This window comes from Delftia sp. UME58 (assembly GCF_014170385.1).
GTDB lineage: Bacteria > Pseudomonadota > Gammaproteobacteria > Burkholderiales > Burkholderiaceae_C > Comamonas > Comamonas acidovorans.
The window spans coordinates 284265-396117 of record NZ_LZZV01000013.1 but is presented as its reverse complement, the minus strand read 5'-3'; the positions used below and the strand labels follow the sequence as shown (position 1 = coordinate 396117).

Below are 111853 nucleotides of genomic sequence, written 5' to 3'. Positions count from 1 at the left end.
CACACGCACATGGCAGTTGTCCAATATCGAATGGTTCTGGCCGTAGGCTTTGTCAATCTGGTTCAGACTTTGGGCGATGAGGAAGCTGCGGATGCCGTAGCCCGCCATGAAGGCCAGCGCTGTCTCGAAGAAGTCAAGGCGGCCCAGCGCCGGGAACTCATCGAGCATCAACAGCAGCTTGTGGCGACGCGCGATGCCGTCGCTGCCATCCAGCGATTCGGTGAGCCGTCGGCCGATCTGGTTGAGGATCAGGCGGATCAGTGGTTTGGTGCGCGAAATGTCCGACGGCGGCACCACCAGATACAGCGAGACGGGATGCTCGGATGCAATCAGGTCAGCGATGCGCCAGTCGCAGCGCGACGTGACTTCGGCCACCGTGGGGTCACGGTACAGGCCCAGGAACGACATGGCCGTGCTCAATACGCCGGAACGCTCGTTGTCCGACTTGTTGAGCACTTCGCGGGCAGCGGATGCAACGACGGGATGCTGGGTATCGCCCAGGTGTTTGGTCGTCATCATCCGGTGCAAGGTCAGCTCGAACGGGCTGGCCGGATCGGACAGGAAGTTGGCGACTCCACACAGCGTCTTGTCTTCGCCTGCATAGAGCACATGCAGGATCGCGCCGACCAGCAGCGCGTGACTGGTCTTCTCCCAGTGGTTGCGCTTCTCCAACGCGCCTTCTGGATCGACCAGGATGTCCGCGATGTTCTGTACATCACGCACCTCATGCGCGCCGCGCCGGACTTCCAGTAGCGGGTTGTAGGCTGCCGAACTGGCATCGGTCGGGTTGAACAGCAGGCAGTGCGAGAAGCGCGAGCGCCAGCCTGCGGTGATCTGCCAGTTCTCGCCCTTGATGTCATGGATGACGGCCGAAGCCGGCCAGGACAACAATGTCGGGACGACCAAGCCGACACCCTTGCCCGAGCGGGTGGGTGCGAAAGTCAGGACGTGTTCCGGGCCTTCATGGCGCAGATACTCGTTGCGATACTTGCCGAGAAAGACGCCAGCAGGCTGCGTCAGCCCTGCCTTGCGAATGTCGGTGGCATCGGCCCAGCGGGCCGAGCCATAAGTCGTCACCTTGCGCGCCTGGCGCGAGCGCCACACCGACATGGCGATGGCGACCACCACAGCCAGCAAGCCGCTGCCAGCCGCGATCATGCCGCCGGTGTCGAACACCTGCGGCGCGTAGGCGTCGAAGAAGAACCACCATTCGAACAGCTTCCATGGGTAATAGACCGGCGTACCGTGGAAGTCGAACCAGGGCGAGCCCAGGCGTAGCTGGTAGCCCAAGGCGGCAGCTGTCCATTGCGTGGCACCCCACACACCGGCGATCACGATGCCAAAGACGGCGGCGATCTGCCCGAACAACACACCCTGAGCCTGCATACCTTGGCCTCCGATTTCTCCTGCGCTGATTCCCCGTGGGAAACGCGGCACAAAGGCGTGCCGCAGGCGTCAGGATCGGTGCCGGTTCAGTGCCGGTCAAAGACCGTTATCGGCAGCAAGGTGATGCAAAAAGCATGGTTTCATGCAGGGGCGAAATCAGTAAAAAAGCCGCAGGCGCGAGCGCACTGCGGCGTGTCGAGAAAGAAAACGAAGATATGCGGCAAGCCGCCAACGGTCAGAACTTGGGCGGCGTTTCCGATGGCGTGTAAGGCACCTTGCCGTCGCCGAAGAAGCGCTTGTTCGTCGCTTCGGCCACCCGGTTACACAACACGTCGCCCATCGTCGGCCGCTCGGTCTTGCACTGACGGCGCAGTTCCTTCAAACGCTCGGGATCAGCGGCCAGTTCGTCCACGGTCGGCACATTGGCTTGCTGCTTCGGCGGCTCGGACGGGCCGCAGGCCGTGAGTGCTGCAACCAGCAACAAAGGGGTAAGTCGCTTCATGGCTCGATGTCCTCCGGGGGATCGGGTTCAGGTGGTCGCGCGGGTCTCACGCCTTCGGGCAAGTCGATGGCCTGCACCCTTTCGATGAATCGAGACAGCACTTCCGAAGACTCACCTTCTCGATGCAGCAGATAAGTCGTTAGCACAGGGGAACGGCCCGCCAGAGGCCGCGCGACCACACCCGGCTCGCGGCTGGCCGCGATGTGTGGTGCACCAGTCAGGCCCAACGCAAAGCCGGCCGACACCAGCGCCATCATCAAATCGCAGGACGCCACGCGCTCAGCAATCAGCGGCTCCATGTCCGAGCGGCGCAGCACGCGCTCGACTTGGCGCGCATGGCCTTCGCATACTTGTGGATCGCACAGCACCAGAGGATGGCGCAGCAACTCTTCCAGCGGTATGCGCTTGTGCCTGAGCAGTGGATGCCGCGCAGGCACTGCCACCATCAGGGGGTCACTCCAGACTGCTTGAGCCACGACGCCATCGCCCAATTCATCGGACTGCGCGAAACCCACGTCGTAGAGGTCATCATGCAGCCCCTTGATCTGTTGTGACAGCGGCACCTCGAACAGCCGGATCTCTACTTCGGGCTCCTCCTGCCGGCACAACGCCAACAAGGCCGGCAGACGCGACGGCGTGATGCCGTCGGACAGGGCAATGCGCAACTGACCATGAAAGCCATTGACCGCTGCCTGCACGCTGTCGCGGGCTTGTTGCAAGGCCGTGAAGATGCGCGGCACATGCTCCAGAAACAGCTTGCCTGCCCGTGTCAGCTTTGTGCTGCGGCTGGTGCGGACGAACAACTGTTCACCCAGGTCTTCTTCCAGCTCTTTGATGGTGCGGGACAGTGGCGACTGCTCGATGTGCAGCCGCTCGGCTGCCCTGGCAAAGTGGAGTTCTTCAGCCACTGCTAAAAAGCATCGGAGGTGGCGCAACTCCATATCGACTCCCTCTCCTCACTTAGCACAGCATCTTGCTGGGGCGTACGACCTGCTCTTTCATGAGGGAAGGCCGGTCAATACCAGTTCACCTTTGGGAGCAGGCGTTCGAGCGACATTCATGATCCAGCACACGCATGAGAAATAGCCGATCAAGGCACATATCTCCACTACGCCACGCTCGCCCCAACGTTCTCTCGCAGCCTCGTAGGTCGAATCACTAACACCGTGCCGATGCAACAGCTCGGTGGTGAATGCCCATGCATCGGCCTCCTCCTCTGTCATTGTGCGAGGACGGGTCGCTTGAGCCAAGTCCTCCAGTGTGGTTTCGGCTACGCCCGCGCCTATCGCCAGAGGAAAATGGACAGCCCATTCAAACTGATTACCTAATTCGCGAGCAACCAGCAAAGTCACAAACTCGTTGACATTTTTTGGCAGAACAGATTCAAACCGCAGATATTCTCCGACGCCGGCCAGTCGCTCAAGCAATACCGGGCTTTGCATCAAAGGAATGAAAGGCCCTTTCACTCCTTTTCGGGGCCCGGCAATCAATGCATCGACTGCAACTCGTTGAGCCTGCGTCATAGACTCCATCGGCGGTAAGGGCAAACGCTCGCTGCGCTTTTGACCAAAGCCTTGCTGAATGGTTGTGTTCATGGGTTCTCCTAAATGAAAGCCTATCGAGAATTAAAACGAACGAGCAATGCGCTGCTTGTCAGTAATGCTGATATCCCTAACCACAGCGCCGAATTGAATGGCCAGCCCACTCGAAGCAAGAAATTGGCTGCAATCGGGCCTGTTAGCTGACCAACAGCAAATGCAGCAGTCATTGATGCCAATAGCTTCTGTGCGTTATGACCTGCCTGTTGCCGAGCCTCCTGCAAACCGATCAAGGTTATGAGCATGAAAGTTCCGCCCACGCAAAACGCAGCTACCGAGAGCCCGAATAGGCTAGGTACGACGATGGGCATAAATATCCCAATGGCCATGACCACTTGCGCACCAGCCCAGATATATTTCCGGGGCCAACGCACAAGGAAACCTACGCACAATGTGGACAGGGCCGCAGCCATACCGAATAGTGGCCACACCCAACCAAAAAGCACTGGGTCATTGAGTAGCGAACGCGCTTGAGAGGGTAAATACGTCGCGGGAAGGATGTAACCGAAGCCGAACAAGCCATAACAAAGAACCAGCGAATACACGCCCCGTGGCAGTGGTGCCTCTAGCGTCATTCGCGTACCTCCCTCTGAGTGGAGGGGGGCGTTTTTCCTATCTATCTTGAATGTCATCAACGTGCCAATCAGCGCTAGACCCGAAAGGGCAAGCCAAAGTACCGAGACTCCCAGCCCCAGCAGTGCGCCCACGTGACAAATCAGCCCGACCAAGGTAATGCCGATTCCGACGCCAGCAAACACAAGACCGTCGAGACGACGAGCATCTAACGCCGCGAGATGGGCCAGCACGACACTTGCCGTCCCGACTAAAACCCAGGCGCTAGCGATGCCCGCGATGAACCGCATTCCCAGCCACCATGTGAAAGACTCGGGAACAGCCATTGCCGCAGTGCTCACGACGACAGCCCATAAGCCACATCGCATCAACACGAGCGCAGATATACCCCTCGTTCCGGCAAGCACGGCTCCTGTGAAGTATCCCGAGTAGTTGGCTACCGCCAACCACCCTCCGCCAGAGAATGAAAGCCCGAGGTCTGCTTGCATCAATGGCAACTGAGGAGTGAACGCAAAACGGCCGACTCCCATCGCCACAGCGAGTGCTACAAGACCACTTAGAGCGATGCCAAGGCTTGTCGGAGCAGATGTGTGAAATTTGTCCATGCGCCATTCTGGCGCGCTATAATTTTCTCGTAAATTGAATTATAGAGAACTAATTTTCTTTAAATGAGAAACTTCGACCTGGACGATCTGTCCATTGTTCAAGCTGTAGTGGCGCACGGTGGCGTTGCTCGGGCGGCACAAGCTCTGCACCGTGTGCCGTCCAACATCACTACGCGCATCAAGCAACTTGAAGCCCGTATGGGGCTAGAGTTGTTCGTGCGTCGTGGTCGTAGTCTGGTACCCACAGAGGAGGGCCGCTTGCTGGTCAGCTATGCGGAGCGTCTACTGCGATTAGCTGATGAGGCAGAGTCGGCCCTGCGAACAGGGAAGCTACTGGGGACATTGCGTATCGGCTCGTTGGAAAGTACCGCAGGTAGCCGGTTGCCAGAGCTTTTGTCACGTTACAACCAAGCTAACCCTGCGGTGCGGATTGAGCTTGTTACTGGGACAACCGGTGCGCTGATCAGCAGACTGGCGCGCCATGACATCGAAGCCGCCTTTGTTTCAGAACCTTTTCATGCTCCAGGTGTAGCTGCTGAACCCGTTTTTGAAGAAACGCTGGTGCTCATTACTGGTTCCCATATTAATTCATTATCCAGTCTCGCTAGTATGGGAAATTTTGCACTTATTGCTTTTGCAAGCGGCTGCTCATATCGTCGTCTGCTGGAGCAATGGCAGAGTGAAAATGAGGTGAGTGTTTCCGGGGTTTTGGAATTCTCATCGTATCCAGCGATTGTCGCATGTGTCGCGGCAGGTACTGGCGTGGCAATTGTTCCGAAATCCGTTCTGGCTGGTTTGCGTGCGGCTCAAATGGTGCGTGCCCATGAGCTACCCGCACACATGGCATCCAATAGAACGCATTTGATTTGGCATGAGGGAAAAGAATCCTTGGCACTGAAGAGCATGCGCCAACTTCTAATCTCAGCAGAATAGATCAATCATTATTTTGAAGAACCAAATGATTGTCTAAATTTTTGAAAAATTTTTTGAGGATAAAACAATTGTTTCTCCCCATCCAAAAATCAGATATCCAGAAATGCGCGACTTTATACACACAGGTTTTTTCCTCTCCACCTTGGAGCGAACCGTGGACTGATGAAGAAGCGGACAATCGTCTGCGCTACTTAATGGATAGCAAAGGTTTTTTTGGTTTCTTGGCAGAAAAAGATGGCAAGACCATAGGATTCGTTCTGGGAACCACTGAGCCCTTTGTAGGAGGAAATGCTTTTTATCTCCGCGAAATGTGCGTTTGCCCCACTGAACAGGGTCGGGGCATTGGCAAGGAATTGATAGCGTATCTCCATACGGCGCTTGTTTCTCTTGATGTCTCTCGCTCCTACCTCATCACGCAAAGAGGCGGGCATGCGGCGCGCTTCTATGAAAAAAATGGCTATATCCAGGAAGTTGACGATGCCGTATACCAAGCTGATCTGAAGGAATAGCACATGCAGCGGATTCTGGTCAGTGCGTGCTTGCTGGGCGAGCAGGTGCGCTACGACGGTTCTCACAAGCAATCTCGCCACCCGATTCTTCAACAGTGGGTTGCAGAGAACAGGGTGATCTCCATCTGTCCAGAGTTATCAGGAGGCATGCCTGTTCCACGTCTACCGGCGGAAATAGCGTCCGGTGAGGGCGGAGAAAAAGTTCTCCAAAGACAAACGAGCGTTGTGGACTCATCCGGAGCTGATGTTTCTCACCCGTTTATTGTTGGCGCACAAAATGCACTTCGCATAGCGCGCTTACACGAGATTCACATAGCTGTACTGAAAGAAGGCAGCCCTTCATGCGGCTCTCACCAAGTCTATGATGGCTCGTTTAAGGGGCATCTGGTTGCGGGGCAAGGTGTAACGGCTACGTTGCTGAGAATATCTGGCATCTTCGTTTTTAGTGAGATGGAGTTCAACGATGCCCATAACATGCTGCTCGATCTGGAAGCAGACAGTATCGCTAGTCCAATTTCCCATAAGCCCTAAATCTCAATTTCTTTCGAACACCGCTTTGCTTCGTTCAGCAACCATGCACGGAACACGGCTACATCAGGCCTGCTGGAGACAGCGGATGCAGGATATACAAGCCAATAGCTGTAATCGTTAGGCTGGGTAATCGAAAAAGGCTGAACGAGACGGCCTGCCCGAAGTGCATCGCCAGCCAACAGCAGCTTTCCGAGTGCGACACCTTGACCGTCAATGGCCGCTTGAAGGACATGGCTGTGATCATCGAATTTGGGGCCGCTGCCAGCGTTCGGATTCATGACTCCCACATGAGCAAACCAGTAAGGCCATGCGTCCTTAGGGGTGTCGTGCAAAAGACATTTCGCAAGCAGGTCTGCGGGTTCCATCAACGGACGATCCGATGCCTGCAATGAGGGGCTGCAAAGCGGTGACAGCATTTCCCGCGCAATCAAATCAGCTTTCAGCCCTCGCCAACGTCCGAGCCCCGAGCGGATGCCTACATCGAAGCGGTCATCAGACACGTCCCATAGTTCGACCGAGCTGGTCAGCTTCACCTCAATGTCAGGGTGCATTTCCCTAAAAGCGCCCAGACGCGGTACCAGCCAGCAAGTGGCGAAAGACGGCAACACCGTGATGCGCAAAGGCCCATCATCGCGTTCACGCAGTGAACTGCTGACGAAGGACAGCCGATCCAACATGGCTGTCAGTTCCGGCAGCCAAGCCTGGCCCTTGTCGGTCAGGCGCAGCGCATGTCCCGCACGCAAGAACAGCGCTGAACCCAACCACTCTTCCAGTTGCCGTACCTGCTGGCTGATGGCTGCCTGGGTTACGCACAGTTCCGCCGCCGCACGGGTAAAACTCATGTGCCTCGCTGCAGCCTCGAAAGCACGCAATGCGGTTAGTGGGGGAAGGCGTCTCATGACAGATGACCCGCTCTTGATTAGATAGACTTATGGAGAGGATCAGTATAAGTCGCTGGCAGGTATTCAGGTCAAGGTGTCAAATGATCGAGTTATTGCGCCAGCCCTCGTAGCCCCAATGCTTTCGTTACTTCATATCTCCCCTGTTCTGTTGGTTCTCTCTGCGATTCTTGTATTCAAACAACCGCCTGTCAGGGCGGCTCTTGTCGGTGCCACCCTTGCCGTTGCACTTATGCTCCTTGGCGCCGGGCACCCGCTCTCACGCGAACTCTCGCAATGGATCGCTCAAGACACGCTGATTCTGTTTGCCAGCGTGGCGTTCGTACTAGCCCCCGGAATGATGTTGGTCGTCCTGATTGAGCGTACGGGCGCAACCCAGGCGCTGAGCACATGGGTAAGCAACCTAAAGCTGCAAGGCGTTCAGCAGTTGGGCTTCATCGTGCTGGGGCTTGCCCCTTTGCTGGAATCCATGACGGGATTCGGTGTTTCACTGATTGCCGTCATTCCTGTATTGCTGGCACTTTTTGACCGTGACAAAGCACTGCGCATTGCATTGGCTGGAATGGTCATCATGCCCTGGGGAACCTTGGGGCTGGCAACGGTGGTAGGAGCCACACTGCTGGATGCGGCACCAACGGAATTGGCCAGTCAAACAGCAATCACAAGTGCGCCGGTGTTTGTTGGTTTGGCTTTGGCGGCTACCTGGATTGCGGGTTATCGCAAACTGACCGCCTATATCTCAATGCTGACCATAGCGCTGCTGTTTGTGTCGGTTTTGTATGTCGCCTCGGCTTGGCTTGGTCCGGAAATCGCGGGGGTAAGTGCAGGTTTCGCTGTCGTGCTGGTGGGGCTGCTGAAGTCATGTCCAAAAATGCCCTCCGCAATTCATTGGCCGGCAGCAGCTTGGCCTTACATGCTGCTATTCTTCTGCGTTATCGCACTCAAGATACTTGTTGTTGTAACTCAGGCTGACATATGGCTGGTGGTACAAGGGGCAAGCATTGCATGGAAACCACTGGCGTCTCCGGGAGTCCCGATACTACTCGTGTGCTTAGTTCTGCTTGCTCGACGAGATGAACGCCTCAGGTTTCAGACGTTCTGGCAATCGGTATCCCAGCGAGCGCGGCGCCCGTTACTGACGATTCTGTGTTTCTTGTTCATGTCACAAGTCATGGTGAAGGCCGGTTTTCTTTCAGGTGTGCGCGACAGGCTCTCTGCCATGGATAGTGAGTTGCTGCCATTCCTGGGCGCCATACTTGGGGGGATCGGTGGCTACCTCACAGGGTCAAACGTGGGTGGCAACGTTCTCATGATGCCAGCCATCGCAGACCTTCCAGCATCGCTACTTCCCAGCATGGCAGCCACACTGAACAGTGCGGCCGGCCATGCAGCACTGGGTTCTTTACCCATGATTGCTACGATTGCTGGCTTGGCAAAAATCAATAATCCAGAAGAACAACGTCTGGTGCGCTTCGCTCTTGTCGTTGTGGTAGTCAATATGGCCCTGGTGGGGTGTGCTGGTGCATTTTTGGCTTATTTTGATTAAAAGGATAATTTTGTGATGGAAAAAGGCTCAGTATCAGGTGGCATCAAAGATCTATTGAGAATTGAAGGGTTGACGGTTTTTTTGCTCAGTTTATTTGCATATTCTGAGTTTGGTTCGGGCTGGGGATTATTTGCACTTTGCTTCCTTCTCCCGGATTTGTCTTTGCTCGGCTATATCGTGGGTGCTCGGATCGGTGCGGTGCTATACAACACTGCTCACTCTTACGTTGGCGCTTTGCTTTGCGTAGCAGCAGGCGTGTATCTCTCTCAGCCATTGGCAGTTTCATCAGGAATCATCTGGATCGCTCATATTGGCTTTGATCGCTCACTTGGATATGGATTGAAGTACGAGAACGGCTTCCGATTCACTCACCTTGGAACAATCGGGCGACCAAAAAACTGACGTTCAGCTCTACAAAACACTCGGGCTGCGGCCCAAGTTCCAAGACACGCCACCGCCGCGCACCGTCGCGGCGAGTTGCTGCCCCAGTCGCTGTTCGATCACCGGCCGCCAGGGCACCAAGCTGAACCCCATGCCGTCATCGAGCATCGCGTAGCGACCGCTGGCAAGCATGACCGAGCGCCGGTAGATGCCGGCCACACGCTGACCGTCGGCGACGGGCCGATGCTCCAAACCGGTATCGGCGGCAATGTCCTTTGCAGCCTGCGCCAGTTCCCGATTGCGCAGCGTGCCCAACAGGTTACGGGCGAGGATCACGCGCTGCCCGCGCCGCTCGGCCAGCCCCTGCTCAGCGAGGAACTCCCCGCGCTGTTGCAGGGTGTTCTTCACCTCGCCGCCAAAGCCCAGATCGCCCAATCCCTTGCCGCCGCTGATCAACTGCTGATCCAGCCAGGTCGCGCCGATCACGCACGCCTGCCGCTCAATCGGCAGGTACGATTTGAGTTCCACGGCGACACCGCCCAGGCGCTGCGCATCGTACTGGCGGCCACGCTCGGCCAGGTCGTCCGGCACTTTCCATAAGCCATCGGCCACTCGCTCCACGATGCCGGCACGGCGCAGGGCTTCCAGCCGGTGAACATGGGCTGCGACGACCTCCTGCGGGTCGCGGCCGGGCATGGCTCGGCTTTGCTCGATGGCAAGGTGATGGTCGGCGCGATACAGGCCACCGCTCGCCAGCCCAGCGACGTTCTTGTCGGCCGCCCGCACGTCGGCGGAACCACGCACTTCCACCACCGCACCGGCGGGATAGTTCGCCAGCTCGTCGCGGGCGTTCAAGGCGACGTAGTGGGCCTTGCCGTCCACACCGTCGATGACCAGATAGCCGCGGTCGTGCAGCTCGTCGGCCAACCCCTTGCCGGCCACGCGACCGATGACAGTGCGGCCATCCTTGCCCGGCTCGAATACCTCCAGTTCGCGTGGCTGGCCGCTCATCGCCCGCTGCATGGTGCGGATGATGTCGCCGCGCTCGCCCAGGGCGCGCAAGGTCTTCTCCGCGTCCACATGGACGGCCCAGGTGCCGGGCTGCGTCTCGTCGGCCAAACCCATGCGCTGCAAGCGTTGCAGGCGGCCGATCAGCAGCAGGCTCCGGCGTTGCAGCCGGGATTCGTTGAAACGCTCGATCTGCACCCGGCCGTCCTCGCCGGCTTCACGTTGCAGCGTGCGATCCAAGCTTGTCCACCGCTCCTGTTCCACCTCGCGCTGCAAGGTCTGCTGGATCTCCAGCTCGGTGCGCGGCCCCAGCCATTCGGTCGCCAGCTCGGCGGCCCGATGGCGGAAGCCGTGGGCGATGTAGTCGCCGGCGATGATGAGGTCTTTTCCGGTGTCGTCGCGCCCGAGCACGATCAGGTGGGTGTGCGGGTTGTCGGTGTTCCAGTGATCCACCGCCACCCAATCCAGCCGCGTCCCCAGATCGGCTTCCATCCGGTTCACCAGATGCCGGGTGTAGGTGCGCAGGTCGTCCAGCTCGGCCCCGTCCTCGGGCGAGACGATGAAGCGGAAATGGTGCCGGTCGTCGGCGGCCCGCTCCTTGAAGGCATCGAGGTCGGCTTCGTCGGTCTGCGGCCCGTAGGCCCGGCCCGGTTCGCCATCGCGGCCGGCGCCGTCGCGCTCGATGTAGCGCAAATGCTTGGCGAGCGATTGCAGGCTGGCATTGCGCTGGTTGACCAGCAGGGTCTTGATGGTCACGCGCCGCGACATGGGCGTCAGCTTCGCGCCCGCGAAACGCGCCGCCGTGTGGCCGCGCCCAAGCCTTGAACCGGGGCGCTGGCCGGCGCGTGCGCCGCTGCCGCCGGCTGCGGAATGGCGCATCGAGGACTTGCCGCCGCTGGCCTTGCCAGCCTGCTTGAGCACCTTGGAAACGAAGCTCTGGCCCTGGCCCTTGCCCCGGTTCTTCGGTGCGCTGGGGCGCACGCGGAAATCGTCGTCGCGGCGGTCGGTCATGGCTGCTCTCCCTGCAAGCTCTGGCGTGTCCTGTCGTGCGAAGCACGCGGACATGCCTGCATTGGCGCGACCTTCGCGCCGAACACGGCACGGCGGCAAAGCCGCTCCGTGCCGTGCCACCCCCATGTGCAGACAGGCTTTCGACGCGGCCCGGTGCTGCGTCCTTTTGTCTTGCCTTCCGCCTTTGCCCCTCGCTGGCGCTCCGGGCAGCGGCGGCCCGGCGGCGCTGCTGCGTGAGCAGCCAGCGCGCCGGCTGACGCGGCGACGGCCATAGGCCGGGCGCGTTCGAGGCAAGACGCCTGCACATGGGACGGCTGCGCCGGATGCTGCGCGACGTGCGGTGCCCAATTCGCAGGATCGGCACCCGCACGGAAGGCGCGACGACACGGCAACAGCAGCGAGAACGACATGCCCGATGGCACGCCGGAGCGCAGCGAATCGGTAGCCATCATGGGTGTGTCTCCAGCCAGATCGGGCGCGCAATGCCGATCACGGCGGATGCGCTGACCGGACCGAAATACCGACTGTCGAAGGACGCCGGATTGGTCACACTGAGCAGGAAAAGTTCGCCAGGGCGAAGCTGCCGGCATTGCGGCCAGGATGGCAGCGGCCGGCCCAGCCGATCAGCAGGCAGCACGGCGGCCGAAGGCACGCCGTCGATGCGCACCTGACCGGCGACGATGCAGACGTGTTGCGGCGCCACCGCGCCCACACGTTTGAGCAGCGGCACGCGCGTCGGCAGGTAGCCGCGCTGCGCAGCGAGCGTGGCAGCCGTGGCCGGCAGCGGCACCAGCACGATGCTGTCCACGGGCAAGGGACGTGGCAGCGAGGCGGTGCGCGGGTCGAACGGGTCGATGCGATACCAGCCGACCGCCACGCTGTCGGACGGGTTGTAGGTCAGACGCGGCAGCGGCGACACGAAAGCCGCCCAGGCCAGCGCAGCGAAGCCGATGGCGGCCAGTGTCGCCAGCACGATGCGAGCGCGCAGGCGTGAGCGAGGACGCGGCGGTACGGCGGGCGCGTTGACCGTGGTGGTTGGGGCCGTCATGGCAGCACCTTCCCAGCCAGCCAGGCGGTGTGCCGCTCGGCGGTGTATTCGGGCAGCGCAAGGCGAGCCGCAAGACGGTTGCCCAGCGTGCGCCAGTACGCGGGCGACACGTCGATGGCGGCGATGCCCAGCGCCTCGATGGCGTCGATGCGCTCCAGCACGACGCGCACGTTGGCATCGCCTCCGGCGTGCAGTAGCAGGCGCGCGCCCGGCTGCACACCGGGGATGCGCTGCGCCGCGTCCAGCGGTGTGCAAGCCTGCATCACCATGAGCTGCCAGCGGATCGTGCCGTAGTCGTTGGCCTGCCAGCGGATGCGGCAGAACATCGCGCCCGGCAGGAACACCGCGCAGCGTCGCCAGTCGTCCAGGCGCAGCGTGCGTGCGGGTTCGCCGAAGCGCAGGTAGAGCTTGAAGCGGTGTTCGAGATAGGCCAGCGAAACGCGCGTCAGCGGCACGTTGCCGGCCTGTCCGGCGAGTGCTACGGGATGCAGCGGCAGCGCAGCCGGTGCCGCGTTCGCGGCAGCCAAAGCGGATGCGGTCATGGTGTGTTCTCCGGTGGAAACTCCTGCTCCAGCAGACCGCGCAGCAGGTCGGCCACGGTCACGCCTTGCGTGAAGGCCGACACCTTGATGCGCGCCCGCATGGCGGGCGTGATGTCAAGCGTGAGGCGGGCCGTGTAGAGGTCGCCTTTGCCCAGCGCATCGGCGTCGCCCTGGCGAATCCACGCCTCGGCGTGTGGATTCGCGGGCGGACGTGCGCCGATGCCGACGCGCTTGCCCGTGCGTTTGCCGTTGGGTGGCTGCTGCGCTGTCATGTCGGCCACCGCAGCAGTTCGTCCACCAGGGCGGTGATTTCGCGGGCGGCGGCGCTGTCGGGCGCCGTCTCGCGTGCGAGCCGGCCAGCGGCCACGCTGTCGGCGAACACGATGCGCTGATGCACTTCCGAGCGCAGCGCGGGCAGCGGCTGTTCTGCGAGCGATTGCCGCGCCTCGCGGCCGATGATGGTGGTGCTGACGCGCCGGTTGATGACGAAGGCCCCGCGCAGCGCAGGCCGGAACACCTGCGCCTCGCGGATCAACGCCACCATCTCGGCGCTGGCCCACACGTCGTAGGGGCTGGGCTGCACCGGGATCAGCACGCGCTCGGCCGCCAGCAGCGCGGAGCGCGCCAAGGCGGCGATGCGCGGTGGCCCGTCGATGACGACGTGATCGGCCCGCCTGGCGAGTTCTGGAGCTTCCTGATGCAGCGTTTCGCGGGCGAGGCCCACGGCGCTGAACAGCCGTGGCAAGCCCTGCTGGCTTCTGCGCTGCGTCCAGTCCAGCGAGGAACCCTGCGGGTCTGCATCGAGCAGGACGACATGCTGGCCGCGCAGCGCCAGTTCGCCCGCGATGTGCGTGGCGAGCGTCGTCTTGCCGACACCGCCTTTCTGGTTGAGCAGAGCGAGGATCATGGCGCGGCCCTCCCTGCTGGGAAGCCGGGCTTTGCCTGTCGCGCAAAACGCTGTTCGCCGTGCCGTTTGGTGGTTATCCACCGAAACGGCGCGCTTCTACTAAAAGTTATGTATTTCTTGTTAGGGAAGTTAGAGGGGCGGCAAACCCGCGCCGTTATTGGCTTTCCGGTGTTTTCGTACTCCTGATAGCACGATAGGCGTACTCCCGATAGCACGATACCCGTTACTCCTGATAGCACGAGGCCGTCCACACCTTTTTCCCGAGTTATCCCCGTGCCGTGTGCAGCACGGGCCGGAACGTCAGCAGCTCCATCCCGTCGTCCGGCATCCGCTCGATGCCCAGGACGTAGCCGGGCAGCGACTGCCGCGCCACCAGGACGCGCAGGTCGTAGGCGAAGTCGGAGAAGCGCGCAGCGCTGCCCGACTTGCGGTGCAGGTGCCGGAAGTCGAATTGCCAGCCGCCCGGCTGCTTGCCGCCGTGCTTGCGCACCAGGCGGTACAGCCAGCGTTCGATGCCGCCCTTCAAGCGGAAATAGGCCGGGTCGATGGTCAGCACCAGGGCGGCATCGAGCACGCCCGCATAGAACCAGTCCGGCAGGATCAGTTCGATGCCCAGCGGAACGCCGCTGGCATCGGCCAGTTCCTTCCACTCGTTGATCCACGAGAAGCGATGCAATCGCCTTCCCGTGGTTTCGCGGATGGACGTGGCCACCGTGGTCGATTGCAGCCGGTCGAGCGCGGCTTTCAGCCGCAGGTAGTCGTTGAGCGACGTGCTGCGTCCGATGAAGCGCAGGATCTCGTAGGGGGTGGCGCGTATCCAGCGCGACGGGCGGATGCCCGCGTCGCGCGCCTCCACGATCTGCGAGGCGGCCCATATCAAAACGTCCGCATCCCAAATGGTCGCTATGCCATGCTCTTGCGTGCCTTCCACGCGGATGGTGATGCCGCCGGCGCGGAAGTCGATCGGCGCGATGCGCCGCGACTTGGAGAGCGAGAAGAACGGAAAGGCCATCAAGTCCTGGCTGTCGCGGGGTGCCATGTCGCCCGGCAGCGCGCGGAACAGGTCGAGCTGTTCGCGCTGCGGCAAGGCTTGCCCTGGCGGGCTGGACATGGCGACGGCCACCCACGCGCCAGCGATCAGCGGCCGTCACGGTAGTCGCCCGCGTGGCGTTCGGCATATTCCGGGTCGGACGTCGCCTCGTAGCTGCGCTGGTCGGCCCAGGCATCGAGGTCGGACACCGCGTACATGACGCGCCGGCCGAACTTGCGGAACTTCGGGCCGCCGCCGACCACGCGCTGTTTCTCCAGCGTGCGCGGCGAAAGGCGCAGGTACTCGGCGGCTTCGTCGTTGGTCAGGTAGCGTTGGGGCTGCGCAGGCGCAGCGGCAGCAGCGGCGGCAGGCCGCAAGGGAGCAGGTCGCAAGGGAGCAGGTCGCATGGGATGAACCTCCATCAAGCCCGGCCGCACCACGCGGCCGGATAGAGGCACTTTCGAGAAAGCGAGGCTGCTTGCTAAGGGACGATCTGCGAGGGACGCGAAACGTCCCCCTGCTACAACGGCAGCAGCGGAAGCTGTGCCAGGCGGCGATAGCCGCCGCGCATCAGCGCCTCACCACGGCGCACCAGCCGCCGCACGCGGGCGCGCAAGGCGCTGTCCTTGTGCCAGTCAGCCGCGACGGCATCCACACCGAACAAGCCTTCGGCCACCTCGCGCAAGGATGCACCCACCAGGGTCGCATCGAGCGCCTGCAGGGTGTGCAACTCCAACAGCGCAGCCGCCGATGGGCGTGGCCGAGTCGTCACTACGGGTGCAGCGACCTCCGGCAATCCGGCCAACGTGTTCAATTGGGCGATCAGCGCGTGGTAGCGGATGCATGGCACCGCGCAGGCACGGATGGCATAGGCGTAAGCCGTGCCATCGACCAGGCCGGGTGCGAGCGCGAAGCGCAAGCAGCACCCCGGCCATCGCGCCACCAGTACCAGGCGCTTGCCGTCGTGAATCAGGTGTTTGGTGCCTGGAATGCGCCAGAACTCGAACACCACCGCATCGGGTGGCGGGTCGGCGTCTGGGTAGAGCTGCACCACGGCATCGTGATCGGGAAACCAGGCCGGATGCGCGTCCCGCGCATCCAGCGCCGGGTCTTCCAGCAGGCGTAGCCCCCAGCGCTGCGCCGCATCCGGCCTGCCACGACGGCGCAGCCAGTCGAGCCGGTAATCAGGATTGCGGCGCAGGTACTCCCAGGCCAGGGCTGGGCCATCGAGATGCAGCGTGTAAAGATACGCGGCGGTTGGATACCAGTGCTCGTGGTGTTCGGCGCTCGGGTCAGCCATGACGCAACCTCCTGTCGGACAGCAGGAACGTCGCCACGGGCGTGAAGAAGGCAAACTACGGCGTCATCGGCAAACCGTCATGGATGGCTGGGTAAACTGGCAGTGTCAAGACCGATTGGCTCCGAAGCGTTGCGTGGTTCGTCCGAATGCGACGACCGCGCAACCCGAAAATGGTGCGCGGCATCGGATACCGTGCCGCAGCCCGCGCCAAAGATCATGACTGTTTGCAGCAGACTCGCACCGCTTCGGTGAAAGAGTGCCGATTCAGACCGTACAGGTCACAGATCAGACAAAAATAGACTGAATGCGCCCGGCTTGGCCGTGGCTGTTCAATCCGGGATTGCACCGTTTTCTTTGGCCAGCCGCAGATATTCCGACAGCCGCCGCGTCGGCAGGAAGTAGCGATCACGCATCACGGGCTGCTTGCGCGGGCCGACAATGGATGTCAGGTCGGACAGCTTCACCGTACCCAGGGCAGGCATGCCCAGCCCCAGGTCGATCAAGCCATGAGCGGTGTCACCATCTGCGGGATTAAGCGAGGCCAGCAGCCAGGTCAAATGCGCATCCGGGGTGAATAGGCGCACCACGGGTAGCGGATCGGTGTCTTGCCCGGCGGCACGTGCTTGGCCGTTGGCCAGCAGGCGTGTGCGGTCGTCGTCGGTGATGAGCGTCGTCATGGCTGTGTTCCTGCCAATAGCCGAATCCGCATAGCCGCTTGCCTGCCTTCTCACGCAAGCGCAGATGTGCAAGCCCACACTTCCCCAGAAGCGTAAAGACACACAGGCGCATGTGCGGAAGTCAGGAAAGGCACGAATCAGGTTCCCCGCTTTTAAAGAAAGCCGCCGATGCGGATTTCAGTAAAGACACAAAACAGGTGAAACGAATGAATGAGTTAAATATAACGTGGTTTTAATTGTGCTGTAGATCGACGCTTCTGTCTATGCAGAAGCGTACCGTCCAGCGTGGCCGACCGGCCGGCACTACTACCTTTGACGCCGAACTGGCCCAGGCCTTCGGCGCGGCGGTGCGTGCGCTGCGCACGGAGCGCGGTATCGCGCAGGAGACGCTGGCCAACCTGGCGGGCGTCGAGCGCTCCCATATGGGCAAGGTCGAGCGTGGCGAGCACCAGCCCACGCTGTCGCTCATCTTCAAGATCGCAGGCGCACTCGAATGCAGCACGACAGTGCTGATGGCCGAGGCCGAAAGCCGATTCGGCCAACCCGGCACTATCTTGACCAAGACTGAAGATCAATGACGCTGCTCCAGAACGACCCCATTACCCAACTTGCGTTTTCCTTATATGAGAACAAAGGCGTCTTCGCTGTTCTACTGGGGTCGGGCCTGTCTCGCTCCGCAGAAATTCCTACAGGTTGGGAAATCACGCTGGACTTGGTGCGCCGTGTAGCTGAGGCCCAAGGCACTCCAGCGCAATCAGACTGGGCGAAGTGGTATCGCGAAAAGACAGGCCAGGAACCGAACTATTCCGTACTGTTGGAAGAAATCGCTAGTTCGCCGGACGAGCGCAGAGCGATCCTACATCGCTACATCGAGCCAGATGAGCAGGATCGCGAGGAAGGTCGGAAAACGCCAACCAAAGCACACCACGCTATTGCGCAGTTGGTTCGAGCTGGGTATGTGCGAGTCATTGTCACCACCAATTTCGACCGGCTTATGGAGAACGCTCTCCGGGAACAAGGGATTGAACCAACGGTTGTTGCTTCTGCGGATGCGCTCGCTGGTGCCGAACCTTTGACCCACAGCCGCTGCTATTTGCTCAAACTGCACGGTGACTACAAGGATGCCCGTATCCTGAATACCGATCAGGAGTTGAGCGCCTATCCCGACGCCTACAACCGGCTGCTGGATCGCATCTTTGACGAGCATGGTCTGATCATCTGCGGCTGGTCGGGCGAATGGGATCATGCCTTGCGTGCAGCATTCCTTCGCGCGCCCAACAGGCGCTATCCGGTCTATTGGGCCGCACGCGGAATACTAGGACCAGGCGCGCAAGAGTTGGCGACACACAGGGCGGCAAAGGCCATTCCGATCAATGGTGCCGATGAGTTCTTCCAACTTCTTCAACAGCGAGTCGAGACCCTTGAACAAAGCCAGCGTCAGAACCCTCTAAGCGTAGATTTGCTGGTCAGCAGTGCTAAACGCTATCTAGCCAAGCCTGAGCATCGCATTCAGTTGGATGAGCTTTTCGCTCAAGAAACTGATCGACTACTTGTTCAATTAGACAGCGAAACATTTTCTGCGCAGGGCCAGTGGAGTCAGGAAAATTTCCGCGCTAGAGTCCAGCAGTATGAGTCCGTAACCGAGCCACTGGCTCGTATGGCTGGCGTCCTTGGGCGATGGGGCGACGGCAAGGACTTTGATGTGGTGCTGGACGTGCTTCGAGGCCTGTATCACCACGCTGGAAGGATCGGCAGCGGCCTGACTTACCTGCTAAATCTTCGTTCCTATCCCGCTGTTTTGATCCTCACAGCCTATGGGATTGGGCTGACCAAAGCTGAACGATGGGACACGCTACTCAAGCTGTTCTTATCCGTACTCGCCTCGGAAAATCGCGAACCACAGCGAGTTGTCTCAACACTATTCCTCTGGTCGTGGGCAGGCAGTGAGCAACAAATTTGGCAGCAACTCGAAGGTTTTGATAATCGCAAGACGCCACTGAGCGATCATCTTCTGGAAGTGATGACGTCCTGGCGCAAGAGCTTTACTGGCGCTGATGCGAATTTTGAGCTGCTGTTCGAACGCTTTGAATTAATGGGATCACTTGCCGCATTCCATGAGAATGATGAAGCAGAACTGGAAAAATCTGCTGCATCTGCTGCCACGAGACGCGATGTTCTGGCATGGATGCCCGTAGGGCGTAGTGGATGGAATAGCGCCGTCGCGCGTACGCTGCTGCAAGAGCTTGAGGAGCCATCCCGAATCGCTGGACTGTTTGAAGCGGGCTTCGCCAAGAGCAGCGAGAGGTTTTTGCAATTATTCATTGCAAATTTCAAACTCTACGCCGAACGTATGCGTTGGCGTTGGTAACTGACGCACCCCGCCGCAATGGGCGGGGCGCGGTGGGCGGTCGTCAGGCCGCCTTGGGTTTGCTGCGCGACCAGATCAGGTCGTGCGTGCCGTTCTCGCCTTCGATCAGGCGGGCATAGATCGTCGCCGGGAACGAAGGATCGTCGATGGCCACCGACAGGTAATCACGCCCGGCCTCGCTGGTTTTCTTCCACGCCGCGCCGAAGTCGTGGCCGGCCGCCTGAAGGCGGAAGTCCGGGGCGCTTTCGTTCTCGCCTTTGTCGTTGGGAATCAGTTTGGCCTTGACGTTGAGGGTCAGGGTGCGAAGCGTGCCGGTGAAGCCGTCTTTCTCTGCGGTGAAGGTGCCGATGTTTGCCATGATGAATTTCCTTTCGGTTGAACAGGGTTCGCGCCCATCGCGTCCTGTTGTGATCCGACCGGCGGGGGACGGGCTGGCTGCACCGCTTGCGGGCGCAACGCAGTGGAGCGCCTGGAAGCGAAAAGAATTTGTCCCGCGAGGAATGCGCGCAGCGCAGGGGAAATTGTTTTCGCTGGAAGGTTGCTGCCATAGGAGCCCGGCCACCGCCAGGATTCACAAACAGACAGGACGCCTTGGGCCGACCCGCTCCGAAAGGAACATGGCCGACTCGGCTCCCCGCGTGACGGCTTCACCGGCCTGCTCCCTGACAACGGGCAAAGACAACGCCCAGCGACAATGGCGCAAGCACCCCTGACATAGCAGGCGGCCTCTTGCATGAGGCGTAGCGTGGAAGCTCCATTGCAGGCCCGGGCGGTGTGTCGGTGAACCGTCCTTCGTGACGTACAGGCGACGAACCGCCAGCGTCGAGGACGGCACGCTTTTGCACAACCTACGGCAGCAAGCCGGGGCGTAGCCCCACAAGTCCCGCCCATTGCAGCGGGGCTGCTTCTCGCAAGCGAAGCGCGCAGCGCCGCAGGCGCGAAGGCGTGAGGGATTGAAGCCGGATGGACATGACGCCATTGGCGGCATGGGGCGGAGCCCGAAAGCCCGGCGGCGTGTTGCGCCGACACGTCCTGTACCTTTTTCAAGAATAAAACTATAATTAGCCGCCATACTATATGGCAGCATCAATAATGAATCTGGAACAGAAATACCAAGCGCTGCTGCAAGAGGCGCAGCGCCGACAGCTTCCCGACGTGGCGAGCATCCGGCTGTGTTTTCAAACGCTGTCCCTGGCATCGGCCATCGACCGCGACTGTGCCGCGCTACTGGCCCCGCATGGCCTGTCCGAAGGCCGCTTCGTCATCCTGTTCCTGCTCGATGCCGCCAGCGAAGGGCTTGCCCCGAATGCGTTGGCCGAACAGGCCGGTGTCACCCGCGCCACGGTAACGGGTCTTCTCGATGGCCTGGAGCGCGAAGCCCTGATCGAGCGCCAGGCCGACGCCCACGATCGCCGTGCCCTGCGCATCCGTCTGACCCGCAAGGGCAAGCAGGTGGCCAAGCAGGTCTTCGAGCAGCATGGTCGCTGGATTGCCGGTCTGTTCGGCAACCTATCCACGTCAGAGCGCGAACAACTGGCGGCACTGCTCGACAAGGTGGCGGCGAATCTGGGCAACACAGAAAAAGGCACATCGCCATGAATGCACAGGTACCGCGCAAAGGCGCAACCCGAGCCGCTGACATACCCGTCGATGTGCTCGATGCCTTGTCCCGTGGCGACCTGCAAAGCGCCACGCTGGCCGAAGGACTGGCACTCGACCAGGCCCGGCTGCTGCACACGGTTTTTCCCGATCTTTCGCCGCAAACCCTGCATGCGGCCGACGCTGCCTGCCAACTCGGCATCCTCAAGCGCATGGCAGGTATCGGTGCCGCGCTGCTCGCCGAACTTGGTGTCGTCGGCATTGCGCAATGCCAGGCGCATACTTCGGACACTGTGCGCGGTTGGGCCTGCTTCATGGTCGGCGCACAATCGGAGCTGGATTTGTCGGCCCGGCTTGCCGCCATTCGACCGCTCGCCGATGACACACATTTCGGCGTACGCGAATGGGCGTGGATGGCGGTACGCCCACATCTTGCCCAGGAACTGAATGCCGCCATCGACCATCTGGCTGCATGGACGGCATCGCCGTCCGAGCGTTTGCGCCGCTTCGCCAGCGAGGCGCTGCGTCCTCGCGGCGTGTGGTGCGCCCACATCGCCGCGCTCAAACAGCAACCGGAACGGGCGCTGTCGATCCTTTCATCACTGCGCGCCGATCCATCGGCCTATGTGCAGGACTCGGTGGCCAATTGGCTCAACGATGCCGCCAAGGATCAACCCGACTGGGTGCGCGGCCTCTGCGCGCAATGGCTGCAAGGCCAGCCTGCCAACACCACGCGCCGCATCTGCCACCGCGCCCTGCGCAACCTGAAATGAAGGAGAGCGCCACCATGTCCCACTATCTTGTTGAACTCTACACGCCCAATAGCGCATGGCGCGCATTGCCTGCTGACAGCCGCCAGCAGTTTCTGGACGGCATTCAGACGGCGATGGGCGGGCTGTCCAGTCTGGGTGTGGAAGTGCTGGCCTTGGGCGAGACGGATACGGGCATCGACCGTGCCAGCGAATACCGCTTCCTGGGCATCTGGCGCTTTCCCGATCTGCAAGCGCGGGATGCGCTGCTAGCGGGCATCAAGGCCAGTGGTTGGTACGACTACTTTGACCATGTGAATGCCGCCTGCAACGCAGGCGGATTCGAGCATCATCTGGCTGCACTCGCGGCCGGATGATGGCGTGCGTTCAAGGCACGGCTTGAGGAAAGCAGAGCCTTGATGCTGTTTGTCTTTCACACCGGACGCGGCCACTGCCGCGTCCGGATTTTTGTAACCATCGCGTCCAGGGCGAAACGGCCTGGGCGCGGGGCTGATCGTGGTTATTCCTTCGTCCCAACAATCCACCACACGGCACGCGACAAGGCGCGGCCTGTGATGGGGGGAATGTCGGCCAGGTCGGCGCGGACTGTCCAGCCGCGAGGCGGACGGTAGCCACGCACGTCGCCATCGCCATGCCAGCGGCGGGCGCGTACCGTGCCGGGGGCATAGGTTGCGCCCATGCGTGGGCGGCTCGTGTCGGTGTGGCTCATGGTCGGCATCCTCGACGTGATGCGCCCCGGTCGGAACCGGGTCGCTCATCGGTGCAGGGTCAAGCGGTCAATGCCTCGGCCGGTTCATCGGTCACGGTGGCGGTGTCCGTGGCGTCGGCTTCCGCTTCCGTCGCCACGTCCTGCGCGGCCTGCTGCGGGGCTTCGGCTGCGAAGACGGCGGGCATCCACCCGGTGCCGTCTGCCAGCCGCTCGGCTTCGCTGGCAATGTCGGCCTTCTTCAACTTCGCCAGCCGGGAAACTTGCTCGGGCGCGTAATCTCCCACGGCATCCAGAATTGCAGCCTTCGGGATGTGCTGGAAATAGCCTTCGCTGGTGGGCTTCCACCATGCCGCCATATCCAGCCCCACGGCCTGCGCCAGTTCTTCGCCCGGTTGCTGCTGTGCAGCGCGAGGTGTCACCACATCCACCGTAGCCGCCACGCACACCGCCAGCAGGCGCACCAGTTCATCCTGCGACTTCGCCAGCAGCACGGCGAACAGTTCGGCGCAGTCCTGCGGCAGCGCTTCGCCTGCAACCTGCTGCAATTCGCGCAGCGCCACGACAGCAGGCGAATCGGGTATATCCGGGGCGATGCCTTCCAGCCGGTCTTGCGCTTTGAGGCTCACGCCCAGCGGCAAGTCACGGCCGTGATAGCCGTCTTGCAGCACGGTCTGCACCATGCCATGCACCAGTGCGGCCAGCGCCACCTGTGGATGCCGGGCCACCTCGATTTGCAGCGCGGCGGTGCGGTGGGCGCTCAACCGCTGCGCCAGCTTGTCGGACATGGCGGCGATTTTGGGTTGTCCTTCGTTGTCTCCGTCCTCGCCTGTGTCATCGTTCCCGGCTTCGCCATCGCTTCCGAACCCCTGCCGCAGCCGTTCCAAGGTGCGCAGCGCCTTGGCTTCGGCTTCGCGCAGCAGGCCGCGATGCACCACGATCTGCCCTTGCCGGTCGAGCGTGACGATGGCACCGGCTGCGGCTTTGACGTTGGGGCTGTAGTCCAACAAGGTATCTTCCAACGCCTGCAACTGTTCGCCCAGGCGGTCGCCTTCCTCCTGCAAGGCTTCTGCCTTCTCCTCGTCGTCTGCTTCCATCGCGGCATCCACCGCTTCGCCAATGGCCAGCATCTTTTCTTGCAGCTTCTCCATGCGCTGCGCTTCGCGTTTGTTCGGGGTGCGGCGTTCCCGTGGCGCACGATGGAAGGCTTGCAGGTCGGCATAAGTGGCGCTGGGCGTGGCATCCACCCATGCCCAGTCTTCGGCCTTCACCTCGGCGGCGATGCCCGCCAGCTTGTCTTGCGCCAGCCGTTCCAGCAGCGCGGCATCGGTCAGATACACGCCCGCATCGCCTTCCGCGAACAGGTCGCGGCGGATGCCGCCGCCTGCGGCTTCGTAGGTGTTCAGCTCCACGAAACGCACCAGCGGATGCCGGTAGGCGTCAATCTCGCGCTCGGTGAGGCGGTCGCGCAATTGGGAAGGGTTGCGCTGCCACGTCGGCGCGTCGTAGAACGCGGCTTCCTGTGCGGCGTGGTCGTCGGTGATGGCAAGGGCCATCAACTGGTCAAGGCTCACGGCATCGGCACGATAGTCGGCCATCAGGCGCGGCGATACGTTAGCGAGTTTCAGACGGCGCTGCACCACCAGCGGCGTGACCGCAAAATCAGCGGCAATGTCTTCGACGGGTCGGCCTTCGGCCACCAGTGCGGCGAAGGCTTCAAACTGGTCTGCCGGGTGCATGGCTTCGCGCTGTACGTTCTCGGTCAGGCTGACGGTGCGGGCGCTGGCATCCTGCACCAGCAGGCAAGGCATCTCCCAATCCTTCGGGATATGGCGCTTCTTCGCCAGCAGCTTCAACGCGGCCAGCCTGCGGCCACCGGCCACCACTTCGTAATGCTCGCCATCGCTGGCAAGAATGACGGTCAGGTTTTGCAGCAGCCCCACGCGGGCGATGCTGGCCGCCAGCGCATTAATGGACTGGCCTGCGGTCTTGCGCACGTTGCGGCGCGAGGGACGAAGCTGCGACAGCGGCACCAGCAGCAGATTCTGCGCCGGGGCGGCTGTTTCCAGTGCAGTGGCGATGGCTTGGGTTTCGGTGTGGGTGATAGCGTTCATGGTGAAAACTCCTTGCGATGATGGAATGCAGCAGCGAATGACGCGGCAAGGGTTGCTGCCTGCCCCTCCGCGCAGGGGAATCAGGCTTTCAACTGGCGCAGGCCATCGGCCAGCAGCCACAGGGCGCGATTGAGACGAATATCGGAATCAATGCCCTGCACCGGGCGGGTCAGCTGGCGGCGTCCGTTGGCGCTGCGCCCATGCAACCCCCCTTTGGTCAGGTTCTCTTGGGTGCGGTTGAACACGCTCCACAAGTCCGGGCGGCGGTCGTCGAAGCGGCGCGGCATCAGGATTTGCGATTCGGTGATGGGTGCGGGCTTGTCTGGGTCGTCGTACTTGAGCGACAGCGCGGCGCGGGCGAATACTTCGGCCTCGCCTTCGTCTAGCGTGATGGCCTGCATGGATTCACGGGATTCCAGCGCACGGTCGAAGCCGTGCAGTACCTGATAGGCACCTTCGATCACTTGTCCGGCCACGTCACCCTTATGCGGCACGCGCACATCGGCCACGGTGTCGCCGCACACCAGCCCATTGCTGCACACGAAACGGAACATTCCGGCCAGCATCTGGTAGCTGCTGGTGCCATCGTGCGAGTTCAGCAGGATGATTTCGTTGGCCTCGCCTCGGGCGTTGATCTGGCTGGCATGGCGCAGCCGGATCATGTGCTTGGTGTAGTCGCGCCGGTCTTCGTGGCGGGTGCGGGTCTGCGTCACCATGAAGGGCTGAAACCCTTCCTTGCGCAGTTCGGTCAGCACCGTGGCGGTGGGGATATAGGCGTACCGCTGGGAACGGCTTTCGTGGGGTGCTTCCGCAAAGATGGACGGGGCCACGCGGTGAATCTGGTCATCGGACAGCGGGGAATCGCTGCGCAGTACCGGGGAACGGGAAGCGAAACGGGATGCAAGCATGGTCTTTCTCCTGACGAAAAGGGTTTGCTGTTCAAACCGCACACCGGATTCCAAGATTCGGAGCCCAGCCTTTCGGCTGTTCGGTGCGGTTGGCACGAGGAACCCGGTTGGCCCTGTTGCCACCGTCTTTCCTGAGTTCATCGCCCGCGACGGTCAGGAGCCCACGGACGTGGGCCGTCAAGGAGAGAAGCGGCAGGTTGGTGCGGCCCGCAGGCGCAGCCGAGGACACGGCCTGGCGCGCCTTGACGGCACGCGGCCACGGGCTACAGTCGCGAGCAAGGTGATGGAGTCAGGAGAGACGGCTGGACATGGCAACGGCCGCCGCGATGTGCAGATCGCACGCAAGCGAAGCGCGCAGGCCCTAAGCTGGAAGCCGGGCCGTAGGCATCAGGGATGTGGAAGGCTGGCGAATGCCAGTCCCGTCAGGGATGAGCGAATAGCGAACCTGGAGCAGCACGGTCCGCGAAGCGGAGACGCAAGGAAGTATTTCGCTTATTATCTATTTGTATGTTGGCAGCTTTCGATCATTGAGCCGCTTTTTCGGCGAAAGCTAAAAATATCAATTATTGACTTTTGCCCAGGAGGGGATTGATGAAGATTAGCGACATTGCAATTCGGAACTTCCGTCGATTGGAAAATGTTCAAATCGACATTGAAGAGCGAGAGTCAATATTTGTTGGCCCCAACAACAGTGGCAAAACGTCTGCCACAGCAATCTTTCGCTGCTTTCTTGGCGATCGAGAATTCAAAATCCATGACTTCTCAGTCGCCAGAATGAAGGATTTCGAAGACTTTGCGAACACAGGGGATGCCAATCAGCTTCCCAAAATTAGCCTCGATCTCTGGTTTAGCATTGACCCTGAAAGTATCGCATTTGGAAGAGTTTTCACCCTTCTCCCAAAGCTTTTAGACCTAAAGCGCGTTGGAATCCGGCTTTCATATGAAGTAGATGATGCAAAGAAACTTTTGGAAAGTTACGACGCTGCTTACCCCAAAAGGGAAGGCGAAGAACGTGCTAAGGCACTCTCCCAATATCTTGCGCTAGATGGAAACCTTAGTCGGAATTTTTCAGTTGGATACTTTTCACTCGAAGAAAAGCATCAGGAGGGAGCTCCTCCTGAAATTCAAGTAAGCAGGCTTGATCCTGAGGAGGGAAAGCGCCTACTTAAGCACCTAATACGAGTGGAGTTCGTCGATGCTCAGCGTAACATCAATGATGATGACAGTAGCCGAAGCAACCGACTTTCAGCAGCTTTCGCTACCTTTTACAGAAAAAATCTTGAACAGGCTGGTCATGCTGCCGATGCTCATGGCGTAATTGATGAAAACAACAAACAACTCACCGATCACTACGCCAAGCAGTTTGAGCCCCTGATTACGCTGATTAAAGATCTTGGTGTGCCGTCTATAAATGATCGCGAGTTACGGATAATTTCATCTCTTAGCCCGGAAACTGCGCTAAGAGGCAACACCGAATTACTCTACATTGACCCCGGTAGACAGCATGAGCTTCCCGAACTGTATAACGGTCTTGGTTTCAAGAATCTCATATACATGGCCATCCAGGCGCGACACTTTCACTCTCAATGGATCATGACTGAGGTGAATCGTCCGCTATGTTTGATGATATTCATAGAGGAACCCGAGGTTCATCTTCATGCACAGGTTCAGCAGACTTTTATATCCAACATTTGGCAGGTGATAAACCAATCGGCTGAAGCGGCTGGCGAACCTGATTTAGTGCCGCAACTCGTTGTCACAACACACTCTTCTCACATCATGGATGCGGTAGATTTTGAGAAGGTTCGATATTTCCAGAGATGTCATATCGAAGGTGAGACAACGGCAACGGGCATTCGCAATGCATCAGTCGTTCACAGCCTCCGATCATTTCAACCAGAAGCGGAGACGATAGACGGTAAGTTAGTTGCTCCATCGGAGTCTCTAGCCTTTCTTAAACGGTATTTACGACTGACTCATTGTGACCTGTTTTTTGCGGATGCTGCCATCCTTGTTGAAGGCGCCGTTGAGAAACTTCTTATGCCGTCTATGATTGAGCGCGCAGCAGAAAATTTGCGTAAATCATATCTTACGGTCTTAGAGGTGGGAGGTGCCTATGCTCATCGTTTCGAGGGTCTGCTGAGCTTTCTTCATATTCCATATCTTGTTATTACAGATATTGATTCTGTTTTGCCAACTGGATATCCAAGCGCGTGTCGCGCAGATTTCGTTGGAGCCAAAACATCCAATGCCTCTATCAAGAAAATGTGTGGGCACAGCACAATTTCTGAATTGATTGCGCTGACTGCGACGCAGAAACAACATGCCGATAAAGATCGCTGCATCGCCTTTCAAACTGATGTTTTAGTAGTTGATGGAACGGCGAATGAAACGCTGCGTCCCCGCACGCTGGAGGAGTCTATCGTCTACGAGAATTTCGGGCTGCTGCGATCAGGAGCACTATCCATCGGTATTGCCATTCCAGAAATTCTTGATAATGCATATCAAGAAATTTATGATCGAATTCGGTCAGATAATTTTAAGAAAACTGATTTCGCTATGGACATTTTGGCTTGCCCCGAGCAGTGGTGCGTCCCGAGCTATATAGCTGAGGGCCTGCAGTGGCTTGAAAAGCGCTTGTCGCCGGAACCGACTACTGTCATTTCAGGAGATTAGTATGTCTGCATGGGTAGAAAGCAAGGCAGATGCTCTGGTCCGCAAGTGCCTGGATGATCGCCGTAGTTTTGCAATGATTGCGGGAGCAGGTGCCGGCAAGACTAGCTCCCTCGTAGATGCTCTTCGTCGAGTTCGCGAGTTGGAGGGAAGTTTTCTCAAGAAGCATGGCCAACGCATTGCATGCATCACTTTTACCAAGCGGGCAGTAGAAGTCATAAAGGCGCGGCTTGGATTTGATGACTTATACCTTGTCTCAACTCTTCACGGTTTTTTGTGGGGGCAAATTCACCATTTCCATGAAGACATCCGGGAGGCTTTGCGTGAAAGTCGAATTCCAGCTCTCATAGAAAAGTCCAGAGAGGATGACAATGGTGGGCAAAGCAAAAAAGCGAAGAAAGCTCGGGAAAAAATAGAGCGATTGACCAAACAGCTGACTGCGCTGGAGTTGGTCGAAAGATTTGGCTATTCAGACACTAACTTTAGTGATTACGAAAAAGGGCAAATCAGTCATGATGATGTCATAGAAATCGCTACCTACTTGCTTGCAAATAATCACACATTCAGGCGAATCATCGGCCTGCGCTTCCCTTATATTTTTGTTGATGAGGCGCAGGACACGTTTGATGGCATCGTTTCAGGGCTAAATCTCGTCTGCGCAGGTACAGGCCTTCCTCTGATCGGCTATTTTGGTGATCCTTGGCAGCAAATCTATGATCGAAGTGCCGGGGATTTTGTACCTCCTGACAATGGGGAAATAATAAAGAAGTCTGAAAATTTTCGCTGTTCAAAAAGTGTTATCCGACTCCTCAATAAATACAGAGGAGATGTTGAACAGTATGCTGCGGGGGAAAACTCGTCGTGCGAAGGTAGTGTTGAATTTTTGCTGATACAAGCAGAAGAACCATCAGAGCCGCGCAAGCGATACTCTGAAGATCAAATCAAACGAGCCTTAGCGCGTATGGATGCCGCTATCGCGAGCTGGGGATGGACAGAGCGTAAAGATGTCGTAAAACTATTTCTGGCTCGGCAAATGATCGCTCGCAGGCTTGGATTTTCTGATCTCAATCGTCTTTTCACAGGAGAGTATGCTTCTTCCCGGGCACAAGACGCATTTGAAGAAGGCGAGCACTTTCTTATCAAGCCATTTCTTTCGACCATTTGTCCGCTCATCAATGCTCAAGCCAAAGATGATGATAGAGCAGTCATCAATATTCTTCGTCGCAGCAGCCCAGCTTTTGCAACCGATGGTTTAAATGCAGAAAAATCATTGAAGCTGATGATTGAAGCGTCGAAATCGCTAGTAAATCAGCTTGTTGACCTATGGAATACAGAAAAAATTGGGCCCATCCTTCGATTTTGCGTTGAAAAGCAAATTATTCAACCATCCGAAAGACTTTGCGAAAATCTTGACCGCGATCCCAGGACAGAATCTTTCGATGAAGAGATTCACAGCCTAGATAAAGGAGACTGGCTTGCAGATTCTTTTTTTCAAATGATGCCTGCGCAGATTGGATGCTACTTTGAATTCATTGTCAATAACACTGCCTACAGTACTCAGCATGGAGTCAAAGGCGAAGAGTACTCAAAAGTCCTAGTGGTTTATGATGATATTGAGGCGGCGTGGAACCAATACAGTTTCAATAAAACATTAACGCCACTAACAGCCGGTGAACCCTCTGATCGGCAGCGCGACGTAACGCAAAAACTTGCATACGTGTCATTCTCGCGTGCGATGGAGGATTTGCGTGTTGTATTGTTCACAGCCAATCCGGAAGGTGCGCAAGCCGAACTCATTGACAAGAAGTTGCTGGAACCCAGTCAAATCCAGATCATGCCCTGATCGCTATTTTTCTAATATCAAAGGGACAAAAGGGGCCGAAGCCCCAGGCTTAGATCAGGCCACATTCAGCGAAGGACGCAGTGTCGCTACCGGCGATAATGACATGATCCAGCGTGCGCACCTCCACCAGCCCCAGCGCTTCCTTGAGCCGCTGCGTCAGCACCTTATCGGCCTGCGACGGCTCAGGATTCCCGCTCGGATGGTTGTGCGAAAGGATCACTGCCGCAGCATTGAGCCGTAGCGCTTCCTTGACCACTTCGCGCGGATACACCGATGCACTGTCGATGGTGCCGTGGAACATCTCCCGGTACTCGATCAGCCGGTGGCGCGTATCCAGAAACAGCAACGCAAAGACTTCATGCTCGAAGCCTGCCAGCTTGTTGCGCAGGTACTCCTTGACCAGCGCCGGCGAAGTGAACTCAGCACCACGCTGCATCTTCAGCTCGATGGCCTGGCGTGCCGCTTCAAGAATTTGATCCACCGATGCCGGCATGTAGCGCCCTTGGGCGTCACGCACCAGCAAAGCGTCATCGAACGAGGAAAAGGACAGTTGCGACATGATCGTGCTCCGGTTGCTCGGGCGGAATTGCCCGGAACCGCGGCCAGCACGGCGCAGCGCAAGCAGTCAGGGATCGAAGACGGCCGACAGGCCGCAAGCGTGCGAGCACGCGCAGTCATTGACGGCGAGAACGCCGTGATACGGTGAAGGGAACAGCAAGACCGCCTACACCCCACTCAGCCACACACCCGCCGTTGGCAAGTGCGCAGCACGCGCAGGCCCGGATCAGCGATCCAGGCCGGAGGCGTCAGGGATCAGCGCCGAATGGCTGTGATTCGGCACGAAGCACGGGGCGCAGCCCGCGAGCCCGACGGCGGTACGCCGGGACGAACGACTATGGCTTATCGTCCTTGAGGGACAGCGTGCCGCGAGATTCAAGCAGACGCCGCGTGTTCTCCAGTTCCTTTTGCAGCAGTTCGGCATCCGGCAACACCGTCCGGTAGTTCGCAGCCATCACCTTGGTCGGCAAACCATCCAACGCATACCGCGCTAGGGCATGGCCCTTGTCGGCACACAGGATCAGGCCCACCGGCGGATTCTCGTCAGGGTAGGCCCAATGCTCCTTGGCATAGTTGCAGTACATATGCATCTGCCCCACATCGGCATGCGTCAGGCTGCCCAGCTTCAGGTCGATGATGACCAGGCAGCGCAGCTTCCGATGAAAGAACAGCAGATCGACCCGATACCAGGTCTGGTCGATACGCAAGCGCCGCTGCCGCCCCACGAAGGTGAATCCTTCGCCCAGTTCCAGTAGGAAGTCTTCCAGCCGCTGGATCAAAGCCGCTTCCAGGTCGGATTCCGAATACTCGTCCTTGAGGTCGAGGAACTCCAGCACATACGGGTCTTTGATCGCGTCGTTGGGCGTGACGGCATCCTCGGGCTTGGCCACCGAACCTTTGACCAGCATCGCCGCCTTGTCCTTGGACAAGGCCGTGCGTTCGTAGAACTGGCTTCCAATCTGTCGATCGAGCTGGCGCACGCTCCAGCCACCGCGCAGCGCCTCGGCCTCGTAGAACTGGCGGGCATGGTCATCCTTGACCGACAGCAGTCGGACATAGGCCGACCACGGCAAGGTGAAGACCTGGGCAAGTTCGGAGAGGTCGAATTTCCGAGACACTGTCTGGGATTTCTCGGTAGGCGACTCATTTCCCAATTTCCCAGACACTGTCTGGGAAATTGAGGGCTGGGGGTATGCGAGGAAGAAACGCCGCATGCTCTCCAGATTGTTGACACCGAACCCGCGCCCGAATCGGGCCGTCAAGTCGGCGGACAAGCGCTCCATCAACTGCTCGCCGTAACCGGCTCGTCGCCTGCCTTTCTGCTCGGCTTCGACGATCCGGCGGCCAATCTCCCAATAGCTGGCTGTCATCAGTGCATTGACACTGCGCGCCGCCGCCTGGCGCGCAGCATCCAGCAACTCGACGATGCCGCCGTGGATGCCAGCATAGCCAGCCGGTAAGGCGGCGGGCTTCCGCGTTGCCACGGGTGTCTTCCTTGTCATGCTGTCACCTCCATAGAACGGGATGCCCCGGTAATCGCTAGCCGCCGATTCGCCACCAGTTCGGCTGCATCCCGCACCGGCTTGTCCTCGGTATGAACATAGTGCATAAACATCGCCACGGTCTTGTGGCCTGTGAGCTTCATGCCCACCTTGGTGGGCACGCCCGAATTGGCAATGTCGGTCGTCGCTCGGTGACGGATACCGTGCGTGCCAACGTGCGGCACGCCAGCAGCCTTGAGCACGCGCGTCCAGCCGCCGTAGTGCTCACCGTGGGTCATGTGCCGGGTCGGGTCATTGGGCGACGGCAGGACATAGGGGCAGCCTTCCCGACGCGGTGCGGTGGACAGCAGCCGATAGGCTTCCTCACTCATGGGCTTGGAGATGCCGCCGGTCTTGCTGTCAGGCCAGACGACGCGGCGCTTTTCCAGATCAATCCAATCCCACTCCAACGGGCAGATTTCGGAGCGGCGGGCGGCAAACTCGAATTGCAGGCGGATCGCCAGCGGGATGACGTAGTTCTCCAGTTCTTCCGCCTCCAAGTGCTCCAACTGGCGGAAGATCCGCACCAGTTCATCATCCACGATGAGCCGGGTTTCCTTGCCGGGTGGGTACATCGGGACGTGCCGGCACGGATTGGTGCCGTCCGGGCGCAGCCCCCACACTTCGGCCAGGTTGAACATCTTGCGCAGTACACCGAAGGTACGGTTGGCCTCGGCCTGCTTGTAGGCCAGCTTCTTCATCAGCGCGGCCACGTCCGGGCGCTTCACGTCCTGCACCTTCATCCGGCCCATGATCGGGATGATGCAGCGGTCAATCACGCCCTGATAGCCGCGTTGCGTGCTGGGCTTGTTGCGCTGCTTGGAGTAATCCTCCATGAAGGTGTGGCAAAACTCCTTCATGGTCGGCGCCTTGCGGGCGGCGTTCTTGGCCGCGCTCGGGTCACCACCTTTGCGTACCTCGGCCAGCCACTCCTGCGCCATCGTGCGTGCCTGATCGACCGTCAGTTCCCCGTACTGGCCCAAAGCGGGCTTGCGGCGCTCGCCAGCGTTCGTGCGGTACTGGAGCATGAACACCTTGCGGCCCGCCGGGGTGATCTTGCACAGGAAGCCGGGCACCACGGTGTCCCGCAGTTCGATGGCCTTGTCTTGGGGTTGTGCCGCATCGACTGCGGACTTGGTGAGCTTGATTTTCGCCATGATGACTCCTCGGAAAGCCCGGTTTCCAAGAGCCGCATGGGAGCCACGCGAGGGGAAGCCGGGTCAAGTTTCGGAAAGCACCGGCATATGTTGAACTCGCCTAAGTGATTGATAAACCTGCTGTATCGAGCCTTGGCGTAGTCCAGCGAATTGCGGTACTGGAGTCATCGTGAAACAAAAAAAGGCCTGAGCTGATGCCGCTCTCAGCCTTGCTAAGGCGATCACGTGGCAGGGATTCGCCAGCCAAATATGACCGATCCTCCCGCAGGCCGACCGGACATGGTCAAACGAGGTCGCAGACCTCGCCATCAATCAGGGCGCCGCAGCGACGAGCTTGCTGCGGAAGGCCTTCCGTGATTGGTATGCATCCCGAGCGCCAGACACCGACAGCGGATTCCTCGATAGCCGTACATGGCGAGTTGTAGACCGGAGATTCACTCACCCGCAAAAGTAGCAATTTCTTCAAATTGATAGGAAAAATAAATGCATATTTGATCAAATTGATATTTATGATTCAGCCATCAGATCAATTTTGTCATTCAAGGGCACCATGAGAAAAATGCTCATCGTCGAAGACCACTCGGGCATCCGCAAGCTGTTGCGCATGGCGCTGGAATTCCGTGACTTTGATGTCATAGGGGCTTGCGATGGCGACGAAGCCCGGGCGATGGCCGAGATGCACAGGCCAGACATCGTCCTGCTCGACAACATGACCTTCAGCACCTTGAAGCTGCTGGAGACGATCGAAAGACTTGAAAGGATCGCCTGATGGCCCAGTACCAGACCAGCGTCCCGAGGGAGTTGTCGCGACCTTTCGATCCTGCGGCCGCGGAGCAGATGGAGCAGCTCATCCAGGACTTCGGCCGCATGTACCGCGAGCGCAAGGATCTGCTCAAGGAAGTGACACGTGCCCACCGCGGGACAACGAGTGGCTGCTCTACTGCCGCTTCGCAATGGACCTGCCGCACCCGGCCAGGCAGCAGGTTGTGGCGATCAAGCAGCGATACGGCTTGACGGACGCCGAATGCCGTTGGCTGCGCCGATCCGGCCAGTTCAGGGTGACGCGGGACAGCGCAGGGCAGGGCAGGGGTCAGTCGCAAGCTCCATGCTCTGCGCCAAGCCAGATCAAGCCTGCATGGCCAACTCAACTCCATCGTCCTGGTCCAGGACGAGACCACAGTCTAAGGAACAACAATGAGACTACAGATCAAACAAGTGTACAGTTTTGGTGCCGCTCTCCTGCTGGTTCTTGGCGCGGCCACCATAGGCGCAGCCATCATGAGCAACCGCAGCAGCGATCTTGCCGACGAAACTGCCGCCAGGCGATACCAGTCGTACCTGCTGGCCGATGAGTTGCGGCAAAGCTCTGACGACCTCACCCGACTGGCGCGCACCTACGTGGCCACCAGTGACGCCAAGTGGGAGAAGCAATACATCGAGATTCTGGATATTCGAAATGGCAAGCTCCCACGGCCTCAGGCCTACGAGCGGATCTATTGGGACTTCCGGGCAGCCGATGCGCAAAACGTGCGTCCCGCAGGCGAAACGGTGCCGCTGCTTGATCTGATGAAGCGGGCCGGCTTTGCAGACAACGAACTCGCCAAGTTGGCCGAGGCCAAGGCCAACTCAGATGATCTGGTGCGCACTGAAACCATCGCAATGAACATGGTGAAGGGCCTCTATGACGACGGCAAAGGTGGGTTCACGCGCCAAGCTGAACCCGACAAGGCCAAGGCTCTGGGGATGATGCACGACTTGGCATACCACCAGTACAAAGCCAAGATCATGAAACCCGTGGACGAGTTCCTGATTCTTCTCGATGAGCGCACGTCAGCACAACTGGCCGCAGCCGTGGCGGCGCGGCAGCAATGGTCAAAACTTGTCATGGCCTCGACGGCATCGCTCATCGTGAGCTTGCTCGCCGGGCTACTTTATCTGCGTCGTCGCACCAGCGCCGTGCTTGGCGACGTCAGTCGTCTGGCATCGGGCATTGCGGCAGGGGAGCTTGATCAGTCGATCGATCACGGTGTGAGGGGTGAAGAAGGTGACCTGCTGCGCACTATGGGCAGCATGCAGCAGCAATTGTCCAGCGTGGTGGGCGCTATTCGCAGTGGCGCCGACAGCGTGGCGACAGCCAGCACCCAGATTGCACAGGGCAACCAGGACCTGAGCCAGCGCACCGAAGAGCAAGCCAGTGCCCTGCAACAAACAGCCGCCACGATGGAAGAGTTGGGCACCACCACCCGCAACAACGCCGACAACGCCAAGCAGGCCAATCAACTCGCTCAGGGCGCCTCGGCCGTCGCTGCGCAAGGTGGCGAGGTGGTCGGCAAGGTCGTCACCACGATGCAAGGCATCAGCGACAGCAGCCGCAAGATCGGCGACATCATCGGCGTGATCGACGGCATCGCCTTCCAGACCAACATCCTGGCGCTCAACGCAGCCGTGGAGGCGGCCCGCGCAGGCGAGCAGGGCCGCGGCTTCGCTGTCGTGGCGTCTGAAGTGCGCAGCCTCGCGCAGCGCAGCGCTGAAGCTGCCAAGGAAATCAAGACCCTGATCGGTCGCAGCGTCGAGCAGGTGGAGCAGGGCAGCGTGCTGGTGGACGAGGCCGGCAAGACCATGGGCGAGATCGTCGCCTCGATCCAACGCGTGAGTGACATCGTGGCCGAGATTACCTCGGCCAGCGTCGAGCAGAGCTCCGGCATCGGGCAGGTCGGCGAGGCCGTCAGCCAGATGGACCAGGTGACGCAGCAGAACGCGGCGCTTGTGGAAGAGAGCGCTGCTGCCGCAGAGAGCCTGAAGGGCCAGGCCCAGAAACTGGTGCAGGCCGTGGCGGTGTTCAAGCTATCGCATGAAGGACTTCGAGGCTCGACCTACGCTGCGGCCCCAGTGGCCAACGCTGCGGCCGTCGAGCGTCGCGGCCCGGACCGTGCCAAGAACATCACCCGGCCGGCATTCAAGGCGAAGGCTGCTGCAGCCCCAGCACCGACCGCTGAGTCAAGCCAGCGCGCTATCGCACCTGCCAAGACCGGCACTGACGGCTGGGCGTCGTTCTGAGCGCGGCTCGCCGCGCCAGAACCCGTCCCCAACCTGCAAGGAGTGCTGGGAGCGGACAGCATCAAGCCGGCGCCCCAGATGAGTGCCTCGGTGGATGCCGGCTACATCGTGGGTATGGGCTGCTTCAAGAGCGGCGATGTCGAGCGCATGCTGATTCTGACCGACATCGAAGCGCTCATGAGCAGCGCCGAGAGAGGTAGTCGTGAAGGACAAGCGCCGCAGGCGCTGGTCCCTCGCAGAGAAGGCGGCGCTGGTGCGCCGAACCTACGAACTCTTCTTAGACGGCGTCTACAGCTGGGGAGTCATCGGCAAGGCTGCATGGGATTCAGGGTCATTAGGAGGGAGCTGTGGATGTGGTTCAAAGTGAAAAAGCCCGCGACAGCGGTTCCTTCGGAAGAGGTTGTTCGCCAGCACTCGTTGCGGCATCTCGCCGAGGTGTTCGACGTGCCTGAGGCATCGCTGACCCTTGATGCCCGCTTCGGGCAAGAGTTGAAGGCGAACCCGGCTTCCGACTTCAAGGTCAACCAGTTCGACATCGTTGACGGCGATATCAAGGATGTCGCTGACAAGTGGCTTCTCAAAGAGATGGCGCAAGGCAAGTTGGTCATCCAGACCGTCGGCGACTACTGCGAGCACATGGTCCGTTGTAGCAGCATCAATCCCGAAGAGGTCGTCCGTGTTCTTCGGCTGCCAGCTGTGGAGTAGCGCTGTTTGCGTTGGGCGCCGATTCGAGGCTGGCCAACTGCCACCCGAAGGGCTCAGCCACGACGCGGCGGCGCAACGCTCGATGCTCGCCGAGGGCGGTGCATGCGGACGAAGTGGTATGCACCGCTATGCAGCTCCGGTGAACTCAAGATCGCCCTCTGACAGGGAGGCAAACGCAGCCTTTTCAATCTGAGAATGTGCCGTAGAGGCGTCGACGTTAGAATTTTCGGTAGCCATTGTTCAGTCCTCCTGACGACTGGTTTTGGTTAGGGGTTCCGGGTGTTCTCAGCACCCGGCATCCCCGCCTTGAATGCCCCAACGGGGCGGGCAGGCTCTGTCGAGGCAGGATTGCCCCACAGAGCCATCAGAACGGCCACAGTGGCCGCAGATGCATGGAGTAGGGGGCTCATGCCCCATCCTCATCGCGAACTTTGCGAGGACGGCCACAGCCACGTTTGGCGTCAGGAATCGCGAAGTAGACCTCCTGACCTTCGAGCTGGCAGGCCTCTGCCCACAGCAGCGCAAACGCAGGATTCTTTGGAACATAGCTTTGCAAAGGCTCAGCAGGCCCGTCCGGGCTATCGGCGTCAAACGTCAAGTACCAGCGGACACGACGGCGGCATTCAGTGATTGCACGCTGGTGACTTAGTCGCCATGGTGTTCACCGTCCTTCAGTGACCGGGTTGCTTTGGTTTTGATAGCAAACAAGCTAGACGGCATCAGGTTTTCAAAATTCCATGTTCCAAAGTGTTTATGGGATAAATCTAGGGCCGGCGCTTCGCCCACGGCCACCACGCCAGGCTCCGCCTCTGTCGTGGTGTCCATGCGCGCAGCACCTTCGACCCGACGTTGTTTGCCGAACATGGCGGCTCGACGCACGAGCAATCCCCACCAGGCGCTGTCGGTGTCCACAAAAACATGCACCTCAGGCGAGATCAGCTTGTGGCCATGGAAGCTCCAGCCTTGCCAGGTCTGGCCAGGCAGTTCCATGCGGTTGAGCAGCCGCAGCAGCCGGTACGTTGCGTACGGGATGTCGTGCTTGCCGCAGGCCCAGTTATGCAAAGTACGTTCGGAGACGTGAAGAAGCTGCGCGCAGCCAGGCAGATCCAGGCCAAGGCTCTGGTGCATGGCCCTGAAGCGCAGGGCAAGCTGGGCGCGGGTGTCGGTGATGCCGCAGCCGGAGCTTTCTCTTTAATTGATACGATGTATATTATGTTAAATCGCAAATCCAGGTAGCAGCCTGAAAACCAAGGCAAGGCACTCCTCCAGTGTCTCGCCTGCTTCGTTTTCAGCTGTTCAAGACGGTTTCCAGGCCTTCAAGCTCCTGCTTCAGCAAAAGCGCGGTTTCCTGCGGCTCGAACTGGCGCTGCAACAGCGGGATGGTGAAGACGTAGCATGCATCGTGCACACCGTACGTTTCATCCCGGCGCAGGACATAGGCCAGTTGCAGGCGCGCCAGGGACCGGCGCAAGGCCTGGGCCTGGCCGGTGGCGCCGTGGGACTGGACCAGGGCGTCGAGTGCGGCCAGGCTGGTCTGTCCTTGCTGGGCCGTGTGATAGACGGCGATGCGGTCCAGGCGGCAGGCCTGTTCATCGGTGCTCAGGCGGCCCCAGCCTACCAGCGCGTCCTGCACTGGCTGGGATGCCATGGCCTGGCGCAGGTGGCGTTCTTCGATGACGCGTTCGTCGGCGCCCAGCGCTTCCAGGCATTCCTGGCAGAGGATGGCGACCAGATTGGCGCGCCTGCCGCTGGCCTCTATCAGCCGTTCGGCCAGAGCGTCGTTGGCAAAGCCCAGGCGCAGCCTGCGCAGCGGCTCGGTGGCCAGGGCGTGACATGCCGCTGGCTCCAATCCGCCAATGGCCAGGATTTCGCCGAAGTTGCGCAGCGGCGACTGGTAGTCGAGCAGCGCTGCCGCGTACAGATCCCAGAATCCCGCCAGCATGAACCAGCAACGGCCCTCCTCGCTCAGCGCGCGCAAGGCGCTGAGCTGGGGGTAGCCATTGCGGGCTTCGTCGCGGAAGAACAGGTCGGCCTCGTCGATCAGCAGGTACAGCCGCCTGCCCTGCGACTGCTTCTGCAGGTGTTCGATGATGGCCTCCAGCGGTGTTTCCACGGGAAGGCCGAACTGCGTGGCCAGGCGCGGCGTGAGGCGGTGGTCGCGCAGCGAGATGTAGTGGCAGGCGATGGCCGGATGCTCCTGCAGCCGCCGCTGCACGGCCTTGAGCAGGCTGCTTTTGCCGAGCTGGCGTCCTCCCACGACCAGGTAGTTGGCCGGTTCGCGGTTGAGCACGCGTGCCAGCAGTCGCTCGCGGCCAAAGAAAACGTCCTCGCGCGTCACGCCGCCGCGCGTCTGGTAGGGCGATATGCGCGTGACCTGCAGCTGCGTGGCCAGCAGTCGCAGCAGCACCTGGTCCGGATCGCCGCCCATCAGCCATTCGGTCTGGCCAGGGCTGTCCAGCAGCACGTGCAGATTGGCGCGGTCCTGGGCATGGCGCTGCAGCAGCGGCATGGGCGACTGGGGATGCTGGGGACTGAGTATGAGCACCACATCGCCGCCGGTTTGCAGCAGGCGCAGCTGGCGCACGAGTTCGCCCTCTTCCAGCTCCGCTGGCGGCGCATAGACCATGCAGCGGCCCAGGGCGATGGGCAGCTCGGATGGCAGCGTCCACTCGAACATGTCGCCGGGCATGGGCCATTCGCCTTCGGCCGGTTTGCAGGTGGCGGCCAGGCGTTCGGCCAGGGCGCGCACGCGGGCAGCGGGGCTGGCGTGGGCCAGCCGCAGGGCCCGCTGCCAGTCCGGCGGGCGTATGCCTGCGGTGCGCAAGACGGCGGAGCGGCGGCCGGTGAGCCGCAGCAGCCGGTCCAGCTGGGGTAGATGCTGGTAGGGCTTGCGGCGCAGGCGCTCGGGCTTGAGCTGTGCCGGGCCTATCAGCGGATGTCGCACCAGCCACAGCAGGGCCAGGCCGCCAAAGACCAGGGCGCTGGTCCAGATGACGCTGCGCAGCCATCCAAAGGGTTCATGCTCGGGCTGGCCCGGCGAGGGGCTGCAGTTCAGCGGCAGGTAGCGCGGCGGAGTGGGCGGCAGGCCGCCCTGGCAGCTCCAGTCCCGGCGTTGCATGTCCAGTTGCAGCAGGACCTGGGTTCCGGCGAGCACGCCCATCTGGCTGTCGCGCACCACGTCCGCCTGCAGCACGAATGGCCTGGGCGAACTCATGCGTACGCGCGGTTCGGCAATGTCCGGCGCCACGCTGGCCAGGTCCTGCGGCCAGCCTTCATGCTGGCCCACATAGTCCATCAGGGCCAGGCGCCATAGGATGATCTCGTTCCAGACCCGGCCCGAGCTTTCCGCGCCCAGCAGGCTGCCACGGGTGACGGGGTTGTAGCGGGGCAGCAGGATGGCCGTGCCGATGAACAGCGTGACCAAGGCGAGCAGCGCGGCGCGCCACCAGGATTTGGGCAGTTGCACAAGCCGGTCCAGGCCCCTCATGCCTGCAGCACCGCCACGGCGGCTTCGCGGGCAATGTCGCAGCGCCAGTGCAGATGGGCGCCCTCGCCTGCTCCGCGCACCTGCAGCAGATTGCCCCAGAACAGGCGCCGCAGCACGGCATCCTGCAGATAGGGGCGTGCACGGCCCAGCGATGCCGCATCGACCAGGCTGCGCAGTTGCTCGCGCGTTGCAGGCTCCTGCGCCAGGGGCAGCAAGGTCTGCCACAGGCGCGCGCTGGCCACCAGATGGGCGCGCAGCAGGGGCGAGTGCACTGAAGCGACGCCCACGCCCTGCTCCACCAGCCATTGCAGCGCTTCCTCGAAAAGCGCGGGATGCCCGCCCGTCAGCGCCTGCAATGCCTCGATGACCTCGGCCGGCCAGGCCGTGCCCGGCCAGCGCTGGCGCGCCATCAAGGCCAGGTCTTCCCGCGTGGGATCGGGCCAGTGGGCCACCTGGCCGATGTTGAGCAGTGACAGATCGCCGCTGCGGTACTTGAGGTCGGCCAGGGCCTCGCTGCCGCACAGCAGCAGGTGCAGGCGGCCGCTGTGCATTTCGCTGAGGCTGCGCAGAATGCCGGCCAGTGTTTCGCGCAGCTGCGCCGTGCCCTGCTCGAAGCGGCTGACCAGGCAGAACAGCCGGCCGCCGGCCAGCAGGCGCTTTTCCAGCAGGGCCTCGAATTCGTAGTCCGAGCCAACCTCGCCCAGTCCGCATTGCCGGCCCAGGGCCGCGAAGTAGTCGGCCGCAGCCGTGCTCACGCTGTAGGGCGGCTGGAGGTGCAACACCGCCTCGGCGCCATACTGGGCGCGGGCGCGCAGCAGCAGTTCCTGGCGAAACGGAGGCTGCCCCCAGTGCGCGGGTGACAGCAGCATGGTGATGGCATAGGGCCTGGCCTGGGCCAGCTGGGCGAAAAGCCGGTCCATGAAGCCTGCAAAAGGCTGGGCGCCGGCGGCGGCGGCCTGCAACGGAAACTCCGTGGCAAAGCCGGCGGCGGAAAACAGGCGATTGGTCTCCGCCTCCGTCAGGCGCAGGTACTGGGCGCAGGCGGCCAGCCGGTCGCGCGAGCGCGGATTGGGCAGGGAAACGCCGTTTCTCCAGTTGTTGACGGCCTCCCGGCTCAACCCGATCTCGGTGGCCACGCCCGAGGCGCTGGCGCGGATGCGGCGCATGTAAAGCCCCAGCAAATGGCCGAAATCCTCGTGAACGCCTGGTGCCACGGCAGCACCCTGTTCAATGGCGGTGGGCTGCATCAGCGACGGTCCTGCGCAAAAAAGCGGTGTCTGTCGGCACAGGTCCATGCTGACGTGATGACGGTCTGTATCCACATGCGGTTCACCCCCTCCTGGGACTGTGTCGGGTCTTGTGCAATTTGTTTCATTCTGCCGAGCGCGGATTGTCTCAGGATGCCGTTCACCCAGCGCCCTGCCAATGCAAGAAGCGGGATGCAGGCGCTGCGGCCGCGCCCTAGACTGCGGCAATCGCCCACAGCGCCCATACCGCCAACCGCGCCCGCCATGCACAACCTCCGTCTTTTCGACAACGAAGCTTGCGAATCCGCCCTGCCCTGCCACTGGACGCAGATGGAGCACCAGCTCGATGAGCAAGGCTGCGCGCGCCTGCCCGGCCTGCTGGATGCGCAGCAGTGCCGCGAGCTGGCCGCCCTCTACGCAAGGGAAGACGGCTTTCGTTCCCGCATCGTCATGGCACGCCACGGTTTCGGGCGCGGCGAGTACCAATATTTCGACTACCCCTTGCCACCGCTGCTGCAGCGCCTGCGCGAGCAGCTGTATCTGCGCCTGGCGCCGGTGGCCAATCTCTGGAACCAGCGCATGGGGCTGGAGGTGCGCTATCCGGGCCGGCTGCAGGACTTCCTGGCGCGCTGCCACGCGCAGGGCCAGTTGCGGCCCACGCCGCTCATTCTTCAATACGGTGCGGGCGACTACAACTGCCTGCACCAGGATGTCTATGGAGAGCATGTGTTCCCGCTGCAGGTGGTGCTGCTGCTGTCGCGGCCCGGGCAGGATTTTGCGGGGGGAGAATTCGTCATCACCCAGGCCGATGGCGACCGGCAGCGGGCCGATGTGATGGCATTGGACCAGGGCGATGCGCTGGTCCTGGCCGTGCGCCACCGGCCCGTGCCCGGGCGGCGCAGCGGCTACCGCCGCGTGGCCATGCGCCATGGCGTCAGCCGCATCCACAGCGGCCATCGCCATACCGTGGGGCTGATCTTTCATGACGCACTTTGATGGATGGCCGGCATGAGCACGCTGGATCTCTTTGCCGATGAGCATCCCGCCGGGGCCGAATCCATAGGTCCGCAATCCGTGGTGCTGCGCGGCCATGCCCTGCCCCAGGCCGTGCAGTTGCTGGAGGCGGTCGAAGGCATTGCGGCGCGGGCGCCGCTGCGCCATCTGGTCACGCCGGGCGGCTTCACCATGTCGGTGGCCATGACCAACTGCGGCGCGCTGGGCTGGACCAGCGACAGGAGCGGCTACCGCTACAGCGCCATCGACCCCGTCAGCGGCCAGCCCTGGCCCGCCATGCCGGCCCTGTTTGTCCGGCTGGCGGGCGAGGCGGCTGCGGCGGCGGGGTTCGAGGGCTTTGTGCCCGATGCCTGCCTCATCAACCAGTACCTGCCCGGCACCCGGCTTTCCCTGCACCAGGACCGCGACGAGCGCGACCTGGGCGCGCCCATTGTCTCGGTCTCCCTGGGCATGCCGGCCACTTTTCTGTTTGGAGGACTGGCGCGGGCGGACAGCACGGCCAGGGTGCCGCTGCAGCATGGCGACGTGGTGGTCTGGGGCGGTGTGGATCGGCTGCGCCACCACGGCGTGTTGCCGCTCAAGGACCAGCCTCACCCGCTGCTGGGCGGGCGGCGCATCAATCTCACATTTCGCAAGGCGGGCTGAATGGTTGGACGGTCTGAAATGGATAGGCTCAACAGCCAGGATCGCTTCGCCCGCCTGGATTGGGCGCGGATTGCCGCTGAGCTCGATGCCGAAGGCCATGCCCTGCTGCCGCAGCTGCTGACGGCGGATGAAAGCCGCGCCTTGGCCCGCGAGGCGGCCGCCGTGCCTGGCCTGCCGCCCTCCGTGCAGGCATGGCGCCCGGTGCTGTACGGGCATCTGCTGGCCCTGGCCAACCGCTGGCGCGAACACATGGGCATGCAGCCTGAGCTGCCAGGCTGCTTCGAGGATTTCATGCGTCCGGGCCGGCAAGCCGGCCAGACCCAGCCACAGCCACAGCCACATCTGCTGCGCGTGCCGGAAGCGGGCCATGCCCCGCTGCGCTCATACGGCGAAGGTGCGGCGGTGTTTCCGCTGCAGCTGGTGCTGCTGCTGTCCCGGCCGGGCCAGGATTTCGAGGGCGGCGAATTCGTGATGACCGAGCAGCGCCCGCGCATGCAATCGCGCCCCATGGTGCTGCCGCTGGGCCTGGGGGATGCGGCCATCATCGCCACAGGGCCGCGCCCGGTGCGCGGTGCGGCAGGCTTTTACCGCGTGCACCTGCGGCATGCCATCAGCCGCGTTCACCGTGGCGAGTGGCTGGGTCTGGAGCTGCTGTTGCACGACGTGCCCCAGGCGCCAAAGGCTCTGCAAACAGGCCGCTGGCTATAATGCCGCGCCTGCAAAGGCATCCGTGCAACAGGTGTCCGCATGCCAGCCATGGGGATGAAACGGGAACAAGGTGACTGCCAGCAAATGCTTTTTGCGCTGCCGGCACAGGCCTTGGCTGCCCCCGCAACGGTAAACAAGTCAAGGCGCTCCATGCCTGTCCCGCCAGTCTCCGCAACCCTGCGGAGGGGCGATGACAGGCTGTCACTGGTTCATGGCGTGGTCTGCAACATGCAGCTTTTCGCGGGTGGATTGGGAAGACGGGGCGCTGGGCGCAAGGCATGTCCTTGCGCCGCTTGTGAGCCCGGAGACCGGCCTGCTGCGTTTCCCGCCTGCTGTGCAGGCGTTTTCTTGACTGTCTGCGGGGTGCGGATGGCAACGCCCTGCTCCCCTTCCTCCCACGCTGGCTGGAGAGGCGGCAGTGCCTTGCTTTCGCATCAGACGGTCGAAGACCGATGTTCGAAATGCATTCCTCCTTTTCCAGCGTTTCCAGCGCTCGCGCTGCCCAGTCCCTTTCCGTGCGGCTGAGCCCGCTGGCCCTGGCCTGCGCCTTCATCTGCCTGCCGGCGCAGGCTCAAACACAAACGCCCACCCCAACGCCGCCATCAACCGCCCTGCCCGAGGTCCAAGTCACCGGCCAGGCCGAACGCATCGGCCAGCAACTGGCCCAGCCTGCGCGCTCTGCCAGCCATACCGGAGTCTCCAACCAGGAAGTGCCGGCCAGCGTGGACGGCGTCTCCGCCGAGCAGATGCAGGAGCGCGGCGACTACGCCCTGGTGGACGCCGTCACGCGCACCGTGGGCCTGACGTCCAGCAGCACGCCGGGCAACGGTGGCCTGTCCTTCAGCAGCCGCGGCTTTGCGGGTGTCAATTCCGTGGGCGTGGCCGAAGACGGCATGGTGCTGGGCGTGGCCGCGGGCACCACGGCCTATCCGGGTGACAGCTGGGGCTACGAGCGCATCGACGTGCTGCGTGGGCCGGCCTCGCTGATGTATGGCAGCGGCACCATGGGCGCCACCGTCAACGCCATCCGCAAGCAGCCCAGCCGCACCAGCTCGGCCGAGGTGCTGCTGGGCGCGGGCACGGACGACACGCTGCGCCTGGGCCTGGGCGTGACCGGCGCCCTGGGCGCCTATGCCAGCTACCGCATCGACAGCTACACCGCCCGCAGCGCAGGCGAGCGCGATCTGGACCAGTCGCGCAACGGCAAGTTCATGAGTACGCTGCGCTTGGAGCCCACCAGGGACCTGCAGATCGACCTGATCGCCGACCGCAGCGTGCAAAAGCCCAGCCGCTACTGGGGCACGCCGGGCCTGGACGGCAAGGTGGTGGAGTCGCTGCGCGACCGCAACTACAACGCCGAAGACAGCGTGCTGCGCTATGCCGACGAGCGCCTGCGCGCCAAGGTGCAATGGAAGGCCAATGACTGGCTGACGGTGCGCAACGAGCTGTACCACGTGCAGTCCGACCGTCACTGGCGCAACATCGAGGCCTATGCGCTCAACCCCGCCACCTGGACCGTGGGCCGCTCCGACTACCTGGAAATCCTGCACGACCTGGAGCAGACCGGCAACCGCCTGGGCCTGAACGTGGACCGGGGGGCGCACAAGATCGCCATGGGCTGGGAGGCCGCGCGCATCAACCTGCGGCTGTCCAACAATTCGCCCTATGGCGGCTCGTCCACGGTCTCGGCCTGGGATCCCGTGCACGGCAGCTGGGCCAGCCCCGATGCCACGGCAGCCAAGACAGAAACCGGCGTGACCCAGCACGCGCTGTACCTGGAGGACGCCTGGCGCATCAGCAACCGCTGGCTGGCCATGGCCGGCCTGCGCCGCGATGTCTACAGCTTTGCCAGCCACTCCCTGGTGGGCGGCACGGACTTCGACAAGACGCTGGCCGCCACGTCATGGCGCCTGGGCCTGACCTATGAGCTGGCCCGCAACACCCATGTCTACGGCCAGCTCAGCTCCGGCCACGATCCCGTCAACAGCCTGGTTTCGCTGAACCTGGCCAATACCGCCTATGCCTTGAGCAAGGGCCGCCAGGCCGAGATCGGCATCAAGCAACAGGTGGCGAACGGGCGCGGCGAGTGGACGCTGGCCGTGTTCGACATCAAGAAAGACAACATCATCACGCGCGACCCGGACCGCCCGGCCATCTCCATCCAGGGCGGCAGCCAGTCCTCGCGCGGGGCGGAAGCCACCGCCGCCTTCCAGGCCACGCCCGCCCTGCGCCTGGAGGGCAATCTTTCCTATGTCGATGCCCAGTTCGACAAGCTCATCGAGGCCGGCGGCAACCGCGCCGGCAACCGTCCGCAGAACGTGGCCAAGACCACGGCCAACCTTTGGGGCCACTACCGCGTGGGAGCCTGGCAGGCCTCGCTGGGCCTGCGCTACGTGGGTGACCGCTTTGGCAACAACGCCAACACTGTGAGCCTGCCCGCCTACACGGTGGCGGACGCCGCGCTGAGCTGGCAGATGGACCAGCGCACCACGCTGAGCCTGATCGGCCGCAACCTGGCCGACAGGGTCTATGTGGGATCGAGCTACGGCAGCCAGTTCCTGGTCGGCCAGGGCCGCCGCTTCGAGATCGCGGCCCACATCCGGTTCTGATGGCCATGGCGCGCTCCAAAAGCCTCCGCGGCCTCTGCGCTGGCGCCCTGGCAGCCACCCTGCTGCTGGCCGGCTGCTCGCGCAGTGATTCCGGCACCGCCAGCGAACGGCCGGCATCGCCAGCCGCGCCGCAGGCGGCCGTGACCGTCAATGTCTGCGGCAGCCCCGTGACCTACGCCAGCGCACCGCTGCGCGCCGTGACCCATGACGTGAACATCACCGAGATGTTTCTCTTTCTGGGCCTGGGCGACCGGCTGGTGGGCTACAGCGGTATCACGCAGGCCAAGCAGATCGACCCGGCCTTCCATGCCCAGCTGGCCCGCGTGCCGCGGCTGGCCGAGCGCGAGATGAACCTGGAGGCCATCCTGGGCGCCTCGGCCGACTTCGTCTTCGGCGGCTGGAGCTACGGTTTTCGCCAGGGCCAGGTCACGCCCGAGGTGCTGCAGCGCCACGGCATTGCCTCGTACGTGCTGTCCGAATCCTGCATCCACGTGGGGCCGCGCAGCCAGGTGGCGCTGGAGGACGGCCTGACCGACCTGCGCAACCTGGGCCGCATCTTCCGTATCGACGCACATGCCGAGCAACTGGCGCAAGGGCTGGAGCGCGAACTCAGGGACTTGCGCGCGCGCATGCAGGGCGTGCGGCAGCGGCCCGCGGTCTTCGTCTACGACAGCGGCCAGGACATCCCCGTGACCGTGGGCCGCTACGGCATGCCGCAGGCCATGATCGAGGAAGCGGGCGGGCGCAACATCTTCGACGACATTCCCAGCAACTGGCCTGCGGGCAACTGGGAGGACGTGGTGCAGCGCAACCCGCAGTGGATCGTCGTCATCGACTACGGCCAGCCCGATGCCCAGGGCAAGATCGATTTCCTGCTGGCCAGGCCCGAGCTGGCCGGCGTCGATGCCATCCGGGAGAAGCGGTTTTTCGTGATGACCTATGCCGAGGCCACACCCGGCCCGCGCAACATCGCGCGGGCCCGTGCCCTGGCCCAGGCCCTGCACCCCGACCGCATGCCGGCGACCAGCCATGCGGCCAACTGAGTTCCGCTGGCCCAGGCGCCCGGGCGCCGCCCGCGCCTGGTGCCTGCTGCTGTTCGCGGCCTTGTTGCTTGTGATGACGCTGGCCATCACCTGGGGGCCCGTGGATATGCCGGCCGGCACGGTCTGGCGCATAGCCTGGGGCCGGCTGCTGCAGGCGCTGGGCATGCAGCCGCCGCCGCTGGAGGGCATCACGCCGCAGCACCAGCAGATCGTCTGGCTGATCCGCATGCCGCGCGTGCTGCTGGCGGCCCTGGTGGGCGCCGGGCTTGCCGTGGTGGGCACCATCATGCAGGCCATGGTGCGCAATCCGCTGGCCGATCCCTATCTGCTGGGCGTGTCCTCGGGTGCGTCGGTGGGCGCCGTGGCCGTGCTGGCCTTCGGTGCGCTGGCATCGGCAGGCATGTACGCCCTCACGGCCGGGGCCTTTGCGGGGGCGCTGGCGGCCACCGTCGCCGTCTACCTGCTGGCGCGCTCCCAGGGCCGCATCCATGCCACGCGGCTGATCCTGGGTGGCGTGGCCATCGGCTATGTGCTGGCGGGCGTGACCAGCCTGATCACCCTGTCATCGGGCCAGCGCGACCTGGCCAACGCCCTGCTGACCTGGACGCTGGGCAGCCTGGCGGGCACGCAGTGGGAAGAGCTGGGCATTCCCGCCGCCGTGCTGGCTGCGGGCCTGCTCTGGCTGGGGCTGCAGACGCGCCCCCTCAACGCCCTGCTGGCCGGTGACGAGGCCGCCGCCACCTTGGGCGTGGACACGGCACGGCTGCGGCGCGCACTGTTCCTGGTGGTATCGCTGCTGACGGGCACCATGGTCGCGGTCAGCGGCGCCATCGGCTTTGTGGGGCTGATCGTGCCGCACGCCGCGCGCATGCTGGTGGGAACGGACCACCGGCGCGTGCTGCCGGTGGCTGCGCTGGCCGGTGCCCTGCTGCTGGTGCTGGTGGACCTGGTGGCGCGCACTGCCTTTGCGCCCATGGAGCTGCCCGTGGGCGTGATCACTTCGCTGATCGGTGGCCCCTTCTTCGTATGGATGCTGGTGCGCCAGCCGGTGCAGGGAGGGCGCGGACCATGAAGCTGCAAGCCCAGGACCTTTGCTGGAGCGCCGATGCCCGGCGTGCCGACGCCCGGCGCATCGTGGACCATGCCAGCCTGACCCTGCACAGCGGCGAATGCCTGGGGCTCATCGGACCCAACGGCAGTGGCAAATCCACCCTGCTGCGCATGCTCTACCGCGTGCTGCGGCCCGACGCAGGCTGCGTGCTGCTGAACCAGCGCGACATCCGTGACATGACGGCGCGCGAGTTCGCGGCCCAGGTTTCGGTCCTGGCGCAGGAGGCGCCGCAGAGCTTTGATTTCACCGTGCGCGAGGCGGTGATGATGGGCCGCATTCCCCACCAGTCCCCCTGGGCGGGCGACAGCACCGAGGACCTGGCCTGCATGCGGCAGGCGCTGGCCCAGGTGAATGCCTTGGCGCTGGAGGAGCGGCGTTTTTCCAGCCTGTCCGGCGGTGAGAAGCAGCGCGTGCTCGTGGCCCGGGCGCTGGCCCAGCAGCCGCGGCTGATGCTGCTGGACGAGCCCACCAACCACCTGGACATACGCCACCAGCTGGAGTTGATGGGCCTGGTGCGCAGGCTGCAGATCAGCAGCATCGTCGCCCTGCACGACCTCAACATCGCCGCCCACTACTGCGACCGTCTCTATCTCATGGAACAAGGCCGCATCGTTGCCCATGGCACACCGGCTCAGGTACTGACCCCGGCCACCATCGGCCAGGTCTATGGCGTGGCTGCCGAGGTGGACACCCATGCCGCCACCGGCCGGCTGCGCATCAGCTTTATTCCCGATGAACTCCTCTGAAACATCCATTCCGCCCGGGCCCGACGCCGTGATCGTGCTGGGCCGTGGCGGCACGGGTGCCGCCTCGCGCCAAAGCCTGATCGAACTGGCCGATGCCTTGCGCCCGACGCTGGAGCCGGGCTGCAAGGTCGTCACCGCCTTTGTGGACAAGGCCGCGCCCTCGCTGCCCGATGCGCTGCAGCAATGCCTGCCGGCCCACTCCATCGTCGTGCTGCCCCTGTTCTCGCCCGACGAGCCTGCCCTGCTGCGCTGGCTGCACAAGCTGGCCATGCGCTGGCGCTCGCAACTGCCGGACCAGACCGTGCAGGTGCGGTTTGCCGACCATCTGCTGGGCGCTGCCGCCATGCCCGCGCTGTTGCTGTCGCAGATGGCCCAGGCCCTGCAGGCCCCTGACATTGCCGAGACCGCTGGCGACCACTGGCAGCACGATCCCCAGGCCTGGTCCCAGGTGCCAGATCACCAGCACCACGCCCTGGTCTGCACGGGGCCGCGCTGCACGGCACTGGGCGCCGTGGCCGTCTGGCAAAGCCTGGGCGAGGCCATGCAGGCCAGCAGTGAACTGCGCGCAAGGCTGCGCCTGCTGCAGACCAGCTGCCAGTACCCCTGCAACCATGGCCCGCTGGCCATCGTCTATCCGGATGGCGTCTGGTATGGGCGGCTCACGACCGGGAATGCCGCCCAGGTGGTGGAGGCCCATGTGCTCTCGCGGCAGGTCTGCGCGGAGCACCATGTGCACGGACCAGTGGATCTGGCGCCGCAGCAGGCATCGTGATGCATCAGGGCTGCGCCGTTCCCGGCGCCGCCTCCAGCTCCGCCAGCCTCACCGCCACAAAATCCCGCAGCGCGCGCACCAGCGGCGTGAACTGCCTGCGCGTGGGCGCGACCAGGTAGAGCGGCACGCGCTCGGTCGCCCAGTCGGTGCACAGCGCGATCAGCCGGCCCTGGGCCAGGTCTTCGGCCACATCGAAGTAAGACTTGTAGGCAATGCCCCGCCCTGCCACGGCCCAGCGCCGCACGGCGTCACCGTCGTTGGCCACATTGCGGCCGCGTACGCGGACATGGACGGGTTGCGGTGGCGCCGCCCCCTGCCCTGACGGCCAGAAACTCCAGCGGTCATGCACTTCCTCGCCCAGCATGAAGCACAGGCAGTCATGGCCGGCCAGATCGTGGGGCGTTGCGGGGGTGCCGCGTTCCTGCAGATAGGCCGGTGCGGCGCAGAGCACGCGGCGGTGCGTATCCGACAAGGGCAAGGCCACGAGGCTGGAATCCTGCGGCTTGCCATAGCGAAAGGCCGCATCCACGGGCTCGCTGTAGACATTGGCCACGCGGTCGGACAGGTGCAGCCGCAGGTCCACGCCCGCGTGCAGGCGCTGGAATTCGTCCAGCCACGGCATGAGCACGTTGCGGCCCAGGTCGGAGGGGGCGGCCAGCTGCAGCGTGCCGCGCAGCGCGGCCTGGCCGCCCGCCAACTGGTCGCTCACCTGGCGCAGGCCGGCCAGCGCGGGGCGGCAGTGCTCCAGAAACAACTCGCCCTCCTGCGTGAGCCGCAGGCTGCGCGTGGAGCGAACGAACAGGGTCACGCCCAGCTCGGCCTCCAGCCGCTTGAGCGCGGCGCTGGCCGCCGCCGGCGTCAGGTCCAGTGCGCGTGCCGTGGCCGAGAGGCTGCCGCTGTCTGCGGTGCGCACGAAGATATCCAGGTCCTGCAGGCTTTTCATGGAGGTCGCCGGGCATTGATTTTCAAAAATTATTTGAAGCTTAGTTCAAAGGAAAAGCCATTTAACAAAATCCCTATCAAGGACAAGATGGCGCCATCTTCTTTCCACTCCTTGCAGGACACCCGCATGAAAGCCGTCGGTTACCAAAACGCCCATTCCATAGACCATCCCGAGTCCCTGCTCGACATCACCCTGCCCGAGCCTGTGCCTCAGGGGCGCGACCTGCTGGTCGAGGTCAAGGCCGTGTCCGTCAACCCCGTGGACACCAAGGTGCGCGGCAGCGCCTCGCGCAGCGCGGACGGCCCCGAATACAAGGTGCTGGGCTGGGACGCCAGCGGCATCGTGCGCGCCGTCGGCCCCGAGGTCACGCTGTTCCAGCCCGGTGACCGTGTCTGGTACGCTGGATCGATTGCGCGCCAGGGCACGAACAGCGAACTGCATCTGGTGGACGAACGCATCGTCGGCCATGCCCCGCAATCGCTGGACTTTGCCGAGGCCGCCGCCCTGCCGCTGACGGCCATCACGGCCTGGGAGATGCTGTTCGACCGCCTGGGCGTGGCGCCGGGCAAGCAGCCCAGCCGCAAAAGCCTGCTCATCATTGGCGCGGCTGGGGGCGTGGGCTCCATCCTGACCCAGCTGGCGACCCGCCTGACCAGCTTGACCGTGATCGGCACGGCCTCGCGGCCCGAGACCCGGTCATGGGTGCGTGAACTGGGTGCCCACCATGTGATCGACCACAGCCTGCCGCTGGCCGAGGAGTTGCGCCGCATCGGCCATCCCGCGGTGGACTACATCGTCAGCCTGACGCAGACCGACGCCCACCTGCCCCAGATCGTCGAGGCCATCGCACCGCAGGGCAAATTCGGCCTGATCGACGACCCGGCTTCGCTGGACGCCACGCTGTTCAAGCGCAAGGCGGTCTCCATTCACTGGGAGCTGATGTTCACGCGCTCGCTGTTCGGCACCGACGACATGATCGGCCAGCACCATTTGCTGAACGAAGTCGCGGCCCTGGTCGATGCCGGCCTGATCCGCACCACGCTGGACCAGCGCATGGGTCCCATCAACGCCGCCAACCTGCGCCGCGCCCATGCGCTGATCGAGTCCGGCAAGGCGCGCGGCAAGCTGGTGCTGGAGGGCTGGGAGCAAGGCGCGGTGTAAGGCCTGGGACAAGGCCTGGCCAAGGCCCAGCGTGGCTGGCAACCGTAGTATGGTTGCCACCATGCAGCTCAAACATTTCATGGGCGCCCTGGCTGGCAGCCTCGTGTTGGCCACAGCCACGGCAGGGTCCGCCGCCAAGACCCCCTCCTATCCCGATGCCGATGCCAGCGACCCCGCAAGGCTGGGCTGGATGGTGGGCTCGCCGCCACCGCCGGACCGCATGCTGCGCTTCGAGGACGGCTCCTATTTCCAGTTCCCGGCCATGCGCTGGAGCGTCTCGCACTTTCGCCAGCTCATGCCCACGGTGAATGTCTCGCGCGGCCTGGCGCCTGCGGCGCCGCTGGCCCAGGCGCTGCGCGACGACATCGACGAGTTGCGCTTCACGCCGCTGGGGGCAAGCCAGCCCATGACCTGGCGCGATTCGCTCAAGGCCAACTACACCGACGGCATCGTGGTGCTGCACAAGGGCCGCGTGGTCTATGAGCGCTACTTCGGCGTGCTCAGGCCCGAAGGCCAACACGGCGCCATGTCGGTGACCAAGTCCTTTGTCGGCACGCTGGCGGCCATGCTGGCCGCCGAGGGTCAGCTCGATCCCTCGCGCCGCGTGTCGGAGTACGTGCCCGAACTGGCGGCCTCGGCCTTCGGCAATGCCACGGTGCGCCAACTCATGGACATGACCACGGGCATACGCTTCAGCGAAGACTATGCGGACCCGCAGGCCGAGGTCTGGGCGCATGCAGCGGCCGGCAACCCGCTGCCCAAGGCCAAGGACTACACCGGGCCGCGCAGCTACTACGAATTCCTGCAGACCGTGAAGCCCGAAGGCGTGCACGGCAAGGCCTTCGGCTACCGCACGGCCAACACCGATGCGCTGGGCTGGGTGCTGGCGCGCGTGAGCGGCCAATCGGTGGCCGATCTGCTGTCCGAGCGCATCTGGAGCCGCCTGGGCGCCGAGCAGGATGCCTACATGTCGGTGGACTCCACGGGCACGCCCTTTGCAGGCGGCGGCCTGAACCTGGGCCTGCGGGACCTGGCGCGCTTTGGCGAGATGCTGCGCAACCGGGGCCAGTTCAACGGTCAGCAGATCGTTCCCGCAGCGGCCGTGGACGACATACGCCGGGGCGGCGACGCGGCCGCCTTTGCAAAGGCCGGCTACAAGCTGCTGCCGGGCTGGACCTACCGCAACATGTGGTGGGTCACGCACAACGCCCATGGCGCCTTCGCGGCGCGCGGCGTGCATGGGCAGACCGTCTACATCGATCCCAAGGCCCAGATGGTGATTGCGCGCTTTGCCTCGCATCCGGTGGCGGGCAATGCAGCCAATGACCCGACCTCGCTGCCTGCCTACGAGGCCCTGGGCAGGCTGCTGGCGGGGGAGCGCTGACAGCGCTGAAGGGGGGCAATTCCCCGCAAGGGCTTCAGCCGCCAGGGGGCACCTGTGCCAAGGATGCTTGTTGTCATGAAAATTTGCTAACGTATGTAGCATCTTTTTGCAATTAGTTGATCCCCCATGTTCCAGTCCCTGCGTGCGCGACTCATCGCGCTCAGCGTTGCCATCGTCACAGTGGCCATGCTGGCCCTGGCCATTGCCAATTTTTTCACGGTGCAGCGCCATGTGCTGTCCACACTCGACGACCAGAGCCGCCAGCTGGTGAACGCCCAGGCCCAGGTTCTGGGCGAATGGGTGGCCACCAAGCGCCTGCTGACCCATACCCTGGCGCAGGCGGTCGATACGCCGGAGCCGCATGCCGTGGTCCAGGCGCTGCGCGACGGCGGCGGCTTCTCGGACGCCTACTTCGGCTACACCGACAAGCGCATGTTCTTCCTCAACGAGATGGCGGCCGACTATGACGTGACGGCCCGTCCCTGGTTCAGACAGGCGCTCAAGGAAGGCCGCCCCGTCGTGACGGCGCCCTATCTGTTCGCCTCACCACCGGAGGTGGGCGTGACCTTTGCCGAGCCGGTCGGCCCCGCCGGCAACCCCCATGCCGTGGTCGGTGCGGACGTGCTGCTCACCACCGTGGTGCGCACCGTGGGCGCCATCAGGCCCACGCCGGGCAGCTTTGCCTTCCTGGTGGATGAGGCGGGCGCCATCGTCACCCATCCCGATCCGGCACTCACGCTCAAGCCCGTTTCGGCGCTCTCGCCCCAGTTGCGTGCCGACGCCCTCCAGGCCCTGCCCAAGGCGGACACCGGCATGCGCACGGCCGTCGGCGGCAAGGACTTCCTGTTCTACGGCCAGGCCGTACCCGGCACGGACTGGCAACTGGTGGTGGCCGTGCAGCGCGACGAGGCGCTGTCCGCGCTGGGTTCGCTGCTCAAGGTATCAGGCGCCATCGTTGCCATTTCGCTGATTCTGGCGATTGCGCTGCTGGGCGCCGTCATCGCCCGCGTCACGCGCCGGCTGGCCGTGGTGCGCGATGCGCTGGAAGACATCGCCTCGGGTGACGGCGACCTCACGCGCCGCCTGTCGGTGCAAGGCAACGACGAATTGACGCAGATCGCACGCGCGTTCAACCACTTCACCGACAAGATCGCCTCGGTGCTGGTGCGCATCAGGGACTCGTCCGAGACCGTGCGCCATGCCTCCACCGAAATCGCCAGCGGCAACCAGGACCTGTCGGCACGCACCGAGCAGCAGGCCAGCTCGCTGGAGGAAACCGCTGCCGCCATGGAGCAGCTCACCGCCACCGTTCAGCACAACGCCGAGAATGCGCGCCAGGCGCGCCAGCTGGCCAGCAGCGCCTCGGACATCGCCACGCATGGCGGCACCGTGGTGGACCAGGTGGTGCGCACCATGGGCGGCATCGAGCAGTCCTCGCACCGCATTGCCGACATCATCGGCGTGATCGACTCCATTGCCTTCCAGACCAACATCCTGGCGCTGAACGCCGCCGTGGAAGCGGCCCGCGCCGGCGAACAGGGCCGGGGCTTTGCCGTGGTGGCCTCCGAGGTGCGCACCCTGGCCCAGCGCAGCGCCACCGCCGCCAAGGAGATCAAGGCGCTGATCGACGACTCCGTGGGCCAGGTCGATGCCGGCAGCCGGTTGGTGCGGGACGCGGGCGCCACCATGGGCAAGGTGGTGGAAAGCGTGCAGCGCGTGACGGCCATCGTCACCGAGATCAGCAACGCCAGCCAGGAACAGAGCACGGGCATTGCCGAGATCGGCACGGCCGTCAGCCAGATGGACCATTCCACCCAGCAGAACGCGGCCCTGGTCGAAGAGGCCACGGCCGCGGCGCAGTCGCTGCAGCAGCAGGCCGCGCAACTGGCGGACGTGGTGGCAGGCTTTCGGCTCCAGTCCTGACCCGGCCACCAAGGGGCGCGAGCCCTGACTGCTAGCCCCGCCTGTCCTTGAGGCGCGTCATGGAGCGGCGCGCGGCGGACAGGCTTGCGCGCCGGCCCAAGGGCAGTGCTGCGCCCGCATCGGGCACGGCGGCGCCGGCCAATCGCTGCTGTGCCTCCAGCAGGCTGCGCAGATCCGCCGCACGCTCCTGTGCCAGCGTGGCCGCGTTCTGGGCGGTCTGCAGCTGGGAGTGCAGGGCCAGCTGCTCCTCCTCACTCTTTTCATAGCGGCCTTGCAGCTCTGCAAGGCGGGTCGCTGCCTTGCGCTCCTGCTCGGTGGCTGTCTTGCGGGCAGCCGCCAGTTCCTGGCGCGCACGGTCCACTTCGTTGAGCATGTGGCGCTCATTGCCCGCGTATTGCTCGGCCATGCGCTGGCGCTCCAGCGCGGCGGACTGCATTTCCTCGCCATGCTTTTGCTGCAGCGCCTCGCGTTGGCGGGCCGCTTCGGCCAGCGCATCGCGCATTTCCTCCAGGCGCTCGTCGCGGTCCTGCAGCTGCTGCTGCATTTCATCCAGCCGGCGCGACAAGTCCTGCGACTGCGCCTGGGCCACTTGCAGGGCCTGGTCCATGGCCTCTTTCTGCGCCTGCATGGACGCCTCGCGCCGCGCCATTTGCTCTTGCTGCTCCTGCAGCTCGGCCTGCGTGGCCTGCGCTGCTTCCTCGCGCGATTGCAGCGCGGCGCGGGCGGCCTCCATGGCGGCTTCCTGGGCAGCGTCCCAAAGCTGCTGCGCAAGGCGCTGAACGGGATCGGGTACTGACGAGGGCAGCAGCTCGCCCTGCCCTGCCGCCACGCCCAGGCGCTGGCCCAGGGTGGCAAACCAGGTCTCCAGCATCGGGCTGACGGTATTTGGCGAGCCTCGGCCGATTTGCTGGCGCACGCGCTCGATGGTCGGCCGCAGGCCCTGGGCGATCAAGGCGTCTGCCGCGGCCCAGACATCGGCTTCCTGCACGCCGCGGGTGGATGTTTTCTGCATATCGTGAACTATTTTCCAGATTACTAACGATAAGTGATTGTTATCGTGAGTTATTTTAATATTGTGTAATACATCATATGTGTCATGTATTAAATATTACATATGAAATTTTCATACAGTATGGATACGCACATTACACGGCTTTGCCCAGGCAAAAGGCCGCAGCAGCCTCTGGAAAGCTTGGAAACTGAAATTTGCATGGCCTGCATGGCCTGCATGGCCTGCATGGCCTGCATGGCCGCAGGCTCCGCGGTGGGCAGCCCTGCTGCGCCGGGCGACAATCCACGGATGCGCAACGGCCCTTTTCCGCTGACTCCCCAAGACCAGTCTCTGGAAGACACAAGGCAAGGCAGCACCCTGCCCTCTGCGGGGCTGGAGCCTGCCGCCCAGCAGGCCGTGCGCGAGTTGCTGCGCGAGGGCGAATCCACCAACACCAGAAACAGCTACCAGAGTGCGATGCGCTACTGGGCCGCCTGGCATGCGCTGCGCTTTGAGCGGCAGATGCAGCTGCCGCTGGATGTGGCCTGTGTGCTGCAGTTCATCATCGACCACGCCCAGCGACAGACCGGCGCGGGCCTGGCCAGTGAAATGCCGGCGCACATGGACCGCGCCCTTGTCGAGGCCGGATACAAGGCCCGCGAAGGCCCCCTGTCGCACAACACGCTGGTGCACCGCATGGCGGTGCTGTCCAAGGCCCATCAAGTGCACGGTTTGGCCAACCCCTGCCAGGACGGCGCGGTGCGCGAGCTGATGTCGCGCACGCGCAAGGCCTATGCACGGCGCGGCGAGCAGCCCGCCAAAAAGGATGCGCTGACGCGCGACTTGCTGGAGCAATTGCTGCAGACCTGCGATGACAGCCTGCGCGGCCGCCGTGACCGCGCCCTGCTGCTGTTCGCCTGGTCCAGCGGCGGGCGCCGCCGCTCGGAGGTGGCCGGGGCCGACATGCGCCACCTGCGCGCCGTGGGGCCGCAGGAATTCATCTACACGCTGGCGCACTCCAAGACCAACCAGTCCGGGCGGGATGCGCCCGAGAACCACAAGCCCGTGACCGGGCGCGCGGCCCAGGCGCTGGCCGATTGGCTGCGTGCCGCCGCCATACAGGAAGGGCCGATCTTCCGGCGCATCCGCAAAGGCGGCCATGTGGGCGAGCCCCTGTCGCCGGCCGCCGTGCGCGACATCGTCAAGCAGCGCTGCGCGCTGGCGGGCGTGGAGGGCGACTTTTCAGCGCACTCCCTGCGCTCGGGCTTTGTGACCGAGGCCGGGCGCCAGAACGTGCCCCTGCCCGACACCATGGCGCTGACGGGGCACAGCAGCGTCAATACGGTGCTGGGCTATTTCCGTGCGGATTCCGCGTTGAGCAACCGTGCGGCCCGGCTGCTCGATGCCGGTGACGACGATGCGGCCGCCGCCGCGCAAGGCAGCGGCCGGCCGCAGTCCTGAGTCGCTGGCTCAAAAGAGCTCAAAAGCTCACTCCTGTACCGAGGTCCGCGTGCCGCTCAGGCCCAGCTTGCGCAGCAGCGTGGTGTCGGCTTCCACATCGGGGTTGCCGGTGACCAGCAGCTTGTCCCCGTAGAAGATGGAATTGGCGCCGGCCATGAAGCACAGGGCCTGCACGGCGTCGCCCAGCTGCTGCCGGCCCGCCGACAGCCGCACGCGCGCCGTGGGCATGGTGATGCGCGCCACCGCGATCACGCGCACGAAGTCCAGCGGATCGACCGGCTCGCTGTCCGCCAGCGGCGTGCCCGGCACGCGCACCAGGCTGTTGATGGGCACGGATTCGGGATGCGGGTTGAGATTGGCCAGCTGGGCGATCAGGCCCGCGCGGTGCACAGGCGCCTCGCCCATGCCGATGATGCCGCCGCAGCACACGCTGATGCCCGCGCCGCGCACGGCCTTGAGCGTGTCCAGGCGGTCCTGGTACTGGCGCGTGCTGACCACGTCCTGGTAGTACTCGGGCGCGGTGTCCAGGTTGTGGTTGTAGTAGTCCAGGCCCGCTTCGCGCAGCGACTGCGCCTGATGCGGCTGGAGCATGCCCAGCGTGGCGCAGGTCTGCATGCCCAGACCCTTCACGGCGCCGATCAGCTCGTTCATCTTCTCGATGTCGCGGTCCTTGGGCGCGCGCCAGGCCGCGCCCATGCAAAAGCGCGTGGCGCCCGCGTCCTTGGCGGCCTGGGCGGCCCGCGTGACTTCGTCCACGCTCATGAGCTTTTCCGCCTTGACGCCGGTATCGAACTCGGCCGCCTGCGGGCAGTAGCCGCAGTTCTCGGGGCATCCGCCGGTCTTGACCGACAGCAGCGTGGCCAGCTCGATGTCGCCAGCGGGCCAGTGCTCGCGGTGCACGCTCTGGGCCTGGAACATCAGGTCCATGAAGGGTTTGTCCAGCAGTTCCTGAATGGCCTGCACGCTCCAGGCGCCGTCAAACGGCAGCGTGTCGCTTCTGGAGGGGCGTGCGTGCCATTGCAATGGGCTGCCGGCCGCAGGCTGTGCGGGGCTGTCGGAAGTCGTCGGGGCGGTGCTGCAGGCGGTCATCAAAAACTCCTCTGTGGGTCTGCTTTTTTCATTCTGATGAGCAAAAAAAGCTTTGGGAATGAAAAAGCCGGCTCCCTGCCAAAAATAGTTTCCCCATTTTCATGGGCTGCAAAAAGAGCGAACTTCGCTTATTTTTGAGCGATGTTGGGTTTGTTTTGGCAGAAGTTTCCCTCGGTGACTTCTTCATGCCGCAAGCGCGCAGCCATCGGCGGTCAACATCGCCCAATTGTCCGGCGAGCGCTTCAAAAGATGCGTGTACAGGCACAGCAATGGATTCCCAATACCTGCCAGATGCCTCTCCAAAACGACCACAATGGGTGCCCGCCGTCGTCGCCACGCGGTTTCCAATCCAGACGGCCTGCGCCTGAACCCGCTTTCCCCGTTTTTGCCGCTTTCGCTCAGATTTCTCCCCCATGTCACTGCACTCCCTGGAATTTCCTGCCGATCACGGCAAGCCGCTGCTGCTGTCGCGCGAGCAGCAGGCCATCCTGGCGCATGAGGGTCGTTCGGCCATCGTGGCTGCGCTGGCCGGGGTGGGCAAGACCACGACGCTGGCCTGCAAGGTGGTCCAGGCCTGCCGTAGCGGCCAGGCCCGGCGCATCCTGGTGCTGGCCTATTCGCGCTCCGGCGTGGCGGCCTTTCATCACCGGCTGAAGCAACTGGTGCGCGAAGTGCCGCCCCAGGTACAGATCACCACGGTGGAGCGCTGGGCGGCCCAGCAGATCCGCCGCCGCGATCCTGGGGCCCGTTTTCTGGCCGACCGCGTGGCACTGCAGGCCCGTGTGCGCGAGGCACATGCCGCGTTGTGCGAGCGGCTGGCCTGGCAGCCCGACCCTTTGTTCGAGCAGCCCGGCGATCTGGATCTGGACGCCTTCTGGGACTTCAACCTCAGCGCCAAGAAGTCGTTGCTGCCCCAGCGCCTGGCCGAGGAAGGCATGGGACTGGCGAGTTTCTGCGAGGAGTATTTGCTCGACTACCGCATGGCCGGCCTGTTCTTCGAGTACGAGCGCCGCCGCATAGACCACTGCGGCGACCCGCTGTACTACGCCGAAGGCGACTGCAGCCATGCACTGGCCAGCGACGCCCTGCAGGGCCAGGCGCTGGACCTGCCGCGCTACGACCTGGTGGTGTTCGACGAGATGCATGACCTGGACCCGGCCTCGCTGCAACTGCTGCGCGCCCTGGTCGGAACCAGCGGCTGCGCCTTTCTGGGCGCAGGCGACTTCAACCAGCACATCGAGGCACAGGCCTGGTCCGTGTTCCGCGACAAGCTCCACCAGCTCGATGACTTCCTGCCCCAGGCCACGGCCACGCTGGCGCTGACCCAGTCGCGGCGCTTTGGCCCGCAGATCGCCAAGGCGGTCAATGCGCTGTTCAACGTTGGGCTGACTGCAGCGCCCACGCGCTTCAGCACCGTGCACCAGCTGCAGCATGCCGATGACAGCGAGTGCATTGACCAATTGCTTCAGATCCAGGCCAGCCTGGCACGTGCCCCGGAAACCGCTGCGCCAGGCGAGCCGCCTTCCGCCCTCGCACGCAATCCCTCGCTGACCGTGATCCTGCGCCATGAGCAGGATGCCTGCGCGCTGGAATGGGCCATCCACCGCGCCGGCAAGTCCGCCAGCTTCTACGGCTTCAAGCGCTTTTACCTGCAGCGCGAGATTGCCCTGCTGCTGGGCCTTTGCTATGCACATGGCATGCAGGCGCTGTCATGGAAGGCCGAGGTCAGCGTGCTGGGCAGCGAGATCCTGGCGGCCTTTGTGGAAGGTGCGCTTTTCTACGGCAAGGGCAGCGTGGATGGCGCCGACATGGCCGATCCGTCAAGCCGCCATACGCTGGCCCAGCGCATGGCGGGCGAGATGCTGCACAACCCGCAGATCATCTGGCGATTCCTGGGCAACCAGTCCAGCCTGCAGGGCGGGCAACGCAACTTCCTGGCCTTTGGCCGCTTTTTGCAACTGCCCCTGGCGCTTCAGTCAGACGCACGCAGCCTGCTGGAGCAGGCCGATGTCTGGGGCCTTTTTGCTGGCGTGGCCCTGTCGCAGGCCCAGACGGCGGCCTTGCGTCAGCGCGTGAAGGCTTTCATGGATTCGGTGGCGGGCATGGCCGTGCCCGACATGCTGGCCCAGGTGGCCGCCATGGCCACGCGCTTCGAACGAACCGTGCGGGCCGAGCGCGGCTTCGATTTTCATCTGAGCACCATCGAGGAAGCCAAGGGCAAGGAATACGAGCATGTCGCCCTGCCCTTCATGGAGCCTGGCCGCTTTCCGGCCTCGGCCCCGCACGCGCTGGCCTTTCTGGAGCGCAACCGCCTGTACGTGGCCATGACGCGCGCCCGGAAAAGGCTGTGGCTGCTGGAGCATGCCGAGCGGCGTGTCCAGCCTTTCGCCTGAAGGCCTCTCAGCCCAGGGCGGCGATCACCTCGGCCGGCGCCTGCACCAGCTCGATCAGCACGCCCTCGCCAGCGATCGGAAACTCGTCATTGCTCTTGGGGTGAAGAAAGCAGATGTCGTAGCCGGCCGCGCCCTTGCGGATGCCGCCGGGCGCAAAGCGCACGCCCTGCTCCGTCAGCCACTGCACGGCCAGCGGCAGGTCGTCTATCCACAGGCCGATATGGTTCAGCGGCGTGGTGTGGACGGCGGGCTTCCTGTCGATGTCCAGCGGCTGCATGATGTCCACCTCGACCTTGTGCGCGCCCTGGCCCATGGCCAGGATGTCTTCGTCCACGTTCTCGCGCTCGCTCTGGAATGTGCCGGTCTGGGTCAGGCCCAGCATGTCCACCCACAGGCGCTTCATGCGCTGCTTGTCGGTGCCGCCGATGGCCACCTGCTGTATGCCCAGAACCCGGAAAGGACGCTGTTCGCTTGCCACTGTCTCACTCCTGTTGATTTATGAAGAATCACATTGTGGAGCCAATCCGCAAGGCCGCAGCCCATCGCACAGCGGCTCAGAACTCCCCCAGCACCCATCCGCTGATCACCGCAAAGTACTCGCGCAGCCAGGCGTTGGCGCGGATCGTCACGGGCGTGGGCGCACCCACGGTGAAGGCCTGGCCGTAGCCGCTGCGCTCGGCTATCCAGCCGGCGCGCAGGGTGTGGAAGTCGCTGGTGACGATGGCGATTGCCGCCTGCGGCTCCACCCCGCGCGCCTGCAGCAGGGGCAGGCTCCAGGCCAGGTTCAGCGCCGTGCTGGTGCTGCGTTCCTCCATCAGCAGGCGCTCGGGCGGCAGGCCGTGGCGCTGCTGCAGATAGCGCGCCATGATGGCGCCCTCGCTCTCGCTTTCCCCAAAGTCCACCCCGCCGCTGGTGAGCACCAGCGCCTTGGGATGGCGGGCGGCCAGCTCGGCAGCGCGGTCCAGCCGCTGGGCCAGCGTGAGCGACGGCTGGCCGTCACGCGTGGCACTGCCCAGCACCACGATGGCCTGCACCGGCTGGTCAGGGGCCAGCCGGGAAGAAGCAGACAGCAGATGTGTCCAGAACAGCAGCAGGCTTGCCAGCCATATCGCCAGCACTGTCCAGCCCAGCCACCATGCGCGCCGCAGCCATGCACTGGCGCGCAGCCTGCGCGCAATGGCCGAGCGCCAGAAGCTGCAGGCCATGAACAGCAGGCCCAGCACCGCTGGCAGCGTCACGCCCAGATTGAACATGCCACGCGCCATCAGCACCACGGCATCGCCCAGCAGTACGGCGCCAGTGATCAGGCCCAGCCACTGCAAGGGCCCCCGCCGCCGCAAGCCCGTGACGGCGTTGCGTCCGGGCACTGGCCCGGGCGCGGGAGAGAGCTTGTGCAACAAGCGCCCTCAGTTCCAGCGCTGGTTCGGGCCGCCGGCGCAGGACCAGACGATCACGGGCTGGCCCGGGCGGGCATTGCCGCCTTCGATGTCCAGGCACTTGTTGGCAAAGCGGCTGCGGATCTGGCCACGGCTCCAGTCCCATTTCTGGTTGGGCTGGTTGCGGCACTGCCAGGCAATCACCCGCGCACCATTGCGGGTGTTGCCGTCGGCCACGTCCAGGCACAGGTCGCCCACGCGCATCTCGCCGTCACGCGTCAACGTGAAGCGCTGGTTCTCACCGCCGCTGCAGTGGTAGACGATGAGGCCATTGCCCGGGCGAAGTCCCCCGGATATATCCAGGCACAGGCCGTTCTGGCCCCGGACCTCCCGCCCGCCCCAAGAGGGATAGCCGGGCTGCTGGCCCGGGTAGCCCGGATAGCGGTCATCGTTCCACTGGTCGTCGCGGTCACGTTCGCGATCCTTGTCGCGCTTGTTGGCCAAGATGGCAGCGCCTGCAATCGCTGCCACGGCGGCACCGGCAATCCAGGCGCCTGTGTTGTCGCTTTCGCCTTCCTGGCCCTGCGCACCCTGGGCCTGGCCGGTGAGGATGCGGAAACGCCCGCCGCAACCGTCCTTGACCCACATCTCCCGTCGGCCAAGGTCATAGCCCCAGTTGCGGTTGTAGCTGCAGTTACCGGCCACGGTCTCGACCAGTTGCACCTGCTGCGCGTCGTCGGGCAGGCTGTAGGTCTGGTAGCGGCCGTTGGACATGAGTTGCACAGTCTCTTCGCCCGCAAGCGCAGGCACTGCCGGGGCAATGAAGCTGCTGGCCAGCAGGACGGAAATGCATTTCTTGATTTGCATGGGATTTCTCGGGCTGCGTTGATCTGAGGGACGGCTACGCGCAGCAACCGGCCTTCTCTTGCAGGCCCAGAATGCAACTACCGCCTCTTTCCAGGCTGTGGAGTTTAGCCAAGCAATTTGTAGGATTGCGCCATATTCTGGCAAGGCTGGCTCAAATCATTGCCTGTTGAATTCCGCCACCCCCGCGCGAAACTCCGCACTCCCGTAAACCGCCGACACCAAATCCTCATCCTCCAGTCGCTGTTCCACGACCAGGCGCCTCAGGCTTTCCTTGACGGCTGACTGAGTGGTCGCAGACAAGGCCATGAGCCGCTCGGCCAGCGCCTGGGCCTGGGCTTGCAACTGATCTGCCGGCACGACCGCATGCACGAACCCGCAGATCTCGGCCTGCCCGGCCGACAGGTAGTCCGCGAGCAGCAGCATGCGCTTGACGCGCGGTACGCCCAGGCCGGCCACCAGGCGTGCAATGTTGCGTGATGACAGCGTGTTGGACAGCGTCTTGGCAATCGGCGCACCAAAGCGCGAGCCTGTGCTGCAGATGCGAAAGTCACATGCCGTGGCCAGGGCCAGGCCGCCGCCGACGGCCCAGCCGTCGATAACGGCGATGGTGGGCACGGCGACGCGCTCCACGGCGTCGATCACGCGCTCCACGAAGGCTTCGTAGGCAAGGCCTTGCCGGCCGTCATGGAAGTCCTTGAAGTAGGCGATGTCCGTGCCCGAGATGAAGGATTTGCCGCCCGCGCCGCGCAGCATCAGGCAGCGGATGGCCGGGTCGGCCTGGCAGCGTTCCAGGGCCGTGAGCAATGCCTCGTACATGGGCATGCTCATGGCGTTGTGGCGTTCGGGACGGTCGATGAGGATCTCGGCCGCGCCCCCGGCGTGAAGGGTCAGCGCCACGGATTCATGCAGGGCCGTGCTCATGCGGCGGCCTTCAGTGCCTGGAGCTCGGCCATGATTTCTGCGTTGTGCTCGCCCAGCAGCGGCGGATGGCGGCGCACCTGCTGGGGCGTGCCGAGCATCTTGACGGGAAAGCCGATGTTCTTGACCTTGCCTTCGATGGGATGGTCGATCTCCATGCACATGCCGCGGTGCTGGCCGTGCTCGCCCTCGAAGGCCTGCGGATAGGTGAGCAGCGGGCCTGCGGGAATGCCGGCATCCAGCATGCGGTCCACCCAGTCGGCGCTGTCGTGATGGGCAAACTCCGCTTCCAGCGCCTCTATCAATGCCTCCCGGTGCCTGAGGCGCAGCGCCACGGTGGCGTAGTCCGGGTGTTCCACCAGGTCCGGGCGCCCGAGCAGCGCGCACAGCCTGGCCCAGAGCTTCTGGTTGGTGGCTCCCATGACGAAGTAGCCGTCGCGCGCCTTCACGGCCTGGTAGGGGGCGCTCATCTTGTTGCTGGTGCCCAGTGGCGCGGGCGGCACGCCGGTGCCCCAGTATTCGGACATGTCCCAGATCGAGAAAGCCATGGCCGAGTCGAACAGCGAGGCGTCTATGTGCTGGCCCTGCCCCGTCTTCTGTGCGCCTATGTAGGCGGCCAGCAGTCCGTAGGTGGCGAACAGTGCGCAACCGATGTCGGCCACGGGCACGCCGGCCTTGACGGGCTTCTCCCCCTTGTAGCCGGTGACGCTCATCACGCCCGACATGGCCTGGGCCATGAGGTCGAACCCCGGCCGCTGGGCCCAGGGACCGCTCTGGCCGAAGCCCGAGATGCTGACATAGACGATGCGCGGGTTGATGCGGCGAATGCTTTCATAGTCGATCTTCAGGCGCTGGACCACGCCTGGCCGGTAGTTCTCGACGATGACATCGGCCGTCGTGGCCAGCTGGTAGAAGGCCTCACGCCCCTCGTCGCTCTTGAGGTCCAGCGTCAGCGACCGCTTGTTGCGGTTCATGTTCAGAAAGCCCATGCTGTCCGGGCCCTTCATCTTGAAGCCCATGGCGCCGCGCGTCTGGTCGCCGGTGCCCGGAGGCTCGACCTTGATGACATCGGCGCCCAGGTCGGCCAGCAGCATGCAGGCAAATGGGCCGGCCATGACCTGGCTGACGTCGAGCACGCGGATGCCTTGCAGGGGCAGTTGCAGCGGGTTGGATTGGGGATTGCTCATGCCGGGTCCTCAGCTTTCTTCGGTGATTTTTGCAGCGCGCACCACGTCGCCCCACTTCTTGTATTCGGCAGCCATGAAGGCCGCGAACTTGTCCACGGAGCCGCCGCCGTCCTCCACGCCGTATCCGTCGAAGCGGCTGACCACGTCAGGCATGGCCAGCACGCGGTTGATGTCGGCATTGATGCGCTGGGCCAGTTCCCTGGACATGTCGCGCGGGCCGACGACGCCGTACCAGCTCGATGCGTCAAAGCCCTTGAAGCCCTGCTCGTCCATGGTGGGCATGGCCGGGAATCCCTTGGCACGGTTCACGCGGGTCTGGGCGATGCCCAGCATTTTTCCTGCGCGGACCTGGGCAGTGGCGGCCGTCATGGTGTCGAAGCTGAAGTCGATCTGACCGCCGATCAGGTCGGTCTGCATGGGGCCGGATCCTTTGTAGGGAACGTGGATGCTCTTGACACCTGCCGCCATGTTGAACATCTCGGCCGCAAGGTGCTGCACCGAACCTGTGCCAGAAGAGCCGAAGCTGACCTTGCCGGGGCTTTTGCGGCACAGCTCCACCACTTCCTGCACCGAGGCATGGCCGTTCCTGCTGCTGGTCACCAGGATGTGGGGCGTTGCGCCGATCAGGGCGATGGGCGCGTAGTCCTTGAGCGGGTCATAGGTGATGGATTTGAAGATCTGCGGCGAGATGGCGTGCGTGTTCACATGGGCCATCAGCAGGTTGATGCCTTCTGTGAAGCGGGTCTTGGCAAAGTATTCGGCCGCCAGCGAGCCCGTGGCGCCGGGCTTGTTCTCCACGATCACGGGCCGGCCCCAGACCTCGGACAGCTTCTGGCCCACGATGCGCGCGAACACGTCGGTGCCGCCGCCAGGCGCCCAGCCCACCAGGATCTTGGCGGGCCCCTTGGGCAGTTCGGAGGCCGGGGGCGCGGCCCCTGCCCAGGGTGCGGCCAGCGCGGTGGCGCCGACCGCGATGAAGTCGCGGCGTTTCATGTCTGTCTCCTGCACATCGTTGTTGTGCAGTGACTGTCGCCGGGCGCCGATATCGCGGCAAGCCTGTGCGCCGCATGCCTGGTTTCGCAATCCGCGAAACCAGAAGGGTCAGATCGCGCGTTCGCCCTGCAACAGGGCGGCGACGACGTTGCGCAGCGCCTGTTCCTGGGCCTGGCCTTCGATGAAGGACAGCACATAGCTGCGCTCGTGCCAGTCGCCTTCCAGGGTGGCCCAACCCAGGTCGGGCTCGGGGTGGAAGCTGCGCAGCACGCCGGGCGGCATCAGTCCCACACCCAATCCCTCGCGCACCAGGGCCAGCATGGTGTCGAAGCCGCTGACGGCGAAATCGTTGCGGAACACCCTGCCCCGGCTGCGGTGGGCTCGGCGCAAAGCGGCCAGGATGGCCGAGCCCCGGCCCAGGCTGACGATGGGGCAGTCCAGCAACTGGTCCAGTACCACCGGCTCGACGGCAAAGCTGAAATGCCTGCGGCTGTAGACCAGCACCAGGCTGTCCTTGCGGTAGTCGGAGCGTGGCAGATCCACGAAGCCGCTGGTCTTCTCGAAGATGCCGATGTCGATGACCTTGTCGCGCAGCAGTTGCTGGACGATGCGGCTGTTCTCCTCCATCACCTGCAGCGTGATGTGGGGATAGCGGCGCTGGGTGACGGCGATATCGGCGGCCAGGAACTGCAGGATGGCGGATTTGGGGGCGCCAATGATGATGCGGCCGTCGCGCCCGCGGCCCAGGGCCTGGGCGTCGGCCTCCAGGCGCTCCACCAGGTTGCCTATCTGGCGGATATGGGCCAGCAGCTTGAGGCCAGGCTCGGTGGCGCGCACTCCATGGGGCTGCCGCTTGAACAGCCTGGCGCCCAGTTGCTGCTCCAGGTCACTGAGCCGCCGCGAGGCCGCCGCCACCGCCAGTTGCAGCCTGTCGGCCGCGCGCGAAATGCTGCCCTCCTCGGCAATGGCCAGCACAAGCTGCACGGTGGTGGAGTCGATCTTCATCATGGCGGCGGCCCTCTCGTCTGGCTGGAGGGCGACGATTGTGCCGCAGCGCCCCGCTGCGTCCAACCGGCCCTTTCGTCAGGCGGTACCCAGAGCCTTGGCTTCGCGGGCCAGTGCGGTGATCCGCTGCCAGTCACCCTGCTCCAGCGCATGGGCAGGCACCAGCCAGGAGCCACCCACGCAGACCACGTTGGACAGCGCCAGGAATTGGGCTGCATTGTCCGCAGACACGCCACCCGTGGGGCAGAACCGCACGTCGCCGAACGGGCCTTGCCAGGCCTTGAGCATGGCCGTGCCGCCCGCCTGTACGGCGGGGAAGAATTTCAGCTCGTCGAAGCCATCGTCCTGGGCCGCCATGATTTCGCCGCTGGTGGCCACGCCGGGCAGCAGCGGCAGCTGCAGGGCCTGGCAGGCCTGGCCCAGTGCGCTGGTGTAGCCGGGGCTCACGGCAAAGCGCGCACCGGCATTGGCGGCGGCGCGGGCATCGGCGGCGCTGCGCACGGTGCCGGCGCCCACGATGGCCTCGGGCACGGCGCGTGCAATGGCTTCGATGCTGGCCAGGCCCTGGGGCGTGCGCAGCGTGACTTCCAGTACGCGGATGCCGCCCGCGACCAGGGCCTGGGCCATGGGCACGGCATGTGCGACGTTGTGCAGGACGATGACCGGGATGACCGGCGCGTCCTGCATGATGGCCAGTGCCGTCAGTCGTTGATCCATGTGCAAGCTCCCTCTTCTGCGCTGAGCGCGTGGCGCCGGAATCCGGCAAACAGTTCGCGGCCAAAACCCCGGCCGTTGGCCTGGCGCAGTGCCTGCGGCATGGTGGCCAGGGGCCGCTGCTGCCATTCGGTGTCATCGACCAGCACGGCCAGGGTGCCGGCCACGGCGTCCAGGCGTACCAGGTCGCCGTCGCGCAGGCGCGCCAGCGGTCCGCCCACGCAGGCCTCGGGCGAGACATGGATGGCGGCGGGTATCTTGCCCGAGGCGCCGCTCATGCGGCCGTCCGTGACCAGGGCCACCTTGTAGCCCTTGCCCTGCAGCACGGCCAGCGGTGGGGTGAGCTTGTGCAGCTCGGGCATGCCGTTGGCGCGCGGACCCTGCCAGCGCACCACGCAGATGACATCGCGGTCCAGCTCGCCGGCCTTGAAGGCCTGTTGCAGCGCTTCCTGCGAGTCGAAGACGCGCGCGGGCGCCTCGACCACATGGCGGTCCTCGGGCACGGCGCTGACCTTGATCACGCTGCGCCCCAGGTTGCCGGACAGCAGCCTGAGCCCGCCCGTGGCGCTGAAAGGCGCATCGGCCGGGCGCAGCACGGACAGGTCGCCGGAGACTTCGGCCTCGTGCCAGACGAGATGGCCATCTTCCACGGCGGGAATGCGCGCAAATTCCTGCAGGCCCTCGGGCCGCACGGTGAGCACATCGCCATGCATGAGACCGGCCTTCAGCAGCTGGCCGATCACATAGCCCGGCCCGCCTGCGGCCTGGAACTGGTTCACGTCGGCGCTGCCGTTGGGATAGACGCGGGCCAGCAGCGGCACCACGCCCGAGAGTTCCGAAAAATCATTCCAGTCGATGACGATGCCTGCCGCACGCGCCACGGCCACCCAATGGATCAGGTGGTTGGTCGATCCGCCCGTGGCCAGCAGGGCCACCATGGCGTTGACGATGCAGCGCTCGTCCACCACATGGCCAATGGGCGCGAAGCGGCGGTTTTTGGTGATGGCCAGCGCGCTGCGCATGGCCTCGCGCGTGAGCAGTTCGCGCTCGCCTTCGGCCGGGTTGATGAAGGCCGTTCCCGGCACATGCAATCCCATGGCCTCCAGCAGCATTTGGTTGCTGTTGGCCGTGCCGTAGAAGGTGCAGGTGCCTTCGCCGTGGTAGGCAGCCGTTTCGGCGGCCAGCAGTTCCTTGCGGCCCACCAGGCCCTGCGCGGCCTGCTCGCGCACCTTGGCCTTGTCGCCATTGGACAGGCCCGAGGTCATGGGGCCGGCCGGCACGAACACCGTGGGCAGATGGCCGAAATGCAGGGCCCCGATCAGCAGGCCCGGCACGATCTTGTCGCAAATGCCCAGCATCAGCGCGGCGTCGAACACGTCGTGCGACAGCGCGATGGCCGTGCCCATGGCAATGGCATCCCGGCTGAACAGGCTCAGTTCCATGCCGGGCGCGCCCTGGGTCACGCCGTCGCACATGGCCGGCACGCCGCCGGCGACCTGCGCCGTGGCGCCGAGCTTGCGCGCCTCGTCCTTGAGGATGTCGGGATAGCGTGCCAGCGGCGCATGGGCCGAGAGCACGTCGTTGTACGCGGTGACGATGGCGACGTTGGGCGCCTTCTCTTCCACGATGCGTATGCGGTCGCCGCCTGGAATGCCCGCAAAGGCATGGGCCACATTGGCGCAGCCCATGGACTGGGCGCCGGGCGGGCGCGCGGCCATGGCGTCCACCTGCTCCAGGTAGGCGGCGCGTGATTGGGCACTGCGCTCGCGGATGCGGCGCGTGACCTGCTCGACGATGGGGTGGATGGTGCTCATGCGGGGTTCCTGCGGATGCGCTGATGCGCGTTTTCTCTCTGTCGCTCTATCGCTTTATTGCTTTAGCGCCGTATGGCGTTGTCTTTTCGGGAAATGTCGGCCGGGGCATCCCTCCCAGGTGCGTCCGGCCCTGAACCGAAGCTTACTTCACTGCGCGCGCCTGCTTGACGGCGGCCTGCACCTCGTCCCATGTGCCCTGGCCCACGGTCTTGGCAATGCCGGCATTCACCGCCGCGAGCTTGTCGCGCATGCGGCTGGCTTCTGCGGCGGGCAGCTCGTTCACCTGCATGCCCTTGGCCTTGATGTCGGCCAGGGCCTTGGCGGCTTCCTCGCGCGTGTCCTTGCGTTCGAACTCGCGGCTTTTGACCGCGGCATCCTGCAGCACCTTCTTCTCGGCCGGGCTCAGCGTGTCCCACCACTTCTTGCTGACGGTGACGATCCAGGGGCTGTAGACGTGGTTGGACACCGTGAGGTACTTCTGCACTTCATAGAACTTGCTGGACAGCACGGTGTTGAAGGGGTTTTCCTGGCCATCGACGGCACGGGTCTCCAGCGCCGTGAACAGCTCGGAGAACGGCAGCGGCACGGCATTGGCGCCCAGGGCCTTGAAACTGTCCAGGAAGACGTTGTTCTGCATCACGCGCAGCTTCACGTCGGCCAGGTCTTCCATCTTGGCGATGGGGCGCTTGTTGTTGGTGAGGTTGCGGAAACCGTTTTCCCAATAGACCAGGCCCACCATGCCCTTGGGCTCCAGCGTGGCCTTGACCTTCTCGCCCACGGGGCCGTCGAGCACGGCGTCGGCTTCCTTGACATTGCTGAACAGGAAGGGCGTGTCCCAGACGGCCATCTCGGGCGACAGGCCCACCAGGGTGGCGGTGGAGCCGACCATCATCTCCTGGGCGCCGCCGATCAGCGCCTGCTGCATCTGCGTGTCCGAGCCCAGCGAGGCATTGCCGATGGCACGCACCTTCATCTTGCCGCCCGTGGCCTTCTCGACCTCCTTGGCGAAGAAGCGCGCCGCGCGTCCCTGGTTGGACTCATCGACCAGGCCATAGCCGAAGCGCACGATGCGCGGCTTGAAGTCCTGGGCCATGGCCTGGCCCGTGGCGGCCAGCGTGGTGACGGCGGCCATCAGGCCGGCGAGTGCAAAGGGAATACGCATGTTCATCTCCTTGGGTTGTAGTGAGGGATCAATGCATCCAGCGCAGAGGGGCCAGGATGATTTGCGGAAAAATCACGAAAAGCACGGCAAGCAGCACATAGACCATCAGGAACGGGTTCGTGCCCTTGATCACGGTCTCCATGCGCAGCCGGCCCACGCCGGCGACCACGTTCTGCACCGTTCCCACGGGCGGCGTGATCAGGCCGATGCAGCCCACATAGATGAACATGAAGCCGAAGTAGATGGGATCGATGCCGGCCTTGACGGCCAGCGGCGCGCACACGGGGCCGAAGATCAGGATGGTTGGCGTCAGGTCCATGGCCGTGCCCACCACCAGCAGGAACAGCATCATCGTGGCCATGAACAGCACGGGACTGCCCAGCAGGCCCGAGAAGCTGTCGGCCAGCATGTTGGGCAGGTCGGCCAGGGTGATCATGTAGGCCGTCACCGTGGCGGCGCCGCACAGGAACATGACCACGGCCGTGGTCTTGGCGGCGGCCAGGAACACGGCGTACAGACGGCTCCATGTCATCTCGCGGTAGATCACCATGGACACGAACAGCGCGTAGACGGCTGCGACCACGGCCGCCTCGGTGGGCGTGAACACGCCGCCCTTGAGGCCGCCCAGGATGATGACCGGCATCATCATGGCCCAGAAGCTCTTGGCCAGTGCCTTCAGACGCGGGCCCCAGGCCATGCGCTCGCCGCGCGACAGGTCGTACTTGCGGGCGATGGACCACCAGGCAAAGATCAGGAACACGCCCATGATCAGGCCCGGCACCACGCCCGACAGGAACAGCTTGCTGATCGAGGTGTTGGTCGTCACGCCGTAGATGACGAAGGGCATGGACGGCGGAATGATGGGGGCGATGATGCCGCCCGAGGCCAGCAGGCCCGCGCTGTAGCTGTCGGGATACTTCTGGTCGCGCATCATGGGCAGCAGGATGGTGGCCAGGGCGGCGGTATCGGCAATGGCCGAGCCGCTCATGGACGCCAGCAGCACCGCCGCGCCAATGGCCACATAGCCCAGGCCGCCACGGATATGGCCCACATAGGCACGTGCCAGGTCGATGATGCGGCGCGACAGGCCGCCTGCATTCATCAGCTCGCCGGCCAGGATGAAGAAGGGCACGGCCAGCAGCGGGAAGTTGTCGAAGCCGGCCTGCAGGTTCTGCGCAAGCAGCTGCGAGTCGAAGAAGTCCAGGTGCCACATCAGCGCCACGCCGGTCAGCACCAGTGCCTGGGCGATGGGCATGCCGATCACCATGCCACCAATCAGCACGGCCAGAAAGATCAGGGTCACAACCATGGTGCGTACTCCTTACTCGACCGTCGTTTCGGCATGGTTTTCCGCCGGCGCGCCGCGACGCAGGTCGCGCAGCGACACCACCAGCAGGCCCACGGCCAGCACCAGGGTGGCCGCGGCGCCCAGGGCCAGCGGATAGCCCAGCACCGTGCTGTAGCTGTTCAGCCCGGCCTCCACCTGGGCCCAGGAGCCCCACAGCAGCAGGCCCATGCAGACCAGGACCAGCGCCTGCGACACCCAGAACAGCGCCTTGCGCGCGCCAGGCCCCACGCGCGATGTCACAAGGTCGAAGCCCAGGTGGCTGCCCTCGAACGCAGCCACGATGGCGCCAATGGCCACCAGCCAGACGAAGAGCAGGCGCGAGATTTCCTCATAGGAAACGATGCTGGTATGGAACACATAGCGCAGCACCACGTTGACGAACACGGCAATGACCATGCCGGCCAGGGCCAGCACCATCAGCACCTCGGCAAAGTGCTGCAGGCGCGGCTTGGGCCGGACTGCGGGGGAATCGGATTGCATGGGGCTTGTCTCCTGGCGTTATGGGTTTTGGGAGAAGGTGTCGGCCTGCGCCGCGGGCAGGACCTGCCAGCTTCGGGCGCGGTGCACGATGTCGGTCAGCGGCAGCGTGGCGTCCACGGACAGCACGGCGCATTCGCCATCAGGGCGTTCCAGCGTGGCGAACTGGTTGGCCACCAGCTCGGGCGAGAAGAAGTGGCCGGCGCGCTCCTGCACGCGCTGCAGCGCCGTGTCGTAGTTCAGGTCCAGGAACACGAAGCCCACGGCACCGGCCGGGCCGGCGGCACGCAGCCGGTCGCGGTACTTGCGCTTGAGGGCCGAGCAGGTCAGCACCACGCCCTGCCCCGGCGTGGCCTGGCCCAGCAGCTGTGCCAGCCGGTCCAGCCAGCCGCTGCGGTCGTCGTCGGTCAAGGGGATGCCGGCCTGCATCTTGCGGATGCTTTCCTCGGCATGGTGGGCGTCGCCCTCGTGCAGGGTCCAGCCCAGGGCATCGGCCAGGGCCTGCCCCACGCTGGACTTGCCGCAGCCGGAAACGCCCATGACGACCAGCGCCCGTGGGCGGGTATCTGCGGGGGGGGCCGCGGAGGTTGTTGGGATAGCGCTATCCATGTTCTTGCAAAAATTGGCAGACCAGGGTCTGCCTTGGATTTCGGTGTGCTTCAGAGGCCTTCGTCCGGGTTTACACGCAGGAGCAAGGGCCTTCAAATGATTGGGATAGCGCTATCATAATCTTCAACCCTCCCGCCCCAGACCTAGGACAATCCCTTGGCCCGCCAGATTCCGCCTGCCTCCCCAGAATCGCCCTCCGCCGATGTTTCCGGCCCGGCCCTGCCCGCCACGGGCCGCGCCCGCTCCTCGCGAGCCAGCGGGCGCATCACGCTCAGCGATGTGGCGCAGGCCGCTGGCGTCAGCCCCATGACGGTCTCGCGCGCCCTGCGCGGCGAGCGCCGCGTGGACCCGGCCCTGGTCGAGAAAATCCGCACGGCCGCCGCGCAGATGGGCTACGTGCCCGACCCTGCCGCACGCGCCCTGGCCTCGCAGAAAAGCGCCCAGGTGCTGGTGCTGGTGCCCATGCTGTCCAACACGCTGTTCGTGGACCTGATCGAGGCGGTCCACAAGGTGCTGTTCTCCGCGGGCTACCACGCGCTGATCGGCGTGACCCACTACGACCGGGCCGAAGAGGAACAACTGCTGCGCACCTATCTGCCCATGCGCCCGGCCGGCCTGCTGCTGACGGGTTTTGACCGCAGCCCCGCTGCGCGTGAACTGGTGCAGGCCAGCAAGGTCCCCTGCGTGCACCTGATGGAACTGGGTGGCGAGCCTGGTGCGCCCAGCGTGGGCTTTTCGCAGGCCGAGGCCGGAGCCGCCATCACGCGGCATTTGATGGAGCGCGGGCACAGGCGCATTGCCTTTTGCGCAGGCCAGCTCGATGCCCGCGTGATGCAGCGCGCCGCCGGCTACCGCCGTGCCCTGCAGGCGGCGGGCCTGCATGACCCCGCCCTGGAACTGCTCTGGCCCCGCCCCACGTCGATGGCGCTGGGCGCCGAGCTGCTGGACGCGGCCCTGCGCCTGGACCCTGCCGTCGATGCCCTGTTTTTCTGCAACGACGACATCGCCCAGGGTGCGCTGCTGGAGGCTCTGCGCCGGGGGATACGCGTGCCCGAGCAGATCGCCATCGCAGGTTTCAACGACCTGCCCGGCAGCGACCAGATGGTGCCGCCGCTGACCACCATCCGCACGCCGCGCGGCCCTATCGGCACCGAAGGTGCGCGCATGCTGCTGCAGCTGATGCGTGGCGAGGCCGTGGAGCCGCCCAGCGTGGATCTGGGCTACGAACTGGTGGTGCGGCAGAGCAGTTGAAGGGAAGAGGGCTTTGGGAGCCCTCCTGCGCGGCCATCAGCCCGGCAGCAGGCGGCGCAGGGTCTCGGCCAGATCCTCTGCCGCGAACTTGGCCACGTAGCCGTCCGCGCCGACGCTGCGCACATGGTCTTCGTTGGCCGACCCGGACAGCGAGGAATGGATGAGCACGGGAATGGAATGGAAGCGCGCGTCCTGCTTGATGTGGCGGGTGAGCGTGAAGCCGTCCATCTCGGGCATCTCCAGGTCGGTCAGCACCAGGGCGACCTTGTCGGCCGCCGTCAGTCCCTCTGCCTGGGCGCTGTCGGCGATGGCGTTGAGGCGGTCCCAGGCCTCCTTGCCGGACTTGAGCATTTCATACGGTGCCTGCAGGACCTTGAGCTCCTTCTCGATCAGCGAGCGCGCCACGAAGGAATCATCGGCGGCCAGCACGATGGCGCCGGGCTTGAGCTTGAGCCTGGCGCCCACTTTTTCCGGCGTGATTTCCTGGGCGTCGGTGGGAGACACCAATTGCAGGATGGCCTCCACATCCAGCACCTGGGCCAGGCGCGAGTTGTCGGTGTCGCCATCCAGGCGGGCGATGCTGGTGACCAGCTTGCCGCCGGTGCCGCTGGCCTCGGCCGACAGCACCTGCTTCCAGTCCAGGCGCACGATGTCCTCGACGGCCTCCACCGCGAATGCCTGGGTGGTGCGCGCATATTCGGTGACCAGCATGATGTTCAGGCCGGTCTGGGGCTTGCAGCCCATGATGGCGGGAAGATTCAGCACCGGGATCACCTGCCCGCGCAGGTTCGCCACACCCAGCGAATGGGCCGTGCCCCCCGCGATGGGCGTGATGTGCGGCATGGCCACGATTTCGCGGACCTTGAACACATTGATCCCGAACAGCTCGGACTGGCCCAGGCCGGAGTCGCTGCCCAGCCGGAACAACAGCAGCTCGAACTTGTTGTTGCTGGTGAGGTTGGTGCGCTCGTCGATCTCTCTTTGAGCTGCCTTGGAATTGAGGTTCATGCCGGTCCTGGAGAGTGACACATATTTTTACAAATTCTAAAGCGAGCGCCTCGGATTTAGCAAAAATTTATTGCGCAAGGCAGTTTGCCTGTGGCGCCAACAACGCAGCAGCGCTGGGTCAAGGTATGGGCAGTCCGTGCGCCAGCGCCGTCGGGTTCGAGGCCGGATCTGAACAGACAGATCCATATCCGGTCAATATAGGAAGATGGATCTTTCCGCCAGCACCATGAGGAGCGCGCCATGCCACCCGTTACCGCCCAACTTTTCGCCACCGATGGCGTTCAAGCCGTAAAGCTGCCTGCCGAGTTTCGCTTCGAAGATCGAGCCGAGGTGTATATCCGCCGCGATGAAAACACCGGAGACGTCGTTCTTTCGACCATTCCTCGCGCGGACTGGAGTGAATTCATGCGGCTGCGCCACCAGCTGGGGCATGCGGCCGAGTCGGCCCTCCCCGTGCGCCAACAGGGCAGCGAGCAACGCGATCCCTTCCAAGGTTGGGAGGAATGATGCTGTACATGCTGGACACCAATGCCGCCAGCGAAGCCATCCGGGGCAATCCCTTGTTTGATGCGCGCTTGCAAGCCCTCGCACCAGGGCAGTGGTGCGTAGGTGCAGTGACCTGTTCCGAGCTGCGCTATGGAATTGCCCGGCGGCCCGAGGCGGTACGGCTGGCACGGCTCGCGGAGGCGTTCCTGTGCACATCACCGCCATCCTGCCCTGGGACGCCAGGGCGGCCAACCAGCATGGTCAGTTGCGTGCTTATCTGCGTGCCCAGGACTCGCCGATTGGAGACTTCGACGAAATGATCGCCGCACATGCGCTGGCCCTGGACGCGATCCTGGTCACAGACAATGTGCGGCATTTCGAGCGCATTCCCGGGCTCAGGATCGAAAACTGGCTGCGCCAGGGGCATTGATCCCGGCGCCGGGAAAGAGGTCACGCAGAGGAATCACTCGAATTCCAGGATCACATCGTCCACGGCCAGCGAATCGCCCTTGCTGGCGCTGATCTTGCCGACCACGCCGTCCTGCGAGGCGAACAGGATGTTCTCCATCTTCATGGCCTCGATCACTGCCAGCTTCTCGCCCGCCTGCACCTTCTGGCCCGGTTGCACGGCCACGTCCACCAGCAGCCCCGGCATGGGCGACAGCAGGAACCTGGACAGGTCCGGCGGCGCCTTGTAGGGCATGAGGCGGTGCAGTTCGCCGCCGCGCGGCGAGAGCACCAGGGCCTCGATCTGCGTGCCGTTGTGGATGACGCGCAGGGCCAGCGGGTTTCGGGCCGTGCCGCGCTCGACCTGGGCCGTGAAAGGCTTGCCGTTGCAGCTGCCCTGCACGCACATGGCACGCATGGGGGTCTCGCTGCGGAAGGTGTAGGGCTTGCCATCCACCGTGACGGTACTGGCGCGGCTTTCGGCATCGAAGTCCGAGACCTGCACGGCGCGGTATTGGTGCTGGCCTTCGGCGCCCAGCACGACCACGCAGTAGTCGGCCGAAACCTTGAGCTCGTGCCCCCGCATCTGGCCGCTGATGGTGGCGGCGCGTGCGCGGTAGCGGCGGTTCATGTGGCCGGCCAGGGCGACCAGGAAGTCCGGATCGCCGTGGGGCACGTCCTCGGCGTGGAAGCCGTGGGAGTAGTGCTCGGCGATGAAGCCGGTGTTGAAGTCGCCGCTCTTGAACTTGGGATGGGCCAGCAGCGCGGCCTGGAACGGGATGTTGGAGCTGATGCCCCGGATCACGAAGGCATTGAGCGCCTCGCGCATCTTGGCGATGGCGTCGTTGCGGTCGCTGCCGTGCACGATGAGCTTGGCGATCATCGAGTCGTAGAACATGGGGATCTCGCCGCCTTCGTAGACGCCCGTGTCCACGCGCACGCCATGCAGGTGGCCGGTGTCGGCCTGCCACATGGACTGCTCGGGCGGCGCAAAGCGTACCAGGCGGCCCGTGGAGGGCAGGAAGTTGCGGAACGGGTCCTCGGCATTGATGCGGCACTCGATGGCCCAGCCATTGCGCTTGACGTCTTCCTGCGCGATGGCCAGCTTCTCGCCAGCGGCCACGCGGATCATCTGCTCTACCAGGTCCAGGCCTGTGATGCACTCGGTCACCGGGTGCTCCACCTGCAGGCGGGTGTTCATTTCCAGGAAGTAGAAATCCTGGTCCTTGCCGACCACGAATTCCACCGTGCCCGCGCTCTGGTAGCCCACGGCCTTGGCCAGGGCCACGGCCTGCTCGCCCATGGCGCGGCGCGTGGCGTCGCTGATGAAGGGGGACGGCGCCTCTTCGATCACCTTCTGGTGCCGGCGCTGGATGGAGCATTCGCGCTCGTTCAGGTAGATCACGTTGCCGTGGCCGTCGCCCAGCACCTGGATCTCGATGTGGCGCGGCTCCTGCACGAACTTCTCGATGAAGATGCGGTCGTCGCCGAAGCTGTTGCGTGCCTCGTTCTGGCAGCTGGCAAAGCCCTCGAAGGCTTCCTTGTCGTTGTAGGCCACGCGCAGGCCCTTGCCGCCGCCGCCGGCGCTGGCCTTGATCATCACGGGGTAGCCGATGCCCTTGGCGATTTCCACGGCGGCCTCGGGGCCGGCAATGGGGTCGTTGTAGCCGGGGATGGTGCTCACGCCGGCCTTGTCGGCCAGCTTCTTGGAGGCGATCTTGTCGCCCATGGCCGCAATGGCCGCGTGCTTGGGGCCGATGAAGGTGATGCCCTCTTCCTCCACGCGCCGGGCGAAGGCCTCGTTCTCGGACAGGAATCCGTAGCCCGGGTGCACGGCCTGGGCGCCGGTCTGCTTGCAGGCGGCAATGATGCGGTCGGCCTGCAGGTAGGACTCGCGGCTGGGCGCGGCGCCTATGTGCACGGCCTCGTCGGCCAGCTTGACGTGGCGTGCCTCGCGGTCCGCATCGGAGTACACCGCCACGGTCTGTATGCCCATCTTGCGGGCGGTGGCGATAACGCGGCAGGCAATCTCGCCGCGGTTGGCAATCAGGATCTTCTTGAACATCTTCTTAGCCCATTCTTGGAACTAAATCATGGGAACCGGAGCTGTAGTCAGCTTCGCTGTCCCTGTTTTGCGCTTCGCCAGCACTGTCAGTAACCGGCGCGACCAAAGCGAGGGACACCGAGGAAGGGACTAGGCCGGCCGCGCCGCCCCGCACCGAGGGTGTCGTCCCCCTACCTCGCGAAGCGAGTTAGAGAGGGGGAAGCGGCGTAGCCGCTCAGGGGGTGCTTCACAAGGGAATGTTTCCATGCTTGCGCCACGGATTTTCCAGCTGCTTGTTCTTGAGCATCTGCAGCGAGCGGCAGATGCGCTTGCGCGTCTCATGCGGCTGGATCACATCGTCGATGAAACCGCGCGCGCCTGCCACGAAGGGGTTGGCGAAACGGGCCTTGTACTCGGCCTCGCGCGCGGCCAGCTTGGAGGGGTCGTTCTTGTCCTCGCGGAAGATGATCTCCACGGCGCCCTTGGCGCCCATCACGGCGATCTCGGCATGGGGCCAGGCCAGGTTGACGTCGCCGCGCAGGTGCTTGGAGGCCATCACGTCATAGGCGCCGCCGTAGGCCTTGCGCGTGATGACGGTGATTTTCGGCACCGTGGCCTCGGCATAGGCATACAGCAGCTTGGCGCCGTGCTTGATGATGCCGCCGTACTCCTGGCTGGTGCCGGGCATGAAGCCGGGCACATCCACGAAGGTGACCACGGGGATGTTGAAGGCATCGCAGAAACGCACGAAGCGCGCGGCCTTGATGGAACTCTTGATGTCCAGGCAGCCGGCCAGCACCAGGGGCTGGTTGGCGACGATGCCCACGGTCTGCCCGTCCATGCGCGCGAAGCCGGTGACGATGTTCCTGGCGTAGTCGGGCTGCAGCTCGAAGAAGTCGCCATCGTCCACGGTCTTGAGGATCAGCTCCTTCATGTCGTAGGGCTTGTTGGCGTTGTCGGGCACCAGGGTGTCCAGCGACCTGTCGGCACGGTCCACGGGGTCCGAGGTGTAGCGCACCGGCGCCTTCTCGCGGTTGTTCAGCGGCAGGTAGTTGTACAGGCGGCGCAGCATCATCAGCGCCTCCACATCGTTGTCGAAGGCCATGTCGGCCACGCCGCTGCGCGTGGTGTGGGTGATGGCGCCGCCCAACTCCTCGGCCGTGACTTCCTCGTGCGTCACGGTCTTCACCACTTCGGGGCCGGTGACGAACATGTAGCTGCTGTCCTTGACCATGAAGATGAAGTCCGTCATGGCCGGCGAGTACACGGCACCGCCCGCGCAGGGGCCCATGATCATGGAGATCTGCGGCACCACGCCGCTGGCCAGCACGTTCTTCTGGAACACGTCGGCATAGCCGCCCAGGGAGGCCACGCCCTCCTGGATGCGGGCGCCGCCCGAGTCGTTGAGGCCGATCACGGGCGCGCCGACCTTCATGGCCTGGTCCATGATCTTGCAGATCTTCTCGGCATGGGTCTCGGACAGCGCGCCGCCGAAGACGGTGAAGTCCTGGCTGAAGACGAAGACCAGGCGGCCGTTGATCATGCCGTAGCCGGTGACCACGCCGTCGCCGGGGATCTTGCTGTCTTCCATGCCGAAGTCGGTGCAGCGGTGCTCGACGAACATGTCCCATTCCTCGAAGGTGCCGTCGTCCAGCAGCAGCTCGATGCGCTCGCGCGCCGTGAGCTTGCCCTTCTTGTGCTGTGCGTCTATGCGCTTTTGGCCGCCCCCCAGGCGGGCCTGTTCGCGCTTTGTCTCCAGTTGATCCAGGATGTCTTGCATGCTGCGATTCCTCTAACGTCTAACGATACGGGTTGCTGGTGTTGTCTTGTCTGCGGTCACTGCGGCGCTGCGGCGGGGGCTGCAGCCGGTGCAGGAGCGGGTGCCATCGCGGGCCCGGCCTGCGCCTGCAGCAGAGTTCTGGCGGCCGTGCTGGCCGCGATCCGCCCTGCTGCCACGTCGGCCTGCAGCTGGGGCAGCAGCGCCCGCACCTGCGGATGCTGCCGGAAGGCCTGCTTGAGGCCGGAGTCGATGCGCTCCCACATCCAGGACAGTGCCTGGCGTTCACGGCGCAGCGCCAGGCGGCCGTTGGCCTGCTGCAGGCGGCGGAATTCCTCCACCGCGCTCCAGAAGCCGTCAACGCCCTCTTTCTTGAGCGCGCTGATGGTGATGACCTGGGGCTGCCACAGGCGTTCGTCGTGGTGGGCATGCTCGGGGTTGCCGTGCATGCCCAGCAGGCGCAGGCTGGAGGTGATCTGCGCCTGCGCGCGCGTGGCGGCATGGGGATCGATGTCGGCCTTGTTGATGACGACCAGGTCGGCCAGCTCCATCACGCCCTTCTTGATGGCCTGCAGGTCATCGCCCGCATTGGGCAGTTGCAGCAGGCAGAACATGTCGCACATGCCCTGAACGGCGATCTCGCTCTGGCCCACACCCACGGTCTCGACGATGACCACATCGTAGCCAGCCGCCTCGCAGACCAGCATGGCCTCGCGGGTTTTCTCGGCCACGCCGCCCAGGGTGCCGCTGCTGGGGCTGGGGCGGATGTAGGCGTCCAGGTGGACGGACAACTGCTCCATGCGCGTCTTGTCGCCAAGGATGGAGCCGCCCGACACGGTGGACGAGGGGTCGATGGCCAGCACCGCCACCCGCAGGCCGCGTGCGATGAGGAACAGGCCCAGCGTTTCGATGAAGGTGCTCTTGCCCACGCCCGGCACGCCGCTGATGCCCAGGCGGAAAGACCCGCCCGTATGCGGCAGCAGGGCCGTGAGCAGCACATCGGCCGCCGCACGGTGGTCGGCGCGCGTGGATTCCAGCAGGGTGATGGCCTTGGCCATGGCCCGGCGCTGAACGGCGGGGTTGCCGTTCAGGATGCCGTCTTGCATTTGCTCGGGAGTCACTGCGGCGGGCTCAGAGGCTGTTGGCCTGGCGGATCTGTTCGAGCACATCCTTGGCGCTGGCAGGTATGGGGGTGCCCGGGCCATAGACGCCCTTGACACCGGCGTTGTAGAGGAAGTCGTAGTCCTGCGCGGGAATCACGCCGCCCACGAAGACGATGATGTCGTCCGCGCCCTGGCGGCGCAGCTCCTCGATGATGGCCGGCACCAGGGTCTTGTGGCCGGCTGCCAGCGTGGACACGCCCACGGCGTGCACGTCGTTCTCGATGGCCTGGCGCGCGCATTCCTCGGGCGTCTGGAACAGCGGTCCCATGTCCACGTCGAAGCCCAGGTCGGCAAAGGCCGTGGCCACCACCTTGGCGCCGCGGTCATGGCCGTCCTGGCCCAACTTGGCGATCATCACGCGCGGGCGGCGGCCCAGTTGCTCGGACGATGCATCGATCTCGCCCTTGAGCTTTTCCCAGCCCTCGGCCGAGTCGTAGGCTGCTGCATACACGCCGGTCACCTTCTGCGTATCGGCGCGGTGGCGCCCGAAAACCTTCTCCAGTGCATCCGAGACCTCGCCCACCGTGGCGCGCAGGCGCACGGCCTGGATGGCCAGGTCCAGCAGGTTGCCCTCGCCGCTTTCGGCGGCCTGGGTCAGCGCCTGCAGGGCGGCCTCGACCTTGGCCGCATCGCGGCTGGCCTTGATCTGGTTCAGGCGTGCGATCTGGCTGTCGCGCACCTTGACGTTGTCCACCTCGAGGATGTCGATGGCGTCTTCCTTGGCCAGCTTGTACTTGTTGACGCCGACGATGACGTCCTTGCCCGAGTCGATGCGCGCCTGCTTCTCGGCGGCGGCGGCCTCGATCTTGAGCTTGGCCCAGCCCGAATCCACGGCGGCCGTCATGCCGCCCATGGCCTCGACCTCCTCGATGATCTTCCAGGCGGCGTCGGCCATGTCCTGGGTCAGCTTTTCCATCATGTAGCTGCCGGCCCAGGGGTCGATCACATTGGTGATGTGGGTCTCTTCCTGGATGATCAGCTGCGTATTGCGCGCAATGCGGGCCGAGAACTCGGTGGGCAGCGCAATGGCTTCGTCGAAACTGTTGGTGTGCAGGCTCTGCGTGCCGCCGAACACCGCGGCCATGGCCTCGATGGTGGTGCGCACCACGTTGTTGTAGGGGTCCTGCTCGGTCAGCGACCAGCCCGAAGTCTGGCAGTGCGTGCGCAGCATCAGGCTCTTGGCCTTCTTGGCGCCGAAGCCCTTCATGATGCGGCACCACAGCAGGCGGGCCGCGCGCATCTTGGCGATCTCCAGGTAGAAATTCATGCCGATGGCCCAGAAGAAGGACAGCCGACCTGCGAAATCGTCCACATCCATGCCCTTGGCCGTGGCGGTCTTGACGTACTCCTTGCCGTCGGCCAGCGTGAAGGCCAGCTCCAGCGCCTGGTTGGCGCCCGCCTCCTGCATGTGGTAGCCCGAGATCGAGATCGAGTTGAACTTGGGCATGTTCTTGCTCGTGTACTCGATGATGTCGCCGATGATGCGCATCGACGGCTGGGGCGGGTAGATATAGGTGTTGCGGACCATGAACTCCTTGAGGATGTCGTTCTGTATGGTCCCCGACAGCTGGTCCTGGGCCACGCCCTGCTCCTCGGCCGCCACCACGTAGCCGGCCAGCACGGGCAGCACGGCGCCGTTCATGGTCATGGACACGCTGATCTTGTCCAGCGGGATCTGGTCGAACAGCACCTTCATGTCCTCGACCGAATCGATGGCCACGCCGGCCTTGCCCACGTCGCCCGTGACGCGCGGATGGTCGCTGTCGTAGCCCCGGTGCGTGGCCAGGTCGAAGGCCACCGACACGCCCTGCCCGCCGGCGGCCAGCGCCTTGCGGTAGAAGGCGTTGGACTCCTCGGCCGTTGAAAAGCCCGCGTACTGGCGAATGGTCCAGGGCCGGCCCGCGTACATGGTGGCCTGCGGGCCGCGGATGTAGGGCTCGAAGCCTGGCAGGCTATCCGTATGGGGCAGGTTGGCCGTGTCTGCAGCCGTGTACAGCGGCTTGACGTCGATGCCGTCGGGCGTGGTCCAGTGCAGTGCCTGGATGTCGCCCCCGGGAGCGGCCTTGGCGGCCGCCTGGGCCCATTTCTGCAGGTCGGCAGTTGCGAATTCCTGGCCGTTCTGCGCTGTCGGATGGTCTTGTCTCATGTTCTCAGGCTCGTGAATGACAGGTGCCCTTGAGGGCATGCCCCAGAGCTGCCGCAGTTTACATCATTCATAATTATTCATTCAAAATATCTTTGCCGATACAATCCGGGCCACATGTCGACAAACACCCTCACTCCCCGTGCGCTCTACGAACAGGTGGCCGAGAAGCTGCGCCTGCGCATCTTCGAGCATGAGCTGGCACCCGGTGACTGGATCGACGAACTGAAGATTGCCGAGGAATACGGCATCAGCCGCACCCCGCTGCGCGAGGCCCTGAAGGTGCTGGCCGCCGAGGGCCTGGTCACCATGAAGGTGCGCCGCGGCGCCTATGTGACCGAGGTGTCGTCCAAGGACATTGCCGATGTCTACCACCTGCTGAGCCTGCTGGAATCCGATGCCGTGCAGGTGGTGGCCGACTCGGGCAGCGACGAAGAGCTTGCCGCCCTGCAGCAGACCCACGAGGAACTCAAGGCGCAGACGCGCGATGCAGACCGCTTCTTCGAACTCAACGAGAGCTTTCACATGCAGCTGCTGCAGATCGCCGACAACCGCTGGCGCAACCAGCTGGTGGCCGATCTGCGCAAGGTGATGAAGCTCAACCGGCACAAGTCGCTGTTCAAGCAGGGCCGCATCGAGGATTCGCTGGCCGAGCACGAGACCGTCATGCAGGCCCTGCTGCGCCGCGATGGCGCTGCAGCGGCCCAGGCCATGCGTCAGCATTTCCAGAACGGCCTGGCTGCGGCGTCCTGAAGCCTGCCGTTCGGCGCCCCTGCACAGCCGGCACCATCTGGCGCGGCCATGTCGCGCAGGCGGCCGCCCCGTCTGGAATCGGGCCCGGTGTGCAACGGTGGCGACGTAGGCAGACATGCGGCTCCTGGTTGGTTTCAGAGTGGACACACGAAAACGCTGCAGTGCAGCATAAACGCGTGCGCCGCACCCTCTCATATCCGAAGCTGACGCCAGGGCCTGCGGAAAGCCCCGGCTATCATCAGCGGCTACATCCACTTCGGCCTGCACCCTCCTCGCATGAGCATCCAAGACCCAGCCCGCGCCCCTTCCCTGGCCATGAGCCTGCCAGCCGATGCCACCATGGCCACGGCCTCGACCCTGGTGGAAATGCTGGCCCTGCGCGTGCAGCAGACGCCTGCAGGCGAGGCCTACCGGGCCTATGACGAGGATGTGCGCAGCTGGAAGACGCTGAACTGGGCACAGGCCGGCGAGCGTGTGGCCCTCTGGGCGCAGGCGCTGGCCGCGCAGGAGCTGCCGGCAGGCTCGCGCATCGCCATCTTGCTGCCCAACGGGCTGGACGCCATGTCCATCGACCTGGCCAGCCTGCGCTGCGGCCATGTGCCCGTGCCGCTGCACGCCATAGACAACGCGGGCAGCATTGCCTACATCCTGGCCAACGCCCAGGTGTCCATGCTGTTCGTGGCACAGCAATCCACTTGGGACAAGATCTGCGCCACGGGCCAGGCCCTGCCTGCGCTGCGCAAGGTGGTCGTGGCGTCGGCCAAGCCGGCTTCCCGGGCCGCAGAGCCTGAAACCGAAGGCGATGCCGCCGTCCTGGATGCCCTGAGCCGGATCCCCGTGCAGCCACTGGCCCGATGGCTGGCTGAAGGCGGCGCAGTCCCCCTGCCCCCGCCCCCGTCTGCCGAGGACCTGGCCGCCGTCGTCTACACCTCGGGCACAACGGGCAAGCCCAAGGGCGTGATGCTCACGCACCGCAACGTGGTCTCCAACGTGCAGGCGGTGATGCAACGGCTGCAGCCGCGCAGCGATGATGTTTTCCTCTCCTTCCTGCCGCTGTCGCACACCTTCGAGCGCACAGCTGGCTACTACCTGGCGCTGGCCGTGGGCGCCTGCGTGGCCTATGCGCGCTCGGTGGCCCAGCTGGCCGAGGATCTCAAGACCCAGCGCCCCACGGTGCTGGTGTCCGTGCCACGCATCTACGAGCGCGTGCACGCCAAGGTCATGGAGACGCTGGCCAGTGCACCGCTCAAGGCCCAACTGTTCGAACTGGCCCAGGCCAGGGGCTGGCAGCGCTTTTGTGAAGCACAAGGCATTGCCGATGCGCAAGCGCCCCAGCCCGAAGTGCCGGGCTGGATGCAATGGCTGCCCTGGCCGGTGCTCAACCACCTGGTGGCCAAGCCGCTGCTGGCCCAGTTCGGTGGCCGCGTGCGCGTGGCCGTCAGCGGCGGCGCGCCGCTGTCACCCACGATTGCGCGCTGTTTTCTGGGCCTGGGCCTTCCGCTGATCCAGGGCTATGGAATGACGGAAACCTCGCCCGTGGTCTGTGCCAACACGCTGGAGGACAACCACCCCGCCACCGTGGGCCGCGCCCTGCCCGGCGTGGACGTGCGCATTGGCGAGAACCGGGAGCTGCAGGTGCGCGGCCCCTGCGTGATGCGCGGCTATTGGGAGCGCCCCGAAGACACGGCCAAGACCTTCACCGACGACGGCTGGCTGCGCACGGGCGACCAGGCCGTGATCGAGGACGGGCGCGTGCGCATACAGGGCCGCATCAAGGAAATCATCGTCACCTCCACCGGCGAGAAGATTCCGCCGGCCGACCTGGAATTGGCCATTGCTGGCGATCCGTTCTTCACCCAGGTCTTTGTGGTGGGCGAAGACCGCCCTTTCATCGCCGCCGTGGCCGTGATCGAACGCGGCGAATGGCAGGCCATGGCCCGGCGCCTGGGCCTGGATCCCGAAGACCCCAAGAGCCTGAACCACTCCGCCGCCGAACGCGAGGCACTGGCCCGCATCGAAAAGCAGGTGGCCAGCTTTGCCCGCTATGCCGTGCCACGCGCCGTGCATCTGGAGCTGGAGCCCTGGACCATAGAAAACGGGCTGATGACGCCTACGTTGAAGCTCAAGCGGAACAACCTGATGGCGCGGTTCGAGTCGCAGATCGCCGCCATGTACACCAAGCCTGCCGAGCGCTGGCAAGGCCGCAACAGCGCGGGTTGACCCCCCTGTTCCTGACAAGCAGCCGCCGCTCGAAACGGCGGTTTTTTCTATTCTTGAAATGAATTCAATTTATGTAAGTTACATTGAATTGATCAAAAAGGAAGGAAGAGCGCTCTGCGCACGCTCTTCCCGGGTCTGCTTCAAGCGGCTGCCAATGTCAGGCCGGGGCTCGGCATGCCGTTCTCCTTCACCGAGCTGATCTGGAACGTGGCCACCGCCTGTGCCAGCACCCGCGCCTGCCGTTCCAGGCTGGCCGCGGCGGCAGCCGACTCTTCCACCAGGGCGGCATTCTGCTGCGTGACCTGGTCCATCTGGGAGACGGCCTGGCTGATCTGCCCCAGGCCGCCGCTTTGCTCCACGCTGGAGGCAGAGATGGCCTCGATCAGCGACGCCACCTCGCGCACCTGGGCTTCAATGGCATCCATGGCCTTGCCGGCCTCCCGGACCTGGTTGCCGCCTGTTCTCACCTTGTCGGTGGATGCCGTGATCAATGCCTTGATTTCCCGCGCCGCTGCGGCGCTGCGCTGGGCCAGGGAGCGCACTTCCCCGGCCACCACGGCAAAGCCCCTGCCCTGCTCGCCTGCCCGCGCGGCCTCCACCGCTGCATTGAGCGCCAGGATATTGGTCTGGAAGGCGATGGAGTCGATCACGCCCGTGATCTCGGCAATCTTTGCGCTGCTGGCAGAGATTTCGTCCATGGTGCCGATGACCCTGGCGACCGCGCCGCCGCCCACACCGGCCACCTCCTTGGCACGCACGGCCAGGGCACTGGCCTGCCGCGCGTTCTCGGAACTCTGGCCCACGTTGCCGGCCAGTTGCTCCATGGACGCCGCCGTTTCCTGCAGGCTGGAGGCCTGGTGCTCGGTGCGGCTGCTCAAATCCTGGTTGCCGGCAGCAATCTGGCTGGACGCCGTGGTCACCGACTCCACCCCGCGCCGCACATCGCCAACGATGTTTGCCAGCGACTCGCGCATGGCGCTCATGGAGCGCAGCAGATCGCCGACCTCATCACGCCCTGCGGCCTGGATCTCGGAAGCCAGGTCGCCCTGCTCGATGTGCCGGGCCACTTCCACCGCAGACTTCAAGGGAAGGGTGATGGAGCGCGTGACCGCATAGCCCAGCGCCACGGCCAGGATGACAGCGGCCGCCACAAAGCCGTAGATCAGCATCTGCGACTGCCCAAGGACCTGCCTGGAGTCTGCAAATACATCCTCGGACGCCTTGAGCTGCAGCTCGACCAGCTCGCCGATCTTGGCGCTGATGGGGTCGATGCTGGCATACAGCGCACCGTCGAACTCATCCAGGCTGCCGGCCTTCTTGCCGTCCAGCTGCTTGAGGCGCTGCAGCAGTTTGTCGATGCTCTGGTTGGCAGGCGCGAACAGTGCCTGGGCCTGCTTGGCCAGCACGGCCTCCTGCGCTGTGAGCTGGGTGGACGAGTAGCTGCGCCAGGCGGCCTCGATCACGGGCAGCGTGCCCGAGATGCTGGCCGATGCCTCCTGCGCCGTGATCAGGCCCGCATTCGCCTTGTTGACCGTGTCTATGACGTTGACGGCATAGGCATCCGCAATCTGCTTGAGCTGCTTGAGTGGAACCACACGGTCCTGATACAGGGTCTCCGTGCCCGAGAACACATGGCCCAGCGCCCTTGCGCCAACGCCCCCCACGGCCATCAGGCAGACCAGCAGGACAAGAAAGACGGCAGTAAGCCGGGTACCGATACGCACATCGCTGAGTTTTTTCATCGCAGAACCTCTGGCCCAGTGCTGCCGTCGGTATAGGCCATCGCTATCGCATCCAGGCAGTCACATTAGTAGCCTTATCGGTAGCGGCGGCCGGTTACTTGAGAGACAAAACTCAATAAGTCCCGGGAGATGTGTAAAGACACCCGCCACAGTGCGGATGCCCAGCCTCTGCCCTCAGCCCCGTTGCCAAGCCGACCCATCCAAAGCGCAGCAAATCAATACATGTAAGTTACATCAAGATCATCAAAAAAATGGCCCGTGAAGCACGCGCCATTTCCATTCAGACGTAGACGTTGACCACGCCACCCGGTCCGGGCGCCTTGTTGCTCTTCGGCTGGGACTGCGACTTGGCTTCGGCCGCCTGCTGCTGCTCTCGCTGCTTGTCGATCTGGGCCTGCTGCCTGGCGCGCATCAGCGCCTCGATCTGGCTTTGCACCATCATGATCTGCGACTGCAGCAGCTTGGCCTTCGTCTGCTTGGCCTTGGCGTCGATGTTCTCGGAAGACACTTCCTTGAGCGCCTGCTGCAGTTCCTTGAGCTTGCGCTGCAACGCAGCGATGTCATTGCCGCCGGACGATGAAGCGGCTCCCGAGGCGGAAGCCGATGTGGAGGATGAGACTTGCATGCCCCGTACATCGACCACTGGCGCGCGAACTGAAGGCCCCAAAATACCCCGCCCCGCCCGCAGTCACCCCAGCCAATGCCGCAGCGCTGCCGCCGATCCAATGCCGATCAGCACCGTGGGAAGGATGGGCAGCCGGCTCGCCGCCACCATCGTCACCCCCAGGGCCAGCAGATCCGCAGGACGCTCGGACACAAACGCCGGGGCAATCACCGAGATCAGCACGCAGCCCGGCAGGCTTTCCATCACGTACTGCATGCGCGGGCTCAGCGTGCGCCCGCGCAGCAGCAGGTAGCCGATCACCCGCGTGAAATAAGTGCTGCACGCCATGAGCACCAGCGTCAGCAAGGTTGTGGCTTCCATCGCTCAGCTCCTGGGTGCCAGCAAGGCCGCGCAGATCAGGCCCGAAACGGCGCCGGCCGCCACATACCAGGCGCCAGGCACCAGCTTGTAGACCAGGGCCGCCGTCACAAGGCTCACCAGCCAGGGGCGGCAGGGCCGAATCCCCTTCCACATGCCACGCAGCAGCACCAGAAACACGGCGGTGAACGCCATGTCGAACCCATACTGCTCCAGGTCGCCAATGCGCGGTCCCAGAAACGCACCGGCCGCCGTGCACGACACCCAGGCCATGTACAGGCCTGCCGACACGCCCATGTAGTAAGGCAGGCTCACACGCCGGGCGGCACTGCGCTGCGCGTCCGCCAGGGCCAGTGCCCAGCTTTCGTCGCACATGAAGAACAGTGCCGGCAGCGCACGGCGCCTGGGCAGATGGCGCAGATAGGGCGCCAGCGCCGCGCCCATCAGGATGTGCCGGCAATTGACCAGGAAAGACATTGCGACGATCAGCAGCACATGCGGCGGCGACGTCCACAGCCGTATGGCCGTGAACTCCGAGCCGCCGCCGAAGTTCATGCCGGTCATCAGAGGAACCTCCAGCGGAGCCAGCCCTTTCTGCACGGCCTGCGCACCCAGCACCAGGGCAAAGGGCACAAAGCCCAGCATCACGGGAATCGCGTCCCTGAAGCCGCGCAGGGCCTCGGAACTGCGGGAGACGGAATCTGCCGAAACGGCAGCGGGGGAAAGTGGGATGGATGAGTTCATGGAGAGCGGCGATTGTCTGCCTGTGCAGCTGGAATTTGCTGCCGATTCATCCCTTCACCAGCCATTTCACGGCTGTTCATGCCGATCTGTGAGAGAAACCCAGAACAATCTGCCGCACACATGCCGCTCAACCCATTTCCATGGCTGGCGGCGCTCCGCAGATGGCCGCGCTTGCACCCCAGGCATTTCACGAAAGCCGACAGCCATTGGCTCCCGCCATGCTGCAGTGCGTCGCAAACGGCTGTGCCGGCCAGGGCGGCGGCGGGACCATGAAGCCCTCATCACTTCGCTTCACCTGAAAGGTTCCCCATGCGCACTTCCCGCTTCATCGCCCTGACTGCCCTCAGCCTGGGCCTGGCCGGCACCGCCCTCGCCCAGGACGCCGCGCCCTCCTCCACCGCTGCCCCCACCGACCTCAGCCGCGCCCAGGTGCTGGCCGACCTGGAAATGTGGCACCGCGCCGGACTCACCTATGTCTCGGACCGCGAGATCGACGTCCGCTCCACCGAATACCAGCGCGGCCTGGAGCGCTACCAGCAACTGCGCGCCAGCCCTGCCTACCCTGAGGCCGTGGCAAGGCTGGAGAAGGGGCATGCGGTGGCTCAAGACAAGTGAGCGTTGGGGTGACGCGAGGCGCGAGATACTGTGCAATTTCCGCACCTACGGGCATAGCCCCTCACCCCATGAACATCCGCATAGTCAAAGGCGACCTTCTGGACCAGGACGTTGAAGTCATCGTCAACTCATGGAATAGAAACATCATTCCCTGGTGGCTGTTGATCCCCCAAGGCGTGTCCGGCGCAATCAAGCGCAAGGGTGGACTGCAGCCATTCCTGGAAGTTGCGCGGGCCGGCCCCATTCCTCTGGGCGATGCCGTCCTGACATCTGCCGGCAGACTACCCTTCAAAGGCATCATCCATGTGGCGGGTATCAACCTTCTTTGGAGGGCGTCACAACTCTCCATTGAGAAGTCCACACAGTCGGCCCTTCAACTCGTCAACGATCACGGCTTCAAATCCGTAGCCTTTCCCCTCATCGGTTGCGGATCTGGAGGCTTCAATGAAGACACCGCCATCCGCATCATGGAGAACACCATTGCCCAAGTCGAAACGAAGGCAGCGGTTGTGCTGGTCGTTTTTGGCAAGGCACGATAGTTGTTGTAACGGTCAAAGCTCGTACGCAGGTCGAACTTCACCGCCTGCGCATAGCTGGGGCCGCTCACCGTCCGGCCGTAGCCACGGTCGCCCGGGGAGGGACGCACATCCCCGAACCCCGAGATCAACCACTGCCAGGCCACCTGCCCCTGCTGGTTGGTCAGGTGCTGTCGCGTGTTCAAGTAGTCGGTGTGACTGGCATATAGGCTGGCTTACCAACAGCAAGTCTTCATTGATAGTTTTGAACGGCGCTGTTGCATAACCCGATCTGAGGTCGAGCTTCCCCTTGCCCCAGACGGAATTAAGCCACGCGCAGGGTTCGGGGCGCGCCCAGGCTGGTGAACCTGTTGAGGATGGAGGCTCGCACCTGCAGTTCCATGACCTGCCGGTCGAAGTCGCGCGCCATCACCCGCTCCCCCGGTCGTTCGTCGTGCGGTACTTCGCCCGTGCAGGCCCGCTCATGGCCCAAGCCTACCAAGAACCCGGGGGGCACCACTGTCTCGGCCGACTTATGCAACAACGCCAAGGAGAACACTCCTTGCAAGCTCGTCCAAAGCAATCAAGAGTTCCGGCGACCTTGAAAACCCTTGTCCTGACCATGCTACCTGTATGCCACGCATCCAACCCATGTTTCTGCAATAATTGCCTCGACAATCATTGCGTAGTCAACTATTTCACCCGCAGACACCATGACCCAGCCACCCCTGCCCAACGGCCTGCAGCCCTCGGACTTCTACAGCCCAGGCAGCTACACGCCCTTCGAGAGCGTGGGGTTCCTCATGCGCAAGGTGCTCAGCTCCATCCTCCAGCAGGCCGATGCGCAACTGGCCGAGCATGAGTTGACCTATGTGCAGTGGCTGCCGCTGTACAAGCTGCTGCTGTGCAGCGACGCCACGAATGCCGGCATGGCGCGTGACCTGGGGCTGGATCCGGCCTCCATCACGCGGGCGCTGGACCGGCTCGAATCCAAGGGCATGCTGCGGCGCGAGCGCTCGACGGTGGACCGGCGCGTGGTCAAGCTGGTGCTGACCGATGAAGGCCGCGCCATGGCGGCCAAGGTGCCGCAGGTGCTGTCCAGCGTGATGAATGCCCATATGGCCGGCTTCAGCCATGACGAGTCGCGCCAGCTGCTGGACATGTTGCGCCGCCTGCTGGCCAACGGCGATGCGATGCGCGCGCCGGAAGCTGCGCCGCCGGCCCCTGCGCCTGCCACGCCCGTCGGCTGACAGCGCCAGCCCCCTTTTCCGCCCCGGTTTCCGATTTCCTATTTCCTGATTCTTGACCCCCAACAGGCAGACCACCATGCCCAAATCCTTTGTTTCCGTGTCCGCCGCGCCCCGCCGCGTGGCCGCCGCAGCGGCTACCCTGTGCGCCGCGCTGGCCCTGGCCGGTTGTGCTTCCCAGGGCCCGGCCCATGAGCCGCTGGCCCGGCTGGGCGCCGCCGACCTGGGTCTGACGGCCCAGTCCGAGACAGGCGCCAACACCAGCCTGCCCGCCGCCGATTGGTGGAAGTCCCTGGGCGATGCCCAGCTGGACTCGCTGATCGCCCAGGCGCTGCAGGGCAGCCCCAGCCTGGCCATGAGCCGCGCCCGCTTCGACAAGGCTGCCGCCCTGGCCACGGCCACCAGCACGGCCACCGATGTGCGCGGCACGCTCGGCGTCGATGCCACGCGCCAGCACTACAGCGCCAACGGCCTGGTGCCCGCACCCATTGCAGGCCATACCTACAACACCGGCAACCTGCAGGCCGGCCTGAGCTGGACACCGGATTTCTTTGGCCGCCATGCCGCCGACCTGCAGGCTGCCCTGGGCCAGGCCCGTGCCGCCCAGGCCGACAGCGCCGCCGCCGCCAACCAGCTCGCCGCCCAGGTGGCGCGCAGCTATGTGGCGCTGGCTCGCCTGATTGCCCAAAAGGATGTGGCTGGCCGCACGCTGACCCAGCGCCAGTCGCTGCTGGACCTGAGCCAGCAGCGCACGCGCGCCGGGCTGGACAGCCAGGTGGAGCTGACCCAGGCCCAGGCCGGCCTGCCCGATGCCGGCACCCAGATCGAGATGCTGGACGAGCAGATCACGCTGGCGCGCCGCACCATCGCCGTGCTCTGCGGGCAGGCGCCCGAGGCGCAGCTGCAGCTGTCGCCCCGTCTGGCCGCGCTGCAGATCCAGGCCATGCCCGGCCAGTTGGGTGCCGATCTGCTGGGCCGCCGCCCCGATGTGGTGGCCGCGCGCTGGCGCGTGGAGTCCGCAACGCAGGGCATAGAGAGCGCGCGGGCGGATTTCTACCCCGATATCAATCTCACGGCCTTCATCGGCCTCAATGCCATCGGCCTGGACAACCTGTTCAAGGGCAGCTCGCGCCAGATGGGCATCACGCCCGCGCTGCGCCTGCCCCTGTTCGACGGCAAGCGCCTGCGCGCCCAGTTGCGCGGCACGCAGGCCGACCTGGACACCGCCATCGCCCAGTACAACGGCGTGGTGCTCGATGCGGTCAAGGAAGCGGGCGACGCCATCACTTCCGTGCAATCGCTGGTGCGCCAACAGCAGCTGCAGGCCGAGTCGCTGGAGAAGGCCGAACGCGCCTACGACTTTGCCGTGCAGCGCTACAAGGCGGGCCTGGCCAGCCAGGTGACGGTGCTGAACACCGAAACCCAGGTGATCACCCAGCGCCGCCTGGACGTGGACCTGCGCGCCCGCGCGCTGGACACACGCGTGTCGCTGATGAAGGCGCTGGGCGGCGGCTGGACCGATGGCACGGCCGCCGTGCAGGTCAGCCAGCACTGAGATCGCAACCCGCACAGGAATCCACCGCACTCTTGACCCTCCACCGGGCAGGCCGCCAGCCAGCGTGACAGACCGCCAGCTCCCTGCCCCGGCCGCACAACCACATTCACAGATAACAAAGCGCCGTACACCATGACCGACACCAACAAGCAAGCACCCAGCCCTGCCGCCGCACCGGCCGCAGCCTCGCCCGTGGCCAATCCGCAGGGCCGCCGCAAGGGCCTGACCCTCATCGCCGCCGCCGTTGCGGTGGCCGCCGTCGCCTGGGGCGGCTGGCACTGGATGGTGGCCCGCAACTACCAGACCACGGACAACGCCTATGTGGCGGGCAACGTGGTGCAGATCACGCCGCAGATCGGCGGCACGGTGATCAGCATCGGCGCCGACGACACCGACTACGTCAAGCCCGGCCAGCTGCTGGTGCAGCTGGACTCGGCCGATGCCCTGGTCGCCCTGTCCCAGGCCGAGTCGCAACTGGCCCAGACCGTGCGCCAGGTTCGCACCCTGTACGCCAACAATGCGCCCCTGGTCGCCCAGGTGGCCCAGCGCGAGGCCGACCTGGCCCGGCTGCAGGCCGACGCCGCCCGCGCCCGCGAGGACGTGGACCGCCGCCGCCCGCTGCTGGCCACGGGCGCCGTGGGCAAGGAAGAGTTCGACCACGCCCAGTCCCTGGCCCGCACGGCAGGCAATGCCGCCTCTGCAGCAGAAGCCGCCGTGCGCGCCGCCAAGGCGCAGCTGACGGCTGCCGAAGCCCAGACCAAGGGCAGCAGCGCCGAAGAGCACCCCAGCGTGATCGCCGCATCGGCCAAGGTGCGCGAGGCCTATCTGGCACTGCAGCGCACGCGCCTGGTCTCGCCCGTGGAAGGCTATGTGGCCAAGCGCGGCGTGCAACTGGGCCAGCGCGTGGCCTCGGGCGCGCCGCTGATGACGGTGGTGGGCCTGCACAACCTCTGGGTGGATGCCAACTTCAAGGAAAGCCAGCTGGCCCAGCTGCGCATAGGCCAGAAGACCGAGCTGACGGCCGATGTGTACGGCGACAAGATCAGCTACCACGGCACCGTGGTGGGCATGGGCGCAGGCACGGGAGCGGCCTTCTCGCTGCTGCCCGCGCAGAACGCCACCGGCAACTGGATCAAGGTGGTGCAGCGCGTGCCCGTACGCATTGCCCTGTCGCCGGAAGACCTGGCCCAGCACCCGCTGCGCGTGGGCCTGTCGATGGAGGCCAAGGTGGACGTGCGCGACCAGCAGGGTGAAGTGCTGGCAACCGCCACGCGCAATGCCCCCGTGGCCCAGACCTCCATCTACGACATGGCGTTGCCGCAGGCGGAGGAGCGCATCGCCCACATCGTGGCAGGCCAGAACGTGGCGCCGCTCAAGCAGTTGCCCGAGCTGCCGCCCGTTGCCATGGCCGATGCGCAAGACAGGGCACAGGGCAAGGCGCCAGCCGCAGTGGCCTCCGCGCCGGTTGATGCGCAGGCCACGCAGTCCAAGTAAGCAGGCATCGCTTCCCCGCCTTCCCAGAACCTACGCGGACTGCCTATGACTTCCTCTACCACCGCCGTGCCGGAGCCGGCGCAGCCGGGTGGCCCGACCGTGCCGCCTGCCGCGCCACCCTCGGCACCGGCTGCCATGCCGGCACGGCCCGCCCCGCTCAAGGGCGCCCAGCTGGCCCTGGGCACGCTGGCCCTGTCGCTGGCCACCTTCATGAACGTGCTGGACTCGTCCATTGCCAACGTCGCCATCCCGGCGATCTCGGGCGATGTGGGCGTCAGCCCCAGCCAGGGCACCTGGGTGATCACCAGCTTTGGCGTGGCCAACGCCATCTCGGTGCCGCTCACGGGCTGGCTCACCCAGCGCTTCGGCGCCGTGCGCCTGTTCACCATGAGCGTGCTGCTGTTCGTGCTGACCTCCTGGCTGTGCGGCTTTGCCTCGTCGCTGGAGATGCTGGTGCTGTTCCGCGTGCTCCAGGGGCTGGTCGCCGGACCCATGATCCCTCTGTCGCAGACGCTGCTGCTGTCCAGCTATCCGCCGGCCAAGGCCGGGGTGGCCCTGGCGCTGTGGGGAATGACCACCCTGGTGGCGCCCGTGGTCGGCCCGCTGCTGGGGGGCTGGATCACGGACAACATCTCCTGGCCCTGGATCTTCTACATCAACGTGCCCGTGGGCCTGCTGTCGGCCCTGATGACCTGGAGCATCTACCGCAGCCGCGAGACCCCCACGCGCAAGCTGCCCATCGACTCCGTGGGCCTGGCCCTGCTGGTGCTGTGGGTGGGCGCGCTGCAGCTGATGCTGGACAAGGGCAAGGAGCTGGACTGGTTCGCCTCGGGCGAGATCATCACGCTGTGCGTGCTGGCCATCGTGAGCTTCGTGGTCTTCCTGGTCTGGGAGCTGACGGATGCGCACCCGGTGGTGGACCTGCGCCTGTTCATGCGCCGCAATTTCGCGGCAGGCTCGGTGGCGCTGTCGATTGCCTACGGCCTGTTCTTCGGCAACGTGGTGCTGCTGCCGCTGTGGCTGCAGCAGTGGATGGGCTACACCTCCACCACGGCCGGCATGGCGCTGGCGCCGGTGGGCATCTTCGCCATCATCCTGACGCCGCTGGTGGGCCGCAAGGTCACGCAGTGGGACCCGCGCAAGATGGCCACGGGCGCCTTCGTCGTGTTCGCCCTGGTGCTGTGGATGCGCTCGCGCTTCACGGTGGAGACGGACTTCATGCACATCCTGGTGCCCACGCTGATCCAGGGCGGGGCCATGGCGTTCTTCTTCATCCCGCTGACGACGATCACGCTGTCGGGCATCTCGCCGGACCGTATCCCGGCCGCCGCCGGCCTGAGCAACTTCGTGCGCATCACGGCGGGTGCCATGGGCACCTCCATCGCCACCACGCTCTGGGAAAACCGCGCCGCGCTGCACCACGCCCATCTGACCGAAGGGCTGGTCCAGGGCCAGGGCGTGTTCGGCGTCACCCTGCAGGGGCTGCAGGCCGCAGGTCTGAGCCAGGCGCAGGCGCTGGCCCAGATCAACCGCCTCATCGACCAGCAGGCCTATACGCGGGCGGCGGACGACATCTTCCTGGCGTCGTCCGTGCTGTTCCTGGTGCTGATCGTGCTGATCTGGATGACGCGGCGCCCTGCGGGCCATGCCGGTGGTGCCGAGGCGGCCGGCGCCCATTGAGGCCCAGCTTGCGGCCATCACGACAAGGAGCTGCCTGCAGGGGCAGCTCCTTTTTTGTTTACATGACGACACGCAAGGCGCCTTGAATGGGGCCGCCAAGACCACCATCTCGACAGGGCTGCGCCACCGGTTCCATGATGGCGGCGGCCTGAACACCGACGGAGCACCGTGAAAACACCCCGCATCTTCCGCGCCCCGATTGCCGACTACGCCCAATCACCCCAGTCGGCGGGCGGGCGCTTTCGCAACGTCCATCCCCGCCCCGCCAACGCGCCCCAGCCCGACGCCAAGGTGATGTGGGACTTCTTCTTCAACAAGCCCAAGGACACCGAGCCTGCGGCGCCCCTGCCCGTGCAACGGCTCACCCCGGCCGACCTGGCCGCCGCGCCCGAGCGCAGCCTTTACCGCCTGGGCCACTCCACGCTGCTGATGAAACTGCGCGGCGGCTGGTGGATCACCGACCCGGTGTTTGCCGAGCGCGCCTCACCCTTTTCCTTCATCGGCCCCAAGCGCTTTCATGCGCCGCCCATCGCCCTGCATGAACTGCCCGCGCTGCGCGGGGTGGTGCTCTCGCACGACCACTACGACCATCTGGACCGTGCCACCATCCGCGCCCTTGCGCCCCGGGTCGACTTCTTCCTGTGCACGCTGGGTGTGGGCGACCGGCTCATGGCCTGGGGCGTGGCCCCCGAGAAGGTGCGCCAGTTCGACTGGTGGCAGGACGTGCAGGTGGACGGCCTGCGCTTCACGGCCACGCCGGCCCAGCATTTCTCGGGCCGGGGCCTGCGCGACGGCAACCGCACGCTGTGGGCTTCCTGGGTCATCGAGGACCTGGCAAGCGCCGACACGCTGCGTGTCTTCTTCAGCGGCGACGGCGGCTACTTCGACGGCTTTGCGGAAATCGGCCGGCGCTTCGGCCCCTTCGACCTCACGCTGATGGAAACCGGCGCCTACGACCCGCACTGGCCGTATGTGCACATGCACCCGGCCCAGACCGTGCAGGCCCACCGCGACCTGGGCGGATGCTGGCTGCTGCCCATTCACAACGGCACCTTCAGCTTGGCCATGCATGCCTGGTGGGACCCATTCGAGCGGGTGCTGGCCCTGGGTGCCGAGCACGGCATTGCCGTGGCCACCCCCATGATGGGCGAGCGCGTGGACCTGGCCGCCCCCCATGCAGGCGAGCGTTGGTGGCGCGCCCTGGTGCCCCATGCCGTGCAGGACGCAGCCGCATCAGCGCCACAGGCGCAGCCGCGATAAATCCGTTTTTGCTGCATTGCGTCATCGGCCTACGCGGGCCGGCATCCATCTGGATAAAGTGGATCCAGCTTCAGGAGTGCACATGGCAAATCGCAAAAATCCCCGGGCCGCCCTGGTCGCCCGCCAGGCCACCGACCTGGCCGTCGCAGCGCCCCAGGTCGTGGCCCATCGCCTCACCCGCATGGCCATGGCAGGCGCCAATCCCTCCGCGCGGGACCGGCGTGAATTCACACGCATGGTGTCCGAGAAACAGACAGCCTTCCAGCAATCCTGGGCGGCGATGGGCATGCAGTCCATGGTCGCCAGCCAGGCCCTGATGCAGGCCTGGATGCGCATGTGCTGGACCCCCTGGAGCACCTCCACCTGGAACGGCGGTGCCCTGGCATCGCAGGCTTCGCAATGGCAAAACGCCATGTGGGGCGTGGTGGGCAAGGGCCTGGCCCCCGTGCACCGCACGGCGGTGGCCAATGCCAGGCGCCTGGCGCGTGGCTGAGCACGGCCTGAGCACGGCTGAGCACGGCCAAGTGCGACTGATCGCTGCTCAACGCGGCTGATCCACCCATATCAAGCCCGCTCCATTCACCGGAGCGCGGCCACGCGGCAGGGCCGATGCGGGGGCGAGGTTCGGGTATCCTCGCGACCTTCGTTCCGTTTTGCTGCGCTGCCGCATTTCCAGGCATGGACTCCATGCAGAGACTGAAAACACGGCCGCGGCAGGCGGATTCCTCCTTTCTGCCATCGCTTTGCCAGTCTTCCCGGAGTTCTCTGATGACACACAAGGCCCCGCCAGCCGGCCAGGGCCTGCACGGTCAAGACGACCTGCAGCGCAATCTCACCAACCGCCATATCCAGCTCATCGCCATCGGCGGGGCCATAGGCACGGGCCTGTTCATGGGCTCGGGCAAGACCATCAGCCTGGCCGGCCCGTCCATCATCTTTGTCTACACCATCATCGGCGTGATGTTGTTCTTCGTAATGCGGGCCATGGGCGAGCTGCTGCTGTCCAACCTGCAGTACCGCTCCTTCATCGACTTCTCGTCCGACCTGCTCGGCCCCTGGGCCGGCTTCTTCACGGGCTGGACCTACTGGTTCTGCTGGATCGTCACGGGCATTGCCGATGTGATTGCCATATCGGCCTACTCCCAGTTCTGGTTCCCGGACCTGCCGCAGTGGGCACCAGCCATCGCCTGCGTGGGCCTGCTGCTGGGCCTGAACCTGCTGACGGTGAAGCTGTTCGGCGAGATCGAGTTCTGGTTCGCCATGATCAAGATCGTGGCCATCGTGGCCCTGGTGGGCACGGGGCTGTACATGGTGGGTGCCGCCTTCGTCTCGCCTGCGGGGCGTGCGGCCAGCCTGTCCAACCTCTGGAATGACGGCGGCATGTTCCCCAACGGAATGATGGGTTTCTTCGCGGGCTTCCAGATCGCGGTGTTCGCCTTCGTGGGCATCGAGCTGGTGGGCACCACGGCGGCCGAGGCCAAGGACCCCGAGCGCACGCTGCCGCGCGCCATCAACTCCATTCCCGTGCGCATCATCGTGTTCTACGTGCTGGCCCTGATCGCCATCATGGCCGTCACGCCCTGGCGCGATGTGGTGCCGGGCAAGAGCCCGTTCGTGGAGCTGTTCGTGCTGGCGGGCCTGCCGGCGGCCGCGGGCGTGATCAATTTCGTGGTGCTGACTTCGGCCGCCTCGTCGGCCAACAGCGGTGTGTTCTCCACCAGCCGCATGCTCTACGGCCTGGCGATCAAGGGCGATGCACCCAAGGCCTTCCACCGGCTGTCGCGCAGCAGCGTGCCCTCGCGCGGGCTGCTGTTTTCATGCACCTGCCTGCTGGCCGGCGCGTTTCTGATGTGGGTGGTGCCCGATCTGGTGGAGGCCTTCACGCTGGTGACCACGGTATCGGCCATCCTGTTCATGTTCGTGTGGTCGCTGATCCTGCTGTCCTATATCGCCTACCGGCGCCAGCGCGCGGCCCTGCATGAGGCTTCGCGCTACAAGATGCCCGGCGGCGTGGCCATGTGCTGGGCCTGCCTGGTGTTCTTTGCCGCCATCCTGGGCCTGCTCACCCTGCAGGCCGACACGCGCCAGGCGCTGGTGGTGACGCCGGCCTGGTTTGCCCTGCTGGCCATCGCCTACCAGTTCGTGCGCCGCCAGGCATCGCGCCAGTCGGCGGAGCGCTCCACCGCCCTTGCGGGCACGGCAGCCGAACCGCGCTGACCCTCTCCCGGCCGCCCCCCTGCGCATGGGGGCGGCCATTGCAGGGTGCCTTTGGCGCCCGCGCTCCCTCTGCGCCCCCATCAGCGACTCCTCCAGCGCCTCCGCTGCCCCTCTTGATGCGCACCAAACTTGTGCACAGCATCTTTGGCCTGTCCAGCAGTTAGATAACGAGTGAACAAAAAAACAACTGTCTTTACGCCAACAAAAAGATGTGGATACAAATCGTTATCATTCGCACCTTGATTTTTAACCAAACCGGAACTTTACAAAGATGGTCAGAATCTCGGTGCTCCGCCCGCTTCCTCTTTGCGCCGCCCTGGCATGCACAGCCATGGCCCATGCCCAGTCAGCCGACAACAAGGCCGACACGTCCCTGTCCACCGTGGTGGTGACCGCCTCGGGCACAGCCGTGGACATCAAGGAAGCGCCGGCCAGCATCAGCGTGATCACCCGCGAGGACATCGAGCGCAAGCCCGTCACCAGCATCGGCGAGCTGCTGTCCACCATTCCCGGCGTGACCGGCGGCCTGTCCGGCACGGGCGCCCAGTCCAAGATCAAGCTGCGCGGCCTGCCCGAGAAGTACACGCTGATCCTGGTGGACGGCAAGCGCCAGGGCAACTCGGCCGGCATCAACTACCGCGACGATCTGGGCTCGCAGGATCTGGACTGGATCTCGCCCGAGATGATCGAGCGCATCGAGGTGGTGCGCGGCCCCATGTCCTCGCTGTACGGCTCGGACGCCATGGGCGGCGTGATCAACATCATCACGCGCAAGATCGGCAAGCGCTGGAGCGGCTCGACGACGCTGAACTACAGCAAGCCCTCCGACGGCGACCGCGGCGACACGCGCCAGCTGGGCTTCAACATCAGCGGTCCGCTGTCCGACAAGTTCGGCCTGCGCCTGGGCGGCAACTACACGGACCGCGCAGCCGACGAGAGCACGGGCGGCTTCCCGGGCACCTACCAATCGACGGCCGGCTCGCGCAAGCAAAACCTCAACGCCCTGCTCAACTGGCAGCTCACACCCGACCAGGTGATCGGCATCGAGGCCGCGCAAGGCATCCAGCGCGCCACGGGATCCGACGCGCGCACGGCGTCGGGCGACCAGGTGGTCTATCCCTGGGGCCTGAGCAAGCTGGAGCAGACCAAGTTCGGCCTCAGCCATGACGGCCGCTGGGGCGACCTGACCTCCAAGCTCAACCTCGTGCACAACAAGTACGAGGACAAGGGCGACACCATCGGCAACAACTCCAAGGAAACCACGCTGGACGGCCGCATCGACAAGCCGTTGAAGCTGTGGGGCCTGGACCAGGCCATGACGCTGGGCATGCAGTGGCGCCGCGAGTCGCTGGACAACCGCGACACCATCGGCCTGGCGCCCATCGACTACGCGGGGCGCCCGGTCTCGGGCTCGGGCCTGAGCGCCACCACCTGGGCACTGTTCGGCGAGGACCAGATCTTCCTGCGAGAGAACCTGGCGCTGACGCTGGGCCTGCGCATGGACCACCACCAGAAATACGGCAACAACTGGAGCCCGCGCGCCTACCTGGTCTACCACCCGGCCTCGGAGTGGACGGTGCGCGGCGGCGTCTCGCGCGGCTTCCGTGCGCCCAACCTGAAGGAAAACTCGGCCAGCGCCGCCACGCAATCCGGGGGCAACGGCTGCCGCAGCCTGGCCGGCATGGGCTGGACCAACACCAGCGTCAACGCCGACGGCACGCGCGGCTGCTACATGGCCGGCAACCCCGACCTGCAGCCCGAGACCAGCACCAACTTCGAGCTGGGCACCAGCTGGGACCGCAATGGCTGGGCGCTGGGTGCCACCTACTTCCACACCAACTTCAAGAACAAGATCGACTACCAGCCGCTGGGCTTCTACAACGGCTTCTGGTGGACCCGCATGGCCAACGCCCAGCGTGCCCGCACGCGCGGCCTGGAAGGCTTCGTGAATGTTCCCCTGGCCAAGGGCCTGACCTGGAACACCAACATCACCAAGATGTTCGAATCCAAGAACCTGAGCACGGGCGCCTCGCTGCTGGCCGTGCCCGAGCTGTCCATCTACTCGTCGCTGCAGTGGCAGATCCGCCAGGGCTGGTCCGCCATGTTCAGCGCCCGCCACGTGGGCAAGGAAGTCGTGACCACGGGCACGGCCACCACCTTCGCCAAGGCCTATACGACCTTTGACGTGTCCATGAACTACAACGTGACCGACACCCTGACCCTGCGCGCCGGCATCATCAACCTCGCCGACAAGGAAACCCGCACCATCGGCGCCAACTACGACAACGGCGGCCGTACCTACTTCGTAGGGATGACGGCGCGGTTCTGATGGCCCGTTACCGGCCCTTGCGCTGACCCAGACAAAGCGCCCGTCGTGACGGGCGCTTTTTTCATCGCCGGGCCGCCCCAAGATGAAAAGCGGCCCCCTTGGGGGGCAGCGGACCTTGCGCAGCAAGGGGAGCGTGGGGGCCATTTCTCATCGCCGGGCCGCCCCAAGATGAGAAGCTCCCCCCTCGGGGGGCAGCGGACCTTGCGCAGCAAGGGGAGCGTGGGGGCCATTTCTCATCGCCGGGCCGCCCCAAGATGAGAAGCTCCCCCCTCGGGGGGCAGCGGACCTTGCGCTGCAAGGGGAGCGTGGGGGCCAGTTTTCATGGCGAGGAAGCTCGGACATCCATCAACCGATTTTCCGAACCACGGTCTGGCCCGGCAGCAAGGCCCGGCCATCCCCACCGCACGGCAGCATGGGGGCAACGGGCTGGCCGGTCTGGCGGTCCAGCAGCAGCGAATGCGCCTCGCCCGGCGCGAACAGATGGCCTTCGCCCCATTGCCGCAAGGCCACGATCACCGGGAACAGCTCAAGGCCCTGGGCCGTGAGCACGTATTCCAGGTAGGCCGAGCCTTCGGCGGCGGGGCGGGTTTCGAGGATGCCGGCCTCCACCAGCCGGCGCAGCCGGTCGGCCAGGATATTGCGGGCCGCGCCCAGGCTGCGCTGGAAATCGCCAAAGCGGCTGATGCCGTCAAAGGCATCGCGAACGATGAGCAGCGACCAGCGGTCGCCGATCACATCCAGGGAGCGGGCCACCGGACAGGGCTGCGGTGTGTCAGGGCGGATGTCTTCTTTCATGCCGTCATTGTGGTTGCATTTAAAAACTGGTTCAACTAGCATCAAACCAGTTTTGTTTTGCAACTGGATTCATCCCATGAACGCCTTCCCTGCCCCGGACACGGTCCGCATGCCGCGCAGCCTGGTGCTGCTGTTCGCCGCTGCCAGCGGCCTGAGCGTGGCCAATGTCTATTACGCCCAGCCGCTGCTGGAGGCGCTGGCGGCCGACTTCGGCATCAGCCATGCAGCCGTGGGCGGCGTGGTCACCGCCACGCAGGCCGGCTGCGCGCTGGCGCTGCTGCTGCTGGTACCGCTGGGCGACCGGCTGGAGCGGCGGCGGCTCATGCTTTTGCAGTTGCTGGGCCTGGTGCTGGCCCTGGCGGCAGTCGGCACCGCGCGTTCGGCCGTTCTGCTGCTGGCGGGCATGCTGGCCGTGGGCCTGCTGGGCACGGCCATGACGCAGGGGCTGATCGCCTATGCGGCCAGCGCCAGCCAGGCGCATGAGCGCGGGCGCGTGGTGGGCGCAGCCCAGGGCGGGGTTTTCATCGGCCTGCTTTTGGCGCGCGTGTTTGCCGGCGCCGTGGGTGACCTGGCTGGCTGGCGTGGCGTCTATGCCTGCTCGGCCCTGCTGATGCTGGCCCTGGCCTGGCCCCTGTGGCGGCAACTTCCCCGGCTGGCGATGCCCTTGCATGCACCCAGCTACACGCAGCTGCTCGCCTCCATGCTCCAGCTGCTGCGCCAGGACCGCATGCTGCGCACACGCGGCATGCTGGCCCTGCTGATGTTTGCCACCTTCAACATCTTCTGGAGCGCCCTGGTCCTGCCGCTGAGCGCACCGCCCTACAGCCTGTCGCTCACGGCCATCGGCGCCTTTGGCCTGGCCGGCGTGGTCGGCGCACTGGCAGCAGCCCGTGCCGGGCACTGGGCCGACCAGGGTTTCGCGCAGCGCACCAGCCTGGGCGCGCTGGTGATCCTGCTGCTGGCCTGGGCGCCGATTGCACTGCTGGAGCAATCGCTGTGGGCGCTGGTCGCCGGCATCGTGCTGCTGGACCTGGGCGGCCAGGCCCTGCATGTGACCAACCAGAGCCTGATCTTTCGCAGCAACCCGCAGGCCCACAGCCGGCTGGTGGGTCTGTACATGCTGTTCTATGCCGTGGGCAGCGGGCTGGGGGCGCTGATTGCCACCAATGCCTACGCGCGGTTTGGCTGGCAAGGGGTCTGCGTTGCGGGGGCGGCGTTCAGCCTGACGGCCCTGGTGTTCTGGGCCATGACACGGGAAACGGCTGCCCAGGCCAGCGTTCCCGCCTAGACCCGGCTCACCAGCTCCGAAGGCACCCGCCCCAGCGCCTTGCGGAACATGGTGGAAAACGCGCTGGGGCTGTCATAGCCCAGGTCCAGCGCCACCTGCGTGACCGAGGCGCCCGCAGACAGCCGCGACACCGCCGCCAGCAGGCAGGCCTGCTGGCGCCAGGCGCCAAAGGCCATGCCTGTGTGCTGCTGGAAAAACCTGCTGAAGGTGCGCAGGCTCTTGTTCAGCGCCTGTGCCCAATCCTGGGGCGTGGCGCGGATGCTGGGCTGGGCCAGGAACTGCTTGCACAGGGCGGCCAGTTTTTCATCGCGGGGAATGGGCGCGAACAGCGGCAGGCTGCGGGCCGAGGCCAGCTCGTGCAGCACCAGCGTGACCAGGGCGCCGTCGCGGCCTGCTTCGTCGTACAGCGCCGGCAGGTCGGCGCAGGACAGCAGCAACTGGTGCAGCAGCGGGGTGACGACCAGGGCCTCGCAATGCACACCCGGGCGGGGCGCGGCAGCCGGTTCGATGTACAGGCTGCGCGTGCTCACGCCCTGCATGCGCACGCTGTGCGGCTTGCCGGCCGGAATCCATACGCCGCTGTAGGGCGGGATGGTCCAGGCGCCGTCGTCGGTGGCCACCTCCATCAGCCCGCTCATGCCATAGAGAAACTGCGCGCGCCGGTGGCTGTGCGTGGGCAGCAAGGTGCCGGGCGTGTAGTCGGTGCCGATGGCCAGCACATCGCGCGCCACGGCGTCCACGGAATGCAGCGGGATGTTGAGCATGGGAAGGTCCGGAAAACAGCCGACAGGCTTTGGCGGGAATTCGAGGATTATTGACCCATCCGCGAAAGCAGGCCAAACCGCGGCATCCTAAGGTTCAGTCCTTGCTCGTTTTTTCCAAAGGACTGTCTGTGTTTCCTCTCCTGCTGCTGGCTTTCGGTGTGCTTGCCGGCGTGACCACCGTGCTCTTCGGCTTTGGCGGCGGCTTCGTGGCCGTTCCGCTGCTCTATGCGCTGCTGACCACCATCCACGGTGCGGACTCCGCCATTGGCCAGGCGGCCATGCACATTGCCGTGGCCACCTCCACCTGCGTGATGATTTTTGGCGCCTCCATGGCCACGCTGCGCCAGCATCGTGCGGGCGCCCTGCCGTGGGAGCAGGTGCGACCGCTGGCCGGCTTCATTGCGGTCGGCGCCGTGGCGGGCGCGGCGGCCGCCACCTGGCTCAACGGCGACTGGGTGCGCTGGGCCTTCATTGCCTACCTTGCGCTGACCATTGCCGACGCGGTGCTGCGCCCGGGCTTCGTGCACGGCACCACCGCCCAATTGCAGCCCATGGGCCGCAGGCCCGCCGCCATTGCAGGCCTGGCGATTGGTGCGATCGCGGCCTTCCTGGGCGTGGGCGGCAGCGTGATGACCGTGCCGCTGATGCGCCGGCGCGGCGCCAGCATGGTGGCCGCCACGGCCATGGCCAGCCCGCTGTCCCTGCCCATGGCCGTGGCGGGCACCGCTGCCTACATGCTGGCATCGCGGGGCGCGGGGCTGGGCCCCTGGCATGTGGGCTATGTGGACCTGCAGGCCTTTGCGCTGCTGACGGCCGGATCGTGGACGGGCATCAGGCTGGCGGCACCGCTGATCGGCCGCATTCCCGATGCCCTGCATGCCAAGGCCTACCTGGCCCTGCTGGGCCTGGTGCTGCTGGTCATGATCGTGGCCTGAGCGCTGCGCTCAACCCTCCTGGAAGATCGCCTCGATCCGGGTCTCGAACACCCGGGCGATGGCGAATGCCAACGGCAGGCTGGGGTCGTAGCGGCCCGTCTCGATCGCGTTCACGGTCTGGCGCGACACGCCCAGCAGGTCCGCCAGCGCAGCCTGGCTCCAGCCGCGCTCGGCGCGCAGTTCACGGATGGTGTTTTTCATCGCCGGGCCGCCCCAAGATGAAAAAGCACCCCCTTGGGGGGCAGCGGACCTTGCGCAGCAAGGGTAGCGTAGGGGTCATTTTTCATCGCCGGGCCGCCCCAAGATGAAAAAGCACCCCCTCGGGGGGCAGCGGACCTTGCGCAGCAAGGGTAGCGTAGGGGTCATTTTTCATCGCCGGGCCGCCCCAAGATGAAAAAGCACCCCCTCGGGGGGCAGCGGACCTTGCGCAGCAAGGGTAGCGTAGGGGTCATTTTTCATCGCCGGGCCGCCCCAAGATGAAAAAGCACCCCCTCGGGGGGCAGCGGACCTTGCGCAGCAAGGGTAGCGTAGGGGTCATTTTTCATCGCCGGGCCGCCCCAAGATGAAAAAGCACCCCCTCGGGGGGCAGCGGACCTTGCGCAGCAAGGGTAGCGTAGGGGTCATTTTTCATCGCCGGGCCGCCCCAAGATGAAAAAGCACCCCCTCGGGGGGCAGCGGACCTTGCGCAGCAAGGGTAGCGTAGGGGTCATTTTTCATCGCCGGGCCGCCCCAAGATGAAAAAGCACCCCCTCGGGGGGCAGCGGACCTTGCGCAGCAAGGGTAGCGTAGGGGTCATTTTTCATGGGAGGGCCACCTTGGCAGGCCGGCTCATCGGCTGCGCAGCCAGTGGGCCACCGAGGCAGCCACCCAGAGTGCACCCATCAAGGGCCACACCATGAACATGCTGAGCTTGGGAAAACCTGCCATTTCCAGGAATCCGTAGGTGAAGGTGAGGCCCGCCGTACCCGCCGCCGCAATCGCCAGTTGCTCCAGCATGGACTTGCGCAGGAATTCGTCGGTATCGCGCACCAGGCGCACGATGGCCCGCACGGCCAGCGCAAACGCCAGCATGGGGCTGAGCAGCAGCGCCGTGCGCAGGGCCCCGGCCTGCATGTCGGCGCTGAGCAAAAGCGCCCCCACAAGCAGCGCCATGTAGAGCAGCAGCGCAAATCCCAGCTCCTTCTGGTAGCGGCGGTTGGTGACCGTTGTTTGATTCATGGAAGTCTCTCGCAATGTGTAAAGGATGCTTGACATTCTGCGCCGCCATCCGCCGACATGTCAAGCAAGCTTTACATCCTCACTGAACGCCCCGCCGTACAATCGCCGCCGTTGGTGCCAGCAGCCCCAGGGGCTGCGGTTAAACGGGAAACATGGGGCGGCCAGATAAAAGCCGCCCGCGTGTACTGCCCCCGCAACAGTGAGTGAAACGCCGCGTGCATGCACCGGCCCCCGCCAAACCCGTGCCACTGGGCGTACAGCCCGGGAAGGCCTTGGCGAGTGCGTCACCAGTCTGGATACCGGCCAACAGGCGGCCGGCCGCGCATGCAGCGCAGCCGGTCTTTTTGGTTTCCGTGCCGGCGGGGTCGCTGGCGCGCAACTGGTCCGCATCCATGCACACCCTCGCCCTCGCGCGCGCCCCTGGCGCCGCTCTTCGCTCGCCCTCGGCGTTCCCCGTACTGCGCACGTTGTCCGCCCTGGCTGCGGCCTCGCTACTGGCCTGCCAGGCCCAAGCACAGGCACAACAGGCGCAGCGCGCACAGACCTCCCTGCTCGATACCGTGGTCGTCACCGCCTCGCGCAGCGAACAGTCCCTGCGCACCGTCACGGCCGACATGACCGTGATCGACGCCGAGACCATTGCCCGCAGCGGCGCCACCGGCGTGGCCGACCTGCTGGCGCAGGTGCCGGGCGTGCAGATCAACCGCAATGGCGGGCCGGGCCAGGTCACATCGGTCTACCTGCGCGGCACCAGCAACCAGCACACTGCCGTGTTCATCGACGGCGTGCGCTACAGCTCGCAGGAGTTGCAGGGCGGCGCGGTCTGGTCCACGCTGCCGCTGGCGCAGATAGAGCGCATCGAAGTGCTGCGCGGCCCGGCCGCCGCCATCTATGGCTCAGACGCCATGGGCGGCGTGATCCAGATCTTCACCAAGCGGGCGGACGGCCAGACCCGCGCCTATGCCGAGGCCGGCATAGGCAACCAGGGCAGCAGCAAGCTGGCCACGGGATTTCAGGGCGGGGCCAACGGCTTCACCTATGGGCTGAACCTGGCTGACGAGCGCAGCGACGGCTTTGACGTCTACCCCGGCAACACCTTCTCGCCCAACCCGGACAAGGATGGCTACAGCAACACCTCGCTGGGCCTGAACGCGGGCTACAAGACAGGCATCCACCAGATCGACGCCAGCCTGCTGCACAGCCGCCTGCGCACCCACTACGACCAGAGCCCGCCGCCGTTCGACGACTACGACGTCGTCAAGAACACCACCGGCAGCCTGCGCTGGCAGGCCGGCTGGAACGCCATTTACAAAAGCGTGGTCCAGATCTCCCATACCGACAGCCAAAGCGACCGCCACACCCAGTCGCCCGAAAGCGCCAAGGGCCGCTCCACCAACTACCTGCTGCAGAACCTGTTCACGCTGGGCCAGCACCGTTTCAACATCGACCTGGAGCGCCGCGAGGACAGGCTGGACACGCAATACGCCTGGACCCAGAACACCGACAGCCGGCGCGTGCAGAACTCCCTGTCGGCCGGCTGGCGCCTGACGGAGGGGCGCCACCAGTTCGACGCCAACCTGCGCCACGACCAGGTGCGCGACCAGCAGAACAAGACCACGGGCGGCCTGGGCTACGGCCTGCAGATCGACGAGCGCTGGCGCTGGGTGGCATCGGCCGGCACGGCCTTCAGAACCCCCACGCTGTACGAGCGCTTCACCGGCCAGGCAGCGGCCGACCTCAAGCCCGAAAGCAGCACCAACGTGGAAACGGGCCTGCACTATGCGGCCGGTGCCAACCGCCTCTCGGCCGTGGTCTACCGCAACAAGTTCAAGAACCTCATCACCTACGACTGGAACAGCGCCCTTCCCTGCAACTGCTACCGCAACTGGCAGAGCGTGGAGATCACCGGCCTGACGCTGGCGGGCAGCACGCGCCTGGGCAGCGCCAATCTGGGCGCCTCGCTGGACTTCATGAACCCCGAGAACCTGGAGACCGGCAAGCTGCTGCCCTACCGCTCCAAGCGCATGCTCAAGCTCAATGCCGACACCCAGGCGGTCGGCTGGACGCTGGGCGGCGAAGCCCAGCTGTACAGCGGCCGCTACGCAGACGAGGCGAATACCTTCAAGCTGGGCGGCTACGGCGTGGTCAACCTCTATGCCCAGCGCCAGCTGACAAGGCAATGGACGCTGCTGGCCCGTGTCAACAACATCGCCGACCGCGACTACGCCCCCACGCGCGGCTATGCCAACGCAGGCCGCACCGTGTTCGTCAGCGTGCGCTGGACACCTCTGCCTTGACCCCATGCCCCTGCTTTTGCCCCTGCTTTCGCGCCTGCCCCGCATCCTGCTGCTGACCGCCGCCCTGGCCTGCGCAGGCGGCGTGGGCAATGCCTTTGCGCAAAAGGCGGCGAATGCGGGAACAGGCGGGGCAACCGCCGCCTACACCGTCACCGACATGCGTGGGCGGCAGGTGCGCCTGGAGCGCGTGCCACAGCGCATCGTCTCGCTGCTGCCTTCGCTGACCGAATCGCTGTGCGCGCTGGAAGCCTGCGAGCGCATCGTGGGCGTGGACGAATTCTCCAACCACCCGGCGCGCGTGGCCGCCCTGCCCAAGCTGGGCCACACCTTTGCCCCGCTGGTGGAGGCCACCGTGCGGCTCAGGCCCGACGTGGTGCTGATGGCGTATTCCGCACCCGTCATCGCACAGCTGGAGCGCTTCGGCGTTCCCGTGCTGGCGCTGGATGCCAACGACATGGCGCAGCTGGAGCAGGTGCTGAACAAGCTCGACCAACTGCTGCAGGTGCAGCGCGCCAGCGCCTTGCTGGCGCGCATGCAGGCCGAGGTGGACCAGCAGGCCAGGGCGCTGGCTGCGCACGCGCCTGCCGGACAGAAGGTGTATTTCGAGGTGGACGCCACGCCTTACGCGGCGGGGCCGGACTCCTTCATCGGCCAGCTGCTGCAGCGCCTGGGCGCGCGCAACGTGCTGCCACCCAATCTGGG

General features: G+C 64.5%; 103 protein-coding genes, 2 pseudogenes and 2 riboswitches (2 of these 107 only partly in view). Of the genes and pseudogenes, 49 read left to right on the top strand and 56 right to left on the bottom strand.

Annotated elements, in window-relative coordinates; translation table 11 throughout:
* From A9976_RS05295 to A9976_RS05275, 5 genes are all read right to left on the bottom strand, one after another.
* Positions 1-1386: the 5' portion of a conjugal transfer protein TraG gene (locus A9976_RS05295; protein WP_068639533.1), read on the bottom strand. It extends 612 nt beyond the left edge of the window; only the first 1386 of its 1998 coding nucleotides appear in the window; its start codon is at positions 1384-1386; the stop codon falls past the left edge of the window.
* Between the two features lie 235 nt (positions 1387-1621).
* On the bottom strand, positions 1622-1888 hold the full coding sequence (locus A9976_RS05290; protein WP_068639534.1) for an EexN family lipoprotein: 267 nt from the start codon (positions 1886-1888) through the stop codon (positions 1622-1624).
* Entirely contained in the window at positions 1885-2829 is a 945-nt protein-coding gene (locus tag A9976_RS05285) for a LysR family transcriptional regulator (protein WP_183018115.1), read from the bottom strand. The genes A9976_RS05290 and A9976_RS05285 overlap by 4 nt, the downstream gene beginning before the upstream one ends.
* Positions 2830-2886: 57 nt before the next feature.
* Positions 2887-3483: a carboxymuconolactone decarboxylase family protein gene (locus A9976_RS05280; protein WP_183018114.1), complete on the bottom strand. Its 597-nt coding sequence runs from the start codon at positions 3481-3483 to the stop codon at positions 2887-2889.
* Positions 3484-3503: 20 nt separating this feature from the next.
* Positions 3504-4664: a YbfB/YjiJ family MFS transporter gene (locus A9976_RS05275; protein ID WP_183018113.1), complete on the bottom strand. Its 1161-nt coding sequence runs from the start codon at positions 4662-4664 to the stop codon at positions 3504-3506.
* A gap of 63 nt (positions 4665-4727) precedes the next feature.
* Here A9976_RS05275 and A9976_RS05270 point away from each other — a divergent pair, with 63 nt between their 5' ends.
* The 3 genes from A9976_RS05270 (at position 4728) to A9976_RS05260 (ending at position 6637) form a co-directional block, all read left to right on the top strand.
* Positions 4728-5597 carry a LysR family transcriptional regulator gene (locus A9976_RS05270; protein ID WP_183018112.1) on the top strand — a complete coding sequence of 290 codons (870 nt, stop codon included), beginning with the start codon at positions 4728-4730 and terminating at the stop codon, positions 5595-5597.
* 68 nt (positions 5598-5665) lie between these two features.
* Positions 5666-6106 (top strand): GNAT family N-acetyltransferase, encoded by a 441-nt coding sequence (locus A9976_RS05265; protein WP_183018111.1) that lies wholly within the window; start codon positions 5666-5668, stop codon positions 6104-6106.
* Positions 6107-6109: 3 nt separating this feature from the next.
* Positions 6110-6637: a DUF523 domain-containing protein gene (locus A9976_RS05260; RefSeq protein WP_083953792.1), complete on the top strand. Its 528-nt coding sequence runs from the start codon at positions 6110-6112 to the stop codon at positions 6635-6637.
* Here the strand turns inward: A9976_RS05260 and gcvA are convergent.
* Positions 6634-7536, bottom strand: a complete 903-nt coding sequence (gene gcvA, locus A9976_RS05255; protein ID WP_068639606.1) for a transcriptional regulator GcvA — start codon at positions 7534-7536, stop codon at positions 6634-6636. The two genes, A9976_RS05260 and gcvA, sit on opposite strands and share 4 nt — an antisense overlap.
* A gap of 118 nt (positions 7537-7654) precedes the next feature.
* On the opposite strand from gcvA, the gene A9976_RS05250 reads away from it, so the two are divergent.
* Entirely contained in the window at positions 7655-9082 is a 1428-nt protein-coding gene (locus tag A9976_RS05250; RefSeq protein WP_183018110.1) for an L-lactate permease, read from the top strand.
* Positions 9083-9097: 15 nt separating this feature from the next.
* Positions 9098-9484, top strand: coding sequence for a DUF4260 domain-containing protein (locus A9976_RS05245; RefSeq protein WP_183018109.1), 387 nt, complete (start codon positions 9098-9100; stop codon positions 9482-9484).
* A gap of 9 nt (positions 9485-9493) precedes the next feature.
* On the opposite strand, the gene A9976_RS05240 is transcribed toward A9976_RS05245, so the two are convergent.
* The 9 genes from A9976_RS05240 to A9976_RS05200 form a co-directional block, all read right to left on the bottom strand.
* Entirely contained in the window at positions 9494-11482 is a 1989-nt protein-coding gene (locus A9976_RS05240; protein ID WP_183018108.1) for a relaxase/mobilization nuclease and DUF3363 domain-containing protein, read from the bottom strand.
* Positions 11483-11930: 448 nt separating this feature from the next.
* On the bottom strand, positions 11931-12530 hold the full coding sequence (locus tag A9976_RS05235) for a S26 family signal peptidase (RefSeq protein ID WP_183018107.1): 600 nt from the start codon (positions 12528-12530) through the stop codon (positions 11931-11933).
* Positions 12527-13072: a DUF2840 domain-containing protein gene (locus A9976_RS05230; RefSeq protein WP_183018106.1), complete on the bottom strand. Its 546-nt coding sequence runs from the start codon at positions 13070-13072 to the stop codon at positions 12527-12529. Before A9976_RS05230 ends, A9976_RS05235 begins: the two co-directional genes overlap by 4 nt.
* Entirely contained in the window at positions 13069-13344 is a 276-nt protein-coding gene (locus tag A9976_RS05225) for a chromosome partitioning protein ParB (RefSeq protein WP_183018105.1), read from the bottom strand. The genes A9976_RS05230 and A9976_RS05225 overlap by 4 nt, the downstream gene beginning before the upstream one ends.
* Positions 13341-13979 (bottom strand): ParA family partition ATPase, encoded by a 639-nt coding sequence (gene parA, locus A9976_RS05220; RefSeq protein WP_183018104.1) that lies wholly within the window; start codon positions 13977-13979, stop codon positions 13341-13343. The genes A9976_RS05225 and parA overlap by 4 nt, the downstream gene beginning before the upstream one ends.
* Positions 13980-14244: 265 nt before the next feature.
* Positions 14245-15090, bottom strand: coding sequence for a replication initiator protein A (locus tag A9976_RS05215; RefSeq protein WP_011793857.1), 846 nt, complete (start codon positions 15088-15090; stop codon positions 14245-14247).
* A gap of 26 nt (positions 15091-15116) precedes the next feature.
* Positions 15117-15401: a helix-turn-helix domain-containing protein gene (locus A9976_RS05210; protein ID WP_183018174.1), complete on the bottom strand. Its 285-nt coding sequence runs from the start codon at positions 15399-15401 to the stop codon at positions 15117-15119.
* Positions 15402-15529: 128 nt separating this feature from the next.
* Positions 15530-16309 carry a DUF2285 domain-containing protein gene (locus A9976_RS05205; RefSeq protein WP_183018103.1) on the bottom strand — a complete coding sequence of 260 codons (780 nt, stop codon included), beginning with the start codon at positions 16307-16309 and terminating at the stop codon, positions 15530-15532.
* Positions 16310-16638: 329 nt separating this feature from the next.
* Positions 16639-16986, bottom strand: a complete 348-nt coding sequence (locus tag A9976_RS05200) for a DUF2958 domain-containing protein (RefSeq protein WP_183018102.1) — start codon at positions 16984-16986, stop codon at positions 16639-16641.
* A gap of 263 nt (positions 16987-17249) precedes the next feature.
* Between A9976_RS05200 and A9976_RS05195 the strand changes: the two genes are divergently transcribed.
* Both A9976_RS05195 and A9976_RS05190 read left to right on the top strand, forming a co-directional pair.
* Positions 17250-17564: a helix-turn-helix domain-containing protein gene (locus A9976_RS05195; protein ID WP_183018101.1), complete on the top strand. Its 315-nt coding sequence runs from the start codon at positions 17250-17252 to the stop codon at positions 17562-17564.
* Positions 17561-19354: an SIR2 family protein gene (locus A9976_RS05190; protein WP_183018100.1), complete on the top strand. Its 1794-nt coding sequence runs from the start codon at positions 17561-17563 to the stop codon at positions 19352-19354. Before A9976_RS05195 ends, A9976_RS05190 begins: the two co-directional genes overlap by 4 nt.
* A gap of 43 nt (positions 19355-19397) precedes the next feature.
* Here A9976_RS05190 and A9976_RS05185 read toward each other — a convergent pair whose 3' ends face one another.
* Positions 19398-19712 (bottom strand): DUF736 domain-containing protein, encoded by a 315-nt coding sequence (locus A9976_RS05185; RefSeq protein ID WP_183018099.1) that lies wholly within the window; start codon positions 19710-19712, stop codon positions 19398-19400.
* 734 nt (positions 19713-20446) lie between these two features.
* On the opposite strand from A9976_RS05185, the gene A9976_RS05180 reads away from it, so the two are divergent.
* The 3 genes from A9976_RS05180 to A9976_RS05170 are packed head-to-tail and all read left to right on the top strand — an operon-like array spanning position 20447 to position 22079.
* Complete coding sequence (locus A9976_RS05180; RefSeq protein WP_183018098.1) at positions 20447-20953, top strand: MarR family winged helix-turn-helix transcriptional regulator; 507 nt, start codon at positions 20447-20449, stop codon at positions 20951-20953.
* Positions 20950-21726: a DNA alkylation repair protein gene (locus tag A9976_RS05175; protein ID WP_183018097.1), complete on the top strand. Its 777-nt coding sequence runs from the start codon at positions 20950-20952 to the stop codon at positions 21724-21726. The genes A9976_RS05180 and A9976_RS05175 overlap by 4 nt, the downstream gene beginning before the upstream one ends.
* Before the next feature lie 14 nt (positions 21727-21740).
* Positions 21741-22079 (top strand): DUF6616 family protein, encoded by a 339-nt coding sequence (locus tag A9976_RS05170; protein ID WP_183018096.1) that lies wholly within the window; start codon positions 21741-21743, stop codon positions 22077-22079.
* Between the two features lie 143 nt (positions 22080-22222).
* Here the strand turns inward: A9976_RS05170 and A9976_RS05165 are convergent, their stop codons facing one another.
* From A9976_RS05165 to A9976_RS05155, 3 genes are all read right to left on the bottom strand, one after another.
* Entirely contained in the window at positions 22223-22432 is a 210-nt protein-coding gene (locus A9976_RS05165) for a hypothetical protein (RefSeq protein ID WP_183018095.1), read from the bottom strand.
* Positions 22433-22491: 59 nt separating this feature from the next.
* Complete coding sequence (locus tag A9976_RS05160) at positions 22492-24543, bottom strand: ParB/RepB/Spo0J family partition protein (RefSeq protein ID WP_183018094.1); 2052 nt, start codon at positions 24541-24543, stop codon at positions 22492-22494.
* A gap of 80 nt (positions 24544-24623) precedes the next feature.
* Complete coding sequence (locus A9976_RS05155; RefSeq protein WP_183018093.1) at positions 24624-25451, bottom strand: DUF932 domain-containing protein; 828 nt, start codon at positions 25449-25451, stop codon at positions 24624-24626.
* Positions 25452-26042: 591 nt separating this feature from the next.
* Between A9976_RS05155 and A9976_RS05150 the strand changes: the two genes are divergently transcribed.
* Both A9976_RS05150 and A9976_RS05145 read left to right on the top strand, forming a co-directional pair.
* On the top strand, positions 26043-28127 hold the full coding sequence (locus A9976_RS05150; RefSeq protein ID WP_183018092.1) for an ATP-dependent endonuclease: 2085 nt from the start codon (positions 26043-26045) through the stop codon (positions 28125-28127).
* A 1-nt stretch (position 28128) separates the two neighbouring features.
* Positions 28129-29967 carry a UvrD-helicase domain-containing protein gene (locus tag A9976_RS05145; RefSeq protein WP_183018091.1) on the top strand — a complete coding sequence of 613 codons (1839 nt, stop codon included), beginning with the start codon at positions 28129-28131 and terminating at the stop codon, positions 29965-29967.
* 49 nt (positions 29968-30016) lie between these two features.
* Here the strand turns inward: A9976_RS05145 and radC are convergent, their stop codons facing one another.
* The 3 genes from radC to A9976_RS05130 all read right to left on the bottom strand — a co-directional run bounded on the left by radC (position 30017) and on the right by A9976_RS05130 (position 33223).
* Entirely contained in the window at positions 30017-30526 is a 510-nt protein-coding gene (gene radC, locus A9976_RS05140) for a RadC family protein (protein WP_183018090.1), read from the bottom strand.
* Positions 30527-30860: 334 nt separating this feature from the next.
* Positions 30861-32027: a YhcG family protein gene (locus A9976_RS05135; protein ID WP_183018089.1), complete on the bottom strand. Its 1167-nt coding sequence runs from the start codon at positions 32025-32027 to the stop codon at positions 30861-30863.
* On the bottom strand, positions 32024-33223 hold the full coding sequence (locus tag A9976_RS05130) for a site-specific integrase (RefSeq protein WP_183018088.1): 1200 nt from the start codon (positions 33221-33223) through the stop codon (positions 32024-32026). Before A9976_RS05130 ends, A9976_RS05135 begins: the two co-directional genes overlap by 4 nt.
* A 559-nt stretch (positions 33224-33782) precedes the next feature.
* Here A9976_RS05130 and A9976_RS05125 point away from each other — a divergent pair.
* From A9976_RS05125 to A9976_RS31710, 4 genes are all read left to right on the top strand, one after another.
* Entirely contained in the window at positions 33783-33992 is a 210-nt protein-coding gene (locus A9976_RS05125; protein ID WP_259649111.1) for a response regulator, read from the top strand.
* Entirely contained in the window at positions 33992-34237 is a 246-nt protein-coding gene (locus A9976_RS31850) for a hypothetical protein (protein ID WP_259649110.1), read from the top strand. The genes A9976_RS05125 and A9976_RS31850 overlap by 1 nt, the downstream gene beginning before the upstream one ends.
* 180 nt (positions 34238-34417) lie before the next feature.
* Positions 34418-36280 (top strand): methyl-accepting chemotaxis protein, encoded by a 1863-nt coding sequence (locus A9976_RS05115; RefSeq protein WP_183018086.1) that lies wholly within the window; start codon positions 34418-34420, stop codon positions 36278-36280.
* Positions 36281-36358: 78 nt separating this feature from the next.
* Positions 36359-36985, top strand: coding sequence for a hypothetical protein (locus tag A9976_RS31710; RefSeq protein WP_310889369.1), 627 nt, complete (start codon positions 36359-36361; stop codon positions 36983-36985).
* Positions 36986-37630: 645 nt separating this feature from the next.
* On the opposite strand, the gene A9976_RS05100 is transcribed toward A9976_RS31710, so the two are convergent.
* The 3 genes from A9976_RS05100 to A9976_RS05090 all read right to left on the bottom strand — a co-directional run bounded on the left by A9976_RS05100 (position 37631) and on the right by A9976_RS05090 (position 41719).
* Positions 37631-38113, bottom strand: coding sequence for a VC1465 family Xer recombination activation factor (locus A9976_RS05100; protein WP_183018085.1), 483 nt, complete (start codon positions 38111-38113; stop codon positions 37631-37633).
* A 160-nt stretch (positions 38114-38273) separates the two neighbouring features.
* Positions 38274-40472, bottom strand: coding sequence for an AAA family ATPase (locus A9976_RS05095; RefSeq protein ID WP_183018084.1), 2199 nt, complete (start codon positions 40470-40472; stop codon positions 38274-38276).
* Positions 40469-41719, bottom strand: a complete 1251-nt coding sequence (locus A9976_RS05090) for a hypothetical protein (RefSeq protein ID WP_183018083.1) — start codon at positions 41717-41719, stop codon at positions 40469-40471. The genes A9976_RS05095 and A9976_RS05090 overlap by 4 nt, the downstream gene beginning before the upstream one ends.
* Before the next feature lie 264 nt (positions 41720-41983).
* On the opposite strand from A9976_RS05090, the gene A9976_RS05085 reads away from it, so the two are divergent.
* The 8 genes from A9976_RS05085 to A9976_RS05050 all read left to right on the top strand — a co-directional run bounded on the left by A9976_RS05085 (position 41984) and on the right by A9976_RS05050 (position 50367).
* Complete coding sequence (locus A9976_RS05085) at positions 41984-42715, top strand: 2OG-Fe(II) oxygenase (protein ID WP_183018082.1); 732 nt, start codon at positions 41984-41986, stop codon at positions 42713-42715.
* 12 nt (positions 42716-42727) lie between these two features.
* Positions 42728-43378 carry a DNA oxidative demethylase AlkB gene (gene alkB / locus A9976_RS05080; protein ID WP_183018081.1) on the top strand — a complete coding sequence of 217 codons (651 nt, stop codon included), beginning with the start codon at positions 42728-42730 and terminating at the stop codon, positions 43376-43378.
* Between the two features lie 18 nt (positions 43379-43396).
* A complete protein-coding gene (locus A9976_RS05075) occupies positions 43397-44086 on the top strand; it encodes a 2OG-Fe(II) oxygenase (protein ID WP_183018080.1) in 690 nt (229 codons plus the stop codon).
* 12 nt (positions 44087-44098) lie between these two features.
* A riboswitch (cobalamin riboswitch) is annotated at positions 44099-44418 on the top strand.
* Positions 44419-44538: 120 nt separating this feature from the next.
* Positions 44539-46695: a TonB-dependent receptor gene (locus tag A9976_RS05070; RefSeq protein ID WP_183018079.1), complete on the top strand. Its 2157-nt coding sequence runs from the start codon at positions 44539-44541 to the stop codon at positions 46693-46695.
* The gene (locus tag A9976_RS05065) at positions 46695-47738 is read left to right on the top strand and encodes an ABC transporter substrate-binding protein (protein ID WP_183018078.1); all 1044 of its coding nucleotides are present in this window, start codon (positions 46695-46697) and stop codon (positions 47736-47738) included. The genes A9976_RS05070 and A9976_RS05065 overlap by 1 nt, the downstream gene beginning before the upstream one ends.
* Positions 47725-48810, top strand: coding sequence for an iron ABC transporter permease (locus tag A9976_RS05060; protein ID WP_183018077.1), 1086 nt, complete (start codon positions 47725-47727; stop codon positions 48808-48810). Before A9976_RS05065 ends, A9976_RS05060 begins: the two co-directional genes overlap by 14 nt.
* Positions 48807-49595, top strand: coding sequence for an ABC transporter ATP-binding protein (locus A9976_RS05055; protein ID WP_183018076.1), 789 nt, complete (start codon positions 48807-48809; stop codon positions 49593-49595). Before A9976_RS05060 ends, A9976_RS05055 begins: the two co-directional genes overlap by 4 nt.
* Positions 49582-50367 carry a (2Fe-2S) ferredoxin domain-containing protein gene (locus A9976_RS05050; protein ID WP_259649107.1) on the top strand — a complete coding sequence of 262 codons (786 nt, stop codon included), beginning with the start codon at positions 49582-49584 and terminating at the stop codon, positions 50365-50367. The genes A9976_RS05055 and A9976_RS05050 overlap by 14 nt, the downstream gene beginning before the upstream one ends.
* Positions 50368-50371: 4 nt before the next feature.
* Here the strand turns inward: A9976_RS05050 and A9976_RS05045 are convergent, their stop codons facing one another.
* A complete protein-coding gene (locus tag A9976_RS05045) occupies positions 50372-51310 on the bottom strand; it encodes a LysR family transcriptional regulator (protein ID WP_183018074.1) in 939 nt (312 codons plus the stop codon).
* 126 nt (positions 51311-51436) lie between these two features.
* Here A9976_RS05045 and A9976_RS05040 point away from each other — a divergent pair, with 126 nt between their 5' ends.
* The 3 genes from A9976_RS05040 to A9976_RS05030 all read left to right on the top strand — a co-directional run bounded on the left by A9976_RS05040 (position 51437) and on the right by A9976_RS05030 (position 55778).
* Entirely contained in the window at positions 51437-52471 is a 1035-nt protein-coding gene (locus A9976_RS05040) for a zinc-binding alcohol dehydrogenase family protein (protein WP_183018073.1), read from the top strand.
* A 61-nt stretch (positions 52472-52532) separates the two neighbouring features.
* A complete protein-coding gene (locus A9976_RS05035; protein WP_183018072.1) occupies positions 52533-53855 on the top strand; it encodes a serine hydrolase in 1323 nt (440 codons plus the stop codon).
* A gap of 126 nt (positions 53856-53981) precedes the next feature.
* Positions 53982-55778 carry a methyl-accepting chemotaxis protein gene (locus tag A9976_RS05030; RefSeq protein ID WP_183018071.1) on the top strand — a complete coding sequence of 599 codons (1797 nt, stop codon included), beginning with the start codon at positions 53982-53984 and terminating at the stop codon, positions 55776-55778.
* Between the two features lie 31 nt (positions 55779-55809).
* Here the strand turns inward: A9976_RS05030 and A9976_RS05025 are convergent, their stop codons facing one another.
* Positions 55810-56790, bottom strand: a complete 981-nt coding sequence (locus tag A9976_RS05025; protein ID WP_183018070.1) for a DNA-binding protein — start codon at positions 56788-56790, stop codon at positions 55810-55812.
* Between the two features lie 288 nt (positions 56791-57078).
* Here A9976_RS05025 and A9976_RS05020 point away from each other — a divergent pair, with 288 nt between their 5' ends.
* The gene (locus tag A9976_RS05020; RefSeq protein ID WP_183018172.1) at positions 57079-58230 is read left to right on the top strand and encodes a site-specific integrase; all 1152 of its coding nucleotides are present in this window, start codon (positions 57079-57081) and stop codon (positions 58228-58230) included.
* Positions 58231-58257: 27 nt separating this feature from the next.
* On the opposite strand, the gene bioB is transcribed toward A9976_RS05020, so the two are convergent.
* Together bioB and A9976_RS05010 are read right to left on the bottom strand one after the other, a co-directional pair.
* Positions 58258-59319, bottom strand: coding sequence for a biotin synthase BioB (gene bioB, locus A9976_RS05015; RefSeq protein WP_183018069.1), 1062 nt, complete (start codon positions 59317-59319; stop codon positions 58258-58260).
* 28 nt (positions 59320-59347) lie between these two features.
* The gene (locus tag A9976_RS05010) at positions 59348-59734 is read right to left on the bottom strand and encodes a hypothetical protein (RefSeq protein WP_183018068.1); all 387 of its coding nucleotides are present in this window, start codon (positions 59732-59734) and stop codon (positions 59348-59350) included.
* Here A9976_RS05010 and A9976_RS05005 point away from each other — a divergent pair.
* Positions 59733-61712, top strand: a complete 1980-nt coding sequence (locus A9976_RS05005) for a UvrD-helicase domain-containing protein (protein WP_183018067.1) — start codon at positions 59733-59735, stop codon at positions 61710-61712. The genes A9976_RS05010 and A9976_RS05005 overlap by 2 nt on opposite strands.
* A 7-nt stretch (positions 61713-61719) precedes the next feature.
* Here A9976_RS05005 and A9976_RS05000 read toward each other — a convergent pair whose 3' ends face one another.
* The 13 genes from A9976_RS05000 to A9976_RS04940 all read right to left on the bottom strand — a co-directional run bounded on the left by A9976_RS05000 (position 61720) and on the right by A9976_RS04940 (position 74113).
* On the bottom strand, positions 61720-62190 hold the full coding sequence (locus A9976_RS05000) for a VOC family protein (protein ID WP_026062485.1): 471 nt from the start codon (positions 62188-62190) through the stop codon (positions 61720-61722).
* 76 nt (positions 62191-62266) lie between these two features.
* Complete coding sequence (locus A9976_RS04995) at positions 62267-63109, bottom strand: YdcF family protein (RefSeq protein ID WP_183018066.1); 843 nt, start codon at positions 63107-63109, stop codon at positions 62267-62269.
* Positions 63110-63118: 9 nt separating this feature from the next.
* The gene (locus A9976_RS04990; RefSeq protein ID WP_183018065.1) at positions 63119-63955 is read right to left on the bottom strand and encodes a lectin; all 837 of its coding nucleotides are present in this window, start codon (positions 63953-63955) and stop codon (positions 63119-63121) included.
* A 156-nt stretch (positions 63956-64111) separates the two neighbouring features.
* Complete coding sequence (locus A9976_RS04985; RefSeq protein WP_183018064.1) at positions 64112-64876, bottom strand: enoyl-CoA hydratase; 765 nt, start codon at positions 64874-64876, stop codon at positions 64112-64114.
* Positions 64873-66060, bottom strand: a complete 1188-nt coding sequence (locus A9976_RS04980; protein ID WP_183018063.1) for a CaiB/BaiF CoA-transferase family protein — start codon at positions 66058-66060, stop codon at positions 64873-64875. The genes A9976_RS04985 and A9976_RS04980 overlap by 4 nt, the downstream gene beginning before the upstream one ends.
* 9 nt (positions 66061-66069) lie before the next feature.
* A complete protein-coding gene (locus tag A9976_RS04975) occupies positions 66070-67053 on the bottom strand; it encodes a tripartite tricarboxylate transporter substrate binding protein (RefSeq protein WP_183018062.1) in 984 nt (327 codons plus the stop codon).
* A 108-nt stretch (positions 67054-67161) separates the two neighbouring features.
* Positions 67162-68061 carry a LysR family transcriptional regulator gene (locus A9976_RS04970; RefSeq protein ID WP_034393537.1) on the bottom strand — a complete coding sequence of 300 codons (900 nt, stop codon included), beginning with the start codon at positions 68059-68061 and terminating at the stop codon, positions 67162-67164.
* A gap of 75 nt (positions 68062-68136) precedes the next feature.
* Positions 68137-68775: a bifunctional 4-hydroxy-2-oxoglutarate aldolase/2-dehydro-3-deoxy-phosphogluconate aldolase gene (gene eda, locus A9976_RS04965; RefSeq protein ID WP_183018061.1), complete on the bottom strand. Its 639-nt coding sequence runs from the start codon at positions 68773-68775 to the stop codon at positions 68137-68139.
* Positions 68760-70586: a phosphogluconate dehydratase gene (gene edd / locus A9976_RS04960; protein ID WP_183018060.1), complete on the bottom strand. Its 1827-nt coding sequence runs from the start codon at positions 70584-70586 to the stop codon at positions 68760-68762. Before edd ends, eda begins: the two co-directional genes overlap by 16 nt.
* A 142-nt stretch (positions 70587-70728) precedes the next feature.
* Positions 70729-71748, bottom strand: a complete 1020-nt coding sequence (locus A9976_RS04955) for a TRAP transporter substrate-binding protein (RefSeq protein ID WP_012205590.1) — start codon at positions 71746-71748, stop codon at positions 70729-70731.
* Positions 71749-71776: 28 nt separating this feature from the next.
* Positions 71777-73057: a TRAP transporter large permease gene (locus A9976_RS04950; RefSeq protein ID WP_012205589.1), complete on the bottom strand. Its 1281-nt coding sequence runs from the start codon at positions 73055-73057 to the stop codon at positions 71777-71779.
* A 12-nt stretch (positions 73058-73069) separates the two neighbouring features.
* Positions 73070-73576 carry a TRAP transporter small permease gene (locus tag A9976_RS04945; protein WP_183018059.1) on the bottom strand — a complete coding sequence of 169 codons (507 nt, stop codon included), beginning with the start codon at positions 73574-73576 and terminating at the stop codon, positions 73070-73072.
* 18 nt (positions 73577-73594) lie between these two features.
* Positions 73595-74113 carry a gluconokinase gene (locus A9976_RS04940; protein WP_183018058.1) on the bottom strand — a complete coding sequence of 173 codons (519 nt, stop codon included), beginning with the start codon at positions 74111-74113 and terminating at the stop codon, positions 73595-73597.
* A 225-nt stretch (positions 74114-74338) separates the two neighbouring features.
* On the opposite strand from A9976_RS04940, the gene A9976_RS04935 reads away from it, so the two are divergent.
* Positions 74339-75433 carry a LacI family DNA-binding transcriptional regulator gene (locus A9976_RS04935; protein ID WP_183018057.1) on the top strand — a complete coding sequence of 365 codons (1095 nt, stop codon included), beginning with the start codon at positions 74339-74341 and terminating at the stop codon, positions 75431-75433.
* 36 nt (positions 75434-75469) lie between these two features.
* Here A9976_RS04935 and A9976_RS04930 read toward each other — a convergent pair whose 3' ends face one another.
* On the bottom strand, positions 75470-76441 hold the full coding sequence (locus A9976_RS04930) for a chemotaxis protein (protein ID WP_183018056.1): 972 nt from the start codon (positions 76439-76441) through the stop codon (positions 75470-75472).
* 240 nt (positions 76442-76681) lie between these two features.
* Between A9976_RS04930 and A9976_RS04925 the strand changes: the two genes are divergently transcribed.
* From A9976_RS04925 to A9976_RS31700, 3 genes and pseudogenes are all read left to right on the top strand, one after another.
* Complete coding sequence (locus A9976_RS04925) at positions 76682-76948, top strand: antitoxin (protein ID WP_183018055.1); 267 nt, start codon at positions 76682-76684, stop codon at positions 76946-76948.
* Positions 76945-77067, top strand: a pseudogene (locus A9976_RS31705) (type II toxin-antitoxin system VapC family toxin); the annotation flags it as partial. The gene A9976_RS04925 and the pseudogene A9976_RS31705, both read left to right, overlap by 4 nt.
* A gap of 68 nt (positions 77068-77135) precedes the next feature.
* On the top strand, positions 77136-77357 hold the full coding sequence (locus A9976_RS31700) for a type II toxin-antitoxin system VapC family toxin (RefSeq protein WP_310889368.1): 222 nt from the start codon (positions 77136-77138) through the stop codon (positions 77355-77357).
* Between the two features lie 33 nt (positions 77358-77390).
* On the opposite strand, the gene accC is transcribed toward A9976_RS31700, so the two are convergent.
* From accC to scpA, 4 genes are all read right to left on the bottom strand, one after another.
* The gene (gene accC, locus A9976_RS04915; RefSeq protein WP_183018054.1) at positions 77391-79439 is read right to left on the bottom strand and encodes an acetyl-CoA carboxylase biotin carboxylase subunit; all 2049 of its coding nucleotides are present in this window, start codon (positions 79437-79439) and stop codon (positions 77391-77393) included.
* Between the two features lie 226 nt (positions 79440-79665).
* On the bottom strand, positions 79666-81198 hold the full coding sequence (locus A9976_RS04910) for an acyl-CoA carboxylase subunit beta (protein ID WP_183018053.1): 1533 nt from the start codon (positions 81196-81198) through the stop codon (positions 79666-79668).
* 56 nt (positions 81199-81254) lie between these two features.
* Entirely contained in the window at positions 81255-82301 is a 1047-nt protein-coding gene (gene meaB, locus A9976_RS04905; RefSeq protein WP_220808503.1) for a methylmalonyl Co-A mutase-associated GTPase MeaB, read from the bottom strand.
* 25 nt (positions 82302-82326) lie between these two features.
* Positions 82327-84504 (bottom strand): methylmalonyl-CoA mutase, encoded by a 2178-nt coding sequence (gene scpA, locus A9976_RS04900; RefSeq protein ID WP_065345836.1) that lies wholly within the window; start codon positions 84502-84504, stop codon positions 82327-82329.
* Positions 84505-84618: 114 nt separating this feature from the next.
* Here scpA and A9976_RS04895 point away from each other — a divergent pair, with 114 nt between their 5' ends.
* Both A9976_RS04895 and A9976_RS04890 read left to right on the top strand, forming a co-directional pair.
* Positions 84619-85254, top strand: coding sequence for a GntR family transcriptional regulator (locus A9976_RS04895; protein ID WP_183018051.1), 636 nt, complete (start codon positions 84619-84621; stop codon positions 85252-85254).
* Between the two features lie 276 nt (positions 85255-85530).
* Positions 85531-87474, top strand: coding sequence for a long-chain fatty acid--CoA ligase (locus A9976_RS04890; protein ID WP_183018050.1), 1944 nt, complete (start codon positions 85531-85533; stop codon positions 87472-87474).
* 140 nt (positions 87475-87614) lie between these two features.
* On the opposite strand, the gene A9976_RS04885 is transcribed toward A9976_RS04890, so the two are convergent.
* The 4 genes from A9976_RS04885 to A9976_RS04870 form a co-directional block, all read right to left on the bottom strand.
* Positions 87615-89216, bottom strand: a complete 1602-nt coding sequence (locus A9976_RS04885) for a methyl-accepting chemotaxis protein (RefSeq protein ID WP_183018049.1) — start codon at positions 89214-89216, stop codon at positions 87615-87617.
* 280 nt (positions 89217-89496) lie between these two features.
* Positions 89497-89841 carry a FlxA-like family protein gene (locus A9976_RS04880; RefSeq protein ID WP_183018048.1) on the bottom strand — a complete coding sequence of 115 codons (345 nt, stop codon included), beginning with the start codon at positions 89839-89841 and terminating at the stop codon, positions 89497-89499.
* Between the two features lie 63 nt (positions 89842-89904).
* Entirely contained in the window at positions 89905-90201 is a 297-nt protein-coding gene (locus A9976_RS04875; protein ID WP_183018047.1) for an AzlD family protein, read from the bottom strand.
* 3 nt (positions 90202-90204) lie between these two features.
* Positions 90205-90942 carry an AzlC family ABC transporter permease gene (locus A9976_RS04870; RefSeq protein ID WP_183018046.1) on the bottom strand — a complete coding sequence of 246 codons (738 nt, stop codon included), beginning with the start codon at positions 90940-90942 and terminating at the stop codon, positions 90205-90207.
* Between the two features lie 309 nt (positions 90943-91251).
* Between A9976_RS04870 and A9976_RS04865 the strand changes: the two genes are divergently transcribed.
* Together A9976_RS04865 and A9976_RS04860 are read left to right on the top strand one after the other, a co-directional pair.
* A complete protein-coding gene (locus tag A9976_RS04865; RefSeq protein WP_183018045.1) occupies positions 91252-91557 on the top strand; it encodes a DUF4148 domain-containing protein in 306 nt (101 codons plus the stop codon).
* 68 nt (positions 91558-91625) lie between these two features.
* Positions 91626-92096 carry a macro domain-containing protein gene (locus A9976_RS04860; RefSeq protein ID WP_183018044.1) on the top strand — a complete coding sequence of 157 codons (471 nt, stop codon included), beginning with the start codon at positions 91626-91628 and terminating at the stop codon, positions 92094-92096.
* A 301-nt stretch (positions 92097-92397) separates the two neighbouring features.
* Here A9976_RS04860 and A9976_RS04855 read toward each other — a convergent pair.
* Positions 92398-92514, bottom strand: a pseudogene (locus A9976_RS04855) (IS5/IS1182 family transposase); the annotation flags it as partial.
* A 271-nt stretch (positions 92515-92785) separates the two neighbouring features.
* On the opposite strand from A9976_RS04855, the gene A9976_RS04850 reads away from it, so the two are divergent.
* The 8 genes from A9976_RS04850 (at position 92786) to A9976_RS04815 (ending at position 103854) form a co-directional block, all read left to right on the top strand.
* Positions 92786-93322: a MarR family winged helix-turn-helix transcriptional regulator gene (locus A9976_RS04850; RefSeq protein ID WP_043791990.1), complete on the top strand. Its 537-nt coding sequence runs from the start codon at positions 92786-92788 to the stop codon at positions 93320-93322.
* 76 nt (positions 93323-93398) lie between these two features.
* Entirely contained in the window at positions 93399-94874 is a 1476-nt protein-coding gene (locus A9976_RS04845; RefSeq protein WP_183018043.1) for an efflux transporter outer membrane subunit, read from the top strand.
* Between the two features lie 132 nt (positions 94875-95006).
* Complete coding sequence (locus A9976_RS04840; RefSeq protein WP_013802447.1) at positions 95007-96368, top strand: efflux RND transporter periplasmic adaptor subunit; 1362 nt, start codon at positions 95007-95009, stop codon at positions 96366-96368.
* Between the two features lie 45 nt (positions 96369-96413).
* Positions 96414-98048: a DHA2 family efflux MFS transporter permease subunit gene (locus A9976_RS04835; RefSeq protein WP_269670919.1), complete on the top strand. Its 1635-nt coding sequence runs from the start codon at positions 96414-96416 to the stop codon at positions 98046-98048.
* 168 nt (positions 98049-98216) lie between these two features.
* Entirely contained in the window at positions 98217-99308 is a 1092-nt protein-coding gene (locus A9976_RS04830) for an MBL fold metallo-hydrolase (RefSeq protein WP_183018042.1), read from the top strand.
* 82 nt (positions 99309-99390) lie between these two features.
* On the top strand, positions 99391-99801 hold the full coding sequence (locus A9976_RS04825) for a polyhydroxyalkanoate granule-associated phasin (protein ID WP_183018041.1): 411 nt from the start codon (positions 99391-99393) through the stop codon (positions 99799-99801).
* A 275-nt stretch (positions 99802-100076) separates the two neighbouring features.
* Positions 100077-101525 (top strand): D-serine/D-alanine/glycine transporter, encoded by a 1449-nt coding sequence (gene cycA, locus A9976_RS04820; RefSeq protein WP_183018040.1) that lies wholly within the window; start codon positions 100077-100079, stop codon positions 101523-101525.
* Between the two features lie 331 nt (positions 101526-101856).
* Positions 101857-103854 (top strand): TonB-dependent receptor domain-containing protein, encoded by a 1998-nt coding sequence (locus A9976_RS04815; RefSeq protein ID WP_183018039.1) that lies wholly within the window; start codon positions 101857-101859, stop codon positions 103852-103854.
* 345 nt (positions 103855-104199) lie between these two features.
* On the opposite strand, the gene A9976_RS04810 is transcribed toward A9976_RS04815, so the two are convergent.
* A complete protein-coding gene (locus tag A9976_RS04810; RefSeq protein WP_183018038.1) occupies positions 104200-104649 on the bottom strand; it encodes a helix-turn-helix domain-containing protein in 450 nt (149 codons plus the stop codon).
* Positions 104650-104725: 76 nt separating this feature from the next.
* Between A9976_RS04810 and A9976_RS04805 the strand changes: the two genes are divergently transcribed.
* A complete protein-coding gene (locus A9976_RS04805; protein WP_183018037.1) occupies positions 104726-105937 on the top strand; it encodes an MFS transporter in 1212 nt (403 codons plus the stop codon).
* On the opposite strand, the gene A9976_RS04800 is transcribed toward A9976_RS04805, so the two are convergent.
* On the bottom strand, positions 105934-106701 hold the full coding sequence (locus A9976_RS04800) for a helix-turn-helix domain-containing protein (protein WP_183018036.1): 768 nt from the start codon (positions 106699-106701) through the stop codon (positions 105934-105936). The two genes, A9976_RS04805 and A9976_RS04800, sit on opposite strands and share 4 nt — an antisense overlap.
* Before the next feature lie 128 nt (positions 106702-106829).
* On the opposite strand from A9976_RS04800, the gene A9976_RS04795 reads away from it, so the two are divergent.
* Positions 106830-107636: a sulfite exporter TauE/SafE family protein gene (locus A9976_RS04795; protein ID WP_183018035.1), complete on the top strand. Its 807-nt coding sequence runs from the start codon at positions 106830-106832 to the stop codon at positions 107634-107636.
* Between the two features lie 9 nt (positions 107637-107645).
* Here A9976_RS04795 and A9976_RS04790 read toward each other — a convergent pair whose 3' ends face one another.
* Both A9976_RS04790 and A9976_RS04785 read right to left on the bottom strand, forming a co-directional pair.
* Positions 107646-107837 (bottom strand): helix-turn-helix transcriptional regulator, encoded by a 192-nt coding sequence (locus tag A9976_RS04790; RefSeq protein ID WP_013802457.1) that lies wholly within the window; start codon positions 107835-107837, stop codon positions 107646-107648.
* 627 nt (positions 107838-108464) lie between these two features.
* A complete protein-coding gene (locus tag A9976_RS04785; protein ID WP_017406629.1) occupies positions 108465-108854 on the bottom strand; it encodes a hypothetical protein in 390 nt (129 codons plus the stop codon).
* Positions 108855-108949: 95 nt separating this feature from the next.
* Positions 108950-109177, top strand: a riboswitch (cobalamin riboswitch).
* 69 nt (positions 109178-109246) lie between these two features.
* On the opposite strand from A9976_RS04785, the gene A9976_RS04780 reads away from it, so the two are divergent.
* Positions 109247-111151, top strand: a complete 1905-nt coding sequence (locus tag A9976_RS04780) for a TonB-dependent receptor domain-containing protein (protein ID WP_183018034.1) — start codon at positions 109247-109249, stop codon at positions 111149-111151.
* A 4-nt stretch (positions 111152-111155) separates the two neighbouring features.
* Positions 111156-111853 carry the 5' portion of an ABC transporter substrate-binding protein gene (locus A9976_RS04775; RefSeq protein ID WP_183018033.1) on the top strand. It continues 253 nt past the right edge of the window, so the window shows 698 of its 951 coding nt (coding positions 1-698); its start codon is at positions 111156-111158; its stop codon lies beyond the right edge, outside the window.

Excerpts from the sequence above, each read along its gene's own strand:
- A9976_RS05290 (WP_068639534.1), bottom strand. The coding sequence starts at position 1,888 with ATGAAGCGACTTACCCCTTTGTTGCTGGTTGCAGCACTCACGGCCTGC.
- A9976_RS05285 (WP_183018115.1), bottom strand. The coding sequence starts at position 2,829 with ATGGAGTTGCGCCACCTCCGATGCTTTTTAGCAGTGGCTGAAGAACTC.
- A9976_RS05280 (WP_183018114.1), bottom strand. The coding sequence starts at position 3,483 with ATGAACACAACCATTCAGCAAGGCTTTGGTCAAAAGCGCAGCGAGCGT.
- A9976_RS05275 (WP_183018113.1), bottom strand. The coding sequence starts at position 4,664 with ATGGACAAATTTCACACATCTGCTCCGACAAGCCTTGGCATCGCTCTA.
- A9976_RS05270 (WP_183018112.1), top strand. The coding sequence starts at position 4,728 with ATGAGAAACTTCGACCTGGACGATCTGTCCATTGTTCAAGCTGTAGTG.
- A9976_RS05260 (WP_083953792.1), top strand. The coding sequence starts at position 6,110 with ATGCAGCGGATTCTGGTCAGTGCGTGCTTGCTGGGCGAGCAGGTGCGC.
- gcvA (WP_068639606.1), bottom strand. The coding sequence starts at position 7,536 with ATGAGACGCCTTCCCCCACTAACCGCATTGCGTGCTTTCGAGGCTGCA.
- A9976_RS05250 (WP_183018110.1), top strand. The coding sequence starts at position 7,655 with ATGCTTTCGTTACTTCATATCTCCCCTGTTCTGTTGGTTCTCTCTGCG.
- A9976_RS05245 (WP_183018109.1), top strand. The coding sequence starts at position 9,098 with ATGGAAAAAGGCTCAGTATCAGGTGGCATCAAAGATCTATTGAGAATT.
- A9976_RS05240 (WP_183018108.1), bottom strand. The coding sequence starts at position 11,482 with ATGACCGACCGCCGCGACGACGATTTCCGCGTGCGCCCCAGCGCACCG.
- A9976_RS05235 (WP_183018107.1), bottom strand. The coding sequence starts at position 12,530 with ATGACGGCCCCAACCACCACGGTCAACGCGCCCGCCGTACCGCCGCGT.
- A9976_RS05230 (WP_183018106.1), bottom strand. The coding sequence starts at position 13,072 with ATGACCGCATCCGCTTTGGCTGCCGCGAACGCGGCACCGGCTGCGCTG.
- A9976_RS05225 (WP_183018105.1), bottom strand. The coding sequence starts at position 13,344 with ATGACAGCGCAGCAGCCACCCAACGGCAAACGCACGGGCAAGCGCGTC.
- parA (WP_183018104.1), bottom strand. The coding sequence starts at position 13,979 with ATGATCCTCGCTCTGCTCAACCAGAAAGGCGGTGTCGGCAAGACGACG.
- A9976_RS05215 (WP_011793857.1), bottom strand. The coding sequence starts at position 15,090 with ATGTCCAGCCCGCCAGGGCAAGCCTTGCCGCAGCGCGAACAGCTCGAC.
- A9976_RS05205 (WP_183018103.1), bottom strand. The coding sequence starts at position 16,309 with ATGGCTGACCCGAGCGCCGAACACCACGAGCACTGGTATCCAACCGCC.
- A9976_RS05200 (WP_183018102.1), bottom strand. The coding sequence starts at position 16,986 with ATGACGACGCTCATCACCGACGACGACCGCACACGCCTGCTGGCCAAC.
- A9976_RS05195 (WP_183018101.1), top strand. The coding sequence starts at position 17,250 with ATGCAGAAGCGTACCGTCCAGCGTGGCCGACCGGCCGGCACTACTACC.
- A9976_RS05190 (WP_183018100.1), top strand. The coding sequence starts at position 17,561 with ATGACGCTGCTCCAGAACGACCCCATTACCCAACTTGCGTTTTCCTTA.
- A9976_RS05185 (WP_183018099.1), bottom strand. The coding sequence starts at position 19,712 with ATGGCAAACATCGGCACCTTCACCGCAGAGAAAGACGGCTTCACCGGC.
- A9976_RS05180 (WP_183018098.1), top strand. The coding sequence starts at position 20,447 with ATGAATCTGGAACAGAAATACCAAGCGCTGCTGCAAGAGGCGCAGCGC.
- A9976_RS05175 (WP_183018097.1), top strand. The coding sequence starts at position 20,950 with ATGAATGCACAGGTACCGCGCAAAGGCGCAACCCGAGCCGCTGACATA.
- A9976_RS05170 (WP_183018096.1), top strand. The coding sequence starts at position 21,741 with ATGTCCCACTATCTTGTTGAACTCTACACGCCCAATAGCGCATGGCGC.
- A9976_RS05165 (WP_183018095.1), bottom strand. The coding sequence starts at position 22,432 with ATGAGCCACACCGACACGAGCCGCCCACGCATGGGCGCAACCTATGCC.
- A9976_RS05160 (WP_183018094.1), bottom strand. The coding sequence starts at position 24,543 with ATGAACGCTATCACCCACACCGAAACCCAAGCCATCGCCACTGCACTG.
- A9976_RS05155 (WP_183018093.1), bottom strand. The coding sequence starts at position 25,451 with ATGCTTGCATCCCGTTTCGCTTCCCGTTCCCCGGTACTGCGCAGCGAT.
- A9976_RS05150 (WP_183018092.1), top strand. The coding sequence starts at position 26,043 with ATGAAGATTAGCGACATTGCAATTCGGAACTTCCGTCGATTGGAAAAT.
- A9976_RS05145 (WP_183018091.1), top strand. The coding sequence starts at position 28,129 with ATGTCTGCATGGGTAGAAAGCAAGGCAGATGCTCTGGTCCGCAAGTGC.
- radC (WP_183018090.1), bottom strand. The coding sequence starts at position 30,526 with ATGTCGCAACTGTCCTTTTCCTCGTTCGATGACGCTTTGCTGGTGCGT.
- A9976_RS05135 (WP_183018089.1), bottom strand. The coding sequence starts at position 32,027 with ATGACAAGGAAGACACCCGTGGCAACGCGGAAGCCCGCCGCCTTACCG.
- A9976_RS05130 (WP_183018088.1), bottom strand. The coding sequence starts at position 33,223 with ATGGCGAAAATCAAGCTCACCAAGTCCGCAGTCGATGCGGCACAACCC.
- A9976_RS05125 (WP_259649111.1), top strand. The coding sequence starts at position 33,783 with ATGCTCATCGTCGAAGACCACTCGGGCATCCGCAAGCTGTTGCGCATG.
- A9976_RS31850 (WP_259649110.1), top strand. The coding sequence starts at position 33,992 with ATGGCCCAGTACCAGACCAGCGTCCCGAGGGAGTTGTCGCGACCTTTC.
- A9976_RS05115 (WP_183018086.1), top strand. The coding sequence starts at position 34,418 with ATGAGACTACAGATCAAACAAGTGTACAGTTTTGGTGCCGCTCTCCTG.
- A9976_RS31710 (WP_310889369.1), top strand. The coding sequence starts at position 36,359 with ATGAGTGCCTCGGTGGATGCCGGCTACATCGTGGGTATGGGCTGCTTC.
- A9976_RS05100 (WP_183018085.1), bottom strand. The coding sequence starts at position 38,113 with ATGCACCAGAGCCTTGGCCTGGATCTGCCTGGCTGCGCGCAGCTTCTT.
- A9976_RS05095 (WP_183018084.1), bottom strand. The coding sequence starts at position 40,472 with ATGAGGGGCCTGGACCGGCTTGTGCAACTGCCCAAATCCTGGTGGCGC.
- A9976_RS05090 (WP_183018083.1), bottom strand. The coding sequence starts at position 41,719 with ATGCAGCCCACCGCCATTGAACAGGGTGCTGCCGTGGCACCAGGCGTT.
- A9976_RS05085 (WP_183018082.1), top strand. The coding sequence starts at position 41,984 with ATGCACAACCTCCGTCTTTTCGACAACGAAGCTTGCGAATCCGCCCTG.
- alkB (WP_183018081.1), top strand. The coding sequence starts at position 42,728 with ATGAGCACGCTGGATCTCTTTGCCGATGAGCATCCCGCCGGGGCCGAA.
- A9976_RS05075 (WP_183018080.1), top strand. The coding sequence starts at position 43,397 with ATGGATAGGCTCAACAGCCAGGATCGCTTCGCCCGCCTGGATTGGGCG.
- A9976_RS05070 (WP_183018079.1), top strand. The coding sequence starts at position 44,539 with ATGTTCGAAATGCATTCCTCCTTTTCCAGCGTTTCCAGCGCTCGCGCT.
- A9976_RS05065 (WP_183018078.1), top strand. The coding sequence starts at position 46,695 with ATGGCCATGGCGCGCTCCAAAAGCCTCCGCGGCCTCTGCGCTGGCGCC.
- A9976_RS05060 (WP_183018077.1), top strand. The coding sequence starts at position 47,725 with ATGCGGCCAACTGAGTTCCGCTGGCCCAGGCGCCCGGGCGCCGCCCGC.
- A9976_RS05055 (WP_183018076.1), top strand. The coding sequence starts at position 48,807 with ATGAAGCTGCAAGCCCAGGACCTTTGCTGGAGCGCCGATGCCCGGCGT.
- A9976_RS05050 (WP_259649107.1), top strand. The coding sequence starts at position 49,582 with ATGAACTCCTCTGAAACATCCATTCCGCCCGGGCCCGACGCCGTGATC.
- A9976_RS05045 (WP_183018074.1), bottom strand. The coding sequence starts at position 51,310 with ATGAAAAGCCTGCAGGACCTGGATATCTTCGTGCGCACCGCAGACAGC.
- A9976_RS05040 (WP_183018073.1), top strand. The coding sequence starts at position 51,437 with ATGAAAGCCGTCGGTTACCAAAACGCCCATTCCATAGACCATCCCGAG.
- A9976_RS05035 (WP_183018072.1), top strand. The coding sequence starts at position 52,533 with ATGCAGCTCAAACATTTCATGGGCGCCCTGGCTGGCAGCCTCGTGTTG.
- A9976_RS05030 (WP_183018071.1), top strand. The coding sequence starts at position 53,982 with ATGTTCCAGTCCCTGCGTGCGCGACTCATCGCGCTCAGCGTTGCCATC.
- A9976_RS05025 (WP_183018070.1), bottom strand. The coding sequence starts at position 56,790 with ATGCAGAAAACATCCACCCGCGGCGTGCAGGAAGCCGATGTCTGGGCC.
- A9976_RS05020 (WP_183018172.1), top strand. The coding sequence starts at position 57,079 with ATGCGCAACGGCCCTTTTCCGCTGACTCCCCAAGACCAGTCTCTGGAA.
- bioB (WP_183018069.1), bottom strand. The coding sequence starts at position 59,319 with ATGACCGCCTGCAGCACCGCCCCGACGACTTCCGACAGCCCCGCACAG.
- A9976_RS05005 (WP_183018067.1), top strand. The coding sequence starts at position 59,733 with ATGTCACTGCACTCCCTGGAATTTCCTGCCGATCACGGCAAGCCGCTG.
- A9976_RS05010 (WP_183018068.1), bottom strand. The coding sequence starts at position 59,734 with ATGGGGGAGAAATCTGAGCGAAAGCGGCAAAAACGGGGAAAGCGGGTT.
- A9976_RS04990 (WP_183018065.1), bottom strand. The coding sequence starts at position 63,955 with ATGCAAATCAAGAAATGCATTTCCGTCCTGCTGGCCAGCAGCTTCATT.
- A9976_RS04985 (WP_183018064.1), bottom strand. The coding sequence starts at position 64,876 with ATGAGCACGGCCCTGCATGAATCCGTGGCGCTGACCCTTCACGCCGGG.
- A9976_RS04980 (WP_183018063.1), bottom strand. The coding sequence starts at position 66,060 with ATGAGCAATCCCCAATCCAACCCGCTGCAACTGCCCCTGCAAGGCATC.
- A9976_RS04975 (WP_183018062.1), bottom strand. The coding sequence starts at position 67,053 with ATGAAACGCCGCGACTTCATCGCGGTCGGCGCCACCGCGCTGGCCGCA.
- A9976_RS04970 (WP_034393537.1), bottom strand. The coding sequence starts at position 68,061 with ATGATGAAGATCGACTCCACCACCGTGCAGCTTGTGCTGGCCATTGCC.
- eda (WP_183018061.1), bottom strand. The coding sequence starts at position 68,775 with ATGGATCAACGACTGACGGCACTGGCCATCATGCAGGACGCGCCGGTC.
- edd (WP_183018060.1), bottom strand. The coding sequence starts at position 70,586 with ATGAGCACCATCCACCCCATCGTCGAGCAGGTCACGCGCCGCATCCGC.
- A9976_RS04955 (WP_012205590.1), bottom strand. The coding sequence starts at position 71,748 with ATGCGTATTCCCTTTGCACTCGCCGGCCTGATGGCCGCCGTCACCACG.
- A9976_RS04950 (WP_012205589.1), bottom strand. The coding sequence starts at position 73,057 with ATGGTTGTGACCCTGATCTTTCTGGCCGTGCTGATTGGTGGCATGGTG.
- A9976_RS04945 (WP_183018059.1), bottom strand. The coding sequence starts at position 73,576 with ATGCAATCCGATTCCCCCGCAGTCCGGCCCAAGCCGCGCCTGCAGCAC.
- A9976_RS04940 (WP_183018058.1), bottom strand. The coding sequence starts at position 74,113 with ATGGGCGTTTCCGGCTGCGGCAAGTCCAGCGTGGGGCAGGCCCTGGCC.
- A9976_RS04930 (WP_183018056.1), bottom strand. The coding sequence starts at position 76,441 with ATGAACCTCAATTCCAAGGCAGCTCAAAGAGAGATCGACGAGCGCACC.
- A9976_RS04925 (WP_183018055.1), top strand. The coding sequence starts at position 76,682 with ATGCCACCCGTTACCGCCCAACTTTTCGCCACCGATGGCGTTCAAGCC.
- accC (WP_183018054.1), bottom strand. The coding sequence starts at position 79,439 with ATGTTCAAGAAGATCCTGATTGCCAACCGCGGCGAGATTGCCTGCCGC.
- A9976_RS04910 (WP_183018053.1), bottom strand. The coding sequence starts at position 81,198 with ATGCAAGACATCCTGGATCAACTGGAGACAAAGCGCGAACAGGCCCGC.
- meaB (WP_220808503.1), bottom strand. The coding sequence starts at position 82,301 with ATGCAAGACGGCATCCTGAACGGCAACCCCGCCGTTCAGCGCCGGGCC.
- scpA (WP_065345836.1), bottom strand. The coding sequence starts at position 84,504 with ATGAGACAAGACCATCCGACAGCGCAGAACGGCCAGGAATTCGCAACT.
- A9976_RS04895 (WP_183018051.1), top strand. The coding sequence starts at position 84,619 with ATGTCGACAAACACCCTCACTCCCCGTGCGCTCTACGAACAGGTGGCC.
- A9976_RS04890 (WP_183018050.1), top strand. The coding sequence starts at position 85,531 with ATGAGCATCCAAGACCCAGCCCGCGCCCCTTCCCTGGCCATGAGCCTG.
- A9976_RS04885 (WP_183018049.1), bottom strand. The coding sequence starts at position 89,216 with ATGAAAAAACTCAGCGATGTGCGTATCGGTACCCGGCTTACTGCCGTC.
- A9976_RS04880 (WP_183018048.1), bottom strand. The coding sequence starts at position 89,841 with ATGCAAGTCTCATCCTCCACATCGGCTTCCGCCTCGGGAGCCGCTTCA.
- A9976_RS04875 (WP_183018047.1), bottom strand. The coding sequence starts at position 90,201 with ATGGAAGCCACAACCTTGCTGACGCTGGTGCTCATGGCGTGCAGCACT.
- A9976_RS04870 (WP_183018046.1), bottom strand. The coding sequence starts at position 90,942 with ATGAACTCATCCATCCCACTTTCCCCCGCTGCCGTTTCGGCAGATTCC.
- A9976_RS04865 (WP_183018045.1), top strand. The coding sequence starts at position 91,252 with ATGCGCACTTCCCGCTTCATCGCCCTGACTGCCCTCAGCCTGGGCCTG.
- A9976_RS04860 (WP_183018044.1), top strand. The coding sequence starts at position 91,626 with ATGAACATCCGCATAGTCAAAGGCGACCTTCTGGACCAGGACGTTGAA.
- A9976_RS04850 (WP_043791990.1), top strand. The coding sequence starts at position 92,786 with ATGACCCAGCCACCCCTGCCCAACGGCCTGCAGCCCTCGGACTTCTAC.
- A9976_RS04845 (WP_183018043.1), top strand. The coding sequence starts at position 93,399 with ATGCCCAAATCCTTTGTTTCCGTGTCCGCCGCGCCCCGCCGCGTGGCC.
- A9976_RS04840 (WP_013802447.1), top strand. The coding sequence starts at position 95,007 with ATGACCGACACCAACAAGCAAGCACCCAGCCCTGCCGCCGCACCGGCC.
- A9976_RS04835 (WP_269670919.1), top strand. The coding sequence starts at position 96,414 with ATGACTTCCTCTACCACCGCCGTGCCGGAGCCGGCGCAGCCGGGTGGC.
- A9976_RS04825 (WP_183018041.1), top strand. The coding sequence starts at position 99,391 with ATGGCAAATCGCAAAAATCCCCGGGCCGCCCTGGTCGCCCGCCAGGCC.
- cycA (WP_183018040.1), top strand. The coding sequence starts at position 100,077 with ATGACACACAAGGCCCCGCCAGCCGGCCAGGGCCTGCACGGTCAAGAC.
- A9976_RS04815 (WP_183018039.1), top strand. The coding sequence starts at position 101,857 with ATGGCCCATGCCCAGTCAGCCGACAACAAGGCCGACACGTCCCTGTCC.
- A9976_RS04810 (WP_183018038.1), bottom strand. The coding sequence starts at position 104,649 with ATGAAAGAAGACATCCGCCCTGACACACCGCAGCCCTGTCCGGTGGCC.
- A9976_RS04805 (WP_183018037.1), top strand. The coding sequence starts at position 104,726 with ATGAACGCCTTCCCTGCCCCGGACACGGTCCGCATGCCGCGCAGCCTG.
- A9976_RS04800 (WP_183018036.1), bottom strand. The coding sequence starts at position 106,701 with ATGCTCAACATCCCGCTGCATTCCGTGGACGCCGTGGCGCGCGATGTG.
- A9976_RS04790 (WP_013802457.1), bottom strand. The coding sequence starts at position 107,837 with ATGAAAAACACCATCCGTGAACTGCGCGCCGAGCGCGGCTGGAGCCAG.
- A9976_RS04785 (WP_017406629.1), bottom strand. The coding sequence starts at position 108,854 with ATGAATCAAACAACGGTCACCAACCGCCGCTACCAGAAGGAGCTGGGA.
- A9976_RS04780 (WP_183018034.1), top strand. The coding sequence starts at position 109,247 with ATGCACACCCTCGCCCTCGCGCGCGCCCCTGGCGCCGCTCTTCGCTCG.